Source organism: Herbaspirillum sp. alder98 (genome assembly GCF_020179755.1).
Classification (GTDB): domain Bacteria; phylum Pseudomonadota; class Gammaproteobacteria; order Burkholderiales; family Burkholderiaceae_D; genus Herbaspirillum.
This window is the reverse complement of record NZ_JAIUCY010000003.1, coordinates 395915-509493: the sequence shown is the minus strand read 5'-3', so window position 1 is coordinate 509493 and position 113579 is coordinate 395915. Positions and strand designations below refer to the sequence as shown.

The following is a 113579-nucleotide window of genomic DNA, read 5'->3' as shown; positions in this document are numbered from 1 at the left end:
CCTGGCTGCTGCCCCGCGTGACCCGCGCGGTGCCTCCCGCGCTGGTAGCCATCGTCGGCGTCGGCCTGGCGACGCATCTGTTGAATGTGCCCACGCCGACCCTGGGCGACATGGCCAGGATTGCCGGCGGCCTTCCGCTGTTTCACTTCCCCGAGGTGCCGCTGAACCTGGAAACGCTGCGCATCGTCGGGCCCTATGCGGTGCTGATGGCTATCGTCGGTTTGCTCGAAACGCTGCTGACATTCAACCTGACCGATGAAATCACCGCCTCGCGCGGGCAGCCCAATCGCGAATGCCTGGCGCTGGGGGCGGCCAATATCGCCTCGGGCCTGTTCGGCGGCATGGGCGGCTGCGCCATGATCGGCCAGACCATGATCAACCTCGGTTCGGGCGGTCGTTCGCGGGTCTCGGGCGTGGTGGCCGGCGTGATGATCCTGCTGTTCATCCTGTTCCTGTCGCCGGCCATCGAGCGCATCCCGCTGGCGGCGCTGGCCGGGGTGATGTTCGTGGTGGCGCAGGAAACCTTCGCATGGGGTTCGTTGCGGGTCCTGGGCCGGGTGCCCAGGAGCGACGCCATCGTGATCGTCGCCGTGACCATCATCACCGTCTTCACCGACCTGGCGGTGGCGGTGCTGTGCGGCATCGTGATCGCCGCGCTCAACTTTGCGTGGCAGCATGCACGCGAGATTCGCGCCGACATCGCCGACACCGAAGGCGCGCGCACCTACCTGCCGCACGGCACCCTGTTCTTCGCGTCGGTGGCGCATTTCCTGGAGCTGTTCGATATCGCCCACGATGCGCCGGCGGTGGTGCTCGATTGCCGCCACCTGCGCCTGGCCGACCATTCGGCTATTGCCGCGCTGGAGACCCTGCGTGAGCGCTATACCCGCGTCGGCAAGTCGCTCGCCATCGTGGGCCTGTCGGCACGCTGCGAAGCCCTGTTGCAACGCGCCGGCACCGTATAGGCAAAAAAAAGCCCGCCAAAGGCGGGCAAGTACCACGGGAATCTTCTTCGAGGCCGGCTTACAGCCCCAGGTAATCCATCTTGCCCAGCTTGACGCCCTTGTGCCGCAGGATGTCGTAGGCGGTGACGACGTGAAAGCTGAAGTTGGGCAGCCCGAACCGGGTCAGGTAGTCGAGCCCGCTCATGCTCTGCTCTTCGCCGCGCAACATCATCTTGACCTGGCGTTCTTCCTGGCCGTCGATGGCGTCGGCCGGAATCCCCTCCAGAAACACGATGGTCTTGTTGATGCGCGCCTGCAGCTCGTCGAAGCTGGTCTCGTCGTCGGCGAAGTTGGGCGCGGCCAGACCCGACAGGCGGCTGGCGGTGGCCTTGGCGGTGTCGCTGGCACGCTGGACCTGAGCCGTCAGCGGATACATGTCGCCGAACAGTCGCGCCGACAGCAGCACCTGATATTCAAGTTGCTGTTCGTCGGCATGCTGCTCGGCGCGGTCCAGCAGGGCGGACAGGTTCTGCATGCCCTTGATGAGCAGTGGAATGCTGATTTGGTGCAGGGTGATGGACATGGTTTTCTCGTAGGCAGGTGATCGGAATGGCTGTCGTCCTGACGCAAGTCAGGACCCAGCGTCTTCTAGCGTCATCATCAGGTCGCTGAAAAAGTCGCTGGGTCCCGGCCTGCGCCGGGATGACGCAGTGATTTAGTTAGTGCTGTTGGCTTGCGACAGGCGGGTCTCTGGCGCGGCGGCCGGCACCGGTCCCCAGCCGCCACCCAGGGCGCGGATCAGGTTCACGGTCGAGCGTGCCCGTTCGCCATCCAGCTGCACCGACACGCGTTGCTGTTGCAGCACCGTGCGATCGGCGTCGATCACGCCAAAGTAACTGACCGAACCTTCGCGATACTGCACATGCGACAGCTTGGCTGCACGGGCCGAAGCCGCCACGGCTTCATCCTGCGCGCGGTTCTGGTCGCCCAGGATGCGCAGGTTGGCCAGGTTGTCCTCGACTTCGCGGAAGGCATTCAAGACCGTGCCGCGATAGGTCGCGACCTGCTCTTCATAGCTGGCACGGGCGCGGTCGACTCCGGCCTGGCGTCGGCCGCCATCGAACAGCGGCATGCTCAAGGCAGTACCCACCAACGGACCCAGCAGGAAAGTGCGGCTGGACCAGTTGAACAGATCGCCCAGTTGCGCCGACTCGTAACCCAGGCCACCGGTCAGGTTGAGACTGGGGAAGAAGGCCGACCTGGCCACGCCCACGCGGGCATTGGCGGCCGCCATCGCGCGCTCGGCGGCGGCGATATCGGGACGGCGTTCGAGCAGCGTCGACGGCAATCCGGCCGGCACGTCGAGGGTGATGCGCGACAGGGGGCGGGCCGGCAGCGAGAATTCGGCCGGCGTGCTGCCCAGCAGGATCGCCAGTGCATGTTCAGCCGTTGCCCGCTGGCGGGCGATGCCGAATGCTTCCGACTGCGCCGAGGCCAGTTCCGATTTGGCGCGGGCGACGTCGACTTCGCTGATGTCGCCTTCATCGAAACGTCGCTGCACCAGTTTCAGCGACTGGCCACGCAATTCCACCGTGCCACGATACAACTCGAGCGCCGCATCAAGCTCACGCACCTGGAAGTATTGCTGCGCCACGTCGGCCTGCAATGCCAGCAGCACCGAATGGAACAGCGCTTCGCTGCGCTGGGCGTCGGCCGTGGCGGCATCGACGCTGGACGAGACGCGACCGAACAGGTCGACCTCGTACGACACGCCAAGCTGGGCGCGGTACAGCGTCGACGGCCGGGTATCGGCGTCGGCCGCCAGGCCTTGCGAGGCCGGCGATGGCCGCTGGCGGGTGGCGCCGATGCCGGCGTCGACCTGCGGCAGGTAGCTCGAACGGGCGTCGCGCGTCAGGGCACGGGCCTGGCCGAGCCGGGCGGCGGCCGCCTTCAGGTCGAAGTTGGCGTGCTGGGCACGCTCTTCGAGCGCGTTCAGGCTGTCATCGCCGAAGATCTTCCACCATTCGCCGCGGGTGATGTCTTCGGCGGGCTGGGCGGTCTTCCACTGGCTGCCGTCCTGGCCGTGCTGAGGGCCGGCTTCCTTGAAGGCGGCCGGGGTGTCGACCGAAGGGCGGTCATAGGTCGGCGCCACCGAGCAGCCGGCCAGCGCCAGCAGCGCTGCCAGCAGGACCGAACTGATGCGCACCGGGCGCAGCAGGGAGTTCATCGTAAGTGCTTTCATTTTCTTGGCTCCAATTAGTGCGTGCTGCTCTGCGGGCTGGTCAGCGGGGCTTCGTGATGCGAAGCCGAGTGCAGCTTGCGGCGGTTGATGGTACGCAGCAGGACATAGAACACCGGTGTCAGGAACAGTCCGAACAGAGTCACGCCCAACATCCCGAAGAACACCGCGATACCCATCGCATAGCGCATTTCCGAACCGGCGCCGCTCGACGTCACCAGCGGGATCACGCCCATGATGAAAGCGATCGAGGTCATCAGGATCGGACGCAGACGCAGGCGGCTCGATTCGATCGCAGCCTGCACCGCCGTGCGGCCCTGCATTTCCAGTTCACGGGCAAACTCGACGATCAGGATCGCGTTCTTGGCCGACAGCCCCACCAGCACCATCAAGCCGATCTGGGTGAAGATGTTGTTGTCACCCTTGGTCAGCCAGACGCCGGTCAGCGCCGCCAGGATGCTCATCGGCACGATCAGGATCACCGCCAGCGGCAAGGTCAGGCTTTCATACAGCGCGGCCAGCACCAGGAACACCAGCAACACGCTGATCGGGAACACCCACACGCCGGCATTGCCTGCGAGGATCTTCTGGTAGGTCAGGTCGGTCCATTCAAACTTCACGCCACGTGGCAGGGTGGCAGCGGCCACCCGTTCGGCAGCGGCTTGCGCCTGGTCCGACGAATAACCGGGGGCCGGACCACCGTTGATGTCGGCTGCGGTATAGCCGTTGTAGCGCACCACCATTTCCGGACCATAGGTCTGCTTGACCTTGACCACCGATGACAGCGGCACCATCTCGCCGGCTTCGTTGCGGGTCTTCAGTTGCAGGATGTCCTCGGCCTTGGCGCGGAACGGCGCATCGGCCTGGGCCCGCACCTGGTAGACGCGACCGAAGCGGTTGAAGTCGTTCACGTAGAGCGAACCCAGGTAGATCTGCATGGTGTTGAATACATCGGTGACCGGAATGCCCAGTTGCTTGGCCTTGACCCGGTCCAGGTCGACATCGAGTTGCGGCACGTTGATCTGGTAGCTGGAGAACATCGGACCCAGTGCCGGTTCCTTGGCGGCGGCCTTCATGAACTGCTGTGCAGCCTTGTCGAGTTCGGCATAGCCGACCGCGTCACGATCTTCGATCTGCATCTTGAAACCACCCAGCGTACCGAGGCCCATCACCGGTGGCGGCGGGAACACGGCAGTGAAGGCTTCCTTGATGCCGCCGAACTTCTTGTTGAGCGAGGCCGCAATGGCGTTGCCCGACAGTTCCTTGGCGCGACGCTCTTCGAACGGTTTCAGGCCGACGAAGACGATACCGGCCGACGAGCTGTTGGTGAAACCATTGATCGACAGGCCGGGGAAGGCGATGGCGCTGTCCACGCCCGGTTCCTTCAGCATGATCTCGCTCATCTTGCGCATCACGTCTTCGCTGCGATCGATCGAGGCGCCGTTGGGCAATTGGGCGAAGGCCACCAGGTATTGCTTGTCCTGGCCGGGCACGAAGCCGCCTGGCACAAGGTAGGAAATACCCAGGGTCGCCGCCAGCAGCACCACATACACCGCCATGGTGGAGCCCTTGCGCTTGATCACGCCGGTCACGCCACGGCCATAGCTGTCGGAGGCACGGTTGAAGAAGCGGTTGAAGCGCACGAAGAAGCCGCCCAGGAAGCGATCCATCACGCGGGTCAGCCAGTCAGGTTTTTCGCCATGGCCCTTGAGCAGCAGGGCTGCCAGCGCCGGCGACAGGGTCAGCGAGTTGAAGGCCGAGATCACCGTCGAGATGGCGATGGTCATGGCGAACTGCTTGTAGAACTGGCCGGTAAGGCCGGTCATGAAGGCCAGCGGCACGAACACCGCCACCAGCGTGAGCGCAATGGCGATGATCGGGCCCGACACTTCCTGCATGGCGCGATAGGTCGCGTCCCGCGGCGACAGGCCGGCGCTGATATTGCGCTCGACGTTCTCGACCACCACGATGGCATCATCGACCACGATACCGATGGCCAGCACCATGCCGAACAGCGACAGCGCATTGATGGTGTAGCCGAAACCCAGCATCAGCGAGAAGGTACCGATGATCGATACCGGCACCGCCAGCAGCGGGATGATCGAAGCGCGCCAGGTCTGCAGGAACACGATCACCACGATCACCACCAGCAGGATCGCTTCGAGCAGCGTATGCACCACCGCCTCAATGGATGCCCGCACGAACTGGGTCGGGTCATACACGATGCGATATTCGACCGACGACGGGAAGTCCGCCGACAGTTCCTTCATTGCCGCACGCACCTGCGTGGAGACATCCAGCGCGTTCGCGCCGGGGGCCTGGAAGATCGGGATGGCGACGGCCGGCTTGTTGTCCAGCAGCGAGCGCAGGCCGTATTCGGAGGCCGCCAGTTCGACCCGGGCCACATCGCCCAGGCGCGTCACGGCGCCATTGGGCGAACCCTTGAGGATGATGTCGCGGAACTCGGCCTCGGTCTTGAGGCGACCCTGGGCGTTGACCGACAGCTGTACCGGCACGTCGGGCGAACTGGGCGAGGCGCCGATCACCCCGGCGGCGACCTGCACGTTCTGTTCGCGAATCGAGCGCACCACATCGGTGGCGGTGAGGCCGCGTTGCGCCACCTTGTTGGGATCGAGCCAGACCCGCATGGCGTAGTTGCCCGAGCCGAACATGCCGACTTCACCCACGCCCTGGATGCGCGCCAGGCGATCCTTGACGTTGAGCACCGCATAGTTGCGCAGGTAGGTGGTGTCGTAGCGGTTGTCGGGCGAGATCAGGTGCACCACCATGGTCAGCGTGGGCGAACTCTTGATGGTCGTCACGCCCAGGCGCTGCACATCTTCGGGCAGGCGCGGCAAGGCTTGCGCGACCCGGTTCTGCACCAGTTGCTGGGCCTTGTCGGGATCGACCCCGAGGCGGAAGTTGACGGTGATGGTGAGATTGCCGTCGCTATTGGCCTGCGACTGCATGTAGAGCATGTTCTCGACACCGTTGATCTGCTCTTCCAGCGGCGAGGCCACTGTCTCGGCGATCACCTTGGGGTTGGCGCCCGGATACTGCGCGCGCACCACCACCGAAGGCGGCACCACTTCCGGATATTCGGAGATCGGCAACTGCAGCATGGCCAGCACCCCGCCCAGCACCAGCAGTACCGATAGCACGCCCGCGAAGATCGGGCGATCGATAAAGAATTTAGAGATATTCATTTGAAGGTTCCTCCAGCACCGTATTCGGTGCTGATGTTTTTATTAAGCCTTGGCGTCGGTCTTTGGTTCGGCTTGCATCGGCACCACGGTCGGCGTGATCGCATCGCCCGGACGAATCCGTTGCAGGCCATTGACCACGACGCGCTCACCCGACTTCAGGCCCTGCTCGATGACCACCAGTCCATCCTGGCTGGCGCCCACGCGCACCTGGCGATAGGTGGCGTGGTTGTTGCCGTCGGCGACCATCACGAAGCGCTTGTCCTGGTCGGTGCCGAGCGCCTTTTCGTCGATCATCACAGCCTCGTGCGGCGCACCGCCACCCAGTCGCACGCGGGCGTACAGGCCCGGGATCAACTGGCCATCGGCGTTATCGAACACGGCCCGCACGCGGATCGTGCCGGAGGCGGTGTCCAGCCGGTTGTCGACCGAGCCGACCTTGCCCTGGCGCGAGTAGCCGTCTTCATTGGCCAGGCCCAGCGACACTGGCACCGAGGTGCCGGCCGCGCGCGCCGGGTTGACGTACTTCAGGAAGCTCTGTTCATCGACGTCGAACGAGGCATAGACCTTCGATACCGACACCAGGGTCGTCAGCGAGGCGTTGGCCGAGCCGGGATTGACCACATTACCCACCGTGACTTCGGCGCGCGAGATGCGGCCCGAGACGGGCGCGGTGATCTGGGTGTATTCCAGGTTCAGGCGGGCTGCGCGCAGGGCGGCCTTGGCGGCGGCGACATTGGCCGCGGCTTCACGCGATGCATTCTGCTTTTCTTCATAGTCGCGACGGGCGATGGCGTTGTCGCCCAGCAGGCGCTGGCCGCGTGCCACGTCCGAGGCGGTGTAGGCCGCGCGGGCTTCGGCGCCTTGCAGTTGCGCTTCGGCGCGGGCCACCTCGGCCGCATATGGGCGCGGGTCGATGGTAAAGAGCACGTCGCCCTTCTTGACCAGCGCGCCATCCTTGAAGTGCACCGCAGTCAGCGTGCCCGACACCAGCGGACGCACATCGACCCGGTCGACGGCTTCGATACGGCCCGAATAGGCTTGCCAGTCGACGATTTGGCGATTGACCACTTCGGCCACATCGACTGCGGCCGCCGGCGGCGCGGCCGGTGCGGTGCTGGCGTTGGCCGACAGGCCGACGGCGGAAATGGCGCCGCCGACCGTCAGGGCGATGACGGCCAGCACGGTGGCGGTAAGGGCAAAGCGACGGCGTAATGTTGTTGGGGAGTTCATGTTCTAGGCCTCAAAGGGAAGGTTGGAAAGCAAAGGGGATGTAGCCATCGCTGCTGTTCTTGGAAAAACGGCAGCGCAGGAAATTGACGATTTCGGTCAGCAGCGGAATATGGGTGCGCAGCGCGCCATGGGTGATGCCGACAAACCGCGCGACCTGGGTCGGCACGCCGGCCAGCATCAGGCCGGAGGCGTATTTCTCGGCTTCCGGGCACAGCACGTCGCGCTCGGCGGTGGCGATGAAGGCGGCCGGCAGGCCGGCCAGGCGGCTCACTTCCAGCGGCGCGGCATACGGGTGCAGGCGCTGCATGGTTTGCGGCAGGTACTGGCGGTAGCGGGTGGCGCAGCTTTCCACGCTGAGGTCGGACTTGAGGCGGTCGGCGTCGCCCACCAGGCGCATGCTGGGGTCCAGCATGGGGCTGATCAGGACTTGCGCGGCCAGCGGACGGGCGCAGCGGTCGCGCGTCATCAGGGTCAGGCTCACGGCCAGGCCGCCGCCGGCGTCATCGCCCGCGACCACCATGCGATCGATGTCGATATTGATTTCGTCGGCGTGCTTGCAGGCCCAGACGGCAGCGGCGTAGGCGTCTTCCGGGGCGGCCGGGAAAGGCTTGGCAGGCGCCAGCGAATACGCCACCGACAGCACCACGCTGTCGCTGTACTGGGCGATGAAGCGGGCCGGGGCATCGGCGTCGTCCAGCGAGCCGCCGACGAATCCGCCGCCATGGAAATACATCACCAGCGGCAGTGGCTTCTGCTTGCCGGCAGCCGCATCCCGCACCGGCTGGTACAGCCGCACCGGGATGCGCCCCAGCGGGCCGGGAACGAAGAAATCGCGGATGTTAAGAGAAAGCGAGCCGTGCATGATGTGCGCCTTGGCCAGATGCCATTGTGGGAGAGTGAGGCGGATTGTGCGCCACAGCACGGACTCAAATAAACTCATATAATCCAACAACACTGTTCGCCAAGCTCGAACAATCACGAGATCGAACGACGGCAAAATGCGGCTCAGCATGACACTGGCCAGCCAGTCGACGAGCGTGACCAATTGCTTGGCGAGTTGTTTGTTCGAAAATTGTTTTTGATGGATTTGGATGTTTTTCCGGTAGATTTCGACGAAATTGATGAAATCTGTCCATCGTTTTGCAAGAGCTGGCATCGGGGGCGATGGCGGTTCGGCACCGGATTTGCGCGCGCCCCCGCATGCCCCCACCCCGGCTTTCGGGTGGCGGGATAACAGGAGAGAGCGATGGACCGTTTTCAAGCGATGCAGGTATTTACCGCCGTGGTCGATGCCAACAGTTTCACGCGAGCAGCAGATAACCTGAATTTGCCGCGTACCACCGTCACCACCATCATCCAGGGCCTGGAAGGCCTGCTGCAGGTGCGCCTGCTCAATCGCACCACGCGCCGCATCAGCCTCACGCCCGACGGCGCGGCCTACTACGAGCGTTGCGTGCGCATCCTGGCCGATGTGGACGAGACCGAACAATCGTTTCGCAATGTCACGCGCGGTCCGCAGGGGCGCCTGCGCATCGACGTGCCGGCCTCGATCGGGCGCCTGCTGCTGCTGCCCAACCTGTGCGACTTCTATACCAAGTACCCCGACATCGAACTGGCCATGGGCATGGGCGACCGTCCGGTCGACATGGTCCAGGAGGCGGTCGACTGCGTGCTGCGCGTCGGCGCCCTGCAGGACTCGTCGATGGTGGCGCGCCGCGTCGGCACCTTCCAGACGGTGACTTGCGCGGCGCCCCTCTACCTCGAGCGCCACGGCGTGCCGCACACCATCGAGGACCTGGTCAACCACAAGTCGGTGCACTATTTTTCGAGCCGTACCGGGCGCACCATCGACTGGGACTTCGTGGTCGACGGCGTCACCCGCGAGGTGAAGATGGACGGCAAGCTGTCGGTAAACGACGGCGATGCCTACGTCGATTGCGCGTTGCAGGGCTTCGGGATCGTGCAAGCCCCCCTTTACATGGTCATGCGGCATATCGAAGAAGGCCGCCTGGTCGAACTGCTGTCGCAGTGGAAGCCGGCGCCGTTGCCGATCTCGGTGGTCTACCTGCACAACCGCCACCTGTCGCCCAAGGTGCGCGCCTTCGTCGACTGGGTCGCCGAACTGTTCTCTACCTGTCCGCTGCACAAGGCCTGCACCATGGGCATGGAAACGGTCGAGGGCGAATGCCGCTTCGTCGACCATGCCGTGCCCAGCACGGTGCGCAACGTGGTCGAGCAGCACAACATCGCCGAAAGCGTGTTCTAGCCACACGAGGCGCGACGTCGGGCAAGGCTGGCCGATGCTGTTCATGGTCTGGTCTTCCTGTATTGGACGGCGGCGACGACCGGGCGTCACCGGCCTTGATGGCGGTGGCTGCGGGGTGGTCGGATGGATGGGTATGCGCGGAATCGCCGGGCCGGTCTGGCGGGCATTGCGTGAGAAGGATTATGCGATGGCGGGTGCGTTTTCGACGTGCTGAAAGCTGTCGATTACTTGCCCAATTCTACGGCGCTGCGATAAATAGGCAGATTGCCTCGCCGGCTGATACCGCCTAAACCGCCGGTGCATACCTGATTCTCCAAATATCTTGCCCATTTCTCCGGCGGCGGGTTTGGGAGAATCAGGCAGTCCTGCAAACTGCTAAGCTGCCTTATCCACCGATTTTCCGAAAAGACCATGGACCTGAATCCGACCGATGCAGTCGCGCCGTCGCCCGAGCCGCACGACGGCCACGATGCCGTCCACCATGATGCCGAGGCCGAGCGCTTCGAGGCCATGCGGCGCGAACTGCTGGAGCTGATCGAGCGTTATACGGCCGGCATCGAAGGCGTGCTCGAGACGGCGGTCGAAGGGCTGGGGGTGTATCGGGTCACCAATCCGGGTGGCCCCAAGCATTCGGTGCAGAAGCCGATGTTCGCGGTGATTGCGCAGGGTTCCAAGCGACTCTTCATCGGCGACGAAGTGGTGGAATACGATCCGATGCACTATCTGGTGGCGTCGGTCGACATGCCGGTGGTGGGGCGGGTGATGATTCGCAGTCCCGACGAGCCCTACCTGGGGTTGCGGCTGGACCTGGATATTCGCGAGATCGGCGACCTGATCGGCGACGAGAACCTGCCGCAGGAGATCGCCAGCGATGCCGCCTCGCGCGGGCTGTACGTCAATCGACTTGATTGCGCCCTGCTCGATGCGGTGCTGCGGCTGCTGCGCCTGCACCAGAGCCCGCGCGACATCGCCATCCTGGCGCCGATGGTGCGCCGTGAAATCCTGTATCGATTGCTGATGAACGGCCAGGGCGCGCTGCTGCGCCAGACGGTGTTGCAGGACAGCCAGATGAACCGCGTGGCCAAGGCCATCCGGCTCATGCGCGATGGTTACGCGCAGCCGTTGCGGGTGGACGATATTGCGCGCGACGTGCACATGAGCGTGTCGTCGCTGCATCATCATTTCAAGCAGGTCACCGCGATGAGCCCGTTGCAGTACCAGAAGAACCTGCGCCTGCAGGAAGCGCGCCGCCTGATCCTGACGGCCGACATGAGCGTAGCGCTGGCCGCGCACACGGTCGGCTATGAAAGCTCGTCGCAGTTCAGTCGCGAATACAGCCGGCTGTTCGGCGCACCACCGCTGCGCGACAAGCGGCGCTGGCAAGAAGAAGAAACCACCATGCTGTAATAAGGACCTGTTCTGGCCGGCCGCCCCTGCGGACTTGGTGGGCTGGCGCTAGAATGGCTCTCCATTCATCCACATTCCACTGGAGAGAGCATGCAATACCGGCGACTCGGCAAGAGCAACCTGAAGGTATCCACCCTGTGCCTGGGCACCATGATGTTCGGCGACCAGACCGACCAGACCGAGGCCGGCAATATCCTGGCGTCGGCGCGCGAGCATGGCGTCAATTTCATCGATACCGCCGACGTCTATACCAAGGGCCGCTCGGAAGAAATGGTGGGCATGCTGCTCAAGGGGCAGCGCCAGCACTGGGTGCTGGCCAGCAAGCTCGGCAATCCGATGACCCAGGCGCCGAACGAGTCGCATTATTCGCGCAGCTGGATCGTGCGCGAGACCGACGCCATCCTCAAGCGCCTGCAGACCGACCACCTGGATATCCTGTACCTGCATCGCGACTATGCCGACGAGAACCTGGAAGAAGCGGTGCAATCGCTGGGTGACCTGATCCGGGCCGGCAAGATCCGTGGCTTCGGCGTGTCCAATTTCCGTGGCTGGCGCATCGGCGAGATGGTGCGCCTGTGTGAAAAGAACAATGTGCCGCAGCCATTGGTGTGCCAGCCCTACTACAACCTGTTGAACCGCCAGCCGGAAGTCGAGATCCTGCCGGCCTGCGACCATCATGGCCTGGGCGTGGTCCCCTACAGCCCGATCGCGCGTGGGGTGTTGACCGGCAAATACCAGCCGGGCACCAAGCCGCCCGAGGACAGCCGGGCCGGGCGTGGCGACAAGCGCATGATGGAAACCGAGTTCCGCGAGGAATCGCTGTTGATCGCCCAGCGCCTGCAAGAACATTGCGCCGCGCGCGGCATCAAGCTGGGTCAGTTCGCCACCGCCTGGGTGCTGGCCAACCAGGTCGTCAGCAGCGTCATTGCCGGTCCGCGCACGCTGGCGCAGATGGAAGACTATTACGACGCCGTCACGCTCGCCATCAGCGCTGAAGAAGAGGCCCTGGTCGATTCGCTGGTCACGCCGGGACATGCCTCCACGCACGGCTATAACGATCCTAACTATCCGTTCTTCGGACGCACGCTGGTGCGTTGAGGGTTCAGGTAGCGACGCGCAGCGCAGTCTTGCGCTGGCGCATGCGCGGCTGCTCTGGCGGCACGCGGCACCCGTTGTACAGTTCGCGCCGCAGGGTGGGCGGTGATGTGGCGCTGGCCTGGGTTATCTGCTGGGGGAAGGCAACGGCTGCGGGCGGGCGATAGTGCATCGCCATCGCCAGCAGCATCAGCAGTCCGGCGATGCCCAGCGCAATGGCTGCGGCATACTGTGCCAATGTGAGTGGGTACGAAGGTGGTGGTGTCGACATGTCCGATCCATTTGGAAAAGGACATGCGACATCGCGTTGCCCCGGGATGGAATTATCGGGAAACGCGGTGTGTGTTTATATAGGATGATTCCCAAAACATCTTCGATGCCGAAGCCCTAGCGTAGCGCGGCGATGCGACGTGTTGCTTCTGCCTTGAGCAACTGGATATCGGTGCCCGGCGCGATCAGGTCGAGCCCGAACTCCTTCATGCGTTGCGCCATGTCCATGGTGCCGGCGAAGATACCCACATACTTGCCATGACGTTTGCCCAGGTCGACCAGCGAGCGGATGGCGTCGTTCAGTTGCGGCGCTTCGTAGTTGTCCGGGACCAGGCCCATTTCGATATTGAGATCGGCCGGGCCGATGAAGATGCCGTCCAGGTCGGGCACCTGCAGGATCGCTTCGGCATTGGCGAAACCCTGGTTGGTCTCGATCATCGCCAGCGTCAGGATGGTGCGATTGGCCTCGCTGAAGTAATCGGCGCCACCGTACAGGAACCCGCGCGCCGGGCCGTAGCTGCGTCCTCCGCGAGGCGAATAGTGGCAAGCCCGGACGAACCGTTCGGCGTCCTCGGCAGTGTTGATCAGCGGACAGATGACGCCATAGGCGCCGGCGTCGAGCAGCTTGTTGATTTCGCCCAGGCCGTTTTCCGAACAGCGCACCAGCGGCACCGCGCCGGTGCTCGAGATGGCTTGCAGCATCGGCACGGCCGACTCGATCGAGAACAGCCCGTGCTGCAGATCGACGGTGACGGCGTCATAGCCGCAGCTGGCGATGACCTCGGTCAGCAGCGAATCGCCCATCGATACCCAGCCGGTCAAGGCCATCTGCTTTTGCGCGAACAGCGTGCGCAGCTTGTTTTCTCGCATGTCGAGGTCTCCATGGTGGTTCGGTCAGCGCTCATCTTAGTCGCAAAACCGGACCTGCCATGGTCACCGTCGGTGAAAGCTTCTCAGGCGGACGTGAAAGCTTTTATTGCTGCCAGCGGAATGGCGCGGCGTCGATGGCGCTCTTGCGCCCGGCGATCTGGTCGGCCAGCAGCGCCGCGCTGCCGCAGGCCAGGGTCCAGCCCAATGCGCCTTGCCCGATATTGAGATAGAGGTTGGCCACCGGCGAGGCGCCGATGATCGGCACCCCGCTGGGCGTGGCCGGGCGAAACCCGGCCCAGGGCGACAGGGTCGAGTCGGCGCCCATTGCGCACGCGGGAAACAGTTCGCGCACGCCTTGCCTGAGTTCATCGATGGCGCGTTGGCCGATGCTGGCATCCCGACCGACCAGTTCGATGCGACCCGCCACGCGCAGGCGCTGGCCCAGGCGGGCATAGACGATCTTGCGCGAGATGTCGGTGATCGAGACCTGGGGCGCCGCCTGGCGGCTGGCCTCGTCGTCGAGCGGCACGGTAATGCTGTAGCCCTTGAGCGGATAGAGCGGCAACGCCAGTCCGACCAGTTGCGCAAAGGCGCCGCTGTCGGCGCCCAGCGCCAGCACGAAGCGCTCGGCCTCGATCCATTGGCCGCCCGCCTGCACCGCGCGCAGCGCACCGGCGTCGGTGCGCACGGCACTGGCCCGGGCGCCGCCCACGAAGCGAAAATCGGGGTTCGATTGCATCACCGACACCAGCGCGCGGCAGAACTGCGGGCAGTCGCCGGCTTCTTCGCTGGGGGTATGGACGCCGCCGGCCCAGTCCCGCTGCGACTGGCCCAGGCTGGGCTCGATGGCGATGCAGCGCGCCGCGTCGAGCACTTCCTGCTGGCAGCCGAACCGGGCCTGGAACTGCACCTGGCGTCGGGCTGCATCGAGCGCGGCGGGATCGGTGAACATGACCAGCTTGCCGGAGGCCTGGTGGTCGAATGGCAGGTTCAGTGGCGCGTTCCACTGCTGCAGCTGGTCGCGGCTGAAGAAGGCCAGTTGCAGCAGGTCGATGGTGGTGCGTTGTACGCGATCGGCATTGCAGCAGCGCAGGAACTCGAACAGCCAGCGGTACTGCTGCAGCTCCAGGGTCGGCTTGAAGGTCAGCGGCGAGTCGCTGCTGAAGAGGTAGTAAGACCATTTGGACCACACCGAGGGATCGGCCAGGGGCGCTACATACGAATAGCTCAACTGGGCGCCATTGCCCAGGCTGGTGCCGCTGCCCGGGGCATTGCTGGCATCGATCAGGGTAACCTGATGGCCATCCTGCAGGAGGCGGTAAGCGCTTGTCACGCCGATGATGCCGGCGCCCAATACACAGATATGCATGGTGTGTGGTCTAGGTTTCTATGATCGCGGCAGTCCACTATACGAACAATGCCGTGCGGTGTCTTATGCCGAATCGGCATCGTGCAATGTTACACAATCATTGTGCGTGTCTGCGTGCGGCTTTGGGCGCGCGGCTGCGGTACAATGGCGCCCGATGCAGGCCAGACAGCCGCTGGCTGCGCCTTTCGGGGTGTGGCGGGAGGAAGGTCCGGACTCCATAGAGCGGGGTGACGGTTAACGGCCGTCCGCCGAAAGCCGGTGCAAGCCGGTATAAGGCGAGGAACAGGGCCACAGAGACGAGCGTATTTAGTTACGGTGAAACGCGGTAACCTCCACCTGGAGCAATTTCAAATAGGCACGCGGTGATGCTGCTCGCGGAGCGTGCGGGTAGAAAGCTTGAGCGCCGGAGTAATCCGGCGCCTAGAGGAATGGCTGTCATAGCGGGCAACCGCCGTAACAGAATCCGGCCTACCGGCCTGCATCACTTTATTTCCGGGAGTCCCGGCGCCAGTCGGGGCACCCTTAACAAAGCGGCCTGCGCACAAAAGCAAACAGCCAGCGGGTCCGCGTCGGAGACGTCAGGACCCTCATGTATCCACCGGTTTTGTTTGAAGAGCTGGTCGCCGCCAACGGCCGCCGCATCGGCGTAGCCACGCTGGCTTCCGAAAAGACGCTGCATGCCATCTCGCTGGAGATGGTCAACCTGCTGACGCCGCAGTTGCGCGCCTGGCAGGCCGATCCGCAGGTCGCGCTGGTGATCCTGCAGGCGCAGGGCGAAAAAGCCTTCTGCGCCGGCGGCGACCTGCAGCAGCTCTATCGCACCATGCGCGATCATCATGCCTCGCCCGAGCGCGGGGATATCCGCGCCAATCGCTACGCCGCCGAGTTCTTCGAACACGAATACCGGCTCGATTACCTGATCCACACTTTCGGCAAGCCGATCCTGGCCTGGGGGCACGGCATCGTCATGGGTGGCGGCATCGGCCTGATGGCCGGCTGCAGCCACCGGGTGGTGACCGAGCGCTCGCGCCTGGCCATGCCCGAGATCACCATCGGCCTGTATCCGGACGTCGGCGGCAGCTGGTTCCTGGCGCGCATGCCGGGCAAGACCGGCCTGTTCCTGGCGCTGACCGGCGCCAACCTCAATGCCGCCGACGCGGTGTTTGCCAACCTGGCCGATTATCGTCTGGTGCAAGCATCGAAGCCGGCGCTGATCGATACGCTGCTGGCCCAGCCATGGGGCCAGGGCGACGACGCGCAGTTGCTGGATGGCGTGCTGCTCGAGGCGCAGCGCGCCAGTGAAGCCGATGGCCAGACGCCATTTGCGCCCTCCAACCTGCGCCAGCACTATGATCTGGTCGACCGCTTGTGCCGCCAGGCTGACCTGGGGGCCGTGGTCGACGCCATCCTGGCCATCGATGCGGACGACGCCTGGTTGCAGAAGGCCGCCGCCACGCTGCGCGCCGGCGCACCCGGTTCGGCCGCGCTGGCCTACGCCTTGCAACGCAAGGTGCGGCATATGTCGCTGGCGCAGGTATTCAGGCTTGAGTTCGTGGTCTCGCTGCATTGCGCGGCGCGGCCCGATTTCGTCGAAGGCATACGCGCGCTGATTGTCGAGAAAGACCAGAAACCGAAGTGGCAACCAGCCACCCTGGCTGAAGCTACGCCATCGTGGGTGGAGGGTTTCTTCGCAGACCCGTGGCCGCCGGCGCAGCACCCGCTGGCCGACCTCGGGGCCTGATCAACTCAACTGATCAACGCACGCTGCCGCCAACGCGCCAGCGTGCGCACGAACTGTTCGGCATCGTCGACGGCACGGGCCAGCACCAGCGCACCCTGGATCGCACCCACGATATCTTCGGCCAGCGCCCGGGCGTTCTCCGGGGGATGTCCGGCGCGCAGCAGTGCGCCCTGGAGTGCGTCGGTCCAGTTGGCGAAATACCGGCTGACCGCTTGTGCAAAGCGGTCCCGCGTATCCGACAGGGCAAACACGCCCACGATGCAGACCCGCTGACCCGAGTGGAAGTAGCGCTCGCAGGCGTCGAACATGCGGGCGATACCGGTGGCGGCTTCGGCGCGCAGCACCGCAAACACCTCTTCCTCGAACCAGCGCTCGATGTGGGCCAGCACCGCTTCGGCCATTTCATCCTTGCCGCCCGGGAAGGCGTGATACAGGCTGCCTTTGCCCAGGCCGACGGCAGCCGTGATCCGCGCCAGGCTGGCGCCTTCGAAGCCGTGCGTGCGAAATACCTCGGCCAGTTGCGGCACCAGCGCGTCGCGCTCCACTGCCATCAGAGACCCAGGTCCGACAGGCCGGGATGGTCGGCCGGACGTGGTGCCGAGCGGTCCCAGTGAAATTTGCGCTCGGCTTCGCTGATGGGCAGGTCATTGATCGAGGCATGGCGCACTGCCATCAGGCCGTTCTCATCGAATTCCCAGTTCTCGTTGCCGTAGGAGCGAAACCAGCTTCCTGCCGCGTCCTGCCATTCATAGGCGAAGCGCACGGCAATCCGATTGCCGCTGCAGGCCCAGACTTCCTTGATCAGGCGATATTGCTGCTCGCGCTGCCATTTGCCTGCCAGGAACTGCACGATCTCGGCGCGGCCATGGACGAAGTCGGCGCGGTTGCGCCAGCGGCTGTCTTCGGTATAGGCCATCGAGACGCGCTGCGGGTCGCACGAATTCCAGGCGTCCTCGGCGGCGCGCGCCTTCTTGGCGGCGCTCTCCAGCGTGAAAGGGGGCAATGGTGGTCGTTGGGCGATGCTCATGATGGCTCCTGGTGGGCAGTGATCTGTTGGTTCTGTACCAATCGGTACAAATTGATTCTAGGTGCAGATGCCGGCGGCGGCAAGCTGGCCGTTGTCATGGGGTGCGCGTACCGGTCTGTGCTGGCTTCGGCAATCGCCAGCTGTGCTTTCCCCGGAGGTGCAAGGGATTTTTTATGATCATTTTTTAAGAATTTTCTTATTGGACACGTTTCGTCCGCTCGTCAGAATGTTGTCTCCGAATCGAACGCAACCGTGATCCTGCGCAGGTTTTTTGCGAGGTTGGCCTGGCCGTAGCCATGTCTCATATTGAGGGAAATCTTGATGAAAAAGCCGTTGTCCACGCTGATGCTGGTTTTCCTGGCGACCTTCTGCGGCACCAGCGTCGCACAGAAATCGGCGCTGCGGATCGGGGGTGTCATCAAGCCTACCGCCTGTATCCCGCAACTGGCCGGCGACTCGACCTTTGACCTGGGCAACCTGCAGTCGACCGAGGCCGCTAGCGAAGGGGTTCCGATGGAGCGCGACCTGGCCATTGTCATCACCTGCGATGCGCCTACCCGGGTAGGCATCAAGCCGCAAGACAATCGCGCCGGCAGCGTGGCGCAGCAGCTGCTCCAGCCCAGGCAGCGGCTGGTGGTCGACGGCAGTTTCAGGGAAGATCTGTTCGGCCTTGGCACCTCGGGGCGCAAGAAACTGGGCGGCTACGAAGTGATTTTCGTGCCGGGCAGTTTCATCGGCGATGGCGAGCAGGTCGACACCATCGCATCACGCGCAGGCATCCAGGAGGCAGGCAGGAGCTGGATCAAGCGCGACGCCGGCCGCATGCGCAGCGGGGTAGTCAATACCTGGGCCGCGCCCGGCACCTTGCTGCCGGGCGCCTACACCACGATCAGTGGAACATTGCGGGTGCGCGCGATGCTGGCGCCCAACAGCGAACTGAAGGTGACCGACCGGATGCAGCTGGATGGCTCGATCACGCTGGAGATGCACTACATGTGAAGGCGCGGGCGGTATCGATGAAATGCGGGGAAGCAGGGGAGGAAGCAGAAAAACAGGAATGCCGAATGGCGGGTGGAGCGCAATGCAATTGCCCGAAAGCCGAGGGGGACTGAGGGGAGGGGCTGAGGCGTAATGCGGGACGGCAGTGAGGGGAGGAAAATTTGAATGCCATGAACATGAGATTCATGGCATTCAAATTCGGGAATTATTTCTTCTTCTTGTTCACGGCTTCCTTGAAAGCCTTGCCAGCCGAGAACTTGACCGTAGTCGCTGCAGCGATCTTGATCTCTTCGCCAGTTTGCGGGTTGCGGCCGGTACGTGCAGCGCGCTTGCCTGTGGAGAACGAACCGAAACCAACCAATTGCACTGTATCGCCCTTGGTAACAGCCTTGATGATGTTCTCGATGACGGAGTCCAGCGCGCGCTGGGCAGCAGCCTTGGAGAGATCAGTATCAGCGGCGATAACGTCAACCAATTCAGATTTGTTCACTTTAAAATTCCTTTCACTGTTAAGGTGCCGAGATTTTAGCACTGGTATGCGCCGGATCCGCAAGCCCTATCTGCTTTTCAGCCGATCTGGCTCATTCGGTCCAGCCCTTGTTTCAAAAATATCGACAGCGCCTGAGGGCAGGTAAAAATCTGTTTCGAGCCGATATCCCCAAAAACGTGGATAGTAAAAGTAGCGAGCCGTATTAGTCAAAGTAAAAAAGGCCTCGTTACAGTTTTAAGTGCATTCACCACTTCGTTGAAGCCGGTAAGTGAACTAAAGTTGCAGTGCAAAATCAATGTCCCCACGCTCACGATCATTCCACTCGACTCGCACTCCGTGATCGAAATGACATGCCTCGTTCGGTGATCGATCTTGGTGACATCGAACGCAGAAGTGTACCGCTCATCGCCCGCAAAACCGCGCCGTTGTGCAATCTTGTCGATAAACACATGTGTATATCTCAGGTTGCACATTCAATGTGGTGCATAAGTCCTTCATTTTCTTCGATAATCCATTTCCCGAGGTGTTTTAAGGAAGTGCGCTAAGTCTTTGACTTTATTGGCAAAATCCCGGTTTATTCCTCCGTTTACTGCTTGACCTGTAATAGTGCATCCACTAAAGTGGGCGGCAGTGTCAAAAAGTGTTTTTTTGTGGGGTGTTTTGCAAAGTTGTTTGCATTCGCTCCCGTTGAAAACCACCCGATCAGCAGTTTCACTCGCTACCAGCGACAGGAAAAAAACAGTGTTTCAGGGCGCGTCAGCACTCAATCTCGATGCCAAGGGCCGGATGACCATTCCGGCCAAGCATCGTGACGCCCTGATGGTGCAGTGCGAAGGTCGCGTCACGCTGACCCGTCATCCGCATGGCTGCCTGTTGTTCTTCCCCCGGCCCACCTGGGAATCGCATCGCGACCAGATCGCCGCGTGGCCGATGTCGGCACGTGCGTGGCAGCGCATCTTCCTGGGTAATGCGTCCGATGTCGAATTCGACAGCGCCGGTCGCATCCTGGTGGCGCCCGAGTTGCGCGCGGCAGTGGGCTTGCAGCGCGATGTGATGTTGCTGGGCATGGGTAGTCACTTCGAGATCTGGGATGCCGCCAAGCTGGCCGAGAGCGAGTCCGAGGCCGTGGCCGCGGGCATGCCCGATGTATTGAGCAATTTTTCCTTCTGACGGCGCGCTGAACATGACTTTGCAACCGGTGCCAGAGCTGCAGCACCGCACCGTGCTGTTGGAAGAAGCTGTCGACGCGCTGGCCATCGAAGGCGAGCGCGTCGATGGCGTTTATCTGGACGGTACGTTCGGGCGCGGCGGCCACAGCCGGGCGATCCTGGCCAAGCTGGGCCCGCGCGGACGACTGATCGCATTTGACAAGGACCCGTTGGCCATCGCGACGGCGCAGCAGATCACGGACCCCCGGTTCGAGATCGTGCATGACAGCTTTGCCACGCTGGACCAGGCGCTGGCGACGCGCGGCATCGCGCAGGTCGACGGCATATTGATGGATCTCGGCATTTCGTCGCCGCAGGTGGACGATGCCGCTCGCGGCTTCAGTTTCAGGCTCGATGGCCCGCTGGACATGCGCATGGATACCACGCGCGGTGTGTCGGCAGCGGAATGGCTGGCAACGGCGGATGTAGAGAAGATAGCAAAGGTAATACGAGATTATGGGGAAGAACGGTTTGCTTTTTCGATTGCAAAGGCGATTGTTGCTCGCCGGGCAGTCGAACCAATTTCAAGCACACGACAGCTTGCCGCGCTCGTGGCTCAAGTCGTCAAAACCCGCGAGAAAGGCAAAGACCCGGCCACTCGCACCTTTCAGGCTGTACGGATTTTCGTCAATCAAGAGCTTGAAGAGCTCGAAGTAGGCCTGGACAAAGCATTCGAGCAGATGGCGCTACACGGGAGATTGGTTGTGATCAGCTTTCACTCGCTGGAAGATCGCATCGTCAAGCAGTTCATGGCTTCCAAAGCCAATGCGCCGCAGCCCGACCGTCGCCTGCCGATTCGTGCCATCGATTTGCCGCAGCCGCCTGCCCGCCTGCTGGGGCGGACCATGCCCAGTGATGCCGAAGTCAGCGCCAATCCGCGCGCCCGCTCGGCCGTGATGCGCAACCTGGAGCGCATCGTCGCGCCTGGAGGCCAGTCATGACCGGTCGCCTGTGCCTGCTGCTCACGGCCGTGCTGGTGATCTGCTCGCTGGCGGTGGTCAGCGCCCAATACAAGGCGCGTAGCCTGTTCATCGAAATCGAACGCGCATCGAGCGCGGCGCGCCAGCTCGATGTCGACTGGGCCCAGTTGCAACTCGATCAGTCGACCCTGGGCAAGAATGCCCGTATCGAAGAGCTGGCCCGGCGCGACCTCAATATGGTGCCGCTGACGGCGGCGCGCACCCAATACCTCACGGTGGGGGGCAAATGACCCGCATGCCCCCGCGCACCAACCTGACCAACGGCCGCGTCGCCGCCTCCAAGGGCGTGGCGTTTTCGTCGAACCCCATCCTGCAGGTGAAGCTGCCGGCGTGGCGTTCGCGCTTCGTGCTGTTCGTCATGTTCGCCGCCTTCGTGACGCTGGTGGCGCGGGCCTTCTGGCTGCAGGGCGTGTCGACCGACTTCCTGCAGAAGCAGGGCGCTTCGCGCTATGCGCGTACCCTGGAGTTGCCCGCCACACGCGGCAAGATCACCGACCGCAACGGCCAGGTGCTGGCTTCGTCGGTGCCGGTCAAGGCGATCTGGGCGATCCCTGATGACGTCCAGTCGGCGCCCCCCGAAAAACTGCGCGAACTGGCGCGCCTGCTCGAGATGAGCGACGCCGACCTGCGCAAGAAGCTCGATTCGGATCGCAGCTTCGTGTACCTCAAGCGGCAGGTCGAGCAAGAGACCTCCGACAAGATCGTCAAGCTCGGCATCGCCGGCATCGAGACCCGCAAGGAATACAAGCGCTTCTACCCCGAGGGCGAGGTGATGGCGCACGTGGTCGGCTTCACCAACGTCGAGGACGCCGGCCAGGATGGCATGGAGCTGGGCGCGCAAAAGACCCTGGCCGGCATGACCGGCAGCCGGCGCGTCATCAAGGACCGCCTCGGGCGCGTGGTCGAGGATATCGAATCGATCCGCGAGCCGCATGACGGCCGCGACCTGACGCTGTCGATCGACAGCAAGATCCAGTACATCGCCTTCACCCAGCTGAAAGAGGCGGTCGAGAAACACAAGGCCAAGGCAGGCGGCATCATCGTGGTCGACGCCAAGACCGGCGAGGTGCTGGCGCTGGCCAACATGCCTACCTACAACCCGAACAATCGCTCGGTGCTGACCGGCGCCCAGTTGCGCAACCGGGTCGTGACGGACACCTTCGAGCCAGGCTCGACGCTGAAGCCGTTTACGGTGGCGCTGTCGCTGGACACCCATCGCGTGACGCCCTCGACGGTATTCCAGACCTCCCCCGGCAAGATGACCATCGGCACCGCCACCATCGGCGACTCGCACGCGCACGGTCCGCTGACGGTGGCGCAGATCATCGAGAAGTCGTCCAACATCGGCACCGCCAAGATCGCGTTGCAGATGCCGCCGGAAGAAATGTGGGAGATGTTTACCACGGTCGGCTTCGGCCAGCAGCCCAAGTACGGTTTCCCGGGGGCCGTGGCCGGACGGGTGCGTCCGTATAAATCCTGGCGTCCGATCGAGCAGGCCACGATGAGCTACGGCCATGGCATTTCGGTGTCGCTGATCCAGCTGGCCCATGCCTACCTGATCTTCGCCCGCAATGGCGACATCATCCCGCTGTCGTTCACCAAGGTGAACGATTCGCCGATCGGCCAGCGCGTGATCTCCGAAAATACCGCGCTGCAGATGCGCCGCATGCTCGAAACCGTAGTCGCGCCGGGCGGCACCGCACCCCAGGCGCAGGTGCCCGGCTATCGCGTCGGCGGCAAGACCGGCACCGCCTACAAGATCGAGGGCGGCAAGTACGTGCGCAAGTATGTGGCGTCGTTCTCGGGTATCGCCCCGATGTCCGACCCGCGCCTGATCATTGCGGTGATGATCGATGAGCCGAGCAACGGCCAGCACTATGGCGGCCCGGTGGCCGGTCCGGTGTTTGCCAATGTGGCGGCCAATGCGCTGCGGGCGCTCAATGTGCCGCCCGATTCCAGCGTGACCAACATCATCATTCCCAAAGAACCGCTCGAGGAGAGTATGTAATGACCTCGCGCGCGCTTTCCGTCAACGACATCCGCGACTGGTTGCAGGCCAATGCACCCGGTGCGCAACTGGCCGCCGATTCGCGTCGCATTGGCCCCGGCGACGTATTCTTCGCCTATGTGGGCGACGCCGACGGCCGTTCTTATATAGCGGACGCCATCGAGCGTGGCGCCGCCGCCGTGCTGTTCGAAGCCGACGGCTATCAATGGCCGCAGCAGTTGCAGGTGCCGCACCTGGCAGTAGAACAGCTCAAGCAGCTCGCCGGCGATATCGCCGCCGCCTGGTACCGCCAGCCCGACCAATCGATGTTCACGGTGGCGGTGACCGGCACCAATGGCAAGACCTCGTGCGCCTGGTGGCTGGGCTCGGTCCTCTCGCGTGCGCCGGGGACAGGTCCGACCGGCGTCATCGGCACCCTGGGCGTGGGCAGTTTCCAGGGTGGTCGCCCGCAAGCGTTCGATGTGACCGGCTACACCACGCCGGACGCGGTGCTGCTGCAACGCAGCCTGGCCGGGTTGTCCCGCGCCGGCGTCGACAGCGTCGCCATTGAGGCTTCCTCGATCGGGCTGGCGCAGGGGCGCATGAACGGCATGCACGTGGACGTGGCGCTGCTCACCAATTTCACCCGCGATCACCTCGACTATCACGGCGACATGCCGACCTACGAAGCCGCCAAGCGCGTGCTGTTCGAGTGGGATGGCCTGAAACACGCCGTGATCAACCTCGACGACGCCATGGGCGTGCGCCTGCTGCCGCTGGTGCAGGCGCGCCAGGTGGCGCTGATCGGCTACGCCATCGAAGAACAGATCGATCCGCTGGCCGCCGGCGTACCGACCCTGCACGCCAGCGCAATTCGCAGCAGTCATGCCGGTACCGTATTCCACGTCGAGTCGCCCTTCGGCAGTGGCCAGGTCAAGACCCAACTGGTGGGGCGCTTCAATGTCAGCAATGTGCTGGGCATCATGGGCGTGCTGTTGGCACGGGGCCTGGCATGGGATGCGGTCATCGCCGCCGTCGGCACGCTCAGCGCTGCCCCCGGCCGCATGCAGCAGTTCGGTGGCGCCGACGTGCCGCTGATCGTGATCGACTACGCGCATACACCGGACGCGCTCGACAAGACCCTGTCGACCCTGCGCCAGGTGGCGGCCCAGCGCAATGGCGAGCTGTGGTGCGTATTCGGCTGCGGCGGCGATCGTGATCCCGGCAAGCGGCCGCAGATGGGACAGGTCGCCGAACAGGCTGACCACGTCATCCTCACCAGCGACAACCCGCGCAGCGAAGATCCCAAGGCGATCATTGCCCAGATTCGTGCCGGCATGGCCCGCCTCGAGCCGCAAGTGATCGAAGACCGCGCCGGCGCCATCCTGTGGGCGATTCGCCATGCCACCAAGGCCGACGTAGTGCTGCTGGCCGGCAAGGGGCACGAAGCCTACCAGGAGATCGCCGGCAAGAAACTGCCGTTCCTCGATGCCGACCACGTGGCGCTGGCCCTGGCGGCGCGCTCGACCATGATGGGGGGCGCATGATGCGGTTCGATTTCGCCCAGATGCTGCAATGGATCCGCGACGCCGAAAGCGCCGCCTCGGCTCATCCTGCGGTGACGGTGGCCAATGCCCCGGCGGGCGTGCTGGCGTTGAACGACGTGGTGACCGACTCGCGCGCGATCAAGCCGGGCAGTGTGTTCGTGGCGCTGCGTGGCGAACGCTTCGATGCGCATGATTTCCTGGCCGACGTGGCGGCCCTCGGCGCCAGCGCGGTGGTGGTCGAACGACTGGTGCCGGGCCTGGCCCTGCCTGCCATCGTGGTGCCTGATGCGCGTGCGGCGCTGGGCCAGATCGCGCATGGTTGGCGTTCTATATATAGCGTGCCGGTGATCGGCGTGACCGGCAGCAACGGCAAGACCACGGTCAAGGAGATGATCGTCGCGATCCTGGCCGCGGCTTTCGGTGAAGACGGCTATCTCGGCACCCGAGGCAATTTCAATAACGAAATCGGCGTTCCCCTGACGCTGTTCCGGCTGGCGCCGTCGCATCGCGCCGCCGTCATCGAGATGGGCATGAACCATCCGGGCGAGATCGCCGTGTTGTCGCGTATTGCCGCGCCGACGCTGGGGCTGGTCAACAACGCCCAGCGCGAACACCAGGAATTCATGGCCAGCGTGGAGGCCGTGGCGCGCGAGAATGGCGCCGTGATCCGGCACCTGCCGCCCGACGGCGTGGCGGTGTTCCCGTCCGACGACGACTTCACGGCGCTTTGGCGCGAAGAAGCCGGCGCGCGCCGGGTCTTGACCTTCGGCCTGGACGACAGCGCCGATGTGGGCGCCAGCTATGTCAGCGGCGCCTTCGGCAGCACGCTCAGCGTCCACGTCAAGGGCATTGCCGTGCCAGCGGCCCGCTTTACGGTCGAACTGGCCGCCGTGGGCGAACACAACGTACGCAATGCGCTGGCTGCGATCGCCTGCGCGCTGGGTGCCGGCATTGCGGTCGATGCCGTGGTGCGCGGCCTGCAGGCCTTCGCCCCGGTCAATGGCCGGTTGCAGCGCAAGCAGGCCATTTCCGGTGCGCTGGTGATCGACGACACCTATAACGCCAATCCCGATTCGGTACGCGCCGCCATCGACGTGCTGGCCACCATTGCCGCCCCGCGCGTGCTGGTGCTGGGCGACATGGGTGAAGTTGGCGATCAGGGCCCGCAGTTCCACCGCGAGATCGGCGCCTATGCGCGCGAGCGCGGCGTGGAACGTTTCTACGCGCTGGGCGAACTGGCACGCGAAGCGGTCGACGCCTATCAGAATACCCCTGGCGAAGGGACGGCCCAGGCGGTCCACTTCGCCGATATCGACGCGCTCAATGCAGCCGTCACACTGGCCGCGCCAACTGGCGCGACCGTCTTGGTAAAAGGTTCACGCTTCATGAAGATGGAGCGAGTTGTACAGCATCTGGTCAACGTTGAATCCGTCACGCAACTTCAACAGGAGACCCATTAGCATGCTGGTCTGGCTCGCACAGAATTTTCAACAGGACTTCGGCTTCTTGCGCCTGTTCACATTCATTACTTTCCGTGCCGTGTTCGCCACGCTCACCGCACTGCTGATCGGCATGGTCGCCGGTCCGGCCGTGATCCGCATGCTGACCCGCATGAAGGTAGGACAGGCGGTGCGCCAGGACGGCCCGCAGTCGCACCTGGTCAAGAATGGCACGCCCACCATGGGCGGCGTGTTGATCCTGATCGGCATCGCCGTGTCGACCCTGCTGTGGGCCGACCTGTCGAATCGCTTCGTCTGGATCGTGCTGATCGTCACCATCGGTTTCGGCGCCATCGGCTGGGTCGATGACTATCGCAAGGTGGTGCATCGCGACCCCGAAGGCATGCGTTCGCGCGAGAAGTTCTTCTGGCAGTCGCTGATCGGCCTGGTGGCGGCGATCTACCTGGCCTTCTCGGTGTCCGAGGTGAGCAACATGAAGGTGCTCGACCTGTTCGTGGCCTGGGTGCGTTCGGGCTTCAGCCTCGACCTGCCGCCCAAGGCCGACCTGATCGTGCCCTTCTTCAAGAGCATTACCTACCCGCTGGGCGTGTGGGGCTTCATCGCGCTGACCTACTTCGTCATCGTCGGCACCAGCAACGCCGTGAACCTCACCGATGGCCTGGACGGCCTGGCCATCATGCCGACCGTGCTGGTGGGCGCCGCGCTCGGGCTGTTCGCCTACCTGACCGGTAACGCCAGCTATGCCAAGTACCTGTTCATCCCGCATATCCCGGGCGCCGGCGAGCTGTTGATCTTCTGCGGCGCCATGGGCGGCGCGGGCCTGGCTTTCCTCTGGTACAACGCCTACCCGGCGCAGGTGTTCATGGGCGATGTCGGCGCGCTGGCGCTGGGCGGCGCGCTGGGCACCATCGCCGTCATCGTGCGGCAAGAGATCGTGCTGTTCATCATGGGCGGCATCTTCGTGGTCGAGACGCTGTCGGTGATGATCCAGGTGGCGTACTTCAAGTACACCAAGAAGCGTTATGGCACCGGCCGCCGCGTGTTGCTGATGGCGCCGCTGCACCATCACTATGAACAGAAGGGCTGGAAAGAAACCCAGGTGGTGGTGCGGTTCTGGATCATCACCATGATGCTGGTACTGCTGGGACTGTCGACGCTGAAGTTGCGTTGAAACAAGTGAATCAAGCGAAAGAAGTGAGCAGCAAACAATGAATTACTCGGGCAAACACGTACTGGTGCTCGGACTCGGTGAGTCCGGCCTGGCAATGGCGCGGTGGCTGGACTACTGCGGCGCCTCCGTGCGCGTGGCCGATACGCGTGACGAAGCGGCGCTGTCCGAGCGCCTGGCAGCGTTGCGCGCCGCCGTTCCGGGCGCGCAAGTCGTGCTGGGCCAGCCGCTGCACGTGACGCTGCTCGATGGTATCGATTTCGTGGCGGTCAGCCCGGGCCTGTCGCCGCAGGGTGACCTGGCGCCGCTGGCGCCTGTCATGGCCGAACGCGGCGTGCCGCTATGGAGCGAGATCGAACTGTTCGCGCAGGCGCTGGCCGCGTTGCGCGAAGAAACCCTCTACCAGCCCAAGGTATTGGCCATCACCGGTACCAACGGCAAGACCACCGTCACCAGCCTGACCGGCATGCTGTGCCAGCGCGCCGGCCTGTCGGTAAAGGTGGCAGGCAACATCAGCCCGGCCGCACTCGACGTGCTGCGCGAGGCGGTGATGGCCGACAAGATATTCCTGGCGGAACTGGCCGAGCAGGACGCCATTGCCGCCGCCGAAGCGCAGGCCGAAGCCGAGCGCCTGGCCGAATTGGCTGCACAGGAAGCGGCAGAAGCGGCAGAAGCTGCAAAGGCAGCCGACGCTGCCAAGAGCAAAAAGTCGTCCGCCCGTATCGAAAGCGACGAAGCGCCGGCCCAGAGCCACGCCGCCGCCAATGATGCCCAGATGGATCTGGCCCAGGCCGATTCCGCAGCATCGGCCGGCGACGAGGCCTCTGCGGCGCCGCCCGAGCAGGACGATCAGGACACAGGGACCGACGGCGAGGCCATCGAGGTCCCGGTCGAGCACCTGTCGACCGAAGCCGCCAATTCGAGCCAGAGCGAAGATGCCTCGTTGCACACCGATGCGACCGGCAACGAAGTGGCCGCGCTGAACCTGGATGACTTCATGCAGGTCTCGCGCACCGCCGAAGAAGACGCGCTGGTCGCCGTGCCGCCGCCCCCGCCGCCGGAACCGACTTACCGTGGCTCGATGCCGCAGGCCTGGGTGCTGGAGTTGTCCAGCTTCCAGTTGCACGCCACCCATAGCCTCAAGGCCGATGCCGCCACCGTGCTCAACCTGAGCCAGGATCATCTTGACTGGCATGGCGACATGCACGCCTATGCAGCCGACAAGGCCCGCATCTTCGGCGAAGGCACCGTGCGCGTGCTCAACCGTGACGATGCGCTGGTCATGAAGATGACCGACGCGGTGGCGCCGGTGTCGTCGTTCGGCCTGGACGAGCCGGCCACGCCCAACAGCTTTGGCCTGGTCAACGACAACGGCATGCTGTGGCTGGCTCATGGTTTCGTGCACGAGGACGATGAACAGCCGACCGGTCGCCGCCGCAAGCAGAAAGACCTGCTGCCGCCGCCGGTCACCGTCAAGCGCCTGATGCCGGTCGACGCCCTGAAGATCCGTGGCGCCCATAACGCCATGAACGCCTTGGCCGCGCTGGCGCTGTGCCGCGCCGTCGACCTGCCGATGGCACCCCTGCTGCATGGCCTGCGTGACTACGCCGGCGAGCCGCACCGGGTGGAGCTGGTCGCCGTGGTGCAAGAGGTCGATTACTACGATGACAGCAAGGGCACCAATGTCGGCGCCACCGTGGCCGCGCTCAATGGCCTCGGCCTGGGCGGACGTCCCAACCGCATCGTGCTCATCGCCGGTGGCGATGGCAAGGGACAGGACTTTTCGCCGCTGGCGCTGCCGGTCGAGAAATACGCCAGCGCGGTGCTGTTGATCGGGCGCGATGCGCCGGCCTTGCGCGCGGCGCTGGCCGACAGCCATGTCGAACTGATCGATTGCGCCACGCTCGAAGAGGCGGTGCAGAAGGCCGGCGACATCGCCCGTAGCGGCGACATCGTGTTGCTCTCGCCGGCTTGCGCCAGCCTGGACATGTTCCGCAACTACGCCCATCGGGCCGAAGTGTTCGTGGATGCGGTGCGCGAATTGGCGCTGTCGCGTGGCGAGGTGATTCTATGAGGCTTGGCATGACGTCACTGCGCCAGTTGCTGGGAAGCGTCAAGGACGCGGCCCCGGCTGCGGCTGGCCGCATGGTCGGGCTCACGCCAAGCGCCAAGGGCAGCAACAAGGCCAGCATGGTCGGCTTCGAGCAGCGCTCGCGCATGATGGAATACGACCAGCCGCTGATCTGGGTGGTCCTGCTGCTGATGCTGTTCGGTATGGTGATGGTGTATTCGGCCTCGGTGGCGCTGCCCGATTCGCCCAAGTACGCCGCCTATTCGAACTACCATTTCCTGACGCGCCAGGCGATCTTCATCGTCATTTCGCTGGTGGCCGCCGCCGTGGTATTCCGGGTGCCAATCGAAACCTGGCAGCGCTGGGCGCCGTATCTGTTCGCCGGTACCTTGATCCTGCTGGTGCTGGTGCTGGTGCCGGGCGTGGGCAAGGGCGTCAACGGCGCCAAGCGCTGGCTGTCGTTCAAGGTGTTCAACCTGCAGCCGTCGGAATTGATGAAGCTGTTCATCGTGCTCTATGCGGCCGATTACACGGTGCGCAAGCAGGCGTTCATGCACAAGCTGGTCAAGGGTTTCGCGCCGATGGCTGCCGCCGTCGGCCTGGTCGGCCTGCTGCTGCTGCTGGAGCCCGACCTTGGCGCGTTCGGCGTGATCGTCTGCATCGCCATGGGCATCCTGTTTCTGGGCGGCATCAATGGCGTCTGGTTTGGCGGCATCGGCGCCACGCTGGTGGGCGTGTTCTCGCTGGTGATCGTGACCTCCCCGTGGCGGCGCGAACGTATCTTCGCCTACCTCAATCCGTGGGAAGAAGAAAACGCGCTGGGCAAGGCCTATCAGTTGTCGCATTCGCTGATCGCCTTCGGTCGCGGCGAGCTGTTTGGCGTGGGTCTCGGCAGCAGTGTCGAGAAACTGCATTACCTGCCCGAGGCGCATACCGACTTCCTGCTGGCGGTGATCGGCGAAGAACTCGGGTTTGTCGGCGTGCTGGTGGTGGTGCTGCTGTTCTACTGGCTGGTCAAGCATGCCTTCGAGATCGGGCGCCAGGCGATTGCGCTGGACCTGACCTTCGCCGGACTGGTGGCCAAGGGCATCGGCATCTGGATCGGCGTGCAGGCCTTCATCAACATGGGCGTGAACCTCGGCCTGCTGCCGACCAAGGGCCTGACGCTGCCGCTGATGAGCTATGGCGGCTCGGGCGTACTGATCAACTGCGTCGGGCTGGCGATCCTGTTGCGGATCGACTATGAGAATCGCGTGCTGATGCGGGGAGGGCGCCTGTGAGTGCATCCCGCAAGCTGATGATCATGGCCGCCGGCACCGGCGGTCATATCTTCCCCGGCCTGGCGATTGCCGAGACCATGCGCGCGCGTGGCTGGCAGGTGTCGTGGCTGGGCACGTCGCACGGCATGGAGCGCGAACTGGTCCCACGCCATGGCGTCGAGATGGACAGCATCGTGTTCTCGGGCCTGCGCGGCAAGGGTCTGATGCATACCGTCAAAGGCGTGTTCCGCCTGGCGGCCAGTTTTGTCAGCTGCTTCAACATCCTCGGCCGGCGCAATCCGGACGTGGTGCTGGGCATGGGCGGCTACGTGACCGTGCCGGGCGGCGCCATGGCGCGACTGCGCGGCAAGCCGCTGGTGCTGGTCAATGCCGACGCGGCCTTGCTGCTGTCGAACAAGACGCTGACGCCATTGGCCAACAAGGTGCTGTTCGGTTTCCCCGCCGATTTTGGCGCGGCCGCCGGCAAGGCCGAAGTCACCGGCAACCCGGTGCGCCGTGAAATCATCGCCTTGCCCACGCCGGCGCCCCGGTATGCAGGCCACAGCGGGCCGTTGCGGATCCTGGTGGTGGGTGGCAGCCTGGGCGCCAAGGTACTTAATGACACCGTGCCGGCAGCACTGGCCCGTTTGCCCGAAGCGCTGCGGCCGGTGGTGACGCACCAGTCGGGCAAGCAGCATATCGCGGCCCTGAAGGCAGCCTACGACACGGCTGGAGTGCAGGCCGAAGTGGTCGATTTCATCGATGACATGCCGCGTCGTTATGCCGAGGCCGACCTGGTGATCTGTCGTGCCGGCGCCATCACGGTGTCCGAGCTGACGGCAGCCGGGGTGGCCAGCGTGCTGGTGCCGTTGGCGGTGTCGACCACCTCGCATCAAATCGACAATGCCAAGTGGATGGCCGCCAATGGCGCCGCGATCCACTTGCCACAACGCGAACTGACGCCGGAAGCATTGGCGGGTTTGCTGCAGAAAATGGACCGCGCTGCATGCCAGGCAATGGCGCAGGCGGCATACGAACAAGGCCGGCGCGACGCCAACGAGGCAATCGCGCGCGTGCTGGAAGGACTGGTAGCACCATGAAACATCGGGTTAAAAACGTTCATTTCGTCGGCATCGGTGGCTCAGGCATGAGTGGCATCGCCGAAGTGCTGTTGAATCTCGGCTATGGCGTCTCGGGTTCCGACCTGGGCAGCAACGGCGCCACCCAGCGCCTGGCGCAACTGGGCGCCAGCATCCGTTACGGCCATGCCGCCGAGAACATCGACGGCGCCGACGCCATCGTCACCTCCACCGCCGTCAAGGGCGACAACCCGGAGGTGCTGGCCGCGCGCAAGAAACATATCCCCATCGTGCCGCGTGCGGTGATGCTGGGCGAGCTGATGCGCCTCAAGAAGGGCATCGCGATTGCCGGCACCCACGGCAAGACCACCACCACCAGCCTGGTGGCCAGCGTGCTGGCGCAGGGCGGGCTGGACCCGACCTTCGTGATCGGTGGCCGGCTGACCAGCGCCGGCGCCAATGCCAAGTTGGGCACAGGCGAATTCATCGTGGCCGAGGCCGACGAGTCGGACGCCTCGTTCCTCAACCTGACGCCGGTGATCGAGGTCATCACCAATATCGACGCCGATCACATGGAGACCTACAACCATGACTTCGCGCGCCTGAAGCAGGCCTTCGTCGAATTCACCCAGCGCCTGCCGTTCTACGGCGTGGCCGTGCTGTGCCTGGACGACGCCCACGTGCGCGAGATCATGCCGATGATCTCCAAGCCCATTCTCACCTACGGCTTCCACGAAGACGCCGACGTGCGCGCCATCGATGCCCGCGCCGTCGACGGCCATATGGAATTCACCGTGATCCAGGAGGGCTACGCGCCGATGCAGATCAGCCTGAACCAGCCCGGGATGCACAATGTGCAGAACGCCTGCGCGGCCATCGCCATCGCCCGCGAGCTGGACGTCGACGACGCCGCCACGCAAAAGGCCCTGACCGAATTCAATGGCGTCGGACGCCGCTTCACCCGTTACGGCGATGTGCCGTTGGTCGATGCCGAGGGCCGTCCTGCCGGGCATTTCACGCTGGTCGACGACTACGGCCACCACCCGGTCGAGACGGCCGCCACCATTGCTGCGGCCCGTGGCGCCTATCCCGGGCGTCGCCTGGTGCTGGCGTTCCAGCCGCATCGCTACACCCGCACCCGCGATCTGTTCGAAGACTTCGTCAAGGTCTTGTCCTCGCCCGACGTGCTGGTGCTGGCCGAAGTCTATTCGGCCGGCGAGGCGCCCATCGTGGCCGCCGACGGCCGCTCGCTGGCGCACGCGTTGCGCGCCGCAGCCAAGGTCGAACCGGTGTTCGTCGACGATATCGCCGACATGCCCGAGACCATCTTCAACGTGGTGCGCGATGGCGATGTGGTCATGACCATGGGCGCCGGCTCGATTGCCGCCGTGCCTGCCCGCCTGACCACCATGGCGACCGAAAAGAGCGGAGGTGCAGCATGATCGACCAAGCCACCATCAAGGGTTTCGGCCGCGTCGGCGTGCTCTTCGGCGGTCGTTCGGCCGAGCGCGAAGTGTCGATGATGTCCGGCAGCGGCGTGCTGCAGGCGCTGCGCAGCAAGGGCGTCGATGCCCATCCGTTCGACCCGGCCGAGCGCAGCCTGGGCGAGCTCGAGGCCGAGCGCTTCGATCGCGTCTTCATCGCATTGCATGGTCGCTACGGCGAAGACGGCACCTTGCAGGGCGCGCTGGAGCAGATGCGCCTGCCTTACACCGGCCCTGGCGTGATGGCCTCCAGCATCGCCATGGACAAGGTCATGACCAAGCGCATCTGGCTGGCGCATGGCCTGCCGACGCCGCGCTTTGCGGTGCTCGATGCCCGCGCCACCCGCGAGCAGTTGCGCCTGGTGCCGGACGAGCTGGGCCTGCCGCTGATGCTCAAGGCGCCGCATGAAGGCTCGACCATCGGCATCGCCAAGGTCAACGGCTACTCCGACATGCAGGACGGTTTCGCCCTGTGCGCAAAGTACGACGATGTCGTGCTGGCCGAGGAATTCATTCGCGGCCGTGAATTGACGGTGCCGGTGATCGGCACTGGCCGCGATGCGCGCGCCTTGCCGGTGATCGAAATTCGCGCGCCGGGCGGCAACTACGATTACCAGAACAAGTATTTCACCGACGACACGCAGTACCTGTGCCCGGCCCCGGTCGATGCCGAACTGGGACAGCGCTTGCAGGAGCTGGCGGTGCAGGCCTATCACGCGGTCGGTTGCCGGGGCTGGAGCCGGGTCGATTTCATGCTGCGCGAAAGCGACGGCAAGAACGAGCCGTATCTGCTCGAGATCAACACCTCGCCCGGCATGACCGGCCATTCGCTGGTGCCGATGGCGGCCAAGGCCGAGGGCGTGAGTTACGAAGACCTGTGCTGCGAAATCCTGCAACTGGCAGCGCTGGACATGAAGCCTGCGGCTGCCTGGGCGCCGCAGGCGAGCGCGCAGTGAACGGAAAAGGCTGAACGATGTGGCAGGACGTCAAGATGCTCAACGCCGCCAGCAGTGCCTTGCTGGCGCTGGTGGCACTGGCGCTGGTGGGTTCGGGATTGTGGTGGGTGGCGCAGCGGCCGATGTTTACGCTGCACACCATCCGCATCGAAAGCGCGACCGAGCTGCCGCTGGAGAAGATCAATGCCCTGACGGTGCGCTCGGCAGCAGTGCCGCGCATCCGGGGCAATTTCTTCACCACCGACCTGACGGCGGTGCGCGGCGCCTTCGAGGCCGTACCCTGGGTGCGGCGGGCGCTGGTGCGGCGCGAGTGGCCGGACCGGCTGGTGGTGAAGATAGAAGAGCATCGGGCGCTGGGCACCTGGGGCGAAGACGGCAAGTTGCTGTCGCAGAAGGGCGATGTGTTTACCGCCAACCTGGCCGAGGCCGAGGACGACGGCGAGCTGCTCGAGTTCGAGGGCCCGGAAGGCAGCGAGGCGCAGGTAGTGGCAAGGCTGGCGCAGTTCCGGCAGTGGTTTGCACCACTCAAGCTGGAGCCCGAAAGCCTGCAGTTGTCCAATCGCTATGCATGGACGCTGCGCATGGATAACGGCATGACGGTCGAGTTGGGCCGGGACCAGGGTGATGCAGTACTGAAGGAACGCGTCGACCGCCTGGTGGCGGTGTATCCGCAGTTGATGCAGCGCTTGCAGGGCAAGATAGAAAACGTGGACCTGCGCTACCCCAACGGGCTGGCGCTCAAGGCGGATGGCATGGTGCTGGCGGGATTGAACGGTAAAAAGAAATAAGCGACAACGACATGACAAAAGACGCAAAGAACCTGATCGTCGGACTCGACATCGGCACCTCCAAGGTGGTCGCGGTGGTGGCCGAGGTATTGGCCGACGGCCGCCATGAAGTCATCGGCCTGGGCCAGTCCGAATCGAAAGGCTTGAAGAAGGGCGTGGTGGTCAATATCGAGGCCACGGTCGAATCCATCCAGCGCGCGCTCGAAGAAGCCGAACTAATGGCCGACTGCAAGATCAGAAACGTCTATACCGGAATCGCCGGCAGCCATATCCGCAGCTTCAATTCGAGCGGCATGGTGGCGATCAAGGACAAGGAAGTCACAGCCGCCGACGTATCGCGCGTGATCGAGACCGCCAAGGCGGTCAACATCCCGACCGACCAGCAGTTGTTGCATACGGTGCCGCAGGAGTTCATCGTCGACAACCAGGAAGATGTGCGCGAGCCGATCGGCATGAGCGGCATCCGCCTGGAAGTGAAGGTGCATATCGTCACCGGCGCCGTGTCCGCGGTGCAGAATATCGTCAAGTGCGTGCGCCGTTGCGGGCTCGAAGTGTCGGACCTGATCCTGCAACCGATGGCCTCGGCCGATGCCGTGCTGACGGTTGACGAACGCGAACTGGGTGTGGTGCTGATCGACATCGGCGGCGGCACCACCGACGTGGCCGTGTTTACCGAAGGCGCGATCCGGCATACCGCGGTGATCCCGATTGCCGGCGACCAGATCACCAACGATATCGCCATGGCATTGCGCACGCCCACGCTGGAGGCAGAAGAAATCAAATTGCGCTACGGCGTGGCCAAGCAGATCCTGGCCGATCCGACCGAGACCCTGGAGGTACCCGGACTGGGCGACCGCAATCCCCGTACCTTGTCGCGCCAGGCGCTGGCGGCAGTCATCGAGCCGCGCGTCGAGGAGTTGTTTGCGCTGGTGCACCAGGTGGTACGCGAGTCGGGTTACGAAGAGGTGCTGTCGTCCGGCATCGTGCTCACCGGCGGCTCGGCGATGATGCCGGGCATGACCGAGCTGGCCGAGGACATCTTCCTCAAGCCGGCGCGCCTGGGTACCCCCGAATACAGCGGCCAGTTGGCTGACGTGGTGCGCAGCCCGCGTTATTCGACGGTGCTGGGCCTGCTGCAAGAGGCCAAGAAGCAATACCTGCGCGGCTACATCGTCACGCGCCAGGAGGGTTCGGTCAAGGCGGTGTGGCAGCGCATGAAGGAGTGGTTCCTGGGTAACTTCTGAGCACGGTCGAGCTTGTTGTGCATCAGGATGTAAAAGTTAGAGGACGCCGTCGGTACAGGCAGTAGGGTGTCGGCGGTGAGCAAGACGGAATTTGGCAAGTCAGTAATTCAGTAAGGCAGTAATCAGTAAAGACAGTCGGGTACAGATAAGTAGTAATTGGACACGATGTAGTTCGGTAGAACAGTAGAAAAGCGGTTTAAACATACTTGGTTGTACAAGCATGCAGTTCTCAGTTGCTAGTCGTCACAGCGCGTGATGCCTATCAACTGCCTGCTGCAGACACACATAATTTAAAGGAGTCATCATGGAAATCGATATGGTCGACAATGCTACGTTGGGCACGATCATCAAGGTGGTCGGGGTCGGCGGCGCCGGCGGCAACGCCGTGCAGCATATGATCAACAAGGGTGTGTCAGGCGTCGAATTCATCTGCGCCAACACCGACGCGCAGGCGTTGAAGCAATCCAAGGCGCATAACGTCATCCAGATCGGCGAGACCGGCCTGGGTGCAGGCATGCAACCGGAAGTCGGCCGTCGCCTGGCCGAAGACACCCGCTCGCGCATCGAGGATTCGCTGCGCGGCGCGCACATGGTGTTCATCGCCGCCGGCATGGGTGGCGGTACCGGTACCGGCGCCGCACCGGTGGTGGCGCAGGTGGCCAAGCAGCAAGGCGCGTTGACGGTAGCGGTGGTGTCGAAGCCGTTCTCGTACGAAGGCCAGAAGTGCATGGACATCGCCGACGCCGGCCTGGAAGAGCTGTCGCAGCACGTCGATTCGCTGATCATCATCCTCAACGAAAAGCTCGAAGAGATCTACGAAGACGACAGCATGATCGAATGGCTGTCGCACGCCGATGACGTGCTCAACAATGCCGTCGCCGGTATTGCCGAGATCATCAACGTGCCGGGCCACATCAACGTCGACTTCAACGACGTCAAGACAATCATGGGCGAGCAGGGCAAGGCCATGATGGGCACCTCCACCGCCTCCGGCGTGGACCGTGCGCGAGTGGCGGCCGAGCAGGCCGTGGCGTCGCCACTGCTGGACGGCATCGACCTGTCGGGTGCGCGTGGCGTGCTGGTCAACGTGACCGCCAGCCGCAGCCTGAAGGGTAAGGAAATCAAGGAAGTGATGGCCACCGTGCGCGCCTTCGCCGCTCCCGATGCATCGATCGCCCAGGGCATTGCCTACGACGACAGCATGGGCGACGAAATCCGCGTGACCGTGGTCGCCACCGGCCTGGGTCGTGCACGCAAGTCGGTGCAGCTGGTGCAGACTCCGGTCATGCGCACCGGTACCCACAACGAGCCGATCATGGCCACCGGCTCGCTCACCCAGGGTGCAGCACAGCCTGCCGGCACGTTCGGCGGCTTCAAGCAGCCGGCGGTGTGGCGTCGTGAGTCGGCTTCCGACACCGTTCGTGCACTCGAAAAGAACGGCATGGAAACCTACGATATCCCGGCTTTCCTGCGCAAGCAGGCAGACTGAGCCAGGCTTGAATTGCCCGTGTCGTCGAAGCTGGTCGACGCGGCGCATGAAAGGCCAGACTGCGGCATACTAGCGCCGCGCCCCCTAATCCGGGGCGCGGCGTTTTTTATTTCCGCGCATCCAATTGACTAAAGACAAGGATCACATCATGACCATCAAGATCGGCGACCGCCTGCCAGCGGGCAAACTGGCTGAATTCATCGAGACCGAAACCGAAGGCTGCTCGCTCGGCCCCAATACCTTCGAGGTGGCTGACCTGGTCAAGGGCAAGAAGATCGCCCTGTTCGCATTGCCCGGCGCCTTCACGCCAACCTGTTCGGCCAAGCACGTGCCGGGCTACATCGCGGCCGCCGAGCAGTTCAAGGCCAAGGGTATCGACGAGATCTGGTGCCTGTCGGTCAACGATCCGTTCGTCATGGGCGCATGGGGTCGCGAACAGAAGGCCACCGGCGTCGTGCGCATGCTGGGTGACGGCAGCGCCATCTTCACCAAGGCCCTGGGCATGGAATTCGACCTGACCGAGCGCGGCATGGGCGTGCGCTCGCAACGTTACTCGATGCTCATCGATGACGGCGTGGTCAAGCAACTCAACCTGGAAGCGCCTGGCAAGTTCGAGGTCTCCAACGCCGAGACGCTGCTGGGTCAGGTCTAATCTGGCGCCGTCGCCCTGACGAAAGTCAGGGCCCGGCGTTGCGCGCTGAACAGTCAATCGCGGCAAATGATTTACGGCTGACCCCGTTTTGCAACAATGCGGGGTTCGATACGCCGGGCAATGGCTATAATGACCGGATGTTGAAACAGCGCACAATCAAGAACCTGGTCCGCAGCGTCGGCGTCGGATTGCACTCGGGCACCAAGGTCGAATTGACCTTGCGTCCTGCCGCGCCGGATGTCGGCATCATCTTCCGCCGCATCGATCTCGATCCCGTGGTCGAAATGCCAATGCTGGCCACCGGCGTGGGGGATACCCGCATGGCCTCGACCCTGACCAAGGATGGCGCCAAGGTTTCCACGGTCGAACACCTGCTGTCGGCGTGCGCTGGCCTCGGCATCGACAATCTCTATATCGACCTGACCGCTGAAGAGATCCCCATCATGGATGGATCGGCTTCGTCGTTCGTGTTCCTGTTGCAACAGGCCGGGCTGCAAGAGCAGAACGCTGCCAAGAAATTCATCCGCGTGCTCAAGCCGGTCGAGGTGCGCGAAGGCACCGGCGACAAGGAGAAGTGGGCGCGTCTGGAGCCCTACAACGGTTTCCGGCTCAAGTTTTTCATCGAATTCAATCATCCCGCCGTGGATGGCACCGGACAGGTGGCCGAGGTCGATTTCGGCGTCGATTCGTACGTCAAGGAAATCGCCCGCGCCCGCACCTTCGGTTTCATGCAGGACGTCGAGACCTTGCGCGGCATGGGCCTGGCCCGTGGCGGCTCGTTCGAGAATGCGATCGTCATGGACGAGTACCGCATCCTCAACGCCGACGGCTTGCGCTACGACAACGAATTCGTGCGTCACAAGATCCTCGATGCGATCGGCGATCTCTACATCATCGGCCATCCCCTGCTGGCCAGCTACGACGCCCACAAGTCCGGTCATGGTCTCAACAACCAGTTGCTGCGCCAACTGCTGAGCCAGCCTGACGCTTATGAAATCGTCACCTTCGATTCGATCGAGACCGCGCCACAGACCTACGTGATGCAGGCCAAGCAGGAGTGGGCCCTCAACTGAGGCCCCGGCGAAGACGCAGGGTTTGATGTTGCCGGGCGGAAATTAACCGGCTTTCCTTCCGCTGTTCTGACTATGTGCGGCTGGTGCGACGGCGTACCATGGCGTCGATGGCATCCTTGAGCGCCTGGTTGCGTGGGGTGTCTTCCAGCGCGGTGCTCAGTTCGGCGAACGAATTGACAGCAGTCGATGGCAGTTCCAGCACCCGTTTGGGGATGGGTGGCGGTGCGGCAATCTTGCCAACTTGCACTTTGATACGGATTGAATTAACCTGCCATCCGTCTTTTTGCAGGCGATCTTGCAGCCGTGGGAGCAATTGTTTGAGGCGGGCCGCGAGTGCTGCGTTGGGCGCACTCATCACCAGTTGCCCGGATTCGAATTGCAATATCTCGCAGGTCTCGAACATGCTCGGCAAGCTCGCCGCGCATGTCTTCTGCAGTGAACTCAAGCGGGCCAACGCCGGCATCAGGGCGGCCATCGCCGAGTTCGACTGCAAGTATACCGATGCCTCCTTCGTGCTCCGCGCCATGCGCTGGGCGCTCGTGAGGCTGGGCCGATAAGGGGTGAATGTGGATGCGTACTTCATCTTGAAACCTTATCACATCCGGTTCGTCACCGGCTGGTGTCTGAGAGCCTGTTGATGCGGTCTGGCCGCGTCGACACCGGCTCCATGGAGAAAAGATGCAGATTATCCTGTTGCACCCCCGACTGACCAAGGCGCGCTCGATCACCTTGACCTCGCGCCACGTATTGCTTGCCCTGGTGCTGCTGGTGGCGACCGTGTTCGGATCGGCGGCGCTGCTGTCCTACTTCGCGTTGCGCCATGCCGGCGACGCCGACGCTTCCCCTGCGTTCCACCGCCTGGCGGTATCGATGAGCCAGCAGGAAGACGACCGCAAAGAAAAATACCTGAAGGAAAACCTGGCCATGATGGCCGTCAAGCTGGGCGAGATGCAGGCCCAGATGATGCGTCTGGACGCTCTGGGCGAGCGGGTCCAGGGCCTGGCAGGCGTGCGTCCCGAGGAATTCAACTTCAAGGAATTGCCCGGTCGCGGCGGGGTCGAGACCTCCGGCATCGGCGGTGCCGGGCGCGAAGTCGGCATGAGCGAGCTGCAGAAGATGCTCGATGCCCTGGCGGTCGACGCCGGTCATCGCACTGACTATCTCAACGCGGTCGAGTCGACCCTGATGAGCGACAAGATCAAGTCGCGCCTGTTGCCGACCAATCAACCCGTCAATGTTGCCTACAATTCATCGAGCTTCGGCTGGCGGCTCGATCCCTTCAGCGGCCATAACGCCTTTCACGAGGGGCTGGACTTTCCGGCCCCGGTCGGTACCCGCATCGTGGCCGCGGCCGCCGGCGTGGTGATCGCGGCCGAATATCATTATCAATTCGGCAACATGCTCGAAATCGATCATGGCAATAACATCATCACCCGCTATGCGCATGCCTCGCAGCTGTTCGCCAAGGTCGGCGACATCGTCAAGCGCGGCCAGCACGTGGCCGATGTCGGTTCGACCGGTCGCTCGACCGGCGCCCACCTGCATTTCGAGGTACGCATCCGCGGCGTGGCGCAAGACCCGCGCAAGTTCCTGGCATTGGGCGCGACCGGTGGCAACCAGCCGCGTGCGGCGCCGGTGTTCGTCGCCGGCCGCTAGAATTGCCCGGCTGGCATCTTCGCCGCTGTTCGTCCCGTATTGAATCTTTGCAATCGGTCCCGATCTACAGCCGGGTGCGCGGCGGTGCCCCTGGGCGCTCGCGTGCTAAAATCGGCGGTTTATTATTGGCCTTTCCACGCCGGGCGTGCCAAGGCGCCTGCGGCCGGTATCTTTTTCGGCTCTTTTATAGAATCCAAGCATGTCATTTCTGACCAAGATCTTCGGTAGCCGTAACCAGCGGTTGCTAAAACAATATCAAAAAATCGTCCGCCAGATCAACGCGCTCGAGCCGTCGATCGAAAAGCTGACGGATACCGAACTTCAGGCCAAGACGCCGGAATTCAAACAGCGCATCGCGGGCGGCGAGAGCCTCGATGCGATCCTGCCGGAAGCCTTTGCGGTCTGCCGCGAAGCCAGCCGCCGGGTGCTCAAGATGCGTCACTTCGACGTCCAGCTGATCGGCGGCATGGCGCTGCACTTCGGCAAGATCGCCGAAATGCGCACCGGCGAAGGCAAGACCCTGATGGCCACGTTGCCGGCCTATCTGAATGCGCTGGGTGGTAAAGGCGTGCACGTCATCACCGTCAACGACTACCTGGCGCAACGCGACGCCGAGTCGATGGGCGCATTGTATGGCTGGCTGGGCCTGAGCACCGGCGTGAACCTGTCGCAGATGGAACATGACCTCAAGCAAGAGGCCTATGCATCCGACATCACCTACGGCACCAACAACGAATTCGGCTTCGACTACCTGCGCGACAACATGGTGTTCGACGCTGACGACCGGGTGCAGCGTGGCCTGAACTTCTCCATCGTCGATGAAGTGGACTCGATCCTGATCGACGAGGCGCGTACGCCCCTGATCATTTCCGGCCAGGCCGAGAACCACACCGAGCTGTACCACAAGATGAACGGCGTGCCGCCGCTGCTGACGCTGCAGATCGGCGAGGAAACCCCGGACGGCAAGGGCAAGATCGAAGTCCCCGGTGACTACACCAAGGACGAGAAGAGCCACCAGGTGCTGTTGACCGAGGCCGGTCACGACAAGGCCGAAGAAATCCTGACCCAGATGGGCCTGCTGCCGGAAGGCGCCTCGCTGTACGATGCGGCCAACATCACGCTGATCCATCACCTGTATGCGGCGCTGCGCGCCCATACGCTGTATCACAAGGATCAGCACTACGTGGTGCAGAACGGCGAAGTCACCATCGTCGACGAATTCACCGGTCGCCTGATGACTGGTCGTCGCTGGTCCGACGGCCTGCACCAGGCGGTCGAGGCCAAGGAAGGCGCGAAGATCCAGAACGAGAACCAGACCCTGGCCTCGATCACCTTCCAGAACTACTTCCGCATGTACGGCAAGCTGTCCGGCATGACCGGCACGGCCGACACCGAAGCCTACGAATTCCAGGAAATCTACAAGCTGGAAACCGTGGTGATCCCGCCCAATCGCCCGAACGCGCGCAAGGACCGCCAGGACCAGGTCTACAAGACCGCGCAAGAGAAGTACATGGCGATGGTCAAGGACATCCAGGACTGCTACGAGCGCGGCCAGCCGGTGCTGGTGGGTACCACCTCGATCGAGAATTCCGAACTGCTGTCGGGCATCCTCAACAAGGCCAAGCTGCCGCACAACGTGCTCAACGCCAAGCAGCACGCACGCGAAGCCGAGATCGTGGCGCAGGCCGGTCGTCCCAAGATGATCACCATTGCCACCAACATGGCCGGTCGCGGCACCGACATCGTGCTGGGCGGCAATGTCGACAAGCAGGTGCAACTGATCGAAGCCGACGACAGCCTGTCGGACGCCGACAAGGCCTCGCGCGCCGAGCAGTTGCGCGGTGAATGGCAGTCGCTGCACGACCACGTCGTCAACGCCGGCGGCCTGCACATCATCGGCACCGAGCGTCACGAATCGCGTCGCGTCGACAACCAGCTGCGCGGTCGTTCCGGCCGTCAGGGCGACCCCGGATCGTCCCGTTTCTATCTGTCGCTGGACGATGCATTGCTGCGCATCTTCGCCGGTGACCGCGTGCGCGCCATCATGGATCGCCTGAAGATGCCCGAAGGCGAACCGATCGAGGCTGGTATCGTCAGCCGTTCGATCGAATCGGCGCAACGCAAGGTCGAGGCCCGCAACTTCGACGTGCGCAAGCAGCTGCTCGAATACGACGACGTGGCCAACGACCAGCGCAAGGTCATCTACCAGCAACGTAACGAGTTGCTGGAGTCGGCCGAGATGGCCGAGATGATCGCCTCGCTGCGCGAAGGCGTGTTCACCGACCTGTTCCGTGCGCATGTGCCGGCCGAGTCGATGGAAGAGCAGTGGGACATCCCCGGCCTGCAGGCCGTGCTCAAGAGCGAATGGCAGCTCGATGTGCCGCTTGACGCCATCCTCGAAGCCGAGCCCGACCTGGCCGACGACGACCTGCTCGAGCGCGTGCTGAATGCCTCCAAGGAAGTCTACGACGCCAAGGTGGCGGTGGTCGGCGTGGAAGCCTTTGCCGGCTTCGAGCGCAATGTCATGCTGCAGAGCATCGACAATCACTGGCGCGAACACCTGGCTGCGCTGGATCACCTGCGCCAGGGTATCCACCTGCGCGGTTACGCCCAGAAGAACCCCAAGCAGGAATACAAGCGCGAAGCCTTCGAGCTGTTTGCGCAGATGCTCGACCTGATCAAGAACGAAGTGATCAAGGTGGTCATGACGGTGCGCATCCAGAGCCGTGAAGAGATCGAGGCAGCCGAGGAAAGCCTGGCCGCCGGCGGTCCGGCCAACGTGCACTTCCAGCACGCCGACTTCGATCCCGAAGCCGCGCCCGAAGAACTGCTGGCGCCCACCGTGGCCAGCGAAGCGGCCGACGAGTCCGAGTACGCCAAGGTCGGTCGCAACGATCCTTGCCCATGCGGCAGCGGCAAGAAGTACAAGCAGTGTCACGGCAAGCTGGCCTGATCCGGGTTTCGGATCGGCCCGCGCCGGGATGACAGAAGCCGTTCACCATGACCTGGTGAACGGCTTTTTTTCGACTCGAGGAGCGCATGCAACACACCCGTCACCTGCCGTTACTGGCCGCCGCCTTGCTGCTGGCAGGCTGCGCATCGAACCCCATGCCGCAGTGGAAGCCGGGCGACCCCGGCTATGTCGCCGTCACGCCGGCGCAGCCGCGTCCGACCATGACGGCGGTGCCGCCGGTGGCCATCAGCACTGACGCTCCGACCCGGGCGGCGCTGGTGGCTGCGGCGCGGGCCGAATGGGACTTCTTCGGCAACCAGCAGATCGATATGCGCCATGAGCCCTTCAGTTCGCCCCGCCTGGGCCTGCTGGAAGACGAAGGCGAAGCGGTGCAGCGGGTCGGGCAATACTGGCATGCCGTGGGCCGCAACCTGACCGGCGCCGATTGCGACCAGCCCTGGTCGGCCGCATTCATTTCGTGGCTGATGGTGTCGACCAATGTCTCGCCGCAGGACTTCGCGCCCAGCGAGACCCATTTCAACTACCTCAGCTTCCTGCGCCAGCGTCAGTCGGGGCCGGCGCCGCAGTTCGTGTTGCGTTCTGCGGCCAGCGAGCCGTTGGCCGAGGGCGACCTGATCTGCGCGCCGCGCGGCAGCAACGCCGCCACCACGCTCGAAGACATACAGCCGGGGCTGGCCGGGCACTGCGACCTGGTGGTCGAAGTGCATGCCGATGAGGGCTGGGCCGGCGTCATCGGCGGCAATGTCTTCAATTCGGTGTCCGAATCGCTGATCACGGTCGACCCGCAAGGGCGCGCCGTGCCGTTCTCGCAGCGGCCGTGGCTGGTGGTGGTCAAGAATCTGTTGCCGTGAAGCGGGATGGCTTTGTCATCAGCGGGTGATCGAAAGTGTTTAAAATAGGCGCTTCGATTTTTTGCTGAAAGCACGCCATGGCCGTCAATTCCCCGATTCCCGTTTCTTCCGACCTCCACGCCGTCGCCGGCATCGAACTCGGCCATGCCGAGGCGGGCGTGCGCAAGGCCAATCGCAAGGACTTGCTGGTGCTGAAGCTGGCGCCCACGGCCACCGTGGCGGGCGTATTCACCAAGAACCGTTTCTGCGCCGCCCCGGTGCAGGTCTGCAAGGCCCACCTCGAACAACTGGTGGCTGACAAGCCGATCCGCGCGCTGGTGATCAATACCGGCAACGCCAATGCCGGCACTGGCGAAGAGGGCCTGGCGCGCGCCAACGCCACGTGCGACGCGCTGGCCGGCTTGCTGGGCGTCGACGCCGGCCAGATCCTGCCGTTCTCGACCGGTGTGATCCTGGAGCCGCTGCCGGTCGAGCGCATCGTGGCCGGGCTGCCCCAGGCCATCGCCAATCTCAAGGCCGACAACTGGTTCAATGCGGCCGAGTCGATCATGACCACCGACACCCAGCCCAAGGCGGCGTCACGCACCCTGACCATCGGCGGCAAGCAGGTCGTGATGACCGGCATCAGCAAGGGGGCCGGCATGATCAAGCCCAACATGGCGACCATGCTGGGCTTCCTGGCGTTCGACGCCAAGCTGCCGCAGGCGCTGTTGAACCAGCTGGTCAAGGATGCCGCAGACCAGTCGTTCAACTGCATCACCATCGACGGTGACACCTCGACCAACGATTCCTTCATCCTGGTCGCCACCGGCGCCGGCGAACTCGACATCACCAGTGCCGACAGCGCCGAGTACCAGCAACTGGCGGCCGCTGTCACGGCGCTGTCGCAACACCTGGCGCACCAGATCGTGCGCGATGGCGAAGGCGCCACCAAGTTCATCGAAGTCGCCGTCGAAGGCGGCAAGAGCGTCGAGGAATGCCGCCAGATCGCTTATTCGATCGGCCACTCGCCGCTGGTCAAGACCGCCTTCTTCGCCTCCGACCCGAACCTGGGCCGGATCCTGGCCGCCATCGGCTACGCCGGCGTGGATGACCTCGACGTGTCCAAGCTCAACCTTTACCTGGACGATGTCTGGGTCGCCAAGAATGGCGGTCGCAATCCCGACTACCGCGAGGAAGACGGCCAGCGCGTCATGAAGAAGTCCGAGATCGTGGTGCGCGTGAAGCTGGCCCGGGGCGATGCATCGGCCTCGATCTGGACCTGCGACCTGTCCCACGATTACGTCACCATCAACGCTGATTACAGGTCCTGAAATCCATGACTCAGTTAGATCAATTCCTGTTGCGCGCCGAGGCCTTGCTGGCGCGCGTCGAAGCCATCCTGCCCAATGCCGCCGGTCGCGAGCCCGACTGGAACGCCGGCGTGGCGTTTCGCTGGCGCGGCGCGTCCGGCCAGCGTGCCGGCTACCTGCAATCGGTAGGCCAGATCTCGAAGATCGGCCTGTCCGACCTGCATAACATCGGTCCGCAAAAGGAGCAGATCGACCAGAACACCCGGCAGTTCGTCGATGGTCGTCCGGCCAACAACGTGCTGCTGACCGGCGCCCGCGGCACCGGCAAGTCGTCGCTGATCAAGGCTTGCCTGAATCAGTACGCCGATCGCGGCCTGCGCCTGATCGAAGTCGACAAGGATGACCTGCACGACCTGCAGGACATCGTCGAGCTGGTCTCGGCCCGGCCCGAGCGCTTCATCGTGTTCTGCGACGACCTGTCGTTCGAAGAGGGCGAAAGCGGCTACAAGGCGCTCAAGGTGGCGCTCGACGGCAGCATCGCGGCGCAATCCGACAACGTGCTGATCTACGCCACCTCCAACCGCCGCCACCTGATGCCGGAACGGCTCTCCGACAACAGCACCTACACCCATACCGAAGACGGCGACCTGCATCCGGGCGAAACCGTCGAGGAAAAGATCTCGCTGTCCGAGCGCTTCGGGCTGTGGGTAACTTTTTATCCGTTCAAGCAGGACGACTTCCTCGATATCGTGGCCCACTGGCTGCGCCATTTCGGTTGCACCGATGCCCAGGTCGAAGCCGCGCGTGGCGATGCGCTGCGCTGGGCCTTGCAGCGCAGTTCACGTTCGGGACGCGTGGCATGGCAGTTCGCACGTGACTACGCCGGCCGGGCGCCGGGCTGATGGGCGACCACAAGAAGGCGCCCATCGATGTCGCCGTGGGTATTCTGATGCAACCTAACGGTGACGTCTTGCTGGGGCAGCGGCCCGAGGGCAAGCCCTATGCCGGTTACTGGGAGTTCCCGGGCGGCAAGGTCGAAGCCGGTGAAAGCATATTCGCCGCCTTGCAGCGCGAGCTGAAGGAAGAACTGGGGCTGGATGTCATCGATGGCGAACCCTGGTGCGGGGTAGAGCATGTCTATCCACATGCGCATGTCCGATTGCATTTCTTTATCAGCCGTCAGTGGCGCGGCGAGCCGCAAAGTCTGGAAGGCCAGGCCTTTGCGTGGCAGGGTTCGGTGGGTGTCGAGCCGTTGCTGCCGGCGACCATTCCATTGATCGAGTGGCTGGACCGTCTGCGCTATGGCGACAATTGAAGTCCGTTAAATGAAAAAAGCCGCATGATGCGGCTTTTTTCTTGGCGAGAAGGCGGCCGGCGTTATTGCAGCGGCTTGTCTTCGTCGTTCTCCTGCGGCAGGTTCACTGCCGGAATGGCGTACTTTTCTTCGGCCCAGGCGCCCAGGTCGATCTGTTTGCATCGATCCGAACAGAATGGCCGAAACTTGTTCTTTTCGATCCATTGCACCTTGGCGCCGCAGGTCGGGCAGTCAACGACAGCAGTCATCGCATTCCCCCCTCAGAACCCGCACAGCGCCAGTTCGAACGGCACTTCGCCTTCGAACGAACGCGGCTTGGGTTCGCCGTCCTGCTGGGTAAAGCGGACCCACAGCATGTACTTGTTGGCCGAGATTTCGGGGATGGCGCCCAGTTCGATGTCCAGCGACAGGCGCAGCATCTGGTACACCTTGCCTTGCAGCATCTGCTGATAGCTGCCGCCTTCTGCATTGATCTTGACCGCATGGCCCGACTCGCGCAGCAGGCGCAGCACGATGGAGATGGCGTCGAACAACGCCGCAAGGGGCGCGAACCAGTTAGAAATATCGTTGAAGCGGCGCTCGAACGAGTGTTGTTGCCAGGCGTAATAGGCTGGCAAGTCGAATTCGCAGGCGCCGCCGGGAATGATGGTGCGGCCGCGGATGCTCATCAGCCATTCGTTGTCGCGGATGTTCTGTCCGGTCTTGCCCTGGGCAGCGGCCAGGGCGGTGCTGGCCTGGTCGACCTCGGCCAGGATCGCATTGAGCATCTCGGGCTCGACGTTGGGATTGGTCTGGTAGGCCAGCAGGATCTGCTTTTGCCGCTCCAGCTCTTGCAGCAGGTCCGACTTGAGGTCGGCGCGTCCGGCCACTTCCAGCATCTCGAAAATGGTGGAAAGGGCGATGTGATGCTGATGCGGGCTTTCCTGGTGCAAGAAGAAGACGAACTTCTCGTACAGGTCTTCCAGTCGCAACAGCGTGCGAATACGCTCATTGAAAGGGTATTCGTAGACGATCAAAGCATGATCCCTTTATTGGTTGAACCGGACACGATGGCAGCACGTCGCGTGCTGCCGGCGACGTTGTGTGTGATTCTGACCCATGCAGAGGAAAATTACAATTGAATGGCGGCCTGGCGTGCCAATGCGAGATAGGTCGCATGCAATGCCTGCACCTGCGGGCGCAATTCTGCCGCGCTGGCGTTGTTCTCGATGACGTCGTCGGCCACCGCCAGGCGCGCTGCACGACTGGCCTGCGCGGCCATGATGGCCTCGACCTCGTGGCGCTGCAGGCCGTTGCGCGCCATGACCCGTGCGACCTGGACTTCTTCGTCGCAGTCGACCACCAGGATGCGCGAGGTGCGTCCCACCCAGTTGCCGGATTCGACCAGTAGCGGCACCACGAAGATCAGGTAGTCGCCGTCGGCGCGTTCGGCGGCATTGATGGTTTCGCTGCGGATCAGTGGATGCAGGATGGCTTCAAGCTGGTGGCGCGCCAGGTGGTTGCCGAAGACGTGACTGCGCATGCGGACGCGGTCCATGGCGCCCTGGGCGTCGATGAATTCGGCACCGAACTGGGCCGCAATATCGGGGATCGCCAGCCCCCCAGGCGCCGTCAACAGGTGTGCAATGGCGTCGGTATCGACCAGCGCCGCGCCCAGTTCGCCCAGCAGGTTGGCCACCGTGGTCTTGCCGCTGCCGATGCCGCCGGTCAGTCCGACCGAAAAACGCTGTGCCTTGGAAGTCATGGAGAATCAGTAGTCGTAGAAGCCGAATGAAAGCCAGCTGGCGCCGAACAGCAAGGCCATGATGCCGGCCACGGCCAGGTAGGGGCCGAAGGGAATCGGCTGGTCGCGCTCCTGGCGGCGCAGCAACACCAGCGCGATGCCGACCACCGCGCCCAGCGCCGAGGCCGACAATAGCACGAAGGGCAGCGCCTGCCAGCCGAGCCAGGCGCCGAGCGCCGCCATCAGCTTGAAGTCGCCATAGCCCATGCCTTCCTTGCCGGTGGCCAGCCTGAAGCCCCAGTAGATCAGCCACAAGGCGACATAGCCGCCAGCCGCGCCCAGCACCGCGTCGTGCAGCGGCGTCAGGTGGTGGTTCAGGTTCACCAGCAGGCCCAGCCACATCAGCGGCAGGGTCAAGTCGTCGGGCAGCAGCATGGTATTGGCATCGATGAAGGCCAGCGCAACCAGGAAGGCGCAGCAGAGCATGATCGCCAGCCCGTGCGATGCCGCGCCGAAGCGCCAGGCGGCCACCGCAAACAACGCGGCGGTGAGCAGTTCGACGGCGGGATAGCGCAGGCCGATGGCGGCCCGGCAGTCGTGGCAACGGCCGCGCAGCCAGAGCCATCCCAGCAGCGGCACATTGTGCCGCGCCCGCACGGCGGCACCGCAATGGGGGCAGGCCGAGCGCGGCAGTAGCAGGTTGTAACGATCGGTGTGCGGCAACGCTTCGCCTCGTTCAGCGGCGACGAAATTGGCGCTCTCGCGCAGCATCATGCGCGGCAGCCGGTGAATCACCACATTGAGGAAGCTGCCCACCGCCAGCCCGAGCAACCCTGCCAGCAGCGCAATCACGGGGTTGCCCACGGCGGCTGCCGCATCGAAGTAAGACATTGTTTGTAGACCCGCTCTAGAGCACCGACCCCATATTGAATATCGGCAGGTACATGGCCACCACCAGGCCGCCGATCAATATGCCCAAAACCGCCATGATAATCGGTTCCATCAGACTGGTGAGCGCATTGACGGCGTCATCCACTTCACGCTCGCACAGCTCGGCCACCCGGGACAGCATGGCGTCGAGCGCGCCCGACTCCTCGCCTACCGCGACCATCTGTATCGCCATCTCGGGAAAGACGCCGGTGTTGCGCATGGCCGTGTGCAGGTTGGTGCCGTGGCCGATAGCCTCGCGCATGGCCAGGCTGGCCTCGGCGTAGACGATATTGCCGGCGCTGCCGGCGGCGCTCTCCAGCGCTTCCAGCACCACCACGCCGGCCCCGAACAGGGTGCCGAAGGTGCGGCTCCAGCGGGCGATGGCAGCCTGGCGCGCTGCCAGGCGGCGCGCACGTCGGGCCGTCGCGCCAGCCAGCTGGCCGCGCCCAGGGCTAGTGCCGCAGCCCCCAGCAACGCCAGCCAGTGGCGCGCCAACCCGCGCGAGAGGGCCATCACGATCCGGGTCGGCCATGGCAGCTCGGCGCCGAAGTTGCGAAACATTTCTTCGAACGACGGCACTACCCACAGCATGATGACCAGTGTCACCAGCAGTGCCGCCACCAGCACCGCACAGGGATAGGCCAGTGCCGCCCGGATCTTGCCGCGCAGGGCCAGCGACTTCTCGCGGTAGAGAGCGATGCGGTCGAGCATGGTGTCGAGCATCCCGGCCAGCTCGGCCGCCCGCACCATGTTGCACACCAGCGTATCGAATTGGCGCGGATGGCGCGCCAGTGCGGCATGCAGGCTTTCGCCGGCGGCGACATCGGTGCGCACTGCCTGCAGCAGCGGTGCCATGTGATTGGATTGCCTGTCGCCGGTGGCGATATCGAGCGCCTGCAACAACGGCAGGCCGGCATGCAGCATGGTGGCCAGCTGGCGCAGGAAGGCTGCGACCTGCTTGTCGCTGATCCGGGCGCGGGTACGCGAGGCTGCGCGGCGCTCGGCGGTGGCGCGCCGGTGCGCCGGTGACGACCCGCCGGGCCGGCCACCTGCTGCGTGAATCCTGGCGATGCGTATGCCCTGGCGGCGCAGGTTAGCGCGCGCCAGCGCCACATCCTGCGCCAGGATGGTGCCGCGTTGCGGCTGTCCCTGGCGATCCAGGCCCTCCCAGTCGAAGCGGTGCTGGCGGCTGGCCGGCAAGGGTGTGGACGAACCGGCGTCAGGTGCAGGCAAGGACTTCTCTCAGGCTGGTCTGGCCCTGCAACACCTTTTGCAGTCCGGCGCGGCGCAGGTCGATGATGCCTTCGCTGCGCGCCTGGCGGGCCAGATCGTTCGCGCTGGCGCTGGCCAGGATCAGTTGCTCGATGCCGGGGCTGATCGGCATGACCTGATACAACCCGGTTCGTCCGCGATAACCACTCTGGTTGCACTCGCTGCAACCGCGCGGCTTGAACAGGGTCGGGCCGGCACCCAGGTCGGCCTCGTTGAAGCCGGCCCGGCGCAATACCTCGGGCGTCAGATGCAAGGACTCGCGGCAGCGGCACAGCCGGCGCACCAGGCGCTGGGCGACGATGAGCGTGACCGACGAGGCAATATTGAAGGCGGGTACACCCATGTTGAGCAGTCGCGTCAGCGTCGCCGGCGCATCGTTGGTATGCAGGGTCGATAGCACCAGGTGGCCGGTCTGCGAGGCCTTGACCGCGATATCGGCGGTGTCGAGGTCGCGGATCTCGCCCACCATCAGGATGTCGGGGTCCTGACGCAGGAAGGCGCGCAACGCCACCGCAAAGTCGAGCCCGGCCCGTTCGTTGATGCTGACCTGGTTCACGCCCGCCAGGTCGATCTCGACCGGGTCTTCGGCGGTGGCGATGTTGACCCCGGGCCGGTTGAGCAATTGCAGGCAGGCATATAGGGAGACGGTCTTGCCCGAACCGGTGGGACCGGTCATCAGCACCAGGCCATGCGGCTTGCGGATGGCCTGCAACAGCGCCTCCTGTTGCGCCGGCTCATAGCCAAGTTGCTCGATGGCCAGTGCCGCCGGGGCGCCGTCGAGTACGCGCAGCACGATCTTTTCGCCGAACTGGGTCGGCAGGGTGGAGACGCGAAAGTCGACCACCCGACCCTGGTCGAGCGTGAGACGCATCTTGCCGTCCTGCGGCACCCGCCGTTCGGCGATGTCGAGTCGCGCCAGAATCTTGATGCGGGCCGACAGCTTGGTCTTGAGCGACAGCGGCGGCGGCGCCGTTTCGTGCAGCACGCCATCGATGCGCAGACGCACGCGGCAGAAGTGCTCGAACGGTTCGATGTGCACATCGGAGGCGCCCACCGCTACGGCGTCGGCCAGCAGCTTGTGCAGCAGGCGCACGACCGGGGCGTCGTCGCGATGGTCGTCGGGGGCGGGCGGGGAGTGACTGTCCAAGGGATTCACCTGTCGGCAAGGGAAGCGTCGGGCAGTCTCCCATATCGGCAGGTGGTCGCGGGCGACGGCGGCGCCCGCGGCGGTAATTCGGCGAACGGCTCGAATTTATCCGATCAGCTTGACCATGCGGATCGACTGGTTCTGGACCTGCACGATCTCGATGATGCAGCCGGCGATCTTCATCGCCACGTTGGCCTCGGGGATATCCTGCAGGTATTCCAGCAGCAGGCCGTTGAGGGTCTTGGGGCCGTCCAGCGGGAACTGCAGGCCGAGTCGCTTGTTGATGTCGCGCAGCGTGGTGGTGCCTTCCAGCAGGCAGGTGCGATCAGCGTCCCAGGCGAAGCCTTCCGAGTTGCCCGGGGAAGACGTGGTGAATTCACCGATCATCTCTTCGATGATGTCTTCCAGCGTGACCAGTCCCTGCACTTCGCCGTATTCGTCCACCACGATGCCGAGCCGCTCGTGGTTCTCCTGGAAGTAGGCCAGTTGCGTGAACACGTCGGTATCGACCGGCACATAGTAGGGCGCGGCCAGCAGGGCGCGGATATCGTCGTGGGTGACTTCGTGTTCGTGGTTGAACAGCGAGATGGCCCGGCGCACATGCAGGATGCCGGCCACCCGGTTGATCTCGCCTTCGAACACCGGCAGCTTGTTGTGATAGCAGGTGGCGAGCTGGTGCAGGATCTCGTTGATCGGCGTATCCAGGTTCAGGGCCTCGACCTGGGCGCGTGGCGTCATCACGTCTTCCACCGAGATCTTCTCGAGGTCGAACAGGTTGAGCAGGATGCTCTTGTGCTTTTGCGGAATGAAGCTGCCGCCGTCGAGCACGATGGAGCGTAGTTCTTCGGGGGAGATGCGTTGCTCGGCGGCGCGCGCGCCGACCTTGATGCGCAATATCCTCAGCACGCCCGAGACGAAGATATTGACGAACCAGATCAGCGGCTTGGCCAGTCGCATCAGGGGTTTGAGCACCAGCCCGGTAAATAGCGAGATACGCTCGGGGTAGGTGGCGCCGATCACCTTGGGCACGATCTCGGCAAACACGATCAGCAGCGCCGCCACGCAGGCGGTAGCGGCCGTGATGACGCGCTGGTGGTTGCCAAAGGCGGCGATGGCGATGGCCGTCACCAACGCCGTGGCGAGGGCATTGATCGCGGTATTGGCGATCAGCACCAGCGATAACAGGCGGTCAGTGCGGTCCAGCAGCCAGAGGATGGTGATGGCGCGTCGGCTGCCTTGCTTGGCAAGATGACGCAAGCGATGGCGGTTGGCCGCCATCAGCGCAGTCTCGGTCATCGAAAAGAATGCCGAGAGCAGGATCAGGACGAAGAGTGCAGTGAGCAGCACCCATAAGGGTACGGATTCCAAAGGTCGCCGTCAGGTTGGTGAGCCTCAAGCGAGGCAACAGGCGAAACCGCAATATTGTCATGTGGCAATGTTGGCGGCCCGGCCAGGGAGCGCCAAAGTCTAGACGATGGCCCCGCTTCGTGCAAGCTGGCCCGACGTCTTCAATATCCGCGTACCCGGTCGTAGACATGCGGCAGTGGCTGGCCGGCTTCGAATGCGGCCATCGTCAGCGCTGCCTGACGGGCCCGCTCGCGTCGCGACGGGGTGGCCGCGCCATGTGGAGTGACGATGATGCGCGGATGGCGCCAGAACGGCGCATCCGCCGGCAACGGTTCGGCGTCGAACACGTCGAGCAGCGCCGCACCAAGCTGACCATCGTCGAGTGCCGCCAGCAGGTCGGCGTGGTTCACATGGCTGCCACGGCCGACATTGATGAACGCGGCGCCAGCCGGCAATTGCGCGAGCAGCCTGGCATCGACCAGCTGGCGGGTGTCTTCGGTGTCGGGCAGCAGGCAGATCAGGATGTCGGTGCGAGCCAGGAAGGCTGGTAGCTCGTCGATCCCGGCAAAGCATTGAATTCCGGCTTCGTCACGCCGGGAGCGCGCCCAGCCGGCGGTGATGAAGCCCAGTTGCGCGTGCAGGCGGGCGCTGGCCAGCCCCAGCGCGCCCAGGCCCATGATGCCGACCCGCGTCTCGCGGGCGGTGCGCGGGGTCGAGAATTCGCTCCATTCGCAGCGCGCCTGCTGGGCCACCACACGGGGTATGTCTTTCAACAGCATCAGGCTGCTCATCACGGTGAACTCGGCCATGCGCTGCTGGGTTTCGGGCGTGACCATGCGCACGATCGGCACGTCCGCCGGCAATTGGGCATCAGCCAGGATATGGTCGACCCCGGCGGCGCTGCTCAAGATCGCCTTGAGGTTCGGATAGCCGGCCAGGCGCGCGCTGTCCGGTTGCCACACCAGCGCATAGCGCACTGCCTGCGGATCGACCGTGGGGTCGTTCCACCAGCGCACGTCCACCGCCGCGCCGAACTCGGCAAAATGGGCGCGCCACTCGTCGATGGCCTGCTCGCCGCCGGATTTGATCAACAGGATAGGGGCGGCGGTATTCATTGGCTTGACTCCATGGCGGGTGACGAATGCATCGGCCGACGCAGCGCCGGATCGAATGGATTGATGCGCGCCGACAGGGCTTCGGCTTCGCGTTTGAGCATCTGCACCACGGTCGGCAAACGCTCCGCCGACAGGCGCGCGGTGAGGGTGCCGACACTGAGGGCGGCCACGATGGCGCCGCTGCGATCGAACAGTGGCACTGCCAGCCCCGCCATGCCATCCAGCAGGCCGGCCTGGCGCGCGGCATAGCCGCTCTCGCGCACGCGGTCGATCTCGGTGCGCAGATAGACTTCGTCATAGACGCCGAACTCGCGCAGGCGCGGCACGTTGTAGCGGATCACTTCCTCGCGCTCGGCTTCGGGCAGGAAGGCCAGGATCGCCAGCGCCCCCTGGCCCACTCCCAGCGCGACCCGGCCGCCGATGTCGCCGGTGAAGGCGCGGATCGGAAACGGTCCGTCGATGCGATCGACGCATACCGCATCGAAGCGAGAACGCACCAGCAGGAACACCGTGTCGCCCAGGCTGCCGCACAGTCGCAGCAGTGCCGGCCGGCACAGGCTGCGCAAATCCCAGGCATTGCCGGCGCGGGCGGCGAGGGCGAACAGGTCCATGCCCAGCCGGTACAGCTTGCTCTGCCCATCCTGTTCGACCATGCCCTCGGCCACCAGCGCCTGCAGCAAACGATGGGTGGTGCCCTGGGTCAGGCCGATGGCCTTGGCCGCTTGCGTCACCCGCATGCCCGTCGGCGGTGCGTCGGCCAGTGCCCGCAACACCGCAAAGGTGCGTTGCGTGCCACTCATGGCAGCGCTGTTCGGCGTGGCGGAAGAGGTGTCGTCGTCAGATGCTTCAGGGGACATGTCTGCTGGTCGGAATGGTAGGTGGGGGTGGTGCAGAATAATTCCATCTATCGGAATAACTATTAAAAATATCCTGCCATGCGAAATAAGATATCAGAAGTGGCAAGGAAATTGCATGGGATGTGTGGCTAGCTGGAACTTTCATTCATGCATACAGGGCGTGCCATGTCTTTCCTTACACTGACCAATGTCAGCAAGTTCTACGGTGATACCCAGGCGGTATCGTCCTTCAACCTGAGCGTCGAGCAGGGCGAATTCATTTCGCTGCTCGGCCCCTCGGGATGCGGCAAGACCACCACGTTGCAGATGATCGCGGGCTTCGAAAGCGTCAGCGGCGGACGCATCGAACTGGACGGGCGCGACATCACCGATGCCAGTCCCAGTTCGCGCGGCCTGGGGATCGTGTTCCAAACCTACGCGCTGTTTCCGCACATGACGGTCGAGCAGAACGTGGCCTTTGGCCTGGAGATGCGCAAGTGCCCGGCCGCCGAGCGGCGCGAGCGGGTAGCCCAGGCGCTGGCACTGGTGCACCTGGAACAGCATGGCCGGCGCTATCCGCGCGAGTTGTCGGGCGGCCAGCGGCAGCGGGTGGCCCTGGCGCGGGCGCTGGTCATCAAGCCGCCGGTGCTGCTGCTTGACGAGCCCTTGTCCAATCTCGACGCCAAGCTGCGCGAAGAGATGCAATTCGAATTGCGCGATATCCAGCGCAAGGTCGGCACCACCACCATCATGGTCACACACGACCAGAGCGAGGCGATGTCCATCAGCGACCGGGTGGTGGTGATGGAAACCGGGCGCGTGACCCAGGTCGGGCCGCCCCTGAAGGTCTACGAGCATCCGGCCAACCGCTTCATCTCGACCTTTGTCGGCCGCGCCAACCTGCTCGACGGCAATGTGCTGGGCGTGGCCGGCGAGCGCGCCGACATCGCCGTGGGCGGCATGATGCTCACGCTCGAGGCGGCCGACGCCGGCCTGCGTGGCGGCGCCCGGGTGGTGCTGGGCCTGCGTCCCGAAAAACTGCATTGCGTGGCGCCCGGCGCCGGCCGTTGCGATGGCAGCGTGACGCAGCGCTTCTTCCTGGGCAGCCAGTGGATGTACAACGTCACTACGCCGCTGGGCGAGCTGTCGGTGCTGGCGGCCAACGACGGCGCGCTGGCGCTGGAGGCGGGCCAGGAGGTCGGCCTGACCTGGAACGATCACAACCTGCGCCTGGTGTCATCGGTGCGCGCCGGCGGCGAGCAGGTGGCCTCGTGAGCCGGGCCGCGAGCGCGCGCCTGCCGTGGCTGATGTCGGCGCCGGCGATATTGCTGTGCGCGGTGCTGTTGCTGGTGCCGCTGCTGCTGACCGTGATCCTGTCGTTCAACGTGTATGACGCCGATACCGGCCCGCAGGCGGGCAGCTTCACGCTGGCGCACTATCACGCCGTGGTGAGCGACCCCTATTACTACGCCATATTCTGGCGCACCTTCTGGGTCTCGGGCCTGGTCACGCTGATCTGCATCGTGATCGGCACGCCGGAGGCCTACATCCTCAATCGCATGCGTCGTCCCTGGCGTTCGATCATGCTGCTGGTGGTGCTGGCGCCGCTGATGATCTCGGTGGTGGTGCGCGCCTTCGGCTGGAGCATGCTGCTGGGGCCGGAAGGCCTGGTCAACGGCGCCTTCGCCGCCTTTGGCATCGGGCCATTCAAGATGCTCTACACCGAGATTGCGGTGGTGGTGGCGCTGGTGCACGTGATGCTGCCGTTCATGGTGATCCCGGTCTGGACCTCGCTGCAGAAACTCGATCCGACGGTGGCCAACGCGGCCCTGTCGCTGGGGGCGTCGCCGCTGACGGCGATGCGCCGCATCGTGCTGCCGCAGATCATGCCGGGCATGCTCTCGGGCAGCCTGATCGTGTTCGGCCTGTCGGCCAGCTCCTTTGCCATTCCCGGCCTGTTGGGCGGACGCCGCCTGAAGATGATGGCCACCCTGATCTACGACGAATACCTGCACGAGCTGAACTGGCCGCTGGGCGCCGCCATCGCGTTGCTGCTGCTGGCGGCCAACCTGGTGGTGATGCTGGGCTGGAACCGCATGATCGAACGTCGCTACAAGAAAGCGCTGGGCTGAACCATGAACAAGAACGGACCCCTTGCCCTGCTGTTCAATGCGCTGGTGATCGGCTTCATGCTGGCGCCCATCGTCGTGGTGTGCGTGATCGCCTTCACCCCGGAGAACACCCTCACCATCCACGGCCCGGACTTTTCGCTGCGCTGGTTCAAGGCGGTGTTCGAGTATCCGGACTTCGTCAGTTCCTTCTGGAACAGCCTCTGGCTGGCGCTGGCGGCGGCGACCATCTCTACTGCCATCGCGGTGCCGGCTGCCATGGCACTGGTGCGCTCTCCCAACCGCTGGTCGGGCGTGCTGCAGGGCCTGTTCCTGTCGCCGCTGATCATTCCGCACCTGGTACTGGGGGTGGCGTTGCTGCGGCTGTTTACGCTGGTGGGTGGCGCCGGCAGCTTCGGCTGGCTGATTGCCGCCCATGCGCTGGTCGTGCTGCCATACACCATGCGCCTGGTGATGTCGGCGCTGGTCGGTTTCGACCGCAGCGCCGAGCATGCGGCGCAGTCGCTGGGGGCGTCGCGCACCACCGTCTTCCTGCGCATCACGCTGCCGATGATCCTGCCCGGCATTACCGGCGGCTGGCTGCTGGCCTTCATCAACAGCTTCGACGAAGTGACCATGTCGATCTTCGTGACCTCGCCTTCGACGGTGACACTGCCGGTGCGCATGTACATGTATGCCACCGAGTCGATCGATCCGATGATGGCCGCGGTGTCGGCGCTGATGGTGGCGGTGACGGCGGCGGCCATGATCGTGCTGGACCGGGTCTATGGTCTGGACCGGGTGCTGGTGGGGCGCTCATGAGCCGGGCGCAACTGATACGGGTGGCCGAGACCCATCGCGCGCCGGTGCGCTTCAGCCTGGATGGCGAAAGCGCCACCGCGCTCGAAGGCGATACGGTGCTGACCGCCGTGCTGGCCTGCAGCGGCCAGTTGCGTCGCAACGAATTCAGCGACCAGCCGCGCGCAGGCTTTTGCATGATGGGCGCCTGCCAGGATTGCTGGATCGTCACCGCCGACGGCGAACGCCTGCGGGCCTGTTCCACGCCGATACGGGCCGGCATGCAGTTACTCAGCGGAGTGCGCCGATGAACCTGCCGCCTCCTGTCATCGTCGGCGCCGGGCCGGCCGGCGTGCGTGCCGCCCAGACCCTGGTGGCGCATGGCCTGCGTCCGGTCGTGGTGGATGAGGCGGCGCGCGCCGGCGGCCAGATCTATCGTCGTCCGCCGGCTGGATTCATGCGCTCGCCGGGCCAGCTGTACGGTTTCGAGGCCGGACGCGCCAGCGCCGTGCATGGCGCCTTCGATGCGCTCGGCGGCTCGCTCGACTACCGGCCCCAGACGCTGGTGTGGAACGCCCAGCCCGGCTTGCTGGACCTGATGGACAACACTACCCAGGCGGCCTCCAGCCAGCCCTGGCACGACCTGATCGTGGCCACCGGCGCCACCGACCGCATCCTGCCTTTTCCAGGCTGGACCCTGCCTGGCGTGTATTCGCTGGGCGGCAGCCAGGTCGCGCTGAAGTTCCAGGGCTGCGCCATCGGCAGCCGGGTGGTGCTGGCGGGCACCGGACCACTGCTGTACCTGGTGGCCTATCAATATGTGCGTGCCGGCGCGAAAGTGGTGGCGGTGCTCGACAGTGGCAGCCTGACCGACCGTATCCGCGCCATGCCCGCCATGCTGCGTCAGCCGGCGGTGCTGGCCAAGGGCCTGTATTACATGGCCTGGCTCGCCAGTCGCGGCGTGCCGCTGCGCAGCGGCGCGCGGGTGTTGCGGGTGGAGGGCGACGAGCGGGTGCAGACACTGCTCTGGCGACACGAAGACATGCAGGGCAATGCGCAGCGCACGCCCGGCCCGACGCAGCAGATCGAATGCGATGCGGTGGGGTTTGGCTACGCCTTGCGCAGCGAAACGCAACTGGCCGATCTGCTGGGTTGCCAATTCGGCTATGACGCCGTGCAACGCGCTCACCTGCCGTTGCGCGACAGCGCCGGGCACAGCAGCGTGCCGGGGGTATATCTGGCCGGCGATGGCGCCGGCATCATGGGCGCCGATGCCGCCGAGCTGGCCGGGGAGCGCGCCGCGCTGGCCTTACTGCAGCAGCGCGGGGTGACGGTCGACCGGGTGCGGGCCGCAGCGATCGAGACGCAACTGGGCAAGATCGCGGCTTTTCGCCGTGGGCTGGAACAGGCTTTTCCTTTTCCGCTCAGTTGGGGCGCGCAAGCCGCTGACGACATGGTGATCTGTCGCTGCGAAAACATCTCGGCCGGCGAACTGCGCAGCGCCGTGCGCGATTGCGGCGCCAGCGAGATGAATCGCCTCAAGGCGCTGACCCGGGTCGGCATGGGCCGTTGCCAGGGCCGCATGTGCGGCGTTGCCGCCGCTGAAATCCTGGCGCACGCCGCCGGCAAACCGCTGGCCGAGGTAGGCCGGCTGCGCGGGCAGGCGCCGCTCAAGCCGATTCCGCTGGGATTGCACGTCGCGCCCGACGCCGGGGAGGCCGCATGAAGAAGATCGATTGTGATGTGCTGGTCGTCGGTGGCGGCATCGTCGGCGCTGCCGCCGCCCTGACCCTGGCCAGCGCCGGGCGCTCGGTGGTGATGGTCGAGCGGGACCTGTGCGGGTCGCGCTCCAGCGGCATCAACTATGGCGGCGTGCGCCGCCAGGGACGCGCGCCGGTGCAACTGCCCCTGGCGCAGCGCGCGCACCAGATCTGGCAGCGCCTGCCGCAACTGATCGGCGTCGATGGCGAATATGTGCGCACCGGGCATTTCAAGCTGGCGCGCAGTGCGGCCGACATGCAGGCGCTGGAAGCCTATGCCGAACTCAGTCGACCTTACGGCTTGGAGATCGAATTGATCAGCGGCCAGCGCTTGCGCCAGCAATGCCCGTGGCTGGGCGGTGCGGCAGTCGGTGGCTCGCTCTGCGCCGACGATGGCCAGGCCAATCCGCGCCTGGTGTCGCCGGCCTTTGCCCGCGCCGCAGCGCGAGCCGGCGCGCAGATCATCGAACGTTGCGAAGTGCGGGAGGTGGGCCACGATGGCGTCGCTTTCGTGGCCGAAGCCGAGCACCAGGGCGCCGCATTGCAACTGCGCGCTCCGGTGCTGCTCAATTGCGCCGGCGCATGGGCCGGCCGGCTGGCAGCGGCCTTTGGCGAGCACGCGCCGATGACCAGCGGCCATCCCAGCATGGCGGTGACCGAGCCGATCGCACCGTTCCTGCCGTGGAGCCTGGGGGTCGAGGGCGGCGCCATCTATTGCCGCCAGGTGGCGCGTGGCAACCTGGTTCTGGGCGGCGGCCGTGGCTACGTGATCGACGACGCCCGCGCCCGTGCCTCGCATGATTCCATCCTGGCGCTGCTGCCGCAGGCGGTCGCGTTGCTGCCGGCGCTGCGTCACGTCCACATCATCCGCACCTGGAGCGGGGTCGAGGGCTATCTGCCCGACCGCCAGCCGGTGCTGGGACCCAGCATGACCCAACCGGGCCTGTTGCATGGCTTCGGCTTTTGCGGCGCCGGTTTCCAGATCGGGCCGGCCGCTGGCGAAGCACTGGCCGAACTGGTGCTGCACGGGCGCAGCACGGTCGACCTGCAGGCGTTCTCGATTTCACGTTTTTCCTCGTCCGCGACCCTTCAAGAAACACCACGCTCCATTCCAGAAAGGAAAGTCTCATGATCACCCGCACCCGACTCACCTGTATCTCGCTGGCCCTGGCGGCCCTGGCCGCCGGCACCGTCCAGGCCCAGACCAAGACCCTGTACATCGGCATGAACGGCGGCAACATGGAAAAGACCTACACCCAGTCGGTGTTCGGTCCCTTCGAGCAGAAGAACAACGTCAAGGTCGTGGTGGTGCCGGGCGGCTCGGCCGATATCCTGGCCAAGGCGCAGGCGGCCAAGGACAAACCACAGATGCACGTGATGTTTCTCGACGATGGCGTGATGTATCGCGCCATCGGCATGGGCCTGTGCGAAAAGCAGAAGCCCAATCCCAACCTGGCCAGCCTGCTGCCGGTGGCGCACATCAAGGACGATATGGCTACGGGCGTGACCATCAGCGTCACCGGCCTGGCCTACAACACCAAGGTCTACGCCGAGAAGGGCTGGGCGCCGCCGACCTCGTGGCTCGACCTGGCCGACCCCAAGCTCAAGGGTAAGGTGGTGTTCCAGTCGCTGTCGTCATCGACCTTCGGCTTGCATGCCTTCCTGGCCTTCAACAAGCTCAAGGGCGGCACCGACGCCAATGTCGACCCGGCGTTCAAGGCCTGGCCGACCACCATCGGCCCCAATGTCGTGGAATACATTTCCAACTCGGCCAAGATTTCGGAGATGGCGCAGACCGGCGAGGCGGCCCTGTTTCCCTATACTCCGACGCAATCGACCATCCTCAAGAGCAAGGGTATTCCAGTGGAATACGTCCAGCCCAAGGAAGGCGCGGTGGTCCTGATGGTGGCGCAGTGCGTGATCGCCAATAACAGTGAGCCGCAACTGGCGCAGGAACTGGCGGCTTACCTGCTGAGCCCGCAGGCGCAGGCCAAGGCACTCGAGGCCGGCACCTACAACCCCACCAATACCAAGGTCCAGGTCAGTGGCGCGGCGGCGGCCGAACAGGCGCGCATGAATGACATCGTCAAGAATTCGCGCACCGTCGACTGGGACGAGATCAACAAGAATCGCGCGGTCTGGAATACCCGCTGGAATCGTACCGTCGAGCGCTGACCGGCCGGATTTGTCTCTGGTTGTCCTTGGGCGTCCTCTTCGGACGGCGCCCTTTTTTCAGCCTGCTGCCTGCTGCGCCAGAAAGCCCAGGATGCGCTCGGCAAACTGCTGCGGCATCTGGTCCGGCATCGGCACCATGCCTTCTTCGATGGTCTCGAGCCTGCTGCCGGCAATGGCTGCGGCCACCCGTTCGGCATAGGGCGCCGAGTGCGGGTCGCTGCCGGCCTTGAGCACCAGCGTCGGTGACGTGACCAGGCCGATGCGCTGCTCCATGACATAGTTGCGCACCACCACATGGCCATGCGCGGCCATCTCGCCGGCCTTGATGGCGTCGACCATGAAACGCTCCATCAGGTCGATGTCGCCCGCCGGGTAGAACGGCTGCCGGCGGCTCCACAATTCGCCCAGGTGGCTGCCATCGGCGCGCCGCTCGACGTCGTCGATGGTGCGCTTTCCGGCGTGGGCGGCACGGCGCGGGGCGTCGTTCATGGGGCAGGATGACAGCACCAGGGCCGCCACCCGTTCGGGCTGCGAGGCCGTCATCTCAAGCGCGGTGACGGCGCCGGTATGGTGGCCGCAGACGACTGCACGCGGCAGCTCCAGTGCATCCAGCACCTCGAAGGCGATCTGCGCCCAGCGTTCGATGCTGTGCTCGGCCAGCGGCAGCTTGTCGGAGTCGCCGAAACCGGCGGTATCCATGGCGATGGCCTGGAACTGCCGGCCCAGCAGCGGCAGCACGTCGCGGAACTCGTCCCACGAGCGCGGCGTCTGGTGCAGCAGCAGGATCGGGAAACCCTCGCCGGCGCTGGCGAGATGGATGGCGCCGGCGCTGGTGTGGACAAAGCGGCGGCGGATGACGGGCAGCGAATCGCGCATGAAAGACCTTGTGGTAAGAGTATGAACAGCGTCAGGGGATGTCGAGCACGATGCGCCCGCGCGGGGCCTGGCCGGATTCGAGCAGGGCATGCGCGTCGGCGGCACGCGCCAGCGGAAACGACTGGCCGACGGTTGGCGTGAGCACGCCAAGCTGTGCCAGCGATGCAACCTGTTGCAGCGCCTCGGGTGCGTCGGTGATCATGGCGCGCTGCACCCGCACGCCGAACTCGTCGCCGCGCTCGCGAATTGGTGCCGCCACCAGCCAGACCAGGTGCCCGCCGCGCTTGAGCAGCGCATAGGACTGGTCGTGGGTGGCGCCGCCGACCATGTCGAACACGACGTCGAAACCGGACAGGCCCGAAAAATCCTGCTGATCGTAGGCGATCACGTGCTGTGCGCCCAGTTGCGCGACGTAGTCGGCGTTGGCCTGGCGGCAGGTGGCCCAGACTTCGGCGCCCAGGTGGGCGGCCAGTTGCACCATCAGGCTGCCCACGGCGCCCGACCCGGCATGGATCAGCACCTTCATGCCGGCACCGACGGCGGCAGTCTGCACCACCGGAATCCAGGCGCTGGCGCCGGGTTGCAGCAGGATCGCCGCTTCCCGCAGCGACAGTCGTTGCGGTCGGGCCACCACGCGCTGGCGCGGCAACACCAGACTCTCGGCATAGCTGCCCTGGTCCTGCATGCCGGCGATGACGCAGACGGCGTCGCCGATGGCCAGGTCATCGACGCCAGCGCCCAGTGCTTCGACGATGCCCGTGCCATCGCGCCCCGGCACCTTGGGCAGCACGGTCGGGATGTGTTGTTGCAGCAGGCCGGCGCGCAGCTTGGTGTCGACCGGCGCCACGCCGGCGGCCTGCATGCGGATGCGCACATGCCCTGCAGGCAGGGCGGCGGCCTCGATGGGTTCCAGCGCCATCACCTCCGGCGCGCCATAGCGGTGAAAGCGGATGGCCTGCATGGTGTCGTCAGTCTTCCTTCATCAACACCGAATAGGTCGGCACATTGCTGACCCAGCCGGTGGTGAGGGGCGCGACGAATACGTTTTCGGTGCGGGTGCGGGCGATCTTCCAGACCCCGTCGACCTTCTTGAACAGGTTGTTGAGGCGGCTCGAGCGCAGCAGCGAAGAGCCATCGCCGAAGATCCATGGCTGGCAATGCACCCACTGGCCATCGGCGTGGTCGCAGTCGGCATTGACGTGGATCTGCTCGGAGGTCAGGTAGTGCACGTTGAGCAGCAGTTCCGGATCTTTCTTCTGGCCCCAGAAGGCCTGGAAGTGCTTACGGATCGCGTCCTTGCCCACGGCCTGGCCGAACTGGCCTTCGTAGTACGCGCCGACGCCTTCCCAGATCGCATCTTCGCTGTACAGCGCCAGGATTTTCTCGATGCGCTCGGCATCATCGGCCACCGGTTCGGGGCAGGGCGTGTCGCACAGGAACATGTAGCGGGCCTGGATGCGGCGAATGTCGGCTTCGGCTTCGAGTACGTCGAGACGGCGCTTGAGCTGCAGGACTTCTTGGGTCAGGTCGGTCATGGGATATTCCAGATGTGTGAGGCCAGCTGGCGTCCCCGCGCAGGCGAGGACGCCAGTGGCGTTGGTCTTTTCAACGACGGCCGTTAAGGCCGCCGGGTCCTGGCTTGCGCCAGGACGACGGCGATGAATGACAGTTAGAGGTAGCGCGCCAGCAGCTTCTTGGTCGCCACACGCAGGACGCGGTCGAACAGGTAGCCCAGCAGGCCGAGGGCGATGATGCCCACGAACACCCATTCGGTGCGGCTGAAGTTGCGCGCGGTCCAGATCAGCGCGCCCAGGCCTTCACGGGCCGACACGATCTCGGCCGACACCACGGTCAGGAAGGAGTTACCCATCGCGATGCGGGCGCCGGTGACCATGAAGGGCACGGTCGAGGGCAGGATCACGGTAGTGAGGATCTGCAACTGCCCGGCGCCCAGCGATGCGGCCGCGCGCAGACGCAGCGGGTTGACCGCCTGCACGCCAGCGATCGTATTGAGGGTGACGATGAAGACCGTGGTGTAAAAGATCAGCGCAATCTTCGACAACTCGCCAGGGCCGAGCCAGATCACGGCCAGGGTGACGAAGGCAATCGGCGGGATGAAGCGGAAGAACTCGATATAGGGATCGAGCAACTGGCGCACCGTCTCGAAACGGCCCATGAAGATGCCCAATGGCACGCCGATCACCACCCCTGCACCCCAGCCTGCCAGGATGCGACCGGAAGAGGCCAGGATCGATTGCTGCAGGGTGCCGTCGCTGATCAGTTCCAGCGCCGCCGCCCAGGTCATCGAGACCGACGGCAGGAACAACGGCGAGGTGGTCATGGCCACCAGTTGCCACAGCACCAGGCCGCCGACGATGGCGACCACCGAAATGAAGAGCGGACGCAGGGCCTTGGTGCGGCTGGGGCGGGCTGCCTTGACAGGGGCCGCCTGGGTCGGCGGCGTTGCGGTCTGGGTAAGCTGCGTCATTTCACCAACTCCTCTTCAATCAAACCTTGGGCGCGCAATACGCGTGTGACTTCGGCGCCGATGTCGTCGCGGATGCGCGCATACAACGCCATGCAGGCCGGATCGGCCGGATCGCGCGGATGCGGCAACTCGATCTTCTCGATCGCCTTGATATGGGCGCGCGGGCCGGCGGTCATGGTGACCACGCGGTCCGACAGCAGGATCGCTTCCCAGATGTCATGGGTCACGAAGACGATGGTGCAACCGGTGCTCTTCCAGATGCGGTCGAGTTCGCTTTGCAGCACTTCGCGGGTCTGCGCATCGAGCGCACCGAAGGGCTCATCCATCAATACCACCGATGGCTCGTTGACCAGCACCCGGGCGATCTGCGCGCGCTGGCGCATGCCGCCCGACAACTCGCCGGGAAACTTGTCGATGGCGTGCTTGAGTCCGACCAGCGTGACGTAGCGCTCGGCTGCGGCGCGTCGCTCGGTGGCCGCCACGCGTCGCAGCTTGAGGCCGTACTCGACGTTTTCACGTACCGTCAGCCAGGGGAACAAGGCCTCCGAGGATTGAAACACCACGCCGCGGTCCAGTCCGGGACCCTTCACGGGCTTGCCGTCGATCAGGATCTCGCCGGCCACGTCCTGGAAGCCCGCGATGGCGTTCAACAAGGTCGACTTGCCGCAGCCGCTGGGGCCGAGCAGGCAGACAAACTCGCCGGCACGGATATCGAGATCGATACCGGCCATGATTTCGTTGGCGCCGATGGTCAGGCCAACCCGTTTGATGGAAACAGACGAACCGCGTGCCATGCCTTACCCCTTGTAGAAACCGCGCTGCAGGACGCGGCTCATGTCGACCGGCGCCTTGATGGCTTGCTTGGACAGGAGGAATTCTCCGATCGCGTTGGCGGTCTTGAGGTCCTCGTCGGTGAAGTCGCGGATGACCGGCTCCATGTCCTTGAGCGAATTGAGCGTCTGCGGCACCGGGATGCGGGTGATCGCCTGCACCGATTGCGCCGCGCGTGGCGGATCCTTGCGGGTGATCTCGGCGGCTTCAGCCAGCGCCTTGAGGATATTGCCGGCCACTTCCTTGTTGGCGCCCAGCCAGCCCGCCGTGGCCGACAGCCACAGGGTGCTGGTGTAGCCGACGTCGCCGCAGGTCATCAGGATGTGACCGCCTTGCTGCACGCCCAGCGTCGGCCATGGTTCCCAGACGAAGTAGCCGTCGATGTCGCCGCGCGCCAGCAGGGCAGGCAGCTCCGGCGGGCCGGAGCGCACCATCTCGACCTTGCTGGCATCGATGTTGAGTTTCTTCAGGGTCAGGCCGGTGACATATTCAGAGACCGAGCCGGCCACGATGCCGAATTTCTTGATCTGGTCGGCCTTGGCGATCGCCTTGCGGGCGACCAGCTTGAGGTAGGTCTTGGACTGGTAGGTCACGGCCAGCGGACGCAATTCGGCGCGCGACAGGCGCACGATGTGGGTCGGCTCGCCGGCACAGGCCATGTTGACCTGGTTGGCCACCAGCGCATTGAGGGCTTCGCCGCCATCGGTATAGGACTGCACCTGGACATTGGCGCCGTGCTTGGCGAACAGCTTTTCGTTGGCAGCCACGAAGAAGGCGGTAAATACCGGATCGGCACCCACACCGATGGTGACGGGAGCGCCTTGCGCCAGCGCTGGCAATGCAGGAAGGCTGCCAGCGGCGAGCATTGAAGCGCCGCCCAGCAACAGGTGGCGGCGACGGCGAGAGACGGTGGAGTGGGTCACGTGCTTTATCCTCATAATCGAGTGAGATGGATGCCAGTGGAGATGGCGACGGCGGCCCCGGAGCCGTACAGCAGGTTCCCGCGCGGCGATAACCGGCGGGATGGAACGGGCGCCTCCCGGTCAGCGCCCGCCGCGTTCAATGTCGCGCAGACGCCAGTGATGGCATTTCTTTTGCAAATATCGCGCCTGCCGTCTCGTAGTTCATCTCGGACAGGGCGGCGTGCTGCGTTACCACCATCGCATCGCGCACGATGCGCTGCATGCGGTGGGTGCGATGGATGGCGGCCATGCCGGCGGCCTGGTAGGCCTCGTTGACCACTTCCATCGAGGTGCGGGCGGCATGGGTGGCCGACAGTTTGAGCATGGTGTCGAGTCGTTCCGAGACCGGGTTGCCGGCCAGGATCTGCTCCCAGGCCTGGTGGCAGGCGTCATAGAAGAACAGGCGGGCGCTGCGCCACTTGGCTTCGCCCATGCCCAGTTTGATGCGGTAATAGGGGCGATCGATCAGGCGCGGCGCGCCCGGCATGATCTTGGCGCCGCCCGACATTTCGGTGACGATATCGAGCGCTGCGCGGGCCAGTCCGATATTGACGGCAGCATGCACCTGGGCCTGGTAGGCCAGCGAGGGATAGCGATAAAGCGGTTCGTCGATGACGCCGGCGGCGCCGCGCGCGCAAGTCCAGTCGCTGGCGACGAACTTGTCCTTGAGGCGGGTATCGTGGCTGCCAGTGCCTTGCATGCCGACCACGTTCCAGTTGTCGACGATCTCGACTTCAGCCGCTGGCATCACGGCCATCATGGCCGGCGGCGGTGGCGCGCCGGCGACTGCGGCGGCATCGTTCTTGATGCCCACGCCGATCCAGTCGGCGCCCTTGCAGCCGCTGGCAAAGTGCCAGTGCCCGGAGATCATCCAGCCGCCGTCGACGGCCTGCGCCGTTTGCAGTGGATAGAGTCCGCCGGCGAAGACCTGGTCCGGGCCATCGGCATAGATCACGGCTTGCGTGGACAGCGGCAGGGGGGCGAGGTAGGTATTGGCCGAGCCGAAGGCGGCGACCCATCCGGCCGAGCCGTCGACGCCGGAAATGCGCTCGACCATCTGCAGGAATTCGGCCGGGGGCAGGGCATCGCCGCCGAAGCGTTTTGGGGTGCTGGCGCGGAAGATGCCGGCCTTCTTCATGACGGCGACGGCGTCGCGCGGCACATAGGTGAGTTGGTCGAATTCATCGCGTCGGGCCGTGACTTCGCGGATCACCGCATCCATCTCGGCACTCCAGGCGGAGGCGGGACCGGAAGCATTGTCGGGGCTGGCGGTGGCGGGCGAAAGTGCGGGGTCGAGCAAGGCTTGATTCATGACGTTCTCGCGGGTGGCTGATGTCGATGAATCCAGTTTCGCGGCGTGCTAACTATTAGTCAAATGCATGATAGTCATACAATGAATGAATCTGATTAATGCGCTCGCGAACAGGGCAAGCTCGCGTAAAACCCAGGCCCGGCGCGCCTTTTTGGCGCTTTGCAGCACGCAATCGGTGCGCTTTCAGGGCCGGTGCGGACGCGTGTTTCTAATAACGGTCTGGAAATTTTTGCTGTGCTGCGCAAGCGCTGATGGAGAAGCTAAACCGCTCAAGTGCAGGTAGCAAAAAATCTGGGAAGAACTGGAAAGCTCGGCATTTTCTATCATGCTGTCCCTTTGAGACCGGGCGAGATTGGCGCTTGAACGAAGATTTCTCACGGGCCGATAGCCTGTGCGGTAATGGTTGGTCGGAAGAAACGGGAAAATATATCGTCAGCCGGAGTGTGAATTGCTCACAGCCTTTACCAGGCATTGAGAAACCTTGGTCAGATGAACTTGCGCAGCCTCGGTGAGGTTGATCTGTTTTCTCCGACCATCTTCCGTTTCCGACAGCGAAATCCATCCTTTCGCCACTAGTGATTTCAGCCGCACGTGTATGGTGACCGGCGATCCCAGCGAAGCTCTGCCGGTCACGTCGGTCACTGAAAGCGTGTCATCGGCGTGAAGTGCTTTGGTGATGTGTCCAAAGATCTTTTCTTCGAGCGGATCAAGGGTCGGCAAGTCACGTATCGATTCTATGAGTTCAAGGAAGCGCACATAGATATCAATGTGCTTCTTCCTTTTGTTAGAGCCCATAATGAATTCCCATCAGATTAACAATACATTTTAAAGTCGGGTTATCAGATGTCCCGATCAGCATAATGAATATTAAAATAATCAGGCCTTTCTGGGGAGTGGCCTTGCTCTCTGCGGCAATTTTCCTGTTGACGCTTGTGGTCAACGAAATCGTCTTTCCCAACCTTGCGTTCATTACCGGTGTGAATTGGATCTACCTGCCTGCCGGCATCAGGTTGCTGTGCACGCTCCTGTTTGCCGAAGCAGGCGCCACTGGTTTGCTCATTGCATCATGGGCTGCATGTTTCTTTTATTTATTTCCGCACGATATCGGCAGGTCGTTGGCGGGCGGCGTCATTTCGGCATTGGCGCCCTATGTGTCGTACTTATTCATCGAACGTAGATTCGGTCTGGGGACATCATTGCGCGAACTGTCCGGAAAACGGCTGTTGATTGCGGCCGTTCTCTACGCCGTGATCGGCAGTTCTCTGCATCACATATGGTTCGGGTTGAGCAACGATCCTGGTGCGTCGTTAGAAAGCTGGGGTGTCATGTTCATAGGCGATCTGAGCGGCACGCTTATTACTCTTTATTTTTTCAGGATTGTGATTGTCGTGGCAGCGAGGTGCGGATCGATGATGAAAAGCTAATATTGTTTGAAAGGCAAATAAAGCGCTTACCTTCAGGTTGGCGCTTTTTTTTATGCATTTAAATATAGAATTTAAATGTAATATTTAATTATAGAATTTAAATATAACAATATTTTGTTTAGTTATTTGAGCTTGTGTCATGAAGATGTAACGTCGGTGATAGCCTGACTTGATGCGTGTTCATTCTAAGTTCTAAAAATACGCATCGAACAAGTTGGCAAATGCAGGGGGCGGTGTTATGGTGTCGAAAATTTTTAAAGTCCCGGAGTAAACCGGGACCACTGGGGGGTGGGTGATTTACTTCAGACGTTCCGCGAAACGGCTGGGAGCGATATTGCTTCTTTCGTTAGTTTCGCCATTCATTTGGGCTCAGCAGCCTACCGAAGTGGCTTTTGCTGGCTTTGCCTTTTCAGGCAGTGCTAACACCATCGATTTACGTTTCCCGTACTCGCGGCGTTACGAGGCTGCCCAGAAGGCAGCGGGAACGCCCGTCTATCAACTGCTGATGAGGCAGCTTCAGGCGGCGCCGCCATCCAACTTCAAGATCGCAGCTCAGATCGATGAGCTCAAGGGGCGCGACCAGGCCTTGGCCGTCGCTCTGGTGGTGGGTAACGAATCGGTCTCCAACGAGCAATTCGGCAGCCTGCATAAATTAATGGTGGTGGTTCGCGCGCAAGTGATGTTTTTCGACTTCAAGTCGATGAACGTGGTGCGCTCCTATCCGATCAGTTTTGCCTATGTCGACGTCCTTGATCATCCTGCGACGGCAGATGAAATCATGGCGCGCGTTAAGCTGGTCTATGAAGGCGCGAATGACAAGCCGGGGATATTGGCGCGCTTTGTCGGCAATGTGGCGAAGGCGCAGATACCCGCACAGGTCTCCCGTTATCTGCAGATCGTCAACGTGCATGTGACGCCGGAGGCGCAAGCAGTCATCCCGGGATTTCTCAAGTCTGAACCAGGTGCTGTCGAAACCTGGGCTGCAGATCTTGTGGGGGAAGCCATCTCGACGCGGGTCGGGGTTCCCATCGTTCCTTATTCCAAGGGCTACGCCATCGGCAACGTGATGTCTTTCCGGATCTCGGATGGCGCGGTGTGGGAGCTGAAGCTTCCCAAACCTGACTATGAAATCAGTGTCGATTTCTCTGGCTTCAAGAAGGTCAAGTTCAGCGAGGTTCAGGGCGGGGCGACCAGTTATGTCTATGGCGCCTACGGCGCAATCCGTCTCGTGGAGCCATTGAGCAACAAGGTCTATCTGGACACGGCGCTGAAAAACGGCGAAACCCGTGTCATTCCGGCCAGCCAGCAGTATGTGGATGATTTCCCGCATTTCTATGACGCAGTCAATGGAATGTTCGTCAAGTTGGCGCAGGTGATCGATGGCAAGGGCGACGAAAAGTGGCTCAGAAGTGCCGCTGCAGCCAGTGGTATCGAACAGCAAATTGTTCAAACCAAGGAGTTGATGAAGTTATGCAAGTAATTCGATACATCATGGCGCTGGCGATCGCCTTCCTCGTATTGCCAGCCAGTGCCCAGGTTCAGCAGGCGCGAGGACAATACTCGATCAACTACAAGGAGTCGATCGGCGTATTCGACCGCAAAGAGGCGCCTGCAGCGGTCAAGCAAAAGGCCAAGCAAGAAGCGGCACTCAGGGCGGTAGAGACCTACTTTGCCGAAGCGGGCCAATCCGAATCGGCCAACTTCGACACGATCCGAAGCAAGATCCTCGAGAACCAGGATCGCTATATCCTGGATAGCACGGTGCTTGCGGAAACCGACGATCCCAAGGACTTCCAATATACGGTAGCGGTTCGGATTTCCCTCAACGTGGCTAACCTGCGCAATGCCGTCCAGGGCAGTTCCGCCGTCGGGAAATCTGCCGACAGCGAGAAATCGGCGATGAGCTTTGTATTCGTCTCGCGGCAAGTGGACTCCGCCAAAAGTTATGACGACCGCGTCTACAAGCGGCAGGACAATTCCGCCCAGCTTGCAGGTTCTGCCGTCAGGAGGGATACCCTCAAGGAGAATACGAGCGAGGGTGAGTCCGTAGGCAGGTCTCGGGTCAGCACCAGTGGTTCGATTTCTCGCGAAGCTGGGCAGACTGTCGATGTGTCCGCCAAGTCTACGGTCACCTCTGAAACCGGCGGTAGCACGACCAGAAAGGCGACCGAGACCACCTGGCGGGTACTGCCGAGCGCCAACCTGAACCAGACCTTCGTTGCCAAGTTCTCGCAGGCCGGTTACGACGTCATCGAAGCGGCGATGGTGGAGTCTTCAGTATTCAAGATCGCTAATATCGAGGCCGACTACAAATCCGGTAATGACCTGCAACCGCAGACCCTTCGTTCGATCGCGGCAGGCATGAAGGAAAACCAGATTCCCTACATTGCCTTGGGCACCCTCGATGTCGGCTTGCCCGAGAAAGATCCGCAGACTGGCCTGATGCGCGTCGCCGTCACCGTCAATGCCAAGGTGTGGGATGTCACCAAGCCGATCGCGCGTACACGCGTTGCCGTCGGCCCCGTTGCCTACGCCGGCGTCGGCCCCACGGAAGACGAAGCGCGTGGCAATGCTCTCAAGGCCGCCGCCAGCAACGCAGCGCAAGAACTTTCCAGTCGCATGACTACCATGGGATTACGTTGATATCAGGGCTAGCCTGGGCGCGCCGATCTTTTCATCGCGCGCAGGCTGTGCAACTGACCCGTTGTCTATAACCGTTCATTTCGTTCATTTCTTCACCAAGGAAAAAATCATGAAAAAATCCTTTGCCGTTGCTTTTGTTTCGATCGCTCTGACTTTGCCGATGGCCAGCTTTGCCCAATTCGGCAATCTGCTGGGTGGCAGCAAGTCGTCATCCGGCGGCGCCGACCTGTCCGGTCAGCAAACGCAACTCGTGCGTAACTACGCGGCAGCTGGCAAGGATGTCCTGACAGCCAATGGACATATCTCCGAGGCATTGGGCATCAAGGCCCAGGCAGTCAATGCATCGGCAACTTCCGATTCCATGTCGGCCAGCGAACTTGAAGCCCAGGACAAGGCGATCAGCGCCAATGCCGAGGCCGTCTCCAGCGCCTTGAAGTCGGGCGCCACCCTGAAGGATGGCGAGTCCAAGAAGAAGTACGCACAAGGCTTGCTTTCGCTGGCGCTGGGCTTGAAGAAATACGTCGGCATGCGCAATGATGCCCAGAACTTCGCCAATGGTCTGTCGAGCGCTTCGCCGCTGCAACTGCCTGGCCTGCAGTCGGGCGCTTATATCGCCAAGAGCTTGCCGTCGAACGTTTCAAACCTGTCGGGCGTGCTCAAGAACGCGGTCGACTTTGCCAAGAGCAACGGCGTGGAAGTCCCAGCCGATGCGACCAGCCTGCTCTGATTTGTGATCATCCTATCTGACAAGAGAGTTTGATATGCAACGACGAATCGGGATGGGTGTTATTGCGTTGGCGATGGTGCTGCTGTCGGCTTGCGATAAGAAAGAGGAGCCACAGAAGACAGTCGAGCCCGTGGTCAGCGCGCCCGAGCAGCCCAAGCGCAGCAGTCCCGATTTCGGCGGCGTGACAAAGGTCAGTCGTGAGGTGGAGGCGGTGGGTAGCACGCTGGAGATGGCCGTTGTCTCCGCCTTGCAGTCTGCCGTGGCGCAAGTCAACGGCGTGCGGGTCGCCAGTCAATTGCAGAGTTTGCGCCAGGGTATCGATGTGACGGTGGACGGCCAGAACGCCGGCTCCGTTCGCGCTGAAGCCTTTGAGCAGAAGGTGGTGTCGGGTTCTCAGGGCATGGTGCTTGGCTATGAGATTCTGTCCCAGCAAGAAATTGACAAGGTCGACGAGGAAAGCATTGCCAAGGTGCGAGCCAGCGACGATGGCTTTAGTTATTCGGCTTCAGCATCGTCCGACAGCAATGTGAAGCTCAAGGCCAGTGGCGACAGTAGTGCCAGTGTTGCTGATGCTAGCGCCCGGTCATCCGCGTCGTATTCCGGCTCGGCCTCCTCCAGCGAAAAGGCCAATGTCGATGTCAAGAAAGGCGCGAGTTCCTACTCTTCCGACGTGTCGCACCGGAAGATGCGCAGCTACTGGAAGGTGAAACTGCGCGCCGAGATCGCACAATACAAGGCGCCTGACGAAAAGGGGCGTCCGAAGATCGTGGTGGTCTTGCCAAAGACCCTGGGCCAGGGCTATCCCGTTGGCGATAGCAATGTCTCGTCCGACGAAGTGGCGCGGGCCGTCCGCGGTCGCTTGTCGGATATCCTGACCCAGACCAAGCGTTTTATTGTCCTGGATCGGGAGTTCGGCGCCGATATGCAAGCCGAGATCGATCACATCAACAGTGGCAATGTACGGGCTCAGGACAGTGCGCGTATCGGCCAGCAGCTGGCGACGGATCTGCTGCTCATCCCGACGATCGAGCGCTTCGAGTATCCGAAGTCGGTGCGCAAGCTGCGCATGTCTGACCGTGAACTGGTGTCCTATTCGGGTGGCGGCCGTATCACGTTGCGCTTGGTCAATGCCGCAACGGGCGAGGTCGTCATGTCGCAAAGCTTCGAGCATAAGCTGGCCAGCGCCGATCCCAGTACCATGCCGCGCGTTATCGATGGCAAGAATATGGCGGCTGGAATGATGGACTCCCTGGCCCACCAGATCGGTGGCGCCATCGTCACGGAGGTCTTCCCGGTATCGGTCGTGTCCCTGAACGGCGACCAGGTGGTGTTGAGCCAGGGAGGCGAATCGCTGCAGGTCGGACAACGATGGAAAGCGGTATATCTGGGTGAGGAGCTCAAAGATCCGCAGACCGGCAATTCACTGGGGCGCAACGAGTTGCCGGTTGGCACGATCCGAATCGATCGCATCGCTTCGCAGACTTCTTATGGAACATGGGAGGAGGGCGCTGCCAAGCTTGGAGACAAGCCGTTCGTGCCTGGTGCCATTGAGTTGCGCGAACAGCTGGCGAAGATAGCGCAGGTGGACAGTGGGGCGGTTGCCGGCAAGGTCGCTCAGGGACAATCTGCTGTAGCGCCGTCATCGGCCGCGGCTGCAAAAAGCAAGCTCCAGAAGCCAGCGGTAGCGGATGCGCCGAAGCCCGCGGCACAGGTCAAGGACGACAAGTGGTAAGGCGGCAGTTTTGCAGGTTAGGCATGCTCGCAGCGTAGTTTGAGTGACTTCAGGCGCGTGGTTGCATAGCGTTACCCATAGAGGCCCGACAATTTATCGGGCCTTTTTTCATGGCGTGTTCCGGGCGTTCCTGCGAGCGCTGGGGTACGAGAGGAAGAATGCAGGCGGAAATGAAAAAGCCCAGCATCTGCTGGGCTTCTCTATGTATTGCTGAGTTTCGATCAGGTCAATGACCTGGTCGGGGTGAGAGGATTCGAACCTCCGGCCTCTACGTCCCGAACGTAGCGCTCTACCAGGCTAAGCTACACCCCGTCGAGTGAGATCTTGTTAGTGATTTCGATCTACCGCGAAAGCGCATAATTCTAACAAAGATTTTTTAAATTGGCTATCGGCAAGCCCTGCAATGGCGTCGGCCGCGCGACGCGCGGCGATCTCTGCCTGCTCTCTTGTATAAGCCAATGCACCGGAGTTAGTAATGGCTTCCAGTACCTGGTCGAAATGCTGCTCGTCGCCGTTCTCGATACAGGTGCGCACCAGTTCGCGTTCTTGCGGCGAACCGTGTTGCATCAGCCAGATCAGGGGTAGCGTCGGCTTGCCTTCGCGCAGGTCGTCGCCGACGTTCTTGCCGATCTCGGCGCTGTTGCCGGAATAATCCAGCACGTCATCGATCAACTGGAAGGCGGTGCCGATGGAGCGACCGTATTCGCCGGCGGCTTCGATGCCGGCTTCGTCGGCGCCGGCGATCAGCGCGCCGATCTGGCTGGCGGCTTCGAACAGCTTGGCCGTCTTCGAACGGATCACCTGCAGGTAACCCTCTTCGTCGACGTCGGGATTGTGCATGTTGAGCAACTGCAGCACTTCGCCTTCGGCGATGACGTTGGTGGCATCGGCGACGATTTCCATGACGCGCGGGTTGCCCACCGCCACCATCATCTGGAATGCACGTGAATACAGGAAGTCGCCCACCAGCACCGAAGCCGCATTGCCGAACAGGGCATTGGCGGTCTGCTTGCCGCGACGCAGCGACGATTCGTCGACCACGTCGTCATGCAGCAAGGTAGCGGTATGGATGAATTCGATCACCGCCGCCAGCGAATGATGCTGCTCGCCGCGATAGCCGAACGCATTGGCCACAAGCAACACCAGTACCGGACGCAGGCGCTTGCCGCCGGCGGCGATGATGTATTCGGCAACCTGGTTGACCAGGGGCACCTCGGAATGCAATTGCCGGCGGATGACGGCATTGACGGCCTCCATGTCGGAGACGATCGGTTGCATGATGGTTTGTTGCGAAGAGGTTTGTACGACGGCTGACAAGGCGAAACCCATAAAAGATGGTTATTGCCCGGATTATACGATGACATCGGGGTGCCAGGCGTAGCGCACCTCCGCCGAACATGGATGACAATCTGACATTTTGCTTGCCGCAATGCCAATTTACCGTCTGGAAACTGTGTTGCGTGGCGGCGGCGCGGGCTATTGTCGGCTTTGACCGGCTTGCTAAGTCTATGTATAATTTGGGGTTTTCCTGTTTCCGGCTGATTGGCACAGGGAGAAAATCGTTCTTTTTACATTATTCGATGAGGTTCACATGTACGCGGTCATAAAAACCGGCGGCAAACAATACAAAGTTGCTGCTGGCGAAAAACTCAAAGTAGAACAGATACCGGCAGACATTGGCTCCGAAATCACTTTGGATCAGGTGCTCGCAGTGGGCGCCGGCGAAACCGTGCAATTCGGTGCGCCGCTGGTCGCAGGTGCAACGGTGCTGGCTACAGTTGTAGCTCAAGGTCGCCACGACAAGGTCCGGATCTTCAAAATGCGTCGTCGTAAGCATTATCAGAAGCGTCAAGGCCATCGTCAAAACTACACCGAACTGCAGATCGTCTCGATCAACGCTTAATCAGCGTCAGAGCCGGTTCAATTCAAAGTTATTAAGGAGTCTTAAATGGCACACAAAAAAGGCGGCGGCACTACGCGCAACGGCCGTGATTCAGAGTCGAAGCGACTCGGCGTCAAGGTCTACGGTGGTCAAGTCATCAATGCTGGCGGCATCATCGTGCGTCAACGCGGCACCCGCGTTCACGCTGGCGAAAACGTCGGCCTGGGCAAGGACCACACCCTGTACGCCCTGAAGGACGGCAAGGTGAAGTTCGTTGTCAAGGGCCTGCAACAGCGCCAATACGCTACCGTCGTGACGGCTTAAGCGTATCCGCTAACCGGCTTGCCGGAGCAGGTATGAAAAAAGGCTCTGCCTCTGGTAGAGCCTTTTTAGTTTTTTGAAGAAACGTTTTGAAGAGCCGTTAACAAAGCGCCGATCACGGCGTCGACCAAGACCCCGGCGATGGGAATTCATTTCCCCTGTCGACGTTTTGTTCGCGGCTCCCAGGGGTTGCAGAGACCATGAAATTTATCGACGAAGCAAAAATCGAAGTCATAGCAGGCGATGGCGGCAATGGTGTCGCCAGCTTCTGCCGTGAAAAATTCCGCCCGTTCGGTGGTCCCGATGGCGGTGATGGCGGCAAGGGCGGCAGTATCTGGGCCGTCGCCGACCGTAACGTCAACACGCTGATCGACTACCGCTACGCCAAGATGCATCGCGGCGGCCGCGGCGAAAACGGTCGCGGTTCGGACTGCTACGGCAAGGGCGCCGACGACATCTTCCTGCGCATGCCGGTGGGCACGCTGATCGTGGATATCAATACCGGCGAGCACATTGCCGACCTGACCGATCACGAGCAGGTGGTGCTGCTGGCCAAGGGCGGTGAAGGCGGTTGGGGCAATATCCACTTCAAGACCTCGACCAACCGCGCCCCGCGCCAGAAGACCGAGGGCAAGGAAGGCGAACGCCGTGACCTGCGCCTGGAGCTGAAGGTGCTGGCCGACGTCGGCTTGCTGGGCATGCCCAACGCCGGCAAGTCGACCTTCATCACGGCCGTTTCCAACGCCCGTCCGAAGATTGCCGACTATCCGTTCACCACACTGCACCCCAACCTGGGCGTGGTGCGCGTGAGCCACGAAAAGAGTTTCGTGATCGCCGACATCCCGGGGCTGATCGAAGGCGCCGCCGATGGCGCCGGGCTGGGAGTGCAGTTCCTGCGTCACCTGCAGCGCACCGGCTTGTTGTTGCACATTGTCGACCTGGCGCCGTTCAACGACGAAGTCGATCCGGTCAAGGAAGCCAAGGCGATCGTCAAGGAACTCAAGAAATACGACCAGTCGCTGTTCGACAAGCCGCGCTGGCTGGTGTTGAACAAGCTCGACGTGGTGCCCGAGGCGGACCGCGCCAAGCGCGTCAAGGACTTCGTCAAGCGCTTTGGCTGGAAGGGCCCGGTGTTCGAAATCTCGGCACTGAACCGCGACGGCTGCGAAGACCTGATCAACGAGATCTACAGTTACCTGGCCGTCAAGCGCGCCGAAGAGCATCGCTCCGAAGAGACGCAGATGACCGAAGAAGCACGCGGCATCTCGAGCATCGACCCGGATGATCCGCGCTTCAAGATCATCGACTGAGTCATTGACTGATTTGTCGACGGGCAGCGCGGCGGCGTTGCAGCTATCATCCTGCTTTTAGAATTTGCCTTTCGGAAGAATATGCAATCGGTCATCCAGAACGCCAAGCGGCTGATCATCAAGGTAGGGTCGTCGCTGGTCACCAACGACGGCCGCGGGCTCGATGCCAATGCCATCGCCCGCTGGGCCGAGCAGATCGCGCAGCTGCGCCAGCTCGGCAAGGAAGTGGTACTGGTCAGCTCGGGCGCGGTGGCCGAAGGCATGCAACGCCTGGGCTTCGACAAGCGCCCGACCGGCATCCATCATCTGCAGGCCTGCGCCGCCGTCGGCCAGATGGGCCTGGCGCAGATCTACGAAACCAGCTTTCGTGCGCATGCCTTGCATACCGCGCAGGTCTTGCTCACGCACGCCGACCTGGCCGACCGCGAGCGCTACCTGAATGCCCGCTCGACCCTGTTTGCGCTGTTGCAGCTGGGCGTGGTGCCGGTCATCAACGAGAACGACACGGTTGTCACCGACGAGATCAAGTTCGGCGATAACGACACCCTCGGTGCATTGGTCGCCAACCTGATCGAAGCCGACGCGCTGATCATCCTCACCGACCAGCCTGGCCTGTTCACCGCCGACCCCCGCCGCGACCCCAAGGCCACGCTGATCTCAGAGGCACGCGCCGGCGACCCTGCGCTGGAGTTGATCGCTGGCGGCACCGGCACCGGCATCGGCCGCGGCGGCATGCTGACCAAGATCCTGGCGGCCAAGCGCGCCGCCACCTCGGGCGCCAATACCGTGATCGCCTGGGGCCGGGAAGAGCAGGTCCTGACCCGCCTGGCAGCGGGTGAAGCCATCGGCACCCAGCTCAATGCCGAGACCGCGCAACTGACCGCGCGCAAACAATGGATGGCCGATCACCTCAAGACCGCCGGACGCGTGGTGCTGGACGCCGGCGCGGTGCAGAAGCTGACGGCAGAAGGAAAGTCGCTGTTGCCGATCGGCGTGGTGGAAGTCAGCGGCGAGTTTGGCCGGGGTGATGTGATTACCTGCGTCGACCAAGCTGGCCGTGCCATCGCACGCGGCATGAGCAACTATGCCAGTCCCGATGCGCGTCGCATCATTCGTCATCCTTCGTCCGAAATCGCGGCGATCCTGGGCTTTGTCGAAGAGCCCGAATTGGTCCATCGCGATAACCTGGTCCTGCTGTAATCCCCTCACTCGTCCACGCTCAGGCATCCTGCCCGCAGCGTGGACGCAGCGCTGATCTACCCTCGCTCCAACCCTTCTCCCGATCGGTATGCCTGTCTCCTGACGAGATGCCGCTGCATTTTTTTCGCCATTAATTTCCAGTTATTTCGTCATCGCTTGCGCGGCATTTATATTACCTTTCGGCAACGCAAAGCCATTCAAGCCAGTTGACCATGTGGAAGACCGGTGGGCTCACGGACCGAGGACACTTCAGCAATGACGGACTTGCCGCCCCCACAGGGCACAACCCTTTCTCATTATCCCCAGGCACTGACGGTAGACGACTTTCGGCACAACCTGGCGCGTGTGCGGCAGCGTATTGCCGAAGCCTGCAAGCGCAGCGGGCGCGACCCTGCCTCGGTGCGTCTGCTGCCGGTCAGCAAGACCGTCGACGAGTCGCTGGTGCGCCTGTCGTGTGCAGCCGGGTGTCGGGAGCTGGGGGAGAACAAGGTGCAGGAGGCCTATCGCAAGTGGCAGGCCATGTCCGACCTGGCCGATCTGCGCTGGTCGGTGATCGGCCATCTCCAGACTAACAAGGTGCACCTGGTGGCGCGCTTCGCGCACGAGTTCCAGGCGCTCGACAGCCTGCGGCTGGCAGAGGCGCTGGAGCGTCGTTTGCAGGCGTTGGGGCGCGGCCTCGATGTCTTCGTCCAGGTCAATACCTCTGGCGAAGCCAGCAAGTACGGACTGGCGCCGACGGAAGTTACCCGTTTCGTGCGCGAGCTGGCGCCCTATCCGGCCTTGCGCGTGCGCGGCTTGATGACCCTCGCGATGCCCTCACCCGACGCCGCTCGCGTGCGGCCCTGCTTCGCCCTGCTGCACGACCTGCGCGAGCGCCTGCGGCAGGAGCTGCCGGGCGGCAGCGAGATAGCGCAATTGTCGATGGGCATGTCGGGCGATATGGAACTGGCCATCGAAGAGGGCGCCACCGTGGTACGCGTCGGCCAGGCCATCTACGGCGCACGCGCGCTGCCTGACAGTCACTTCTGGCCCGCGTCGCCCACCGATCACAGTTTGCTCAATCCGTAACAGAACGCGGCACCACCGCAAGGAGAGTCGAGATGGAAGATCTGGCCGCATCAGGCGACGATGAAGTCGCCGTCATGCTGAAGAAGCTGTCGGTACTTTGGCGCAGCCGCGCTGCAGTCAACCAGGAACTGCCCGACTACCAGCGCCTGGCATTCGATCCCTCCCGCCAGGATTTCAGTTGTTCCCTGCTGCCGTTTCGACACCATCAAGCGTGGACCGAAGCACCCGCAGCGCTGCGCAGCCGATGCCTGTCTTATGGCTGGGCGATCTACAATCTCAAGACCATTTACATCGAATGCGATGTCGTCACCCCCGCCTGCGAAGACATCATCAAGACACCGCCGCCCGGGGCCAATGGCGCGCTGCTGCAGGATGTGATGTCGGAGGCGCTGCTGGATGAAGCCTTGCATACCCGCATGTCGATCAAGGCGTGCAACTATATCTATGACATGCGCGGCATCGCGCCGCTGGACTTCGCCGACTTCAACCTGGTCCGCTGGCGCGCACAGTTGCTGGCCGGCTGCAACGCGCAGTGGCAGCGCAGGCTGACCCGCTTCGCCATTGCCTGTGCCAGCGAGACGCTGATCACGGACTACCTGAAGACGATGGCCGAGGATGGGGCGATCCAGGCTATATGTCACGAGGTCACGAAGACCCATGCGGCCGACGAATGGAGCCATTCGAGCGTGTTCAGCGGCGCCGCGGCCACCTTGGTGGGCGACATGAGTCAATCGGAGCGAGCTTACTTCAGATCGATCATCCTGAAGACGGTGGGCATGTTCGCCGACCCCGAAATGGGAGCGTGGTCGACGGTATTCTCGATGCTCAAGTTTCCGCATGCGCGCGAGATCATCGAAGACATCGGCGTCGGCGATACGGTCGCCATCTATACCGCGTCGGTGGAAAACCTGATCGAGCGCATCGGTCTTCGCGGCCCTGAAATCGACTTGAATTCGATGTCTGATACCGCCTCAGCCAGGCAGGTCGGCCTATGAGCGCCGTCCCCGTGGCGCGCTGCGAAAGCGTCAGGCAAGAGGCCGGCGATATCAGGGTATTCACCCTGCGCATGCACAATGCCCCCGAGGCGCTGATGGCATCGGTGCGGCCGGGCGGCCATGTGGCCATCGCTTGTCCCGATGCGGTCGGGGCGTTGCAGTCGCGTCTTTATTCGGTGACCCGCAAGGATGCGCCGGATCTGTTCGAGATTGCCGTCAAGCGATCTGGCCGGCACAGCGTCTCGGATCATATGCACTGCGTGGTCCGGGAGGGCTCAAGCGTCGCGCTGCAATATGCGGCAGGCGACGTCAGCGTCGAATCGGTGATGGGCCATGAGCGTGTCGCCATGATCGCCGGCGGCATCGGCATCACGCTGCCGATTGCCCTGATCCGGGAGCTGGCGGCGCGTGAACGCCAGGGCATCGCGGTTCCCGAGGTGGTGCTGATGCTGTGCACGCGCCGGGTTTCCGACATTGCGTTCCTGCATGAACTGCTGGCATTGGACCTCACCAGTAGGTGGTTCACGCTGCGCGTGTTTGTCACGCGTGAAGTGGTGCGCGCGAGCGAGCACTTTTCTTCGGGGCGCCCCGATGCTGCTGCGCTCGATGTGCTGGGCCGACCGCAGGTCGCCGTGATCTGCGGCAGCCATGCCTTTGCCCAGGCATGTCGAGAGCAGCTCGGCCGGCGCTGGCCGGACTTGCCGCTTCTGGTCGAAGCCTTCACGCCACCGGCGGTACCCGCGCTTGCGGCGCCGTCGGAAGCTCAGGGGCAGCGCCCGCCGGTACGGCTGCGTATCGTCGGTGGCGACCAGGTGCTCGAGATGGCGCCCGGCAACAGCCTTCTCGATATGCTGGCGTCGGCTAACATATCGGTGCGCAGCCAATGCCGCTCGGGGATTTGCGGTTGTTGCCGGATCAGGATAGCGGGCGGGCAATGCCGCTTCGAACCGGACTTCTGTCTTACCGAGAAGGACCGGCGCAGCGGCCATGTGCTGGCATGTTGCACTTTCCCGCTGGCGGGGGAAGTCGAACTCCATCTGAATCAGCCAGAATAGAAAACAATTTTCATTTTCCAGGGACTATTGATGAAAACAGCCATTGCCTTGCGTCATATCCATTTCGAGGATGTCGGTACCTTTGATGCGGTCCTGGCCGAACACGGTTACGCATTGCGCTACCTCGATCCGGCGCTCGACGATCTTTCTGGTGACGCCCTGCAGCGGGCTGATCTGCTGATCGTGCTGGGCGGTCCTGTCGGCGTGGGCGATCAGAAGATCTATCCCTTCCTCGAGCGCGAGATGGCGGTGATTGCCGGGCGCCTGGCGGCAGGTCGTCCGTTGCTGGGCATATGCCTGGGGGCGCAGTTGATCGCCAGCGCGCTGGGCGCCAGGGTCTATGCCATGCCAGCCAAGGAAATCGGATTCTCGGCCCTGGACCTGACGCCGGCCGGCCAGGAATCGGTGCTGTCTTCGCTAGGCGAGACGCCGGTGCTGCACTGGCACGGCGATCAATTCGACATTCCCGAGGGGGCGACGCGGTTGGCTGGCACGGCAGCCTGTGCCAACCAGGCATTCGCCGTCGGGCGCAATGTGCTGGGGCTGCAGTTTCACCTGGAGGCCGAGGGGGACAAGCTGGAGCGATGGCTGGTGGGCCATGCGAGTGAGCTGGCGCAGGCGGGGATCGATCCCCGGGTTCTGCGCCAGGATGCGGCAAGCTGGGGCGAGCGCCTGAGCAGCGCGGCGCGCACGGCGCTGGCGGCGTGGCTGCGCCAGCTTGACGATCCTGCAGCGGTTTGAACCGCAGTTGGTCAGCGCCGTACCGGGTCGATCGGGTTCTGGCTCTTCAGGCGGCCGACAATCGTGCGCAGGTTGCCGTTGTCGGCCACCAGCTTGCCTTCGCAGAGGTAATCGCGGAACAGCGCGGCATCGATGCGATTGCCGCCCACATCCTTGATCGGCTGCCATTGGTCACGGCGCGAGCGCGACCATTTTCCGTCCGGGTGGCCGAAGGCATAGCTCTTCTTTTCCCAGGTTTCGCAGCGCATGCCTTCATACACGATGTTGACGGCGCCGCCCTGGGTCTTGGTGACGACGGTGTAGCGCACCACGTTGTCACTGCCGATCGAGACCGACTTCAGGTCGACGAAGGCCTTCATGGTGGCGGTGGGGCTCAGGTAGAACTCGGCCAGGTTCTGCTCTTGCGGCGCGGCCGGCAGTTGCAGGGCGATTTCTTGCCAGGGTTTTTCCTGGTCATCGAACTCTTCATCGAAGGCGTTCTGCGCCAGCGTGCTGCCGCAGGCCAGCGTCAGCGAAAACAGCAGTGCGGCGCGGCGCATGACGCCCGGACGGGAAGGGTTCAGCTGGAACGATGGCATGGATATCACTTGCTTTCGGAAGCGTCGGCCGTAGGCGGCAGCGCGGTTGGATTAGGCTTCGGGGACGACTGGCCAGCCGCGTCGACACGGCGTTGGCCATGCGCGGGGCGCGCCAGGAAACGTGACAGTTCCTGCAGGGCCTGCTGGTAGACTTCGCGCTTGAATTCGATGACCACGTCGAGCGGCACCCAATAGTCATGCCAGCGCCAGGCGTCGAATTCGGGATGAGCGGTACCGCGCAGGTTGACGTCGCAGTCGCGACCGACCATGCGCAGCAGGAACCAGATCTGTTTCTGGCCCCGATAATGCCCCCGCACTTCGCGCTTGATGAAGTGATCGGGAACCTCATAGCGCAACCAGTCGCGCGTGCGACCGACGATCTTGACGTGCTCGGCACGCAGGCCGATTTCTTCTTCGAGCTCGCGAAACATCGCCTGTTCAGGGGTTTCTCCATGCTTGATGCCTCCCTGCGGAAACTGCCAGGAATGCTCGCGCACGCGTTTGCCCCACCAGACTTCGTTCTGGCCATTAAGCAGAATGATGCCGACGTTCGGGCGAAAGCCTTCTCGATCCAGCATGGTGTACCTCAAAACTTTCTGCGGCTGGACGACCCTCTCAACGGACTCGGACAGCACCTCGCGCACGCGACAACCACGCGAAAACACCACGCAAACGCACCGTCAGGGGCAACTCCCCGGATTGGCGTGAAGCGTGGAAACAAGGGGCGATTCTGCAAAGAGTGGGCGCATCAGCCAGCTAATCCTTTAAAATTACATCGATTATAACTCTCCTCTTTTTAAAAAGAACCGACCGTCATGCGCGCCTCACGTTTTTTTATTTCCACCCTGAAAGAAGCTCCTTCCGACGCTGAAATCGTCAGTCACAAACTGATGATGCGGGCCGGCATGATCAAGCGTCTGGGCGCCGGTATCTACACCTACATGCCGATGGGATTGCGTGTGATCCGCAAGGTCGAGGCCATCGTGCGCGAAGAGATGAACCGCGCCGGCGCCGTCGAGCTGCTGATGCCGGTGGTGCAGCCGGCCGAGCTGTGGCAGGAGACCGGTCGCTGGAACAAGATGGGCGCCGAACTGATGCGCGTGAAAGATCGCCATGGCCGCGACTTCGCCATCCAGCCTACCTCCGAGGAAGTGGTCACGGACGTGGCGCGCACCGAGCTGCGCAGCTACAAGCAGCTGCCGGTGAACTTCTATCACATCCAGACCAAGTTCCGCGATGAGCGCCGTCCCCGTTTCGGGCTGATGCGTGGCCGTGAATTCACGATGAAGGATGCCTATTCCTTCGATCGCGACATCGATGGCCTGAAGAAGTCCTACCAGGCCATGTACGACGCCTACGTGCGCATCTTCACGCGCTTCGGCCTGCAATTCCGGGCGGTGGCGGCGGACAACGGCGCCATCGGCGGCTCTGGCTCGCACGAATTCCACGTGATCGCTGCCACTGGCGAAGATGCGCTGGTGTACTGTCCGAGTTCCGATTATGCGGCCAACATGGAAGCGGCCGAGGCATTGCCGGTCGACGTGGCGCGCGGTGCAGCTGGTGAAGAGCTGAAGAAGACGGCCACTCCCGGCCGAGCCAAGTGCGAGGCAGTGGCCGAATTGCTGGGCTTGCCGTTGGCGCGCACCGTCAAGTCGATCGTGCTGGCGGTGGACAACGAAGACCCGGCCAAGAAGGAAATCTGGCTCCTGCTGCTGCGCGGCGACCATGAACTCAACGAGGTCAAGGCCAGCAAGCTGCCCGGCCTGGCCGGCTACCGCTTTGCCAACGAAGCCGAGATCGTCGAATGGTTCGGCACGCCGCCGGGCTACCTGGGCCCGATCGGCACCCAGAAGCCAGTCAAGCTGGTGGCCGACCGCACCGTGGCCAATATGGCCGACTTCGTCTGCGGCGCCAACGAAAGCGACTTCCACTACACCGGCGTGAACTGGGGCCGTGACCTGCCCGAGCCGCTGGTGGCCGATATCCGCAATGTGGTCGAAGGCGATGCCTCGCCCGACGGCAAAGGCGTCCTGTCGATCCAGCGTGGTATCGAGGTGGGTCACGTGTTCCAGCTCGGAACCACCTATTCCGAAGCGATGAAGGCGACCTACCTGGATGAAGCCGGCAAGCCGCAACCGCTGGTGATGGGGTGCTACGGCATCGGCGTCACCCGTATCCTGGGGGCCGCCATCGAACAGAACTTCGACGAGCGCGGCATCATCTGGCCGACGTCGATCGCACCGTTCCAGGTGGTACTGTGCCCGATGGGCTACGACCGCAGCGAAGCGGTCAAGACCGAGATCGACAAGCTCTACGCGCAACTGGTCGAGGCTGGTGTGGATGTCATGCTGGACGACCGCGGCGAACGCCCGGGCGCCATGTTCGCCGACTGGGAACTGATCGGCGTGCCGCATCGGATCGTGATCGGCGACCGTGGACTCAAGGATGGCAACATCGAATACCAGGGCCGGCGTGATGCTGCTGCCACCCAGGTGCCGCTGGCCGAGGCGCTGGCCTTCATCCAGGGCAAGCTGGCCGACTGATCGATTGATCGGTGGCGGGCATGAAAAAGGCGGAGTCCCTTGCGGGCTCCGCCTTTTTTCAATCTGCTGCCGGATTTATTTAGTTGGTGGTGATGGTCCGGGTTTCACGATAGATGCCGCCATCGCGGGCACTGCCGTCAGAAACCCCGGCGCCGTTCATTCGTGCCTCGCAGTCCGAGCGCTGCGCCTGTGGCAAGCCCTCGCAGCGGCGCTGGGCGTTTTGCTGCAATTGCGCCTCGCCCGGATTGCTTAGCTGGCCACGGCCTGCCTCATAGCGGGCGGCGCCGGCTTCGCGTAGGCAGGTGGCGCGGTCCTGGTTGGAGGTGCCATCCATACAGGCAGCGCGCTCCTTTTTGTAGGTGGCGTCATCGCCGCCCGATTTGGGGCCGGCTGCCATGACGTGCGACGTGGCGGCCAGGGCGGTCACGCCGAGGATCAGGGCGCAGGCCGATCGGGCCAGACGATGGCGAACGGGAAGCTGCGATGGTGGGGATTGTCGGTTTTGCATGGTCATTCCTTTCTCTTCTTTTTGGTGACGGTCATGGCGGATGTTAAGAAGAGATGCTAACGATGCAACACCGAGGGCGCTATCGGAAAAGCGCCCGATGCCGGGTCGGACAACAGGAGTGACGCCTGCCGGAAAGCGCCTAGGCGCGCCAGAAACAAAAACGCCCGCAACCGATGCGGGCGTTTTTGTTTGCAGGGCACCTGCAAACGGTGCGCGTGCCAATCAGCTCAGGTGGGCCGAAATCAGCTTGGTCATCTCGAACATGGTGACCTGCTTCTTGCCACCGAAGATCGCCTTGAGCTTGTCATCGGCGTCGATGTTGCGCTTGTTTTCGGGGTTTTGCAGGTTGTGCTTCTTGATGTATTCCCACACCTTCTTGGTCACCTCGGTGCGCGGCAGCGGCTTGGCGCCAACCACTTCACCCAGCGCGGCCGACGGTGTCAGTGGCTTCATGAAGGCGGCGTTCGGGGTGCGTGCAGCGGCTTTCTTGGCGACCGGCTTCTTGGCGGCGGCTGGCTTGGCGGCCGGCTTTGCTGCGGGCTTGGCGGCGACCTTGGCAGCAGGCTTGGCGGCTGGTTTTGCGGCGGCTTTCGGGGCTGCTTTGACTGCGGGTTTCTTGGCTGCTGCGGCCGGTTTGGCGGCAGGTTTTGCTGCTGGCTTCTTTACTGCGGCTGCTGGTTTTTTTGCTGTGGCCATCTGAAAGACTCCTCGACAAAGGAAGAAGGTTGGATGCGTCAATTACGCATCGCTAATAGTGGTGCGGTTTGCGCGGCCACGCAAGTATTTTCTAATGCTTTTCCGTGTAAAACTGCGGCGAAACAACGAGCCTGGTCGATTCGGCGTCAAGCCGCGCCGGTAAAGGGATCGCGGCGGATCGAAGGGGCCCCGCCGGCGCACAAAAAAGGGCTCCGGATGGAGCCCTTGATCGGTGACCGGATGTCGCCTTTTTCAGCGCATGCCCGGCAGCATGCCCTTCATGTTGCGCATCATCTTCATCATGCCGCCGCCCTTGAGCTTCTTCATCATCGACTGCATCTGCTCGAACTGCGCCAGCATGCGGTTGACTTCCTGCACCTGCACGCCGGCGCCGGTGGCGATGCGGCGCTTGCGGGCGGCCTTGATCAGCTCCGGCTTGGCGCGCTCGGCCGGGGTCATCGAGTTGATCATCCCTTCCATGCGGCGCACCTGCTTTTCGGCCTGGTCCATGTTGGCGTTGCCGGCTGCGGCCTGCATCTGCGCGGGCAGCTTGTCGAGCAAGCCGGTCAGGCCGCCCATCTTCTTCATCTGCGACAGCTGTGCCTTGAAGTCATTCAGGTCGAACTTGCCGCCGCCCTTGATCTTGTGCGCCAGGTCTTGCGCTGCCGCGACGTCGACGCCTTTGCGCGCTTCTTCCACCAGCGCCAGGATGTCGCCCATGCCGAGGATACGATTGGCCATGCGCGACGGATCGAACGCCTCCAGGCCGTCGAGCTTCTCGGCCACGCCGGCGAACTTGATCGGCTTGCCGGTGATATGGCGCACCGATAAGGCCGCGCCGCCGCGCGAGTCACCGTCGAGCTTGGTCAGCACGATACCGGTCAGCGGCAAGGCGTCGCTGAAGGCGCGGGCGGTGTTGATGGCGTCCTGGCCCAGCATGGCGTCGACCACGAACAGCGTTTCGATCGGCTTGATGGCGCCGTGCACGGCGCGGATCTCGTCCATCATGGCCTGGTCGATGCCCAGGCGGCCGGCGGTATCGACGATCAGCACGTCGTGGTGGTGCTTCTTGGCGTAATCCAGCGCGGCCAGGGCGATGTCGACCGGCTTGTCGGTCGGCTGGCTGGGGAAGAAGTCGGCGCCGGCCTGGGCGGTGACCGTCTGCAACTGGCCGATGGCGGCCGGACGATAGACGTCGGCCGAGACCGTCAGCACTTTTTTCTTGGTGTTCTCGCGCAGGTACTTGGCCAGCTTGCCCACGGTGGTGGTCTTGCCGGCGCCCTGCAGGCCGGCCATCAGGATGATCGCTGGCGGCTGCGTGGCGAAATTGAGCTGCGACGCCTCGGGGCCGAGATCGGCGCCCATCAGGCTGGCCAGCTCGCGCTGCACCACACCCACCAGCGCCTGGCCTGGCGTGAGCGAACCGATCACGTCCTCGCCCAGGGCCTTTTCCTTGACCTTGGCAATGAATTCGCGCACCGCCGGCAGGGCGACGTCGGCCTCGAGCAGCGCCAGGCGCACTTCGCGCAGCATCTCGGCGGTGTTGGCCTCGGTCAGGCGCGCCTCGCCGCGCATGGTTTTGACGACTTTGGCGAGGCGTTGGGTCAGATTGTCTAGCATGGCTGTGATCTTGGAAGTGGGGCCGACGGCGAGTGTTTTTAGGGCCTGTTTACATCAGGCCCTACTCGGTCGAGATTGTTCGGACAATCTGCCATTTTACCCGATGAACCCTGGCCGCAGCGGCCTGCCGGCACTGGTCGCGGCGAGTTACGGGTAAGACACAGCTTGTCCTGCGCTGGCACATTGTGTATACAGAGGATGTTTTTCCAGGCGCAAGCCCCCACAAGGGGCATCAGAAAAGGTCCAGAGACAGCCGCAGCGCAGCGGTCCAGAACATAAACGCACGAGGAGAATGGAAATGCAAAAGAAACTGATCGCCCTGGCCCTGCTGGCAGGCACCGGCTTTTCGGCCACCAGCCATGCCGCCGATGAAGTGATCCGCTTGGGTAACCTGAAGTTCGCCCACTATGGGGCAGTGTCGTATATCAAGGAAATCGCCCCCAAGTGTGGCATCAAGGTCGACGAAAAGGTGTTCGCCAAGGGCCCTGACGTGATGCAGGGCATCCTGGCCGGCGAACTCGACGTCGGCACCACCGCCTCCGAAGCGGCCATCTCGGGCCGCGCCAATGGCGCCCCGATCTACGTGGTGGCCGGCTTTGCCAAGGGCGGCGCGCGACTGGTGTCGGGCAAGGACTCCGGCATCAAGTCGGTCAAGGACCTCAAGGGCAAGAAGGTGGGCGTCACCCGCGGTGGCATCCATGAAGTGCTGCTCGACGCCGAACTGGGCCAGAACGGCCTCACGCCCAAGGATGTGACCATCGTCTACCTGGCCTTTGCCGATCTCAACCAGGCGCTGCTGGGCAAGAACATCGACGCCATGATGCAGAGCGAGCCGCAATCCTCGCAGGCCATCAACAAGGGTTTCGGGGTGGAAGTGATGAAGCCCTATGACACCCCCATCGGCGAGCCGGTGCGCACCATGGTGATGACCGAGAAATTCTATAAAGAGCAGCGTCCGCTGGCCGAGAAGTTCATGCGCTGCTTCCTGCAGGCCACCAAGACCTTCATCGACAACAAGGAAGTGGCCGAGAAATACGTGCGCGAAGTCATCTTCAAGAACCAGATCACCAAGGAAGACTTCTACGACGCCATCGGCAATTCACCCTATGCCTATGACATCACCGCCGAGCACATCCAGGTAACCACCGACACCATGGCCAAGTACGGCACCGGCAAGATGGCCAAGCCGCCATTGGCCAAGGATTGGGTCAAGACCGACCTGCTCGACGAAGCCAAGAAAAGCATGAACCTCAAATAAGGACGGCGTCATGGCAAAGCAGAAGAATGGGGGAGTCCTGCAGGGCTTGCTGGTGCCGGTGATCGTCCTGGCGTTGTGGGAAGGGGCGTCGCGCGCGGGGTGGATCAATCCGCTGGTGCTGCCCTCGCCCTGGGCAGTGCTGCACAAGTGGTTCGAATATGCCGCACCGGCCAAGCCTTACGACGCCAGCCAGGGGAGCTGGCTGGCCTGGCTGTTTTCGGGCGAGCTGATACTGGACGCCATCGGCAGTCTGTACCGGGTGGTCGTGGGCTTCCTGATCGGGGCCGGCCTGGCGTTGCCGCTGGGTTTGCTGATGGGGTCCAGCCAGCGCATCTATGGCCTGATGAACCTGACGGTACAGGTAGTGCGGCCGATTCCGCCAATCGCCTATATCCCGCTGGCGATCCTCTGGTTCGGGCTGGGTAATCCACCGGCGTTGTTCCTGATCTCGCTGGGGGCGTTCTTCCCGGTGCTGATGAATACCATCGCCGGCGTGCGCCAGGTCGACAGCATCTACCTGCGGGCGGCGCGCAACCTGGGCGCCAACCAGCGCACCCTGTTCCTGCGGGTGATGCTGCCGGCTTCGGTGCCGTATATCCTCTCGGGGGTGCGGATCGGCATCGGCACCGCCTTCATCGTGGTGATCGTGGCCGAGATGATTGCGGTCAGCAACGGCCTCGGCTTCCGGATCATGGAGGCGCGCGAGTATTTCTGGTCCGACAAGATCATTGCCGGCATGATCACCATCGGCCTGCTGGGCCTGGCGATCGACCTCGGCATGAGCCGCCTGAACAATTACATGCTGCGCTGGCATCGCGGGCTGGAGAACTGAGATGAACACCAAGCAATCTTCACCGCGCATCGTGGTCTCGGGTGTGCACAAGGTATTCCAGACCGACGAGCGCGAGGTGGTGGCGCTCAAGGACATCAACCTCGAAATTCCCGACGGCCAGTTCGTCTGCCTGCTGGGGCCTTCCGGCTGCGGCAAGTCGACGCTGCTCAACGCCATTGCGGGCTTTGCCCTGCCCACGGCCGGCAGCATCACCGCCGACGGCCGCGAGGTGAGCGAGCCGGGGCCGGATCGCGGCATGGTGTTCCAGGAATACGCGTTGTTTCCCTGGATGACGGTCGAGCAGAACGTGGCCTTCGGGCTCGAAATCAAAGGCGTTTCGCGCGAGCAGATCGAGGCCCGCGTGACGCAGTTGCTCGACAAGCTCGGCCTGATCGACTTTCGCCGTCGTTTTCCCAAGGACCTGTCCGGGGGCATGCGCCAGCGGGTGGCAATCGCCCGGGTCCTGGCGCTGGATTCGCCGATCATGCTGATGGACGAACCGTTCGGCGCGCTCGATGCCCTCACGCGCCGCAATCTGCAGGATGAATTGCTGCGGATCTGGGACGAGTTCAGGAAGACCATCGTGTTCGTCACGCACAGTATCGAAGAAGCCATCTACCTGGCCGACCGTATCGTGGTGATGACCTATCGTCCCGGCACCATCAAGCGCGACATCGTAGTCGACCTGCCACGCCTGCGCGACCCGGCCGCACCCGAGTTCAATGCCTTGAAGCGCGAGCTCGGCCAACTGGTGATGGAAGAGCAGCAACGCCATCACCATGCCGAAATGAAGGCGGCGGCGGTCGACTGAGGGGGCGGTGCGTTGCTGACAGCGGCCTCTCTATATAGTAGAGGCCGCTGCCCGGCAGCAGGGAGCGGGCCGACTTGGTGTAAACTTAGCCGATGCAAACCTATTTTTTCATCCTGGCCGCGTTGTTCTATATTGGCTGCACCTTCCTGCCATCGGAACGGCGCAACACGGTGTCGCTGGGCATCGTGATCGGTTGGGTGCTGCACGGTGGCGCGCTCCTGAGCGACATGTTTGCCGCCGAAGCCATGCGGGTCGGTTTCGCCGTGATGCTGTCGGCCACGCTGTGGATCTCGGTGGCGGCCTACTGGCTGGAAAATCGCAATTTCTCCCTCGATAGCATGCGTGTGCTGGTGTTGCCGGTGGCCGCCATATCGGTGCTGTTGCCCAGCATATTCCCGGGCAACATGGTGCCGCTGGCCGGCAAGTCCGAATGGTTCCTGGCGCATATCGGCATCTCGATCCTGGCCTACAGCACGCTCACCATCGCCGCTTTCCATGCGGTCCTGATGGTGCTGCAGGAGTCGCGCCTGCATACCCGCCCGGGGCCGGCGGCCGGCAATAGCTGGTTCGGCGCGGCACTGGACCGCCTGCCGGCGCTGTTGACGATGGAAAAACTGCTGTTCCGCCTGATCGGTTTCGGTTTCGTGCTGTTGACGCTGACGGTGCTGTCGGGCGTCGGTTTTTCCGAGCAATTGTTCGGCACGCCTTTCCGCTGGGACCACAAGACCATGTTTACGCTGCTGTCGTGGCTGCTGTTCGGGCTGTTGCTGGCGGGCAGGCGTTGGCAGGGCTGGCGCGGCCGGACCGCGCTATCGTTCACCCTGGCGGGATTCGCCATTCTTTTATTGGCCTATGTGGGCAGCCGTTTCGTACTCGAAGTCGTGCTGCACCGGGTACTGACATGAAATATCTGATCTGGCTGGTCGTGCTGCTGGCCGTGGTGGTGTGGTTCCAACGCGCCAAGAAGTCGATCCTGCGTGGTGGCGACCGCAGCGGTGGCGCCGGCGCCGGCGCCGAGCCGATGGGCGAGAGCGGCGCGGTGCCGCCCAAGGCCAAGCGTTTTCGCCGTACCGCCGACAGCGGCGCCGAGACCATGGTGCAATGTGCGCACTGCGGCATTCATTTTCCGGTGTCCGAGGCCGTCACGCACGCTTCCGGTGCGTTGTATTGCTCCGAAGAACACCGCCGCCTGGCGTCGTTCTGAAAATGAACGATCCCGTCGTCCCCGTGATCGATGACGATGGCTGGTACAGCGCGGCGCGGCGTGAGCCTTCGCCGAACTGCGACGAGCGGCCCGAGGGCAGCGTCGCCGAGCTGCTGGTGATCCACAATATCAGCCTGCCGCCGCGCGAATTCGGCGGACCCTATATCGCCGACCTGTTCTGCAACCGGCTCGACTACCAGGTCCATCCTTATTTCGACCAGTTACGGCCGTTGCGGGTGTCGGCCCATTTCCTGATCCGGCGCGATGGCGAGGTGGTGCAGTTCGTGGCCGCCCACCGCCGTGCCTGGCATGCCGGGGTGTCCGAGTTCGAAGGGCGCCAGCGCTGCAACGATTTTTCGATCGGTATCGAGCTTGAAGGCAGTGACTTCGATCCCTTTGCAGCGGCCCAATATCCCGCGCTGGTGCGCCTGACGGCTGCGCTGCAGGCGCGCTATCACCTGCGCTGCGTGACCGGCCACGAACATATCGCACCGGGGCGCAAGACCGACCCCGGGCCGTTTTTCGACTGGCAGCAATACCATGACGCCACCAGGGAAATTATTAACCCGGCGCAATTGCGCTTCGCTGCGGGCGTTGGCGAAAGTCAAGCGGGCGGGTTAGAAAAATAGCAGAAATAGCAGTTGCATACGCCAGGACGCGATACTAGAATTAGTCCCAATCGTTCTTTTGGTACTAGATGTAGTGTTTTCTGGAAGTGAATTTGTACCGGGCCCTCATCCACGAAGGTCCACATGGCAGTGCTTCAGAAGGTGAAAGGTTCGTGAGGCAGCAACCAAGTCCTACAACGTCTCGCTATCCCCTTTTTTCCAGCGTTCTCATCGGTTTCAAGCAGGTTTGCGTCATCATGAATGTCCGCGCAAGGGGATAGGCATTGGTGGCCGCATCGATCATTCGCGAATCCCGGCCAAGTCGGGATTTACAGATTGTGCAATCTCAGGGCGGTCCATTCGACTGTCCGACTTAAAGTTCAAGGAGGCTAAGTGCGCTCAACTCAAGAAATTTCCGCCAAATCCCCTGCAGCATTTGGTGTTGCCTCATCCCAGGATGCGTCCGACGCGTCCCAGGCCGGTTCGGTCAAGGCTGCCGGACTCGGTGAATACCGTATCATCCGCCGCAATGGCGCGGTGGTCGGTTTCGAGCCATCCAAGATTTCCATCGCCGTGACCAAGGCCTTCCTGGCGGTCAATGGCGGTCAAGGCGCCGCTTCGGCGCGCGTGCGTGAAATGGTCGAGCAATTGACCGATAGCGTGGTGTCGGCGCTGGTGCGCCGCCAGCCCACCGGTGGCACTTTCCATATCGAAGATATCCAGGACCAGGTCGAACTGGCCCTGATGCGTTCGGGCGAGCATGACGTTGCCCGCGCCTACGTGCTGTACCGTGCCAAGCGCATGGAAGAGCGTGCCCAGCAGCAAGGTGCTGCCGCCGCCAAGACCGACGCTGCCGCACCCCAGCTCAATGTGGTCGATGGCGGTCGTAGCCGTCCGCTCGACATCGCCGAAGTGCGCGCGCTGATCGCGGCTGCCTGCGTCGGCCTGGAAAAGCACGTCGACGCCGAAGCCATCCTGGCCGAGACGGTCAAGAACCTGTACGACGGCGTGCCCGTCGAAGAGCTGTACAAGTCCGCCATCCTGGCTGCCCGCGCGCTGATGGAAAAGGACCCTGCCTACAGCCAGGTGACCTCGCGTCTGCTGATGCATACCATCCGCAAGGAAGTGTTCGGCCACGAAGTCGCGCAAGCCGATGCGCCGGCCGAGTACCTCGAATACTTCGGCAAGTACATCAAGAAGGGTATCGACGCCGAATTGCTCGACACCAAGCTGGGTCAGTTCGACCTGGCCAAGCTGGCCGCTGCCATCAAGCCCGAGCGCGATCTGCAATTTGGCTACATCGGCCTGCAGACCCTGTATGACCGCTACTTCCTGCATATCCAGGGCACCCGCATCGAAATGCCGCAGGCGTTCTACATGCGCGTGGCGATGGGCCTGTCGCTCAATGAAGTGAACCGCGAAGACCGCGCCATCGAGTTCTACGACCTGCTGTCGTCGTTCGACTTCATGAGCTCGACCCCGACCCTGTTCAACTCGGGCACCCTGCGTTCGCAATTGTCGTCGTGCTACCTGACCACCGTCTCGGACGACCTCGAAGGCATCTACGACGCCATCAAGGAAAACGCCCTGCTGGCCAAGTTCGCCGGCGGCCTGGGTAACGACTGGACCCCGGTGCGTGCACTGGGCGCCCACATCAAGGGTACCAACGGCAAGTCGCAAGGCGTGGTGCCTTTCCTGAAGGTGGTCAACGATACCGCCGTGGCAGTCAACCAGGGCGGCAAGCGCAAGGGCGCGGTCTGCGCCTACCTGGAAACCTGGCACATGGACATCGAGGAATTCCTCGAACTGCGCAAGAACACCGGTGACGATCGCCGTCGTACCCACGACATGAATACGGCCAACTGGATTCCCGACCTGTTCATGAAGCGCGTGATGGAAAAGGGCGAGTGGACCCTGTTCTCGCCCTCCGACACGCCCGACCTGCACGACAAGTTCGGTCGCGCCTTCGAAGAGGCCTACACCGGCTACGAGGCGCGTGCCGCCCGTGGCGAGATCAAGGTCTTCAAGAAGATCCAGGCCAACGACCTGTGGCGCAAGATGCTGTCGATGCTGTTCGAAACCGGCCACCCATGGATCACCTTCAAGGATCCGTGCAACATCCGTTCGCCGCAGCAACACGTGGGCGTGGTCCACAGCTCCAACCTGTGCACCGAGATCACTCTGAACACCAACGAGTCCGAGATCGCCGTGTGCAACCTGGGTTCGGTCAACCTGCCGGCCCACCTGGTCAATGGCGAGCTCGACCACGTCAAGCTGCAGAAGACGGTTCGCACCGCCATGCGCATGCTCGACAACGTGATCGACATCAATTACTACGCGGTCAAGAAGGCACGTGACTCGAACCTGCGTCACCGTCCGGTGGGCATGGGCATCATGGGCTTCCAGGACTGCCTGCACGTCAAACGCGTGCCTTACGCCTCCAAGGATGCGGTCGAGTTTGCCGATCGTTCGATGGAAGCCGTCTGCTACTACGCTTACTGGGCCTCGACCGAGCTGGCCGAAGAGCGCGGCCGTTACACTTCCTACCGCGGTTCGCTGTGGGATCGTGGCATCCTGCCGCAGGACTCGCTCAAGCTGCTGGCCGAAGAACGCGGTGGCTACCTCGAGACCGACAGCTCCGAGAGCATGGACTGGACCGCCCTGCGTGCACGTATCGCCGAGCATGGCATGCGCAACTCGAATTGCGTGGCGATCGCCCCGACGGCCACCATCTCCAACATCATCGGCGTGTCGGCTTGCATCGAACCGACCTACCAGAACCTGTATGTGAAGTCGAACCTGTCGGGCGAATTCACCGAAATCAACGAGTACCTGGTGCGCGACCTGAAGGCCCGTGGCCTGTGGGACGAAGTGATGGTCGCCGACCTCAAGTATTTCGACGGCAGCCTGGCCAAGATCGATCGCGTGCCGCAGGACCTGCGCGACATCTACGCCACCGCCTTCGAAGTGGATCCGTCGTGGCTGGTCGAAGCCGCCTCGCGTCGCCAGAAATGGATCGACCAGGCGCAGTCGCTCAACATCTACATGGCCGGTGCATCGGGCAAGCGCCTGGATGAGACCTACAAGCTGGCATGGTTGCGTGGCCTCAAGACCACCTATTACCTGCGCACCATCGGCGCCACCCACACCGAGAAGTCCACTTCGCGTGCCGGTGCGTTGAATGCGGTGGGTGTGGATGGTGGCGTCGGCGGCGGCATGTCGTCGGCTCCGGCAGTGCCGGCCGCGCAGATCGCCTCGGCTGCTGCCGCGACCAGCGCCTACGTCATGCCCAATCCGGGCGCGACCATCGAAGCGGATGGTCCGGTGTGCACCATGCGCCCCGGCGACGCCGGTTTCGAAGAGTGCGAGGCCTGCCAGTAACATTTAGAATCCGCCCGGGGGCAACCCCGGGCAGTCTTCACAGCCGGCGCATTACGGTGAACTTCACCGGATGCGCCGTTGTCACCTTGAAGATGCCCGTGCGCGGCAAGGCCGCGAGAGCGCATCATTGAACACATAGTAAAGAGGAACAGACATGCTTTCTTGGGACGACGAAGCAGGCGCGAAAGTCGCAGCGCCGCGACATCCACAACCACAACACCTGGCCGACGCCGCATTGAACCCGACGCTGGTGGGCCAGGATGCGCCGGTCGACACCACCATGCGCGTCAACGCCGCCGACAAGCGCATCATCAACGGCCACACCGACGTCAACCAGCTGGTGCCGTTCAAGTACAAGTGGGCCTGGGACAAGTACCTGGCCGGTTGCGCCAACCACTGGATGCCGCAAGAAATCAACATGCAGCGCGACATCGAATTGTGGAAGAGCCCCAATGGCCTGACCGATGACGAACGCCGCCTGGTCAAGCGCAACCTTGGCTTCTTCGTCACCGCCGATTCGCTGGCCGCCAACAACATCGTGCTGGGCACCTATCGCCACATCACCGCGCCCGAGTGCCGCCAGTACCTGCTGCGCCAGGCGTTCGAAGAAGCGATCCACACCCACGCCTACCAGTACATCGTCGAGTCGCTGGGCCTGGACGAAGCGGAGATCTTCAACGCGTATCACGAAGTCAAATCGATTCGCGACAAGGATGAGTTCCTGATCCCGTTCATCAATACGCTGACCGATCCTGCCTTCACCACCGGCACCACCGAGAACGACCAGAAGCTGTTGAAGTCGCTGATCGTTTTTGCCTGCATCATGGAAGGCCTGTTCTTCTATGTTGGCTTCACCCAGATCCTGGCGCTGGGTCGTCAGAACAAGATGATGGGTGCGGCAGAACAGTACCAATACATCCTGCGCGACGAGTCGATGCACTGCAACTTCGGCATCGATCTGATCAACACCGTGAAGATGGAAAATCCGCATCTGTGGACGCCCGAGTTCCGCGACGAAATCAAATCGTTGTTTTTAAGCGCGGTAGAGTTGGAATATCGTTACGCAGAGGATACAATGCCGCGAGGCGTGCTCGGGTTGAACGCGCCGATGTTCAAGGGTTACCTCCGATTCATTGCTAATCGTCGCGCACAGCAAATCGGTTTGGACCCATTGTTCGCACAAGAAGAAAATCCGTTCCCGTGGATGAGCGAGATGATCGATCTGAAGAAGGAGCGCAACTTCTTCGAGACACGAGTCATCGAATACCAGACCGGGGGCGCGTTGAGTTGGGAATGAAGTGCAGTCTCCTCAGTGCCCTTTAGCGAGACATGTTGCACAACGTTAGTCGGGTAGCTTGCAAGATACCCGGCTGACGAAACTGAAAGGCGATCGCCAATTTAATGAACAGTCAGAGACCGAATCGTTCTTCTCTGTTATTGCCGCTCACCCCCTTTGTGTCGGGTCGGGCGGCTTTTCCTTTGAAAAACCCTAAGGTTTTTCGGGAGTGCTATTCCGACGCTGGCGTCTGAGAACGCTGGCGTTTTTTTTGGCCTAACGCCTCCCTTCGTGTCGACGGACCGCCCGATGTGCGGATTCGCCCGGGGATGGCAAGCCAGATAGCTGAAGCGCAGCATAGGTAAGGGGATGCTGCAGTTCAGCTGGTGCCGAATTCATTAGCGCAAGCGAAAGGCAATGCTTGTGCCGATGAATAATCCGCCTGTGTCATCGCGATGGCGCGGGAGGGTTTCTTATATCAAGCTTGATTTTTTCCATCACGTGAAGAAGGAGAAACAAAATGGCAACAGCAGCAAAGAAGCCAGCAGCCAAGAAGCCGGCTGCCAAGAAGCCGGTAGCCGCCAAGGCAGCCGCTCCAAAGAAGGCGGTCGCCGCCAAGAAGCCGGTCGCCGCCGCTAAGGCAGCAGCACCGAAGAAGGCAGTCGCTACCAAGGCAGCAGCAAAGCCGGTCGCGAAGAAGGCAGCCGCTCCGAAGAAGGCAGCAGCACCGAAGAAGGCAGTCGCTGCCAAGAAGCCGGTCGCCGCCAAGAAGGTAGCAGCACCGAAGAAGGCAGTCGCAGCGAAGAAGCCAGTCGCCGCCAAGAAGGCAGCAGCACCGAAGAAGGCAGTCGCTGCCAAGAAGCCGGTCGCCGCCAAGAAGGCAGCAGCACCGAAGAAGGCCGTCGCAGCGAAGAAGCCAGTCGCCGCCAAGGCAGCAGCACCGAAGAAGGCAGTCGCTGCCAAGAAGCCGGTCGCCGCCAAGAAGGTAGCAGCACCGAAGGCAGCCGCCAAGCCTGCAGCCAAGGCCGCACCGAAGGCAGCAGCAAAGCCTGCAGCCAAGGCAGCACCGAAGGCCGCGGCAAAGCCGGCAGCCAAGGCAGCAGCTAAGCCAGCAGTGGCCGCCAAGCCAGCAGCAGCCAAGAAGGCGGTTGCCGCAAAAAAGCCGGTGGCTAAGCCCGCAGCCGCAGCACCAGCCTCCGCTTCGGCGAAGACTGTGCTGAATCCGGCCGCGGCTTGGCCGTTCCCGACTGGCACCACCCGTCCTTAATCAGGGCGTGTCTGCCGCCTGATCTTCTTCAGGCAAAATCCGCTGGGTGGCCTCGCGCCATGCAGCGGATTTTTTTTGCCCGCGCCAAGCACTCCCGCAGCGCATTTATATCGACATCGGCCAGTCGACGGGATTGGAAATGGCCGCCGCAGCACCATATGAACGACTGCTGGCGATTACGCAAAAATAGATACTTGGCGATTGCGCCAATGCCATCTAGTATGTGCGTGCGCGTCAAAACCTGTCCGCATCCACCGATTTGTTAATGACGGAGATCCCCTGTGCTGCATAGTATTTTCATGTTGATCGTCGACGCCGTGGCCAGCATCCTGGCCGGTGTCATGCTGCTGCGCTTCTGGGTACAGGTGGTGCGGGTGCGTCCACCGCAGGCAGTCGGGCAGTTCGTCTATCAGCTCTCGGATTGGCTGGTCAAGCCGCTGCGTCGCATCATGCCAGGTGGCGCCTATGACTGGGCCAGCCTGGTGGGTGCCTTCCTGATCGTGCTGCTGTCGATCGTCGCCGCCGTCGGTTTTGACACCGGCTTCGACTTCAAGACCATCCTGCTGTTGTCGCTGATCCGCTTCTTCCAGTGGATCTTCTATGGCTTCATGGCCACGCTGATCATCGAGGCCGTGTTCAGCTGGGTCAATCCGCAGGCGCCGCTGGCGCCCTTCGTGCGGGCGCTCAATGAACCGCTGCTGCGTCCGCTGCGCCGCATTATCCCGCTGGTCGGCGGGGTTGACCTGTCGCCACTGGCGGCGCTGATCCTGTTGCAGATTGCAGTGCGGGTGGTCAGCACCTTGCTGTTATCGCTGGCCTGACCGTCCGTCGCGCCCATAAAAAAACCGGACCAGCGTCAAGCTGGTCCGGTTTTTTATTGCCCTGGTCGATTACTGTTTTTTCTTGCCCGACCATTGCTCCAGTGCGTGCATGGTGTTCTCGACGTGCTTCTCGGGATTCATGTCGGTGTATTCGTAGATCACCGAGCGGTCGGGTGCAATCACGTACGAGGTGCGGCTGGCGCGTTCGGCATTCTTGTTCAGGACCGAGTCATAGGCTTTCATGACCTTCTGGTCGACATCGGCGACTACCGCAAACTTGCTACGGCAGGCGCTGACCGAAAACTTGTTGAGCGTTTCGATGTTGTCGGCCGATACCCCGATCACGGTCGCCCCCAATGCCTTGTAGCGATCGGTGGCTTCGGCGAACAGGTGCGCCTCGACGGTGCAGCCGGCGGTGAACGCCGCCGGGTAGAAGTACAGCACCACCGGGCCATTCTTCAGCGCCGAGGCCAGCGAGAAGGTCGAGACCTGGCCGCCGAGCGACGACGGTGCCGAGAAATCAGGTGCCTTCTCGCCCGGCTTGAGTACTGCCCCGGCCGGCGCGGCCGTCAGGACTGCGGCGACCAGCAAGGGTAGGGCAAACAACGACGACAGTGACTTGGACATGCGACGCTCCTCCTGGAAACATTCGATGATGCAGTGCCGACCCGGTCAGGGTCAGCCGAAACGATAGCCGAATACCTGCTGGAATCGATCTTCGATCTCGGCCTTGGACGGCGCATGGTTCTGCGGCCCTTGCGACTCGATCTTGATGGCGCCCATCAGGCTGGCCAGACGGCCTGTAGTGGGCCAGTCGAAGCCTTCGGTCAGACCATACAGCATGCCGGCACGGAATGCATCGCCGCAACCGGTGGGGTCGGCGATGGTGGCGGCTGGCACCACGGGAATATCGATCTTGTTGCCGCCGTGATAGATCTCGGCGCCCAGTTCGCCGCGCGTGACGATCAGGGCCGACACCCGCTCGGCGATCTGCTGCAGCGACAGGCCGGTACGGGCGGTCAGCAGTTCGGCTTCGTAATCGTTGACGGCCACATAGGTTGCCAGGTCGATGAAATGCTTGAGGTCGTTACCGTCGAACATCGGCATGCCTTGACCCGGATCGAAGATCAGCGGGATCGACAGCGCCGCAGCCTGTTCCGCGTGTTGCAGCATGCCGTCGCGGCCATCCGGCGCGACGATGGCAAACTTGACTGCGCCCGCATCGGCGACCTTGTTTTCATGCGAGAAACTCATCGCGCCCGGGTGAAAGGCGGTGATCTGGTTGCTGCTGGCATCGGTGGTGATGAAGCATTGTGCCGTGAAGGACGATTCCACCACGCGGATACAATGGGTCGGCATGTCCAGCTTGGCCAGGTGTTCCAGGTAAGGCGCGCTATCCAGGCCGACGGTGGCCATCACCACCGGTTCGCCGCCGAGCAGCTTGAGGTTGTAGCCGATATTGCCGGCGCAGCCGCCAAACTCGCGGCGCATGGTGGGCACCAGGAACGAGACATTGATCTTGTGCAACTGGTCGGCCAGCAGCGCGTCGGCAAAGCGACCTTCGTACTGCATGATGTTGTCGTAGGCGAGCGAGCCGCAGATCAATGAACTCATGGGATGGTGTGAAAGAAAGTTGAGGAATGCCGCATTGTAGAAGAAAGCGGCGTGACTTTCAGGGATAAAACAGATAGATGCGATATCCCGACACCAGGGCGTTGTCGAGTTCGAAGGTCAGCTTGACCAGTTGTTCGCTGCCGGCGCCGATGCCGTTGTCGATCTGCTGGGCGCCGGGCAGGTAATCTCGCGGGCGGAAAACCCGGCGGACCACTGGTTTTTCATCGTCATTGTTGAGCGTGAGCTCGATGGCAGGCCAGGCCTGCGCGCTGGCGCTGCGGTTGCGCAGCAGCAGCGAGAGCGCATAGATGTTCTGGTTGGGCGGCACCACCTGGAGCTCGTTGGACTCCAGTGACAACTGGTCGATTTCTGCCGGCACGCCGACGGTGCAATTGAAGGTGGCGCACATGCCGTTGAGCATCGGACGCAGCGCCGGGGCGCCGGCGGCGATCTGGTTGCGCCAGTAATAAGTGGCTTGCAGCAGCAGCAGGGGCACCATCACGGCGGCCAGCAGGATCATGGCGATCTGGGTGACATGTCCCACGCGGGCGCGGCGCTCGGCCTTCTTCACGAATTCGAGATCGTCCAGGGGCGCGGGTTCCGGCTCGGGTTCGATGTCGGCCTCGGGCTCGGGCTCGGGCTCGGTCGTGGTGTCATGCGGGTCATGCGGAGCATCGGCCTCGGACGTATCCCCAGGCCGCGACTGCCGATCATCTTCGTCCCCGGGCGCCGAGGGCTTGCTGGGCAACGGAAAATCGTCCGCCTCGGCCGTATTTTCGGTATCGACCGGGCGCAACGGCGCGCCCAGGTCAGGGATATAGCCGGGATTGTCGGGGGAGCGGAATACCTTGGGTTCAGGCACCAGTGGCAGTGGCGCATCGAGCGGCGGCGGCACCGTTGCCATCGGCATCGGCGCCGGGATTGGCTGGTCGAGCGGTGCCGGCGTGTTGACCACGGGCAGCGAATCGACCACCGGCGGTGCCGCAGTCACGGGCATGACGACCGGTGCCGGTGTGCCCGGCGGCAGCGCGCGGCTGCCCGGCGCGGGATGATAGAGGCCATCGCTGATGCCGGCCTCGACCAGATATTCGTTACCGTTGAAGACGTTCTTGCAACTGCCGCAGCGGACCAGGCCACCGCGCAGTTTGAGTTGATCGTTAGCGACCCTGAAGATGGTGAGGCATTGCGGACATTGGGTCGCCAGTGCCATGCACTTACTCCGGCAGGCGGCCTGCCAGCGCCACCCAGCCTTCGTGTTCGGCCCAGACGGTCAGGGCGATGTAGGGTGCATAAGCGGCGATGACTTCCTCGGCCTGGCGATCCAGCACGCCCGACAGCACCAGCGCACCGCCGGTGGCCACGCGTCCGGCCAGCATCGGCGCCATCACCTGCAGTGGGCCGGCCAGGATATTGGCCACCACGATACCGAAACGCTCGCCCTCCGGATAAAGCTGTGCAAAGGGTTCGGGCAGGAAGAAATCGATCTCGCAGTGGTTGCGCTGGGCGTTGTACTGGGCTGACTCCATGGCCTGCGGGTCGATGTCGACCCCGACTACCTTGGGCACACCCACCTTGGCCGCGACCAGCGCCAGGATGCCCGAGCCGCAACCATAGTCGAGCAGACGGCCGGTATCGGCGCTGGCGTTCGATTCGAGCCACTCCATGCACAACCGGGTAGTGGGATGACTGCCGGTGCCGAAGGCCAGGCCGGGGTCGAGTTCGAGGATCAGCGCATCGGCGACGTCCGGCGCATCGTGCCAGCTGGGTACCACCCAGATGCGTTGCCCGATATGGATCGGCTCGAACTGGGATTGCGTCAGGCGCACCCAGTCCTGCTCTTCAACATCGCGGGTGGCAAACGGCAAGGCGTAGTCGAGGCCGATGGCATGGGTGGCGTCAGCGACGATGGTGGCGTGGTCGGCATCGCGGCCGGCCAGCGCCACTACGCGACTGCGATCCCATGCCGCCTGTTGCGGCTCCATGCCCGGCTCGCCGAACAGGGGGCGCTCGGCCTCGGTGCCTTCGTCGGCGTCTTCCACCGACACCGACAGGGCGCCCGCATCCATCAAGGCGTCGGACAATGCCTCGGCCTGGTCACGTGCGACTTCGATGACGATTTCAACCCAGCCCATGGCGCATCACTTCTTGGTAGATTTGTCGGCGTCCGACGCAGGACGTTCAGACAGCTTATGTTCCAGATAATGGATATTGGTTCCGCCTTCGAAGAAACGGGCATCCACCATCAGTTCGCGGTGCAGCGGGATGTTGGTCGAGATACCCTCGACCACCATTTCCGACAGCGCGATCTGCATGCGGCGAATCGCCTGCTCACGGGTCGAGCCGTACGAGATCACCTTGCCGACCATCGAATCGTAGTTGGGCGGGACGAAATAACCGGAGTAGGCATGCGAATCGACGCGGATGCCGGGTCCACCCGGGACGTGCCATGCCGTGATGCGGCCGGGCGACGGAATGAACTTGAACGGGTCTTCGGCGTTGATGCGGCACTCGATGGCGTGGCCCTTGAGCTCGATGTCGCGCTGGCGATAACGCAGCTTTTCGCCGGCGGCAATGCGGATCTGCTCTTGCACGATGTCGACGCCGGTGATCATTTCGGTGACCGGGTGTTCGACCTGCACGCGGGTGTTCATCTCGATGAAATAGAACTCTTCGTTTTCGTACAGGAACTCGAAGGTGCCGGCGCCGCGGTAGTTCATCTTGCGGCAGGCTTCGGCGCAGCGTTCACCGATCTTCTCGATGATCTTGCGCGGGATGCCCGGCGCAGGTGCTTCCTCGATCACCTTCTGGTGGCGACGCTGCATCGAGCAGTCGCGTTCGCCCAGCCAGATGGCCTGCTTGTGTTCGTCGGCCAGGATCTGGATCTCGACGTGACGCGGATTCTCGAGATACTTCTCCATGTAGACCTCGGGATTGCCGAATGCCGCACCCGCCTCGGTCTTGGTCATGGTGACCGCATTGATCAGCGCTGCCTCGGTATGCACCACGCGCATGCCGCGACCACCGCCACCACCGGCGGCCTTGATGATCACCGGATAGCCGATCTTGCGTGCAATTTGCACGATTTCCTTCGCATTGTCGGGCAACGCACCTTCAGAGCCTGGCACGCACGGCACGCCGGCGCGGATCATGGCCTGCTTGGCCGAGACCTTGTCGCCCATCATGCGGATGTTTTCAGGACGTGGGCCAATGAAGACGAAGCCGGACTTTTCGACCCGTTCGGCGAAGTCCGCGTTTTCGGACAGGAAGCCGTAGCCCGGGTGGATCGCCTGGGCGTCGGTCACTTCAGCGGCGCTGATGATGGCCGGCATGTTCAGGTAGGACAGGGCCGAGGGCGCAGGTCCGATGCAGACCGACTCGTCGGCCAGCTTCACGTATTTGGCTTCGCGGTCGGCCTCGGAGTGCACGACCACGGTCTTGATGCCCATCTCGCGGCAGGCGCGCTGGATACGCAGGGCAATTTCGCCACGGTTGGCGATCAGTATTTTTTCAAACATAGCAGGAGAGAGGCGTCGCCAAATCAAGCGTTATAAAGATCCGGATGGCGGGATTGCGCGCCGCGCGGCATCAATGGCCGCGCTGGCAGGGCTGCAGATTCCACTTCAGGCCGCCTGTGGGGCGGCGCCATCCGACTAAGCCGGGATTGCCTTGTGCTGCGTCGGCGACTGCTTAGCCGATCAGGAACAGTGGCTGGCCGAATTCTACCGGCTGGCCGTTTTCGACCAGGATCTGCTTGATCACGCCGCCCTTGTCCGAGTCGATCTCGTTCAACAGTTTCATGGCTTCGATCAGGCACAGGGTGTCGCCTTCCTTGACTTCCTTGCCGACTTCGACGAATGCCGGGGCGCCTGGCGCCGAGGCGCGGTAGAAGGTGCCGACCATGGGCGACTTCACGATGTGGCCTTCAGGCACTGCCGGTGCGGCTGGCGCTGCAGGAGCGGCGGCCGGCGCTGCAGCCAGCGGCGCGGCCACTGGTGCGTAGGCTTGCTGCTGGGGCATCATCACCAGCTGGTTCTGCGCATTCGGGGAAGATTTGACGATTCTGACCTTGCTTTCGCCTTCAGTGACTTCAAGCTCTTCGATGGCCGATTCTGCAACCAGGTCGATCAGTGTCTTGAGTTTTCGTAAATCCATTTGAATCCCTCGGAATTGTGATGAGTTTTAAATAATCGCCGACCGTTCATGGCGGTCGGCAGTATGGTGTTGGTCAGCCGGGAGCAGTTTCGTTGGCGCCAGGAGCGGCGCTACTTCTGATGCAGCCAGTAGTCGACGGCCAATCGATAGCCGTCCACGCCGAAGCCGCACATGACCGCCCGGGCAAGTCCGGACAAATAAGAAAAATGACGGAATTGCTCGCGTTGGTGGACATTCGAGATGTGCACCTCCACAAACGGAATGGCCACCCCGGCCAGTGCGTCGCGCAATGCCACGCTGGTATGCGTGAGCCCGCCCGGATTGATCACGATGGCATCGACCGCTTCGGCACGTGCGGCGTGAATGCGGTCGATCAATGCACCTTCATGGTTGCTCTGGAACGCCTGCAGGCTGGCGCCGGCGGCGCGCGCCTGTTCCTGCGCACGGCTTTCGACATCGGCCAGTGTGGTCGATCCATAGACTTCCGGCTCTCTGGTCCCGAGCAGATTAAGGTTCGGGCCATTCAGCAGGAGAAGGTGTTTTGCCATCGAGATTAAGCCCCGTTTGACGACGATGCGCGCATTTTGCCGTCAAATGACACCATTTGGCAAGAAAAACTTTCTTTTCAGGGATTTACAGTTGGGACAGGTCACGTCGGAGCTCATCGAACTTCAAGCGGCCCAGATAGATCTTTTTGACTTTGCCGTCCCGGCCCACCAGAACGGTGAAGGGAAGACCGCCCGCCGCATTGCCGAATTGCCTGAGCAAATCGGTAGCGCCGGGTCCGGCAACGTAGAGAGGATAGCGGATTTGATATTTTTGTGCAAATTGCCCGATATTTTCGGCACTATCGATACCAATTCCCAGAATTTGCACCGGAGTAATTTCTGCCTGCAGCGCCGTCAGCTCGGGCATCTCTTCCACGCACGGGCCGCACCAGGTGGCCCAGAAGTTGATGACCAGGGGTTTGCCTTGCCATTGCGACAACGATTGCGGCGCACCCTTCACGTCCGGCAGGCTCTGCGACAACAGGCTTGCCAGCGCCCGGTCTTCGGTCGACAGCGGCGGGTTGCTACGGTGATGGGCGTACAGCCCGGCGCCGACGGCAATCGCCGCCACGGCGACCGACAAGATGATATTACGTAGCTTCTTCATTGATCTGTGCTTTCACTGTTGTTATCTTCGTCCATCACCTGCAGTAGCGCCCGGGCGTCACCACGCTCGGCGCGACGCCCGGCGACGCTGCGCAGGCTGCCGCGCAGGTCGTCTTCGTCGTAGATCGCCAGGTGCGCCAGCTCGGGCGCGCTGCCAGGTTGCGGCAGCAGCATGCTGAGCGTCTCGACCATATCGCGGCCATTGCGAAAATGCGGGGTCTCGCCCACTTCAAAATTCACATTGCGGTTGAGCAGGAAGATTTCGACTTCCTTGGCGCTGGAGGCGAACAGCTGCAAGTGAACATCCGAATGGGCGCCGGCAGTGCCGTTCCAGACCGCACCGGTGATATAGGGGTTGAATTGTTGCAAATCTTGCATCAATTTCAGCGCGACCTGGCGCAAGTGCCGCAGGCGCACCGGTTGGGTATCGGCAAAGAACAACTGATTATAGATGCGCACTTCTTCTTCGATCTGCTCGTTATCGGGCATGATCTCGCCGCGCACCTTCTGGTTGCCCAGCAGTTGCTTCTGCGCACGGCGCTTGGCGCTGCCATAGTCGGCGCCTTCCTCGGCAATCATGCGCGCGGCGGCGATGGCGATCTCTGAACGCAGGCGTTCGGTTTCCGATGTGAAGAAATCAGGCATGGGCAACATCATACCCGCTGACACCGGCGCTCGCCGGTGGCTCAGGTAAAATCCCGTGATTACACTCAGTTGGAACGCTTGAGTTCTTTATGCATATTCACATTCTCGGCATTTGCGGCACCTTCATGGGCGGTCTCGCCGTGCTGGCCAAAGAGGCCGGTCACAAGGTGACCGGTTGCGATGCCAACGTCTACCCGCCGATGAGCACCCAGCTGGAGGCCCAGGGCATCGAGCTGATCCAGGGTTTCGATCCGTCCCAGGTGGCGCTGGCGCCCGATCTCTTCGTGATCGGCAACGTGGTCTCGCGCGGCAATGCGCTGATGGAAGAAATTCTCAATCGCGGCCTGCCCTACGTGTCCGGCCCGGAATGGATCGGCCGCCATATCCTGCAGGACAAATGGGTATTGGCTGTCGCCGGCACGCATGGCAAGACCACCACGTCGGCGATGCTGGCCTGGGTACTCGAACATGCCGGTTACCAACCGGGCTTCCTGATCGGCGGCGTGCCGTTGAATTTCGGTATCTCGGCGCGCCTGGGCAGTGATGGCCATGGTGCGGCATCTCCGTTCTTCGTCATCGAAGCGGACGAATACGACACCGCATTTTTCGATAAGCGCAGCAAGTTCGTGCACTATCGCGCCCGCACCGCGATCCTGAACAACCTCGAATTCGATCACGCCGACATCTTCCCCGACCTGGGCGCCATCGAAACCCAGTTCCACCACCTGGTGCGCACCGTGCCAGGCATCGGACGGGTGCTGGTAAATGGCCGCGAGGCGGCATTGCAGCGGGTGCTGGCGCGCGGCTGCTGGAGCGAGCAGGAGCAATTCGGTGTCACGCAAGGCGCGGGATGGGCCTTGCATACCTTTGCCGATGACAGTTTCGAGGTGTTCTTCGATGGCGTCTCGCAGGGCATCGTGCGCTGGGCCCTGAGCGGCGAACACAACCGCATGAACGCCTTGGCGGCGATTGCGGCGGCACGGCATGTCGGCGTGCCGCCGGCGCAAGCCATCGCTGCCCTGGCCGAGTTCCAGAACGTGCGGCGCCGCATGGAGCTGCGCGGCAGCGCCAATGGCGTCGCCGTCTATGACGATTTTGCCCATCACCCGACCGCTATTGCCACCACCGTGGCTGGCCTGCGCAAGAAGCTGGGCGCCGAGGGCGGACGTATCCTGGCGGTGCTGGAGCCGCGCTCCAACACCATGAAGCTGGGCACCATGAAAGAGGCGTTGCCGGGCAGCCTGGCCGCGGCCGACCTGGTCTTCGGCTATGGCGCCGACAGCGGGCGCGATGCGCTGGGCTGGGATCTCGGCCAGGCGCTGGCGCCGCTCGGCGAGCGGGCGCGGGCCTTTCACGACATTGCCGCGCTGGTGCAGGCGGTGGCGGCGGCGGCGCGGCCGGGCGACCATGTGCTGGTCATGAGCAATGGCGGCTTCGGCGGCGTGCACCAGAAGTTGCTGGACGCCCTGGCATGATCCTCTATCTGCATGGCTTTCGTTCTTCGCCGCAATCGTTCAAGGCGCGCGTGATGGCGCAGCGGATGTCCCAATTGGGGCTGGCGCATCAGTTTGCCTGCCCGCAATTGCCGGCGTCGCCGGCGGCGGCCATGGCGCTGGCGGAATCGCTCATCGCCGGTGTCGATCCGGCGCAACTGGCCGTGGTAGGCTCGTCGCTGGGCGGCTTCTACGCCACCTGGCTGGCCGAGCGGCATGGTTGCCGTGCGGTATTGCTGAACCCGGCCGTGAAGCCACCGCGCGATCTTGAGTCGTACGTGGGCGTGACTACCCAGTACCATTCGGACGAACCGTTCGAATTCAGGCGCGAGTATGTCGATGAGCTACGCGCCCTGGCCGTGCCGGCCATCAGCGACGCCGGGCGTTATTATCTGATCGCCGCCACCGGCGACGAAGTACTGGACTGGCGCGAGATGGTGGCGCACTATCCGGGCGCGCAGCAGACCGTGATCCAGGGTAGCGACCATGGCATGGCCGACTTCGTCGAGCATCTCGATGCGGTGCTGGACTTCTGCGGCATCGCCACTAGCAGCGGGACGGAGCATTGATGCCGCATTCGTCGTGCAAGGCGCGCTGGATGTCGCATCCGCAGGCGTTGGCATCGTTGCTGGCCGGGCAGGGCGCGTATGCGCGAAGCTTGCGCTCGTGGCTGGCCGATACCGGTTCCATGACGCTCAAGCTGAAGGCCCGCAGCGATGATTTCTCGGTGCGGCTGTTGCGCCAGCGGCCGGCGCGCTCACTGGCCGATGAACATGCGATGATTGGCCTGCCGCGCGCATCCAGGGTGGTCGAGCGCGATGTGATCCTGCATTGCGATGGTCGACCGGTGGTGTTCGGGCATACGGTCATCGCCACCACGTCGGTCAAGACCGACTGGCCGTTTTTCAGCCGGCTGGGTAACACGCCGCTGGGCGCCAACCTGTTTTTCGATCCGCTGGTGCGCCGCTATCCGATTCAGTTCGCGCGCTTGCCGGTGCATCACCCGCTGGTGCAGAGAATCGCCCGGGCGCTGCACGGGCATGCCGTGCCATCGGCCTTGTATGCGCGCCGCTCGCTGTTTCGTCGCCGCGGTGGCGTCATGATGGTGACTGACGTTTTCCTTCCGGCCCTGGACGCGCTGATGCGCGCCGAGGGCCGTTTCAATCAAGACAATCCGTAACAGATAGCAATCGATGAATTTATTGTTCGAAGAATCCGGCGACTTCAAGGCCGGTTCCATCATGAGCCAGCAGGGCGAGTCGTTCCAGGTCGAGATGGCATCCGGCAAGCGCAGCAAGGTCAAGTCCAAGGACGCGCTGCTGCATTTTGCCGCCCCCGCACCGCAGGAGCTGCTGCAGCAGGCGCAGGCGATTGCCGACGACATCGACCTCGATTTCCTGTGGGAAGTGGCGGGCGAGGAAGAATTCGGCTTTGCCGAACTGGCCGCCGAATACTTCGGCCATGCGCCGCTGCCGCCCGAAGCCGCCGGCCTGTTGCTGCGGCTGCATACCGCGCCGGTCTATTTCTACAAGAAGGGGCGCGGCCGCTACAAGGCGGCGCCCCTGGCCTCGCTGCAGGCAGCGCTGGCTGGCCTCGAAAAGAAGAAGCAGCAATTGCTGGTGCAGGGCGCCTACGTGGATGAACTCAAGGCCGGGCGCATGCCCGAGGCCTTCATGCCGATGGCCTTGCAACTACTGTTCAAGCCCGACAAGAACGGTATTGAATACAAGGCCCTGGACGCCGCGGCCAAGGAAATGCAGACCACGCCGCAGCGCCTGATGCTGGCCAATGGCGGCATTGCCTCACCCAAGCAGTTGCATTACGCGCGTTTCCTGTTCGAGTATTTCCCGCGCGGCATCGGTTTTCCCGCCATCGAGATTCCGCAGCCGCCGGAGTTGCCGCTGGCCGCAGTCCAGGCCTTCTCCATCGATGACGTGACCACCACCGAGATCGACGACGCGCTGTCGGTGACCCGGCTGGCCGACGGCAAGCTGCAGGTGGGTATCCACATCGCAGCGCCAGGGCTGGCGGTGCGTCGCGGCGACGCCATCGACGCCATTGCGCGGGCTCGCATGTCGACCGTCTACATGCCCGGCGAAAAGATCACAATGCTGCCCGACGAATTGGTCGCGGCCTATACGCTCGACGCCGGCGCGGCGCGTCCGGCGCTGTCGCTGTATGCGACGCTGGACCCCGAGAGCTGGCAGGTGCTGTCCACCGAGACCCGTGCCGAGCGGGTGCCGATCGCGGCCAACCTGCGTCACAACGATCTCGATGAGCTGGTCACCGAAGAGGCGCTGGCCAACGGCCACGGCGACTATCCCCACAAGGACGAGATCGCCTTGCTGTGGCAATGGGTGCAGGTGCTGGAGCAGGGCCGTATGGTCAAGCGCGAAAGCTTCGGCCTGCGTCCGGAACAGAACAACCGGGTCGACTTCAACTTCTATGTCGAAGATGACGTGGTCAGCATCGTGCGCCGCAAGCGCGGCGCGCCGCTCGACAAGATCGTGGCCGAGCTGATGATCTTCGCCAACAGTACCTGGGGCAAGCTGATGTCGGACCATGGCGTGCCGGGCATCTACCGCGCCCAGGGCGGCGGTGCCGGCGGCTGGGCCGCCAAGATGCAGGTGCGCATGGTGACCCACGCGGCGCCG

108 protein-coding genes, 1 tRNA gene, 1 other RNA gene and 1 pseudogene (2 of these 111 running past the window's edge) are annotated in these 113579 nt (G+C 63.1%); 65 read left to right on the top strand and 46 right to left on the bottom strand.

Features of this window, described 5'->3' with window-relative positions; all coding sequences use genetic code 11:
* Nucleotides 1–965, top strand: partial view of a SulP family inorganic anion transporter gene (locus LBW87_RS10265; RefSeq protein WP_225201344.1) — the 3' portion only. Its footprint begins 520 nt before the window's first position; the window shows 965 of its 1485 coding nt (coding positions 521–1485); its start codon lies beyond the left edge, outside the window; it ends in the stop codon at nt 963–965.
* A gap of 58 nt (nt 966–1023) precedes the next feature.
* Here the strand turns inward: LBW87_RS10265 and LBW87_RS10260 are convergent, their stop codons facing one another.
* The 5 genes from LBW87_RS10260 to LBW87_RS10240 all read right to left on the bottom strand — a co-directional run bounded on the left by LBW87_RS10260 (nt 1024) and on the right by LBW87_RS10240 (nt 8616).
* Nucleotides 1024–1527, bottom strand: a complete 504-nt coding sequence (locus tag LBW87_RS10260; protein WP_225201343.1) for a DUF1993 family protein — start codon at nt 1525–1527, stop codon at nt 1024–1026.
* A 132-nt stretch (nt 1528–1659) separates the two neighbouring features.
* Nucleotides 1660–3186, bottom strand: coding sequence for an efflux transporter outer membrane subunit (locus LBW87_RS10255; protein WP_225201342.1), 1527 nt, complete (start codon nt 3184–3186; stop codon nt 1660–1662).
* 14 nt (nt 3187–3200) lie between these two features.
* Nucleotides 3201–6389: an efflux RND transporter permease subunit gene (locus LBW87_RS10250; RefSeq protein ID WP_225201341.1), complete on the bottom strand. Its 3189-nt coding sequence runs from the start codon at nt 6387–6389 to the stop codon at nt 3201–3203.
* A 42-nt stretch (nt 6390–6431) separates the two neighbouring features.
* A complete protein-coding gene (locus tag LBW87_RS10245; protein ID WP_225201340.1) occupies nt 6432–7619 on the bottom strand; it encodes an efflux RND transporter periplasmic adaptor subunit in 1188 nt (395 codons plus the stop codon).
* A gap of 10 nt (nt 7620–7629) precedes the next feature.
* Entirely contained in the window at nt 7630–8616 is a 987-nt protein-coding gene (locus LBW87_RS10240; RefSeq protein WP_413927637.1) for an alpha/beta hydrolase fold domain-containing protein, read from the bottom strand.
* Nucleotides 8617–8865: 249 nt separating this feature from the next.
* On the opposite strand from LBW87_RS10240, the gene LBW87_RS10235 reads away from it, so the two are divergent.
* The 3 genes from LBW87_RS10235 to LBW87_RS10225 all read left to right on the top strand — a co-directional run bounded on the left by LBW87_RS10235 (nt 8866) and on the right by LBW87_RS10225 (nt 12390).
* Entirely contained in the window at nt 8866–9885 is a 1020-nt protein-coding gene (locus tag LBW87_RS10235; protein ID WP_225201338.1) for a LysR family transcriptional regulator, read from the top strand.
* Between the two features lie 411 nt (nt 9886–10296).
* On the top strand, nt 10297–11292 hold the full coding sequence (locus LBW87_RS10230; protein ID WP_413927633.1) for an AraC family transcriptional regulator N-terminal domain-containing protein: 996 nt from the start codon (nt 10297–10299) through the stop codon (nt 11290–11292).
* A 90-nt stretch (nt 11293–11382) separates the two neighbouring features.
* Nucleotides 11383–12390, top strand: coding sequence for an aldo/keto reductase (locus LBW87_RS10225; RefSeq protein ID WP_225201337.1), 1008 nt, complete (start codon nt 11383–11385; stop codon nt 12388–12390).
* A 4-nt stretch (nt 12391–12394) separates the two neighbouring features.
* Here LBW87_RS10225 and LBW87_RS10220 read toward each other — a convergent pair whose 3' ends face one another.
* The 3 genes from LBW87_RS10220 to LBW87_RS10210 form a co-directional block, all read right to left on the bottom strand.
* A complete protein-coding gene (locus LBW87_RS10220; protein ID WP_225201336.1) occupies nt 12395–12658 on the bottom strand; it encodes a hypothetical protein in 264 nt (87 codons plus the stop codon).
* 116 nt (nt 12659–12774) lie between these two features.
* A complete protein-coding gene (locus LBW87_RS10215; RefSeq protein WP_225201335.1) occupies nt 12775–13527 on the bottom strand; it encodes an HpcH/HpaI aldolase family protein in 753 nt (250 codons plus the stop codon).
* Nucleotides 13528–13630: 103 nt separating this feature from the next.
* Entirely contained in the window at nt 13631–14896 is a 1266-nt protein-coding gene (locus LBW87_RS10210; protein WP_225201334.1) for a D-amino acid dehydrogenase, read from the bottom strand.
* Nucleotides 14897–15049: 153 nt separating this feature from the next.
* Here LBW87_RS10210 and rnpB point away from each other — a divergent pair.
* Nucleotides 15050–15383, top strand: an RNA gene (gene rnpB / locus LBW87_RS10205) — RNase P RNA component class A.
* 102 nt (nt 15384–15485) lie between these two features.
* Entirely contained in the window at nt 15486–16637 is a 1152-nt protein-coding gene (locus LBW87_RS10200) for an enoyl-CoA hydratase/isomerase family protein (RefSeq protein ID WP_225201333.1), read from the top strand.
* 5 nt (nt 16638–16642) lie between these two features.
* On the opposite strand, the gene LBW87_RS10195 is transcribed toward LBW87_RS10200, so the two are convergent.
* The gene (locus LBW87_RS10195) at nt 16643–17188 is read right to left on the bottom strand and encodes a TetR/AcrR family transcriptional regulator (protein ID WP_225201332.1); all 546 of its coding nucleotides are present in this window, start codon (nt 17186–17188) and stop codon (nt 16643–16645) included.
* Nucleotides 17188–17664 carry a DUF1348 family protein gene (locus tag LBW87_RS10190; RefSeq protein ID WP_225201331.1) on the bottom strand — a complete coding sequence of 159 codons (477 nt, stop codon included), beginning with the start codon at nt 17662–17664 and terminating at the stop codon, nt 17188–17190. Before LBW87_RS10190 ends, LBW87_RS10195 begins: the two co-directional genes overlap by 1 nt.
* A gap of 321 nt (nt 17665–17985) precedes the next feature.
* Here LBW87_RS10190 and LBW87_RS10185 point away from each other — a divergent pair, with 321 nt between their 5' ends.
* A complete protein-coding gene (locus LBW87_RS10185; RefSeq protein WP_225201330.1) occupies nt 17986–18663 on the top strand; it encodes a DUF1120 domain-containing protein in 678 nt (225 codons plus the stop codon).
* A 205-nt stretch (nt 18664–18868) separates the two neighbouring features.
* Here LBW87_RS10185 and LBW87_RS10180 read toward each other — a convergent pair whose 3' ends face one another.
* Entirely contained in the window at nt 18869–19153 is a 285-nt protein-coding gene (locus LBW87_RS10180) for an HU family DNA-binding protein (protein ID WP_320442721.1), read from the bottom strand.
* A 741-nt stretch (nt 19154–19894) separates the two neighbouring features.
* On the opposite strand from LBW87_RS10180, the gene mraZ reads away from it, so the two are divergent.
* The 17 genes from mraZ (at nt 19895) to lpxC (ending at nt 39598) form a co-directional block, all read left to right on the top strand.
* Nucleotides 19895–20323, top strand: coding sequence for a division/cell wall cluster transcriptional repressor MraZ (gene mraZ, locus LBW87_RS10175; protein WP_225201328.1), 429 nt, complete (start codon nt 19895–19897; stop codon nt 20321–20323).
* A gap of 13 nt (nt 20324–20336) precedes the next feature.
* A complete protein-coding gene (rsmH, locus tag LBW87_RS10170) occupies nt 20337–21302 on the top strand; it encodes a 16S rRNA (cytosine(1402)-N(4))-methyltransferase RsmH (RefSeq protein WP_225201327.1) in 966 nt (321 codons plus the stop codon).
* Nucleotides 21299–21571: a cell division protein FtsL gene (gene ftsL, locus LBW87_RS10165; RefSeq protein WP_225201326.1), complete on the top strand. Its 273-nt coding sequence runs from the start codon at nt 21299–21301 to the stop codon at nt 21569–21571. The genes rsmH and ftsL overlap by 4 nt, the downstream gene beginning before the upstream one ends.
* Nucleotides 21568–23349: a peptidoglycan D,D-transpeptidase FtsI family protein gene (locus LBW87_RS10160; RefSeq protein WP_225201325.1), complete on the top strand. Its 1782-nt coding sequence runs from the start codon at nt 21568–21570 to the stop codon at nt 23347–23349. Before ftsL ends, LBW87_RS10160 begins: the two co-directional genes overlap by 4 nt.
* Nucleotides 23349–24875, top strand: coding sequence for a UDP-N-acetylmuramoyl-L-alanyl-D-glutamate--2,6-diaminopimelate ligase (locus LBW87_RS10155; protein ID WP_225201324.1), 1527 nt, complete (start codon nt 23349–23351; stop codon nt 24873–24875). Before LBW87_RS10160 ends, LBW87_RS10155 begins: the two co-directional genes overlap by 1 nt.
* Nucleotides 24872–26335: a UDP-N-acetylmuramoyl-tripeptide--D-alanyl-D-alanine ligase gene (locus tag LBW87_RS10150; RefSeq protein WP_225201323.1), complete on the top strand. Its 1464-nt coding sequence runs from the start codon at nt 24872–24874 to the stop codon at nt 26333–26335. Before LBW87_RS10155 ends, LBW87_RS10150 begins: the two co-directional genes overlap by 4 nt.
* A gap of 1 nt (nt 26336) precedes the next feature.
* Nucleotides 26337–27506, top strand: a complete 1170-nt coding sequence (mraY, locus tag LBW87_RS10145; protein ID WP_225201322.1) for a phospho-N-acetylmuramoyl-pentapeptide-transferase — start codon at nt 26337–26339, stop codon at nt 27504–27506.
* Between the two features lie 37 nt (nt 27507–27543).
* On the top strand, nt 27544–29577 hold the full coding sequence (murD, locus tag LBW87_RS10140) for a UDP-N-acetylmuramoyl-L-alanine--D-glutamate ligase (RefSeq protein WP_225201321.1): 2034 nt from the start codon (nt 27544–27546) through the stop codon (nt 29575–29577).
* A complete protein-coding gene (gene ftsW, locus LBW87_RS10135) occupies nt 29574–30854 on the top strand; it encodes a putative lipid II flippase FtsW (protein WP_225201320.1) in 1281 nt (426 codons plus the stop codon). The genes murD and ftsW overlap by 4 nt, the downstream gene beginning before the upstream one ends.
* Nucleotides 30851–31933: an undecaprenyldiphospho-muramoylpentapeptide beta-N-acetylglucosaminyltransferase gene (gene murG / locus LBW87_RS10130; protein WP_225201319.1), complete on the top strand. Its 1083-nt coding sequence runs from the start codon at nt 30851–30853 to the stop codon at nt 31931–31933. The genes ftsW and murG overlap by 4 nt, the downstream gene beginning before the upstream one ends.
* A complete protein-coding gene (gene murC / locus LBW87_RS10125) occupies nt 31930–33354 on the top strand; it encodes a UDP-N-acetylmuramate--L-alanine ligase (RefSeq protein ID WP_225201318.1) in 1425 nt (474 codons plus the stop codon). The genes murG and murC overlap by 4 nt, the downstream gene beginning before the upstream one ends.
* Nucleotides 33351–34352, top strand: a complete 1002-nt coding sequence (locus tag LBW87_RS10120) for a D-alanine--D-alanine ligase (RefSeq protein ID WP_225201317.1) — start codon at nt 33351–33353, stop codon at nt 34350–34352. The genes murC and LBW87_RS10120 overlap by 4 nt, the downstream gene beginning before the upstream one ends.
* 17 nt (nt 34353–34369) lie before the next feature.
* Complete coding sequence (locus LBW87_RS10115) at nt 34370–35140, top strand: cell division protein FtsQ/DivIB (protein WP_225201316.1); 771 nt, start codon at nt 34370–34372, stop codon at nt 35138–35140.
* A gap of 11 nt (nt 35141–35151) precedes the next feature.
* Entirely contained in the window at nt 35152–36384 is a 1233-nt protein-coding gene (gene ftsA, locus LBW87_RS10110) for a cell division protein FtsA (protein ID WP_225201315.1), read from the top strand.
* A 304-nt stretch (nt 36385–36688) separates the two neighbouring features.
* Nucleotides 36689–37873: a cell division protein FtsZ gene (ftsZ, locus tag LBW87_RS10105; protein ID WP_225201314.1), complete on the top strand. Its 1185-nt coding sequence runs from the start codon at nt 36689–36691 to the stop codon at nt 37871–37873.
* Between the two features lie 148 nt (nt 37874–38021).
* Nucleotides 38022–38525, top strand: coding sequence for a peroxiredoxin (locus LBW87_RS10100; protein ID WP_225201313.1), 504 nt, complete (start codon nt 38022–38024; stop codon nt 38523–38525).
* A 137-nt stretch (nt 38526–38662) separates the two neighbouring features.
* Entirely contained in the window at nt 38663–39598 is a 936-nt protein-coding gene (gene lpxC, locus LBW87_RS10095; protein WP_225201312.1) for a UDP-3-O-acyl-N-acetylglucosamine deacetylase, read from the top strand.
* Nucleotides 39599–39668: 70 nt separating this feature from the next.
* Here lpxC and LBW87_RS10090 read toward each other — a convergent pair whose 3' ends face one another.
* Nucleotides 39669–40181 (bottom strand): DciA family protein, encoded by a 513-nt coding sequence (locus LBW87_RS10090; protein WP_225201311.1) that lies wholly within the window; start codon nt 40179–40181, stop codon nt 39669–39671.
* A 95-nt stretch (nt 40182–40276) separates the two neighbouring features.
* On the opposite strand from LBW87_RS10090, the gene LBW87_RS10085 reads away from it, so the two are divergent.
* The 6 genes from LBW87_RS10085 to LBW87_RS10060 all read left to right on the top strand — a co-directional run bounded on the left by LBW87_RS10085 (nt 40277) and on the right by LBW87_RS10060 (nt 47686).
* Nucleotides 40277–41254 (top strand): M23 family metallopeptidase, encoded by a 978-nt coding sequence (locus tag LBW87_RS10085; RefSeq protein ID WP_225201310.1) that lies wholly within the window; start codon nt 40277–40279, stop codon nt 41252–41254.
* Between the two features lie 199 nt (nt 41255–41453).
* A complete protein-coding gene (secA, locus tag LBW87_RS10080) occupies nt 41454–44207 on the top strand; it encodes a preprotein translocase subunit SecA (protein ID WP_225201309.1) in 2754 nt (917 codons plus the stop codon).
* Nucleotides 44208–44293: 86 nt separating this feature from the next.
* Nucleotides 44294–45079 (top strand): DUF2272 domain-containing protein, encoded by a 786-nt coding sequence (locus tag LBW87_RS10075; RefSeq protein ID WP_225201308.1) that lies wholly within the window; start codon nt 44294–44296, stop codon nt 45077–45079.
* 77 nt (nt 45080–45156) lie between these two features.
* Nucleotides 45157–46392 (top strand): bifunctional glutamate N-acetyltransferase/amino-acid acetyltransferase ArgJ, encoded by a 1236-nt coding sequence (argJ, locus tag LBW87_RS10070; protein WP_225201307.1) that lies wholly within the window; start codon nt 45157–45159, stop codon nt 46390–46392.
* 5 nt (nt 46393–46397) lie between these two features.
* A complete protein-coding gene (locus LBW87_RS10065) occupies nt 46398–47273 on the top strand; it encodes an ATP-binding protein (RefSeq protein ID WP_225201306.1) in 876 nt (291 codons plus the stop codon).
* Nucleotides 47273–47686 (top strand): NUDIX domain-containing protein, encoded by a 414-nt coding sequence (locus LBW87_RS10060; RefSeq protein WP_225201305.1) that lies wholly within the window; start codon nt 47273–47275, stop codon nt 47684–47686. Before LBW87_RS10065 ends, LBW87_RS10060 begins: the two co-directional genes overlap by 1 nt.
* A 62-nt stretch (nt 47687–47748) precedes the next feature.
* Here the strand turns inward: LBW87_RS10060 and yacG are convergent, their stop codons facing one another.
* The 10 genes and pseudogenes from yacG to LBW87_RS10010 all read right to left on the bottom strand — a co-directional run bounded on the left by yacG (nt 47749) and on the right by LBW87_RS10010 (nt 56020).
* Complete coding sequence (gene yacG / locus LBW87_RS10055; protein ID WP_225201304.1) at nt 47749–47934, bottom strand: DNA gyrase inhibitor YacG; 186 nt, start codon at nt 47932–47934, stop codon at nt 47749–47751.
* Nucleotides 47935–47946: 12 nt separating this feature from the next.
* Entirely contained in the window at nt 47947–48702 is a 756-nt protein-coding gene (gene zapD / locus LBW87_RS10050; protein ID WP_225201303.1) for a cell division protein ZapD, read from the bottom strand.
* A 95-nt stretch (nt 48703–48797) separates the two neighbouring features.
* Complete coding sequence (gene coaE, locus LBW87_RS10045) at nt 48798–49430, bottom strand: dephospho-CoA kinase (RefSeq protein WP_225201302.1); 633 nt, start codon at nt 49428–49430, stop codon at nt 48798–48800.
* 6 nt (nt 49431–49436) lie between these two features.
* On the bottom strand, nt 49437–50300 hold the full coding sequence (locus LBW87_RS10040) for a prepilin peptidase (RefSeq protein ID WP_225201301.1): 864 nt from the start codon (nt 50298–50300) through the stop codon (nt 49437–49439).
* 16 nt (nt 50301–50316) lie between these two features.
* On the bottom strand, nt 50317–50871 hold the full coding sequence (locus LBW87_RS10035) for a type II secretion system F family protein (RefSeq protein ID WP_225201300.1): 555 nt from the start codon (nt 50869–50871) through the stop codon (nt 50317–50319).
* Between the two features lie 101 nt (nt 50872–50972).
* Nucleotides 50973–51263: pseudogene (locus LBW87_RS23890) on the bottom strand (type II secretion system F family protein); the annotation flags it as partial.
* Nucleotides 51264–51558: 295 nt separating this feature from the next.
* Nucleotides 51559–52758 carry a GspE/PulE family protein gene (locus LBW87_RS10025; protein ID WP_225201299.1) on the bottom strand — a complete coding sequence of 400 codons (1200 nt, stop codon included), beginning with the start codon at nt 52756–52758 and terminating at the stop codon, nt 51559–51561.
* A gap of 105 nt (nt 52759–52863) precedes the next feature.
* Nucleotides 52864–54126 (bottom strand): HlyC/CorC family transporter, encoded by a 1263-nt coding sequence (locus LBW87_RS10020; RefSeq protein WP_225201298.1) that lies wholly within the window; start codon nt 54124–54126, stop codon nt 52864–52866.
* Nucleotides 54127–54266: 140 nt separating this feature from the next.
* Nucleotides 54267–55220, bottom strand: a complete 954-nt coding sequence (locus LBW87_RS10015; protein ID WP_225201297.1) for a 2-hydroxyacid dehydrogenase — start codon at nt 55218–55220, stop codon at nt 54267–54269.
* On the bottom strand, nt 55217–56020 hold the full coding sequence (locus LBW87_RS10010; protein WP_225201420.1) for an IclR family transcriptional regulator: 804 nt from the start codon (nt 56018–56020) through the stop codon (nt 55217–55219). The genes LBW87_RS10015 and LBW87_RS10010 overlap by 4 nt, the downstream gene beginning before the upstream one ends.
* A gap of 222 nt (nt 56021–56242) precedes the next feature.
* Between LBW87_RS10010 and LBW87_RS10005 the strand changes: the two genes are divergently transcribed.
* From LBW87_RS10005 to LBW87_RS09975, 7 genes are read left to right on the top strand one after another with little or no spacing between them, the layout of a single operon-like run.
* Entirely contained in the window at nt 56243–57331 is a 1089-nt protein-coding gene (locus LBW87_RS10005) for an ABC transporter ATP-binding protein (RefSeq protein WP_225201296.1), read from the top strand.
* A 32-nt stretch (nt 57332–57363) separates the two neighbouring features.
* Nucleotides 57364–58188, top strand: a complete 825-nt coding sequence (locus tag LBW87_RS10000) for an ABC transporter permease (protein ID WP_225201419.1) — start codon at nt 57364–57366, stop codon at nt 58186–58188.
* 3 nt (nt 58189–58191) lie between these two features.
* Nucleotides 58192–58986: an ABC transporter permease gene (locus LBW87_RS09995; RefSeq protein WP_225201295.1), complete on the top strand. Its 795-nt coding sequence runs from the start codon at nt 58192–58194 to the stop codon at nt 58984–58986.
* The gene (locus LBW87_RS09990) at nt 58983–59273 is read left to right on the top strand and encodes a (2Fe-2S)-binding protein (protein WP_225201294.1); all 291 of its coding nucleotides are present in this window, start codon (nt 58983–58985) and stop codon (nt 59271–59273) included. The genes LBW87_RS09995 and LBW87_RS09990 overlap by 4 nt, the downstream gene beginning before the upstream one ends.
* The gene (locus LBW87_RS09985; protein ID WP_225201293.1) at nt 59270–60688 is read left to right on the top strand and encodes an NAD(P)/FAD-dependent oxidoreductase; all 1419 of its coding nucleotides are present in this window, start codon (nt 59270–59272) and stop codon (nt 60686–60688) included. The genes LBW87_RS09990 and LBW87_RS09985 overlap by 4 nt, the downstream gene beginning before the upstream one ends.
* On the top strand, nt 60685–61854 hold the full coding sequence (locus tag LBW87_RS09980) for an NAD(P)/FAD-dependent oxidoreductase (RefSeq protein ID WP_225201292.1): 1170 nt from the start codon (nt 60685–60687) through the stop codon (nt 61852–61854). Before LBW87_RS09985 ends, LBW87_RS09980 begins: the two co-directional genes overlap by 4 nt.
* Nucleotides 61851–62897 (top strand): ABC transporter substrate-binding protein, encoded by a 1047-nt coding sequence (locus LBW87_RS09975; protein ID WP_225201291.1) that lies wholly within the window; start codon nt 61851–61853, stop codon nt 62895–62897. The genes LBW87_RS09980 and LBW87_RS09975 overlap by 4 nt, the downstream gene beginning before the upstream one ends.
* A gap of 57 nt (nt 62898–62954) precedes the next feature.
* Here the strand turns inward: LBW87_RS09975 and LBW87_RS09970 are convergent, their stop codons facing one another.
* The 8 genes from LBW87_RS09970 to LBW87_RS09935 form a co-directional block, all read right to left on the bottom strand.
* A complete protein-coding gene (locus LBW87_RS09970) occupies nt 62955–63773 on the bottom strand; it encodes an alpha/beta fold hydrolase (protein ID WP_225201290.1) in 819 nt (272 codons plus the stop codon).
* A 31-nt stretch (nt 63774–63804) separates the two neighbouring features.
* Nucleotides 63805–64734: an NADP-dependent oxidoreductase gene (locus LBW87_RS09965; RefSeq protein ID WP_225201289.1), complete on the bottom strand. Its 930-nt coding sequence runs from the start codon at nt 64732–64734 to the stop codon at nt 63805–63807.
* Nucleotides 64735–64741: 7 nt separating this feature from the next.
* On the bottom strand, nt 64742–65308 hold the full coding sequence (locus LBW87_RS09960) for a nuclear transport factor 2 family protein (protein ID WP_225201288.1): 567 nt from the start codon (nt 65306–65308) through the stop codon (nt 64742–64744).
* A 134-nt stretch (nt 65309–65442) separates the two neighbouring features.
* Nucleotides 65443–66261, bottom strand: a complete 819-nt coding sequence (locus LBW87_RS09955; RefSeq protein WP_225201287.1) for an ABC transporter permease — start codon at nt 66259–66261, stop codon at nt 65443–65445.
* Nucleotides 66258–67055 (bottom strand): ABC transporter ATP-binding protein, encoded by a 798-nt coding sequence (locus LBW87_RS09950; protein ID WP_225201286.1) that lies wholly within the window; start codon nt 67053–67055, stop codon nt 66258–66260. The genes LBW87_RS09955 and LBW87_RS09950 overlap by 4 nt, the downstream gene beginning before the upstream one ends.
* A gap of 3 nt (nt 67056–67058) precedes the next feature.
* Nucleotides 67059–68015, bottom strand: a complete 957-nt coding sequence (locus tag LBW87_RS09945; RefSeq protein WP_225201285.1) for an ABC transporter substrate-binding protein — start codon at nt 68013–68015, stop codon at nt 67059–67061.
* A 136-nt stretch (nt 68016–68151) separates the two neighbouring features.
* Complete coding sequence (locus tag LBW87_RS09940) at nt 68152–69366, bottom strand: acyl-CoA dehydrogenase family protein (RefSeq protein ID WP_225201284.1); 1215 nt, start codon at nt 69364–69366, stop codon at nt 68152–68154.
* Between the two features lie 432 nt (nt 69367–69798).
* Nucleotides 69799–70161 carry a winged helix-turn-helix domain-containing protein gene (locus tag LBW87_RS09935; RefSeq protein WP_225201283.1) on the bottom strand — a complete coding sequence of 121 codons (363 nt, stop codon included), beginning with the start codon at nt 70159–70161 and terminating at the stop codon, nt 69799–69801.
* A 65-nt stretch (nt 70162–70226) separates the two neighbouring features.
* Here LBW87_RS09935 and LBW87_RS09930 point away from each other — a divergent pair, with 65 nt between their 5' ends.
* From LBW87_RS09930 to LBW87_RS09910, 5 genes are all read left to right on the top strand, one after another.
* Complete coding sequence (locus tag LBW87_RS09930; protein ID WP_225201282.1) at nt 70227–70790, top strand: hypothetical protein; 564 nt, start codon at nt 70227–70229, stop codon at nt 70788–70790.
* A gap of 334 nt (nt 70791–71124) precedes the next feature.
* Nucleotides 71125–72270 carry a hypothetical protein gene (locus tag LBW87_RS09925; protein ID WP_225201281.1) on the top strand — a complete coding sequence of 382 codons (1146 nt, stop codon included), beginning with the start codon at nt 71125–71127 and terminating at the stop codon, nt 72268–72270.
* A gap of 11 nt (nt 72271–72281) precedes the next feature.
* Nucleotides 72282–73433, top strand: a complete 1152-nt coding sequence (locus tag LBW87_RS09920) for a hypothetical protein (protein ID WP_225201280.1) — start codon at nt 72282–72284, stop codon at nt 73431–73433.
* Between the two features lie 109 nt (nt 73434–73542).
* Nucleotides 73543–74160, top strand: a complete 618-nt coding sequence (locus tag LBW87_RS09915) for a hypothetical protein (RefSeq protein ID WP_225201279.1) — start codon at nt 73543–73545, stop codon at nt 74158–74160.
* A gap of 34 nt (nt 74161–74194) precedes the next feature.
* Nucleotides 74195–75892, top strand: coding sequence for a CsgG/HfaB family protein (locus tag LBW87_RS09910; RefSeq protein WP_225201278.1), 1698 nt, complete (start codon nt 74195–74197; stop codon nt 75890–75892).
* 235 nt (nt 75893–76127) lie between these two features.
* Here the strand turns inward: LBW87_RS09910 and LBW87_RS09905 are convergent.
* Nucleotides 76128–76204, bottom strand: a tRNA-Pro gene (locus LBW87_RS09905).
* A 15-nt stretch (nt 76205–76219) separates the two neighbouring features.
* The gene (ispB, locus tag LBW87_RS09900) at nt 76220–77170 is read right to left on the bottom strand and encodes an octaprenyl diphosphate synthase (RefSeq protein WP_225201277.1); all 951 of its coding nucleotides are present in this window, start codon (nt 77168–77170) and stop codon (nt 76220–76222) included.
* A 313-nt stretch (nt 77171–77483) separates the two neighbouring features.
* On the opposite strand from ispB, the gene rplU reads away from it, so the two are divergent.
* From rplU to LBW87_RS09860, 8 genes are all read left to right on the top strand, one after another.
* A complete protein-coding gene (rplU, locus tag LBW87_RS09895; RefSeq protein ID WP_008116344.1) occupies nt 77484–77795 on the top strand; it encodes a 50S ribosomal protein L21 in 312 nt (103 codons plus the stop codon).
* A gap of 45 nt (nt 77796–77840) precedes the next feature.
* Nucleotides 77841–78098, top strand: a complete 258-nt coding sequence (gene rpmA, locus LBW87_RS09890) for a 50S ribosomal protein L27 (RefSeq protein WP_008116342.1) — start codon at nt 77841–77843, stop codon at nt 78096–78098.
* Between the two features lie 197 nt (nt 78099–78295).
* A complete protein-coding gene (gene cgtA / locus LBW87_RS09885) occupies nt 78296–79405 on the top strand; it encodes an Obg family GTPase CgtA (RefSeq protein ID WP_225201276.1) in 1110 nt (369 codons plus the stop codon).
* 81 nt (nt 79406–79486) lie between these two features.
* Complete coding sequence (proB, locus tag LBW87_RS09880) at nt 79487–80605, top strand: glutamate 5-kinase (protein WP_225201275.1); 1119 nt, start codon at nt 79487–79489, stop codon at nt 80603–80605.
* Between the two features lie 255 nt (nt 80606–80860).
* Nucleotides 80861–81673: a YggS family pyridoxal phosphate-dependent enzyme gene (locus LBW87_RS09875; protein ID WP_225201274.1), complete on the top strand. Its 813-nt coding sequence runs from the start codon at nt 80861–80863 to the stop codon at nt 81671–81673.
* Between the two features lie 32 nt (nt 81674–81705).
* A complete protein-coding gene (locus LBW87_RS09870) occupies nt 81706–82668 on the top strand; it encodes an AurF N-oxygenase family protein (RefSeq protein WP_225201273.1) in 963 nt (320 codons plus the stop codon).
* Complete coding sequence (locus tag LBW87_RS09865) at nt 82665–83723, top strand: 2Fe-2S iron-sulfur cluster-binding protein (RefSeq protein ID WP_225201272.1); 1059 nt, start codon at nt 82665–82667, stop codon at nt 83721–83723. The genes LBW87_RS09870 and LBW87_RS09865 overlap by 4 nt, the downstream gene beginning before the upstream one ends.
* A 30-nt stretch (nt 83724–83753) precedes the next feature.
* Nucleotides 83754–84464, top strand: coding sequence for a glutamine amidotransferase (locus LBW87_RS09860; protein WP_225201271.1), 711 nt, complete (start codon nt 83754–83756; stop codon nt 84462–84464).
* 11 nt (nt 84465–84475) lie between these two features.
* Here LBW87_RS09860 and LBW87_RS09855 read toward each other — a convergent pair whose 3' ends face one another.
* Together LBW87_RS09855 and LBW87_RS09850 are read right to left on the bottom strand one after the other, a co-directional pair.
* On the bottom strand, nt 84476–85042 hold the full coding sequence (locus LBW87_RS09855; RefSeq protein WP_225201270.1) for a CNP1-like family protein: 567 nt from the start codon (nt 85040–85042) through the stop codon (nt 84476–84478).
* 5 nt (nt 85043–85047) lie between these two features.
* Nucleotides 85048–85620: an RNA pyrophosphohydrolase gene (locus tag LBW87_RS09850; RefSeq protein ID WP_225201269.1), complete on the bottom strand. Its 573-nt coding sequence runs from the start codon at nt 85618–85620 to the stop codon at nt 85048–85050.
* Nucleotides 85621–85857: 237 nt separating this feature from the next.
* Between LBW87_RS09850 and LBW87_RS09845 the strand changes: the two genes are divergently transcribed.
* Nucleotides 85858–87585 carry a proline--tRNA ligase gene (locus LBW87_RS09845; RefSeq protein ID WP_225201268.1) on the top strand — a complete coding sequence of 576 codons (1728 nt, stop codon included), beginning with the start codon at nt 85858–85860 and terminating at the stop codon, nt 87583–87585.
* Between the two features lie 79 nt (nt 87586–87664).
* Here LBW87_RS09845 and LBW87_RS09840 read toward each other — a convergent pair whose 3' ends face one another.
* From LBW87_RS09840 to ffh, 3 genes are all read right to left on the bottom strand, one after another.
* Entirely contained in the window at nt 87665–88093 is a 429-nt protein-coding gene (locus LBW87_RS09840) for a hypothetical protein (RefSeq protein WP_225201267.1), read from the bottom strand.
* A 222-nt stretch (nt 88094–88315) separates the two neighbouring features.
* On the bottom strand, nt 88316–88789 hold the full coding sequence (locus LBW87_RS09835; protein WP_225201266.1) for an SWIB/MDM2 domain-containing protein: 474 nt from the start codon (nt 88787–88789) through the stop codon (nt 88316–88318).
* A 252-nt stretch (nt 88790–89041) separates the two neighbouring features.
* Complete coding sequence (gene ffh, locus LBW87_RS09830) at nt 89042–90409, bottom strand: signal recognition particle protein (RefSeq protein ID WP_225201265.1); 1368 nt, start codon at nt 90407–90409, stop codon at nt 89042–89044.
* 298 nt (nt 90410–90707) lie between these two features.
* Between ffh and LBW87_RS09825 the strand changes: the two genes are divergently transcribed.
* From LBW87_RS09825 to LBW87_RS09780, 10 genes are all read left to right on the top strand, one after another.
* A complete protein-coding gene (locus tag LBW87_RS09825; protein WP_225201264.1) occupies nt 90708–91667 on the top strand; it encodes an ABC transporter substrate-binding protein in 960 nt (319 codons plus the stop codon).
* Nucleotides 91668–91677: 10 nt separating this feature from the next.
* Nucleotides 91678–92499, top strand: a complete 822-nt coding sequence (locus LBW87_RS09820; protein ID WP_225201263.1) for an ABC transporter permease — start codon at nt 91678–91680, stop codon at nt 92497–92499.
* Nucleotide 92500: 1 nt separating this feature from the next.
* Entirely contained in the window at nt 92501–93310 is an 810-nt protein-coding gene (locus LBW87_RS09815) for an ABC transporter ATP-binding protein (protein ID WP_225201262.1), read from the top strand.
* A 92-nt stretch (nt 93311–93402) separates the two neighbouring features.
* Nucleotides 93403–94215: an inner membrane protein YpjD gene (locus tag LBW87_RS09810; RefSeq protein ID WP_225201261.1), complete on the top strand. Its 813-nt coding sequence runs from the start codon at nt 93403–93405 to the stop codon at nt 94213–94215.
* On the top strand, nt 94212–94514 hold the full coding sequence (locus tag LBW87_RS09805; RefSeq protein ID WP_225201260.1) for a PP0621 family protein: 303 nt from the start codon (nt 94212–94214) through the stop codon (nt 94512–94514). Before LBW87_RS09810 ends, LBW87_RS09805 begins: the two co-directional genes overlap by 4 nt.
* Before the next feature lie 2 nt (nt 94515–94516).
* Nucleotides 94517–95143 (top strand): 1,6-anhydro-N-acetylmuramyl-L-alanine amidase AmpD, encoded by a 627-nt coding sequence (ampD, locus tag LBW87_RS09800; protein WP_225201259.1) that lies wholly within the window; start codon nt 94517–94519, stop codon nt 95141–95143.
* Nucleotides 95144–95515: 372 nt separating this feature from the next.
* Nucleotides 95516–98503 carry a ribonucleoside-diphosphate reductase subunit alpha gene (locus LBW87_RS09795; RefSeq protein ID WP_225201258.1) on the top strand — a complete coding sequence of 996 codons (2988 nt, stop codon included), beginning with the start codon at nt 95516–95518 and terminating at the stop codon, nt 98501–98503.
* 154 nt (nt 98504–98657) lie between these two features.
* Nucleotides 98658–99800, top strand: coding sequence for a ribonucleotide-diphosphate reductase subunit beta (locus LBW87_RS09790; RefSeq protein ID WP_225201257.1), 1143 nt, complete (start codon nt 98658–98660; stop codon nt 99798–99800).
* A 499-nt stretch (nt 99801–100299) separates the two neighbouring features.
* On the top strand, nt 100300–101046 hold the full coding sequence (locus LBW87_RS09785) for a histone (RefSeq protein WP_225201256.1): 747 nt from the start codon (nt 100300–100302) through the stop codon (nt 101044–101046).
* Nucleotides 101047–101327: 281 nt separating this feature from the next.
* On the top strand, nt 101328–101867 hold the full coding sequence (locus LBW87_RS09780) for a YggT family protein (RefSeq protein WP_225201255.1): 540 nt from the start codon (nt 101328–101330) through the stop codon (nt 101865–101867).
* Nucleotides 101868–101936: 69 nt separating this feature from the next.
* Here the strand turns inward: LBW87_RS09780 and LBW87_RS09775 are convergent, their stop codons facing one another.
* The 9 genes from LBW87_RS09775 to LBW87_RS09735 form a co-directional block, all read right to left on the bottom strand.
* Nucleotides 101937–102494 (bottom strand): peroxiredoxin, encoded by a 558-nt coding sequence (locus LBW87_RS09775; RefSeq protein WP_225201254.1) that lies wholly within the window; start codon nt 102492–102494, stop codon nt 101937–101939.
* A gap of 51 nt (nt 102495–102545) precedes the next feature.
* Nucleotides 102546–103481: a carbohydrate kinase family protein gene (locus tag LBW87_RS09770; protein ID WP_225201253.1), complete on the bottom strand. Its 936-nt coding sequence runs from the start codon at nt 103479–103481 to the stop codon at nt 102546–102548.
* Between the two features lie 58 nt (nt 103482–103539).
* Nucleotides 103540–104691 (bottom strand): DUF3426 domain-containing protein, encoded by a 1152-nt coding sequence (locus tag LBW87_RS09765; protein ID WP_225201252.1) that lies wholly within the window; start codon nt 104689–104691, stop codon nt 103540–103542.
* A gap of 4 nt (nt 104692–104695) precedes the next feature.
* The gene (prmA, locus tag LBW87_RS09760; protein WP_225201251.1) at nt 104696–105613 is read right to left on the bottom strand and encodes a 50S ribosomal protein L11 methyltransferase; all 918 of its coding nucleotides are present in this window, start codon (nt 105611–105613) and stop codon (nt 104696–104698) included.
* 6 nt (nt 105614–105619) lie between these two features.
* Nucleotides 105620–106996 carry an acetyl-CoA carboxylase biotin carboxylase subunit gene (gene accC, locus LBW87_RS09755; protein ID WP_225201250.1) on the bottom strand — a complete coding sequence of 459 codons (1377 nt, stop codon included), beginning with the start codon at nt 106994–106996 and terminating at the stop codon, nt 105620–105622.
* A 172-nt stretch (nt 106997–107168) separates the two neighbouring features.
* The gene (accB, locus tag LBW87_RS09750) at nt 107169–107633 is read right to left on the bottom strand and encodes an acetyl-CoA carboxylase biotin carboxyl carrier protein (RefSeq protein ID WP_225201249.1); all 465 of its coding nucleotides are present in this window, start codon (nt 107631–107633) and stop codon (nt 107169–107171) included.
* Nucleotides 107634–107743: 110 nt separating this feature from the next.
* Nucleotides 107744–108181, bottom strand: coding sequence for a type II 3-dehydroquinate dehydratase (gene aroQ, locus LBW87_RS09745; RefSeq protein WP_225201248.1), 438 nt, complete (start codon nt 108179–108181; stop codon nt 107744–107746).
* 85 nt (nt 108182–108266) lie between these two features.
* A complete protein-coding gene (locus tag LBW87_RS09740; RefSeq protein WP_225201247.1) occupies nt 108267–108788 on the bottom strand; it encodes a TlpA family protein disulfide reductase in 522 nt (173 codons plus the stop codon).
* Nucleotides 108785–109441, bottom strand: coding sequence for a hypothetical protein (locus LBW87_RS09735; RefSeq protein WP_225201418.1), 657 nt, complete (start codon nt 109439–109441; stop codon nt 108785–108787). Before LBW87_RS09735 ends, LBW87_RS09740 begins: the two co-directional genes overlap by 4 nt.
* 80 nt (nt 109442–109521) lie before the next feature.
* On the opposite strand from LBW87_RS09735, the gene mpl reads away from it, so the two are divergent.
* The 4 genes in view from mpl to LBW87_RS09715 are tightly spaced (at most 13 nt apart) and all read left to right on the top strand, a layout consistent with a single transcriptional unit that may run on beyond the window.
* The gene (gene mpl, locus LBW87_RS09730) at nt 109522–110907 is read left to right on the top strand and encodes a UDP-N-acetylmuramate:L-alanyl-gamma-D-glutamyl-meso-diaminopimelate ligase (protein ID WP_225201246.1); all 1386 of its coding nucleotides are present in this window, start codon (nt 109522–109524) and stop codon (nt 110905–110907) included.
* Nucleotides 110904–111494: a YqiA/YcfP family alpha/beta fold hydrolase gene (locus LBW87_RS09725; RefSeq protein ID WP_225201245.1), complete on the top strand. Its 591-nt coding sequence runs from the start codon at nt 110904–110906 to the stop codon at nt 111492–111494. Before mpl ends, LBW87_RS09725 begins: the two co-directional genes overlap by 4 nt.
* Entirely contained in the window at nt 111494–112105 is a 612-nt protein-coding gene (locus tag LBW87_RS09720) for a chorismate--pyruvate lyase family protein (protein ID WP_225201244.1), read from the top strand. Before LBW87_RS09725 ends, LBW87_RS09720 begins: the two co-directional genes overlap by 1 nt.
* Before the next feature lie 13 nt (nt 112106–112118).
* A protein-coding gene (locus LBW87_RS09715) for an RNB domain-containing ribonuclease (RefSeq protein ID WP_225201243.1) crosses the window boundary here: on the top strand, nt 112119–113579 show its 5' portion. 651 nt of this gene lie beyond the right edge of the window; 1461 of the gene's 2112 nt are visible here — the first part of the coding sequence; the start codon lies at nt 112119–112121; its stop codon lies beyond the right edge, outside the window.

Excerpts from the sequence above, each read along its gene's own strand:
- LBW87_RS10260 (WP_225201343.1), bottom strand. The coding sequence starts at position 1,527 with ATGTCCATCACCCTGCACCAAATCAGCATTCCACTGCTCATCAAGGGC.
- LBW87_RS10255 (WP_225201342.1), bottom strand. The coding sequence starts at position 3,186 with ATGAAAGCACTTACGATGAACTCCCTGCTGCGCCCGGTGCGCATCAGT.
- LBW87_RS10250 (WP_225201341.1), bottom strand. The coding sequence starts at position 6,389 with ATGAATATCTCTAAATTCTTTATCGATCGCCCGATCTTCGCGGGCGTG.
- LBW87_RS10245 (WP_225201340.1), bottom strand. The coding sequence starts at position 7,619 with ATGAACTCCCCAACAACATTACGCCGTCGCTTTGCCCTTACCGCCACC.
- LBW87_RS10235 (WP_225201338.1), top strand. The coding sequence starts at position 8,866 with ATGGACCGTTTTCAAGCGATGCAGGTATTTACCGCCGTGGTCGATGCC.
- LBW87_RS10230 (WP_413927633.1), top strand. The coding sequence starts at position 10,297 with ATGGACCTGAATCCGACCGATGCAGTCGCGCCGTCGCCCGAGCCGCAC.
- LBW87_RS10225 (WP_225201337.1), top strand. The coding sequence starts at position 11,383 with ATGCAATACCGGCGACTCGGCAAGAGCAACCTGAAGGTATCCACCCTG.
- LBW87_RS10220 (WP_225201336.1), bottom strand. The coding sequence starts at position 12,658 with ATGTCGACACCACCACCTTCGTACCCACTCACATTGGCACAGTATGCC.
- LBW87_RS10215 (WP_225201335.1), bottom strand. The coding sequence starts at position 13,527 with ATGCGAGAAAACAAGCTGCGCACGCTGTTCGCGCAAAAGCAGATGGCC.
- LBW87_RS10210 (WP_225201334.1), bottom strand. The coding sequence starts at position 14,896 with ATGCATATCTGTGTATTGGGCGCCGGCATCATCGGCGTGACAAGCGCT.
- LBW87_RS10200 (WP_225201333.1), top strand. The coding sequence starts at position 15,486 with ATGTATCCACCGGTTTTGTTTGAAGAGCTGGTCGCCGCCAACGGCCGC.
- LBW87_RS10195 (WP_225201332.1), bottom strand. The coding sequence starts at position 17,188 with ATGGCAGTGGAGCGCGACGCGCTGGTGCCGCAACTGGCCGAGGTATTT.
- LBW87_RS10190 (WP_225201331.1), bottom strand. The coding sequence starts at position 17,664 with ATGAGCATCGCCCAACGACCACCATTGCCCCCTTTCACGCTGGAGAGC.
- LBW87_RS10185 (WP_225201330.1), top strand. The coding sequence starts at position 17,986 with ATGAAAAAGCCGTTGTCCACGCTGATGCTGGTTTTCCTGGCGACCTTC.
- rsmH (WP_225201327.1), top strand. The coding sequence starts at position 20,337 with ATGACTTTGCAACCGGTGCCAGAGCTGCAGCACCGCACCGTGCTGTTG.
- ftsL (WP_225201326.1), top strand. The coding sequence starts at position 21,299 with ATGACCGGTCGCCTGTGCCTGCTGCTCACGGCCGTGCTGGTGATCTGC.
- LBW87_RS10160 (WP_225201325.1), top strand. The coding sequence starts at position 21,568 with ATGACCCGCATGCCCCCGCGCACCAACCTGACCAACGGCCGCGTCGCC.
- LBW87_RS10155 (WP_225201324.1), top strand. The coding sequence starts at position 23,349 with ATGACCTCGCGCGCGCTTTCCGTCAACGACATCCGCGACTGGTTGCAG.
- LBW87_RS10150 (WP_225201323.1), top strand. The coding sequence starts at position 24,872 with ATGATGCGGTTCGATTTCGCCCAGATGCTGCAATGGATCCGCGACGCC.
- mraY (WP_225201322.1), top strand. The coding sequence starts at position 26,337 with ATGCTGGTCTGGCTCGCACAGAATTTTCAACAGGACTTCGGCTTCTTG.
- murD (WP_225201321.1), top strand. The coding sequence starts at position 27,544 with ATGAATTACTCGGGCAAACACGTACTGGTGCTCGGACTCGGTGAGTCC.
- ftsW (WP_225201320.1), top strand. The coding sequence starts at position 29,574 with ATGAGGCTTGGCATGACGTCACTGCGCCAGTTGCTGGGAAGCGTCAAG.
- murC (WP_225201318.1), top strand. The coding sequence starts at position 31,930 with ATGAAACATCGGGTTAAAAACGTTCATTTCGTCGGCATCGGTGGCTCA.
- LBW87_RS10120 (WP_225201317.1), top strand. The coding sequence starts at position 33,351 with ATGATCGACCAAGCCACCATCAAGGGTTTCGGCCGCGTCGGCGTGCTC.
- LBW87_RS10115 (WP_225201316.1), top strand. The coding sequence starts at position 34,370 with ATGTGGCAGGACGTCAAGATGCTCAACGCCGCCAGCAGTGCCTTGCTG.
- ftsA (WP_225201315.1), top strand. The coding sequence starts at position 35,152 with ATGACAAAAGACGCAAAGAACCTGATCGTCGGACTCGACATCGGCACC.
- ftsZ (WP_225201314.1), top strand. The coding sequence starts at position 36,689 with ATGGAAATCGATATGGTCGACAATGCTACGTTGGGCACGATCATCAAG.
- LBW87_RS10100 (WP_225201313.1), top strand. The coding sequence starts at position 38,022 with ATGACCATCAAGATCGGCGACCGCCTGCCAGCGGGCAAACTGGCTGAA.
- lpxC (WP_225201312.1), top strand. The coding sequence starts at position 38,663 with ATGTTGAAACAGCGCACAATCAAGAACCTGGTCCGCAGCGTCGGCGTC.
- LBW87_RS10090 (WP_225201311.1), bottom strand. The coding sequence starts at position 40,181 with ATGAAGTACGCATCCACATTCACCCCTTATCGGCCCAGCCTCACGAGC.
- LBW87_RS10085 (WP_225201310.1), top strand. The coding sequence starts at position 40,277 with ATGCAGATTATCCTGTTGCACCCCCGACTGACCAAGGCGCGCTCGATC.
- secA (WP_225201309.1), top strand. The coding sequence starts at position 41,454 with ATGTCATTTCTGACCAAGATCTTCGGTAGCCGTAACCAGCGGTTGCTA.
- LBW87_RS10075 (WP_225201308.1), top strand. The coding sequence starts at position 44,294 with ATGCAACACACCCGTCACCTGCCGTTACTGGCCGCCGCCTTGCTGCTG.
- argJ (WP_225201307.1), top strand. The coding sequence starts at position 45,157 with ATGGCCGTCAATTCCCCGATTCCCGTTTCTTCCGACCTCCACGCCGTC.
- LBW87_RS10065 (WP_225201306.1), top strand. The coding sequence starts at position 46,398 with ATGACTCAGTTAGATCAATTCCTGTTGCGCGCCGAGGCCTTGCTGGCG.
- LBW87_RS10060 (WP_225201305.1), top strand. The coding sequence starts at position 47,273 with ATGGGCGACCACAAGAAGGCGCCCATCGATGTCGCCGTGGGTATTCTG.
- yacG (WP_225201304.1), bottom strand. The coding sequence starts at position 47,934 with ATGACTGCTGTCGTTGACTGCCCGACCTGCGGCGCCAAGGTGCAATGG.
- coaE (WP_225201302.1), bottom strand. The coding sequence starts at position 49,430 with ATGACTTCCAAGGCACAGCGTTTTTCGGTCGGACTGACCGGCGGCATC.
- LBW87_RS10040 (WP_225201301.1), bottom strand. The coding sequence starts at position 50,300 with ATGTCTTACTTCGATGCGGCAGCCGCCGTGGGCAACCCCGTGATTGCG.
- LBW87_RS10035 (WP_225201300.1), bottom strand. The coding sequence starts at position 50,871 with ATGGCCGACCCGGATCGTGATGGCCCTCTCGCGCGGGTTGGCGCGCCA.
- LBW87_RS10015 (WP_225201297.1), bottom strand. The coding sequence starts at position 55,220 with ATGAATACCGCCGCCCCTATCCTGTTGATCAAATCCGGCGGCGAGCAG.
- LBW87_RS10010 (WP_225201420.1), bottom strand. The coding sequence starts at position 56,020 with ATGAGTGGCACGCAACGCACCTTTGCGGTGTTGCGGGCACTGGCCGAC.
- LBW87_RS10005 (WP_225201296.1), top strand. The coding sequence starts at position 56,243 with ATGTCTTTCCTTACACTGACCAATGTCAGCAAGTTCTACGGTGATACC.
- LBW87_RS10000 (WP_225201419.1), top strand. The coding sequence starts at position 57,364 with ATGTCGGCGCCGGCGATATTGCTGTGCGCGGTGCTGTTGCTGGTGCCG.
- LBW87_RS09995 (WP_225201295.1), top strand. The coding sequence starts at position 58,192 with ATGAACAAGAACGGACCCCTTGCCCTGCTGTTCAATGCGCTGGTGATC.
- LBW87_RS09990 (WP_225201294.1), top strand. The coding sequence starts at position 58,983 with ATGAGCCGGGCGCAACTGATACGGGTGGCCGAGACCCATCGCGCGCCG.
- LBW87_RS09985 (WP_225201293.1), top strand. The coding sequence starts at position 59,270 with ATGAACCTGCCGCCTCCTGTCATCGTCGGCGCCGGGCCGGCCGGCGTG.
- LBW87_RS09980 (WP_225201292.1), top strand. The coding sequence starts at position 60,685 with ATGAAGAAGATCGATTGTGATGTGCTGGTCGTCGGTGGCGGCATCGTC.
- LBW87_RS09975 (WP_225201291.1), top strand. The coding sequence starts at position 61,851 with ATGATCACCCGCACCCGACTCACCTGTATCTCGCTGGCCCTGGCGGCC.
- LBW87_RS09970 (WP_225201290.1), bottom strand. The coding sequence starts at position 63,773 with ATGCGCGATTCGCTGCCCGTCATCCGCCGCCGCTTTGTCCACACCAGC.
- LBW87_RS09965 (WP_225201289.1), bottom strand. The coding sequence starts at position 64,734 with ATGCAGGCCATCCGCTTTCACCGCTATGGCGCGCCGGAGGTGATGGCG.
- LBW87_RS09960 (WP_225201288.1), bottom strand. The coding sequence starts at position 65,308 with ATGACCGACCTGACCCAAGAAGTCCTGCAGCTCAAGCGCCGTCTCGAC.
- LBW87_RS09955 (WP_225201287.1), bottom strand. The coding sequence starts at position 66,261 with ATGACGCAGCTTACCCAGACCGCAACGCCGCCGACCCAGGCGGCCCCT.
- LBW87_RS09950 (WP_225201286.1), bottom strand. The coding sequence starts at position 67,055 with ATGGCACGCGGTTCGTCTGTTTCCATCAAACGGGTTGGCCTGACCATC.
- LBW87_RS09940 (WP_225201284.1), bottom strand. The coding sequence starts at position 69,366 with ATGAATCAAGCCTTGCTCGACCCCGCACTTTCGCCCGCCACCGCCAGC.
- LBW87_RS09935 (WP_225201283.1), bottom strand. The coding sequence starts at position 70,161 with ATGGGCTCTAACAAAAGGAAGAAGCACATTGATATCTATGTGCGCTTC.
- LBW87_RS09930 (WP_225201282.1), top strand. The coding sequence starts at position 70,227 with ATGAATATTAAAATAATCAGGCCTTTCTGGGGAGTGGCCTTGCTCTCT.
- LBW87_RS09920 (WP_225201280.1), top strand. The coding sequence starts at position 72,282 with ATGGCGCTGGCGATCGCCTTCCTCGTATTGCCAGCCAGTGCCCAGGTT.
- LBW87_RS09915 (WP_225201279.1), top strand. The coding sequence starts at position 73,543 with ATGAAAAAATCCTTTGCCGTTGCTTTTGTTTCGATCGCTCTGACTTTG.
- LBW87_RS09910 (WP_225201278.1), top strand. The coding sequence starts at position 74,195 with ATGCAACGACGAATCGGGATGGGTGTTATTGCGTTGGCGATGGTGCTG.
- ispB (WP_225201277.1), bottom strand. The coding sequence starts at position 77,170 with ATGCAACCGATCGTCTCCGACATGGAGGCCGTCAATGCCGTCATCCGC.
- rplU (WP_008116344.1), top strand. The coding sequence starts at position 77,484 with ATGTACGCGGTCATAAAAACCGGCGGCAAACAATACAAAGTTGCTGCT.
- rpmA (WP_008116342.1), top strand. The coding sequence starts at position 77,841 with ATGGCACACAAAAAAGGCGGCGGCACTACGCGCAACGGCCGTGATTCA.
- cgtA (WP_225201276.1), top strand. The coding sequence starts at position 78,296 with ATGAAATTTATCGACGAAGCAAAAATCGAAGTCATAGCAGGCGATGGC.
- proB (WP_225201275.1), top strand. The coding sequence starts at position 79,487 with ATGCAATCGGTCATCCAGAACGCCAAGCGGCTGATCATCAAGGTAGGG.
- LBW87_RS09875 (WP_225201274.1), top strand. The coding sequence starts at position 80,861 with ATGACGGACTTGCCGCCCCCACAGGGCACAACCCTTTCTCATTATCCC.
- LBW87_RS09870 (WP_225201273.1), top strand. The coding sequence starts at position 81,706 with ATGGAAGATCTGGCCGCATCAGGCGACGATGAAGTCGCCGTCATGCTG.
- LBW87_RS09865 (WP_225201272.1), top strand. The coding sequence starts at position 82,665 with ATGAGCGCCGTCCCCGTGGCGCGCTGCGAAAGCGTCAGGCAAGAGGCC.
- LBW87_RS09860 (WP_225201271.1), top strand. The coding sequence starts at position 83,754 with ATGAAAACAGCCATTGCCTTGCGTCATATCCATTTCGAGGATGTCGGT.
- LBW87_RS09855 (WP_225201270.1), bottom strand. The coding sequence starts at position 85,042 with ATGCCATCGTTCCAGCTGAACCCTTCCCGTCCGGGCGTCATGCGCCGC.
- LBW87_RS09850 (WP_225201269.1), bottom strand. The coding sequence starts at position 85,620 with ATGCTGGATCGAGAAGGCTTTCGCCCGAACGTCGGCATCATTCTGCTT.
- LBW87_RS09845 (WP_225201268.1), top strand. The coding sequence starts at position 85,858 with ATGCGCGCCTCACGTTTTTTTATTTCCACCCTGAAAGAAGCTCCTTCC.
- LBW87_RS09840 (WP_225201267.1), bottom strand. The coding sequence starts at position 88,093 with ATGCAAAACCGACAATCCCCACCATCGCAGCTTCCCGTTCGCCATCGT.
- LBW87_RS09835 (WP_225201266.1), bottom strand. The coding sequence starts at position 88,789 with ATGGCCACAGCAAAAAAACCAGCAGCCGCAGTAAAGAAGCCAGCAGCA.
- ffh (WP_225201265.1), bottom strand. The coding sequence starts at position 90,409 with ATGCTAGACAATCTGACCCAACGCCTCGCCAAAGTCGTCAAAACCATG.
- LBW87_RS09825 (WP_225201264.1), top strand. The coding sequence starts at position 90,708 with ATGCAAAAGAAACTGATCGCCCTGGCCCTGCTGGCAGGCACCGGCTTT.
- LBW87_RS09820 (WP_225201263.1), top strand. The coding sequence starts at position 91,678 with ATGGCAAAGCAGAAGAATGGGGGAGTCCTGCAGGGCTTGCTGGTGCCG.
- LBW87_RS09815 (WP_225201262.1), top strand. The coding sequence starts at position 92,501 with ATGAACACCAAGCAATCTTCACCGCGCATCGTGGTCTCGGGTGTGCAC.
- LBW87_RS09810 (WP_225201261.1), top strand. The coding sequence starts at position 93,403 with ATGCAAACCTATTTTTTCATCCTGGCCGCGTTGTTCTATATTGGCTGC.
- LBW87_RS09805 (WP_225201260.1), top strand. The coding sequence starts at position 94,212 with ATGAAATATCTGATCTGGCTGGTCGTGCTGCTGGCCGTGGTGGTGTGG.
- ampD (WP_225201259.1), top strand. The coding sequence starts at position 94,517 with ATGAACGATCCCGTCGTCCCCGTGATCGATGACGATGGCTGGTACAGC.
- LBW87_RS09790 (WP_225201257.1), top strand. The coding sequence starts at position 98,658 with ATGCTTTCTTGGGACGACGAAGCAGGCGCGAAAGTCGCAGCGCCGCGA.
- LBW87_RS09785 (WP_225201256.1), top strand. The coding sequence starts at position 100,300 with ATGGCAACAGCAGCAAAGAAGCCAGCAGCCAAGAAGCCGGCTGCCAAG.
- LBW87_RS09775 (WP_225201254.1), bottom strand. The coding sequence starts at position 102,494 with ATGTCCAAGTCACTGTCGTCGTTGTTTGCCCTACCCTTGCTGGTCGCC.
- LBW87_RS09770 (WP_225201253.1), bottom strand. The coding sequence starts at position 103,481 with ATGAGTTCATTGATCTGCGGCTCGCTCGCCTACGACAACATCATGCAG.
- LBW87_RS09765 (WP_225201252.1), bottom strand. The coding sequence starts at position 104,691 with ATGGCACTGGCGACCCAATGTCCGCAATGCCTCACCATCTTCAGGGTC.
- prmA (WP_225201251.1), bottom strand. The coding sequence starts at position 105,613 with ATGGGCTGGGTTGAAATCGTCATCGAAGTCGCACGTGACCAGGCCGAG.
- accC (WP_225201250.1), bottom strand. The coding sequence starts at position 106,996 with ATGTTTGAAAAAATACTGATCGCCAACCGTGGCGAAATTGCCCTGCGT.
- accB (WP_225201249.1), bottom strand. The coding sequence starts at position 107,633 with ATGGATTTACGAAAACTCAAGACACTGATCGACCTGGTTGCAGAATCG.
- aroQ (WP_225201248.1), bottom strand. The coding sequence starts at position 108,181 with ATGGCAAAACACCTTCTCCTGCTGAATGGCCCGAACCTTAATCTGCTC.
- LBW87_RS09740 (WP_225201247.1), bottom strand. The coding sequence starts at position 108,788 with ATGAAGAAGCTACGTAATATCATCTTGTCGGTCGCCGTGGCGGCGATT.
- LBW87_RS09735 (WP_225201418.1), bottom strand. The coding sequence starts at position 109,441 with ATGTTGCCCATGCCTGATTTCTTCACATCGGAAACCGAACGCCTGCGT.
- mpl (WP_225201246.1), top strand. The coding sequence starts at position 109,522 with ATGCATATTCACATTCTCGGCATTTGCGGCACCTTCATGGGCGGTCTC.
- LBW87_RS09725 (WP_225201245.1), top strand. The coding sequence starts at position 110,904 with ATGATCCTCTATCTGCATGGCTTTCGTTCTTCGCCGCAATCGTTCAAG.
- LBW87_RS09720 (WP_225201244.1), top strand. The coding sequence starts at position 111,494 with ATGCCGCATTCGTCGTGCAAGGCGCGCTGGATGTCGCATCCGCAGGCG.